The following is a 114,091-nucleotide window of genomic DNA, read 5'->3' on the forward strand; positions in this document are numbered from 1 at the left end:
GCGTCGCGCCATGCCGGCGGCGCCCCGATCGAGGTCACCATCCCCGCGACGCCCTATCTGCTCGATGTGCGCGATGCCGCGCTGGTGGTGCAGTCGCAGCTTAAGGCCATCGGCATCGACATGAAGATCAAGGTCATGGAGTTCGGGCCCATGATCCAGTCGATCATCCGCGGCGACGAACCGGCGAGCCTGTGGCTGCAGATGTCGCCGGGCGAACCCACCTATCTGCTGCAGAACGTGCTGACGCCCGGGCAGATCGTGGCGAAATCCACCAACTACGATAGCCCGGCCTTCCGCGCGCTGCTCGCCCGCGCCTTCGCCGAGACGGACGAGGCGAAGCTGAAGCCGCTCTATGCCGAGATCCAGACGCTGCTCGCTGAGGACAGCCCGATGGTGTGGATCGGCTTTGCGCATGCGGCGAATGTCTGGCGCAGCCGGGTCAAGGACTTCACGCCGAATCAGGGCCTGACCATCGATCCAAGGCCGGTGGTGCTGGGCTGATCCCGCCATGCTGCGCCTCCTGCTCGACCGGCTGGTCTTCTCGGTGCTGACGCTGCTGGCGGTCGGTCTTTGCCTGTTCGTGCTGACGCGATCCATCGCGGGCACGCCGGCGCGCATCGTGCTGGGCAATGAGGCGACGGCCGACCAGATCGCTGCCTTCGACGCGGAGCACGGGCTCGACCAGCCGGTGTTCACACAATACCTGCGCTGGGTCGGCAGCATCGCCGGGCATCTCGATTTCGGGCGCTCGCTGCTGACCGGCAAGCCGGTGACGGAGACGCTGGCCGAAAGCATGCCGATCACACTCCAGATCGTGGGTTTCGCCTTTCTGTTCGCCGTGGCCGTGGCACTTCCGCTCGGCATCGTCTCGGCCTGCTATCCGGGCTCGCTCGCAGACCATGTGACGCGGATCGTCTCGGTGCTCGGCGTATCCATGCCTGGCTTCTGGCTAGGTCTGATGCTGATCCGCTTCCCTGCCGTGGAGTTCGGCTGGTTCCCTCCTGGCGGCTATGTGCCGGTCAGCGAGGGCTGGGGGCCGCATCTGCAATCGCTCGTGCTGCCCTCCTTCACGCTCGGCATCTACTACATCGCCATCCTCAGCCGGATGACGCGCTCGGGCCTGCTCGAGGTGCGTGGGCTCGACTACATCCGCACCGCGCGGGCGATGGGGATCGGGCGCGGCCGCATGCTGGTTTACGCGCTGAAGAACGCGCTGGTGCCGGTGGTCAGCGTCGCCGCCATGGCTTTCGGCTACATGTTCGGCTGGGCGCTGATCGTCGAATACCTGTTCAACCTGCCGGGCATGTCGAACGGGCTGCTGACCGCCATCACGTCGCGCGACTACACGCTGGTGCAGGCCATCGTGCTGGTCTTCACCATGCTGTTCATCCTGTCGAACCTGGTCGCGGATCTGATCAACGCCATGCTCAACCCGCGGCTGGGGGTGGCGCGATGAGCGGCATCGCGCTGCTGCGCCGCGGGCGGCTATGGCGGCTGCTGCGCGACCAGGGCAGCAGCCTGATCGGTGGGCTGATCGTTGCGATCGTGCTGCTGACAGCGCTCCTCGCGCCCTGGATCGCGCCGCGCGACCCGGTTGAGATCGACATCGTGAACGCCCTGCTGCCGCCCGATGCCGAGTTTCCGCTCGGCACCGACCAGGGCGGGCGGGACGTGCTCAGCCGCATCATCTGGGGCACGCGCGTCTCGCTCACCGTCAGCCTGCTCGCGGTAGTGATCGGGGTGACGCTCGGTACGCTGCTCGGCCTGTTCGCCGCCTATCACCGCGGCTCCTGGATCGAGCAGGTGCTGATGCGGCTGATGGACATGATCGCCTCCATCCCGCTGCTGATCTGGGCGATCGCGCTGGTCGGCATCATCGGCGTGCAGCCCGTGACGCTCGGTCCTCTCACCTTCGACAATGAGCACAAGCTGCTGGTGCTGATCGGCCTGCTGTATGTGCCGTCGCTGACGCGCGTGACCCATGCGGTGGCGCAGGCCGAAATGTCGGCCGACTATGTCCGGGCGCGGCAGGTCGAAGGTGCTTCCCCGATCGCCATCGTGCTCGGGGACGTGCTGCCGAACTGTCTGTCGCCCATCATGGTGCAGGCGACGCTCCTGATTGCGGCGGGTATCGTGGTCGAGGCCTCGGTCAGCTTCATTGGCCTCGGCGTGCAGCCGCCGCGGCCGAGCTGGGGGTCGATGCTGGCCGATGCACGCAATTATGTTTTCTCGCCCGAATGGTGGCTGCCGGTATTCCCGGGCATTGCCATCTCGCTGACGGTGATCGGCTTCAACCTTCTGGGGGACGGGCTGCGCGACGTGCTCGACCCGCGCCGCGTCACGCGGGGCCTGGCATGACGGCGCCGCTGCTCGACGTCCGGGGCCTGCGCGTCGCTTTCCCGATGGGCGGCGGCTGGGGCGAGGCAGTGCGTGGCGTCGATTTCGCCGTGGCTCCCGGGGAAGCGGTCGGCCTCGTCGGCGAGTCGGGGTCAGGCAAGAGCCTCAGCGCACTCGCGATCATGCGGCTGATCGCCGCGCCGGGGCGCATCGCCGGCGGCATCATTCGCTTCGACGGTCAGGACCTGCTCGCCCTGCCGGAATCCGGCATGCGCCGACTGCGCGGACGCCATATCGGCATGGTGTTCCAGGACCCGTCCACTTCGCTGAACCCAGCCTTTTCGGTTGGGCAGCAGTTGGTGGACACGATCCGCGCGCATCGCCCCGAGCTCGGCCGCAAGGCGTTGCGCGATCGCGCCGCCGAGGTGCTCTCCCTCGTCGGCATCACGGAGCCGCAGCGGCGCCTTACCGCCTATCCGCACCAGTTCAGCGGCGGCATGCGCCAGCGCGTGCTGATTGCCATGGCCATCGCCTGCGAGCCGCGGCTGCTCATCGCCGACGAACCGACTACCGCGCTCGACGTCACGGTGCAGGCGCGGGTGGTCGAGCTGCTGAACCGGTTGCGGCAGCAGCTTGGCCTAACGGTGCTGTTCATCTCGCACAATCTCGACCTGGTGGCTGAGCTCTGCGACCGCGTCGTGGTGATGTATGCGGGCCAGGTGGTCGAGGAAGCGGCGACGGTCGATCTCTTCACCCACCCGCGCCATCCCTATACACGCCTGTTGCAGCGCTGCATCCCGCGGCTCGGCCTGGCCGGCCACCGCCTGCCGGCGATCGAGGGCGCGCCGCCGCCAGCCGGGCGCGTGCCTCCGGGCTGCGCCTTCGCCGAGCGCTGCCCCGATGCGGTGCAACGCTGCGCCCTTGCGCCGCCGGCCCGCCGCGCCCTCGACGGCCATGACGTCGCCTGCTGGGAGGCCGCATGACCGCCGAGATCCTGCTGGACCTCGTGGAGCTCGACAAGCGCTACGTGCTGGACGGCGGGTTGCTGGCGCGGCTGACCGGACGACAGCGCGTGCTCCAGGCGCTCGACAAGGTGTCCCTGACCATCCGCCGGCGCGAGGTGATCGGCCTGGTCGGCGAAAGCGGCAGCGGCAAATCCACCCTCGCCCAGGCGGCGGTCCGGCTGCTGGATGTCGATGGCGGCAGCGTGGCCTGGAAGGGCAACAGCGTTACGCGGGCGCGCGGCAAGGCGCTGCGCGGCTTCCGGCGCGGCGTGCAGATGGTGTTCCAGGACACCGGCTCCTCGCTCAATCCGCGCAAGACCATCGGGCGGCATCTGTCGCAATCGCTCGCCCTGGGCGGCCTGCCGCGCGCCGCGCGGCCGGCCCGGATACGCGAATTGCTCGATCTCATCGGGATGAACGAGACCGTTCTGACGCGCTATCCGCACCAACTGTCCGGCGGGCAGCGGCAGCGCATCGCCATCGCGCGCAGCCTCGCCGCCGAGCCCGAGTTGCTCGTGGCGGACGAACCCGTCGCCTCGCTCGACGTCTCGCTCCAGGCGCAGATCGTCAACCTGCTGGACGAGTTGCGCGAACGGCTCGGCCTGACGCTGCTGTTCATCAGCCACGACCTCGCGCTGGTGGGGCATATCAGCACGCGTGTGGTGGTGATGTATGCCGGCAGCGTCGTCGAGGAAGGCGATCCGGCGACGGTGCTGACGCGGCCCGCGCATCCCTATACGCGCGCGCTGATCGCCGCGATCCCGCAGGGTGTCGAGGGGCGCGGCCGCAGCCGGGACGCCGCCGATCGGGGTGCCGAGGGCATCCCTTCGCAGGGATGCCGCTTTGCGCCGCGCTGCCCGCAGGCGCGCGACATGTGCCGCAGCCTCGCGCCAGCCACGCTGCTGCTGCCCGGCGGCCACGGCGTCGCCTGCCACTTCGCGGGGCAGAGCGCGACGCAACCCAGCACGACAGAGGTCCTGGCATCATGACATCGCTGCGTCCGGCCTGGGTCGAGATCGACCTCGATGCCCTGGCGAACAACATGCGGACCATGCGGGCGATGGCCGGGCCCGATTGCTTCATCTACGCCGTGGTGAAGGGCGACGGCTATGGCACCGGGACGGTCGAGGCCGCGACGGTGCTGCAGGCGCATGGCGCGGACGGCATCGCCCTGGGCGACCCCGACGCCATCGCGGGGTTGCGCGCCGCCGGCATTACCGTGCCGATCCTGCTCTACGCCGCCACGCTGCCCGAACAGGCGGCTTCGGTCGCCGCGCTCGATGCCATCCCGACTGTGCACGACCTGGCGGGGCTGGAAGCCTATGGCGCTCTGAACCGGCCCATGGAGATCTGGGTGAAGCTCGATTGCGGCCTGGGCCGCATCGGGCTGCCGCCAGATTCCTGGGATGCGGCCTTCCGTCGCCTGGCGGCGCTGCCCATGCTGCGGCTCGGCGGCATCTATGGCCATTTCCGCTCGCCCGATGTCGAGGTGACCATTGACCGGCAGGCCGTGGTCTTCCGCGCCGGCGTGGAGGCGGCACGGACGGCGGGGCTGGATGGGTTCCGTACCATGGTCGCCGGCAGCCGCCTCGTGCTCGGCCATCCGGCGCTGCACCTCACGGCGGTCAATCCGGGCAAGGCGCTCTATGGCTTCGTCGATGCGGGCTGGCCGCAGCATCATCGCATCCGGCCCGTCGTCGCGGCGCTGAAGACGCGCGTCATCCAGGTCAAGACGCATCCCCCGGGGAGCGGCTGGTATGCCGATGAGACGCCCTGCGACGTCATGCGCCGTTCCGTGGTGGTGCCGCTCGGCTACCTGGATGGGCTCAACTTCCATCCGCCGGGACATGTCGCGCTGCTGCGTGGCATGCGCGTGCCGGTGCTCGGCCGCCGCGGCATCGAGCACATGGTGCTGGACGCCAGCGGCGTTCCCGATGCGACGGTGGGCGACGAGGTCGTCTTCGTCGGCCGCCAGGGTGAGGACAGCATCACACTCGACGAACTCGCCGCCGTGATCGGGCAGCAGCCCATGGAACTCGGCACGCGCATCGCGCGTCTCGCGCCGCGCCGCTACCGGCCAGTGAGCGCCGGCGGCTGAACGGATCTCGGGCTCCTCGAAGGGTATCGCACATGTTCCATCTCGGATGGTTTCTGAAGGCCGGCTTCGGCGTGCAGGGCTGGGGCGACCCCTGGTCCGGCGACATCGCCAGCGAGTGGATGAAGCCCGATTTCTACGTCGAGATGGCGCGAGCCCTGGAACGGGGGCGCTTCGACTATCTGATGATCGAGGATTCCTCGATGATCAACGACAGCTACGAAGGCAGCATGCGCGCGACGTTGCGCCGCGCCGCCGGCGCGCCGAAATGCGACCCGGTGCCGCTGGTGCCGCTGATCGCGCAGGGCAGCCAGCATATTGGCGTCGTCGTGACGGTAACGACGACCTTCTATCCGCCCTTCATGGCCGCGCGGCTCGGTGTGACGCTCGACCACCTGACCAATGGGCGTGTCGGGCTGAACCTCGTCACCGCGAGCGGGCATCGCGCGGCGCAGAATTACGGGTTGGAGAAGCACCTCCAGCATGATCTGCGTTACGAGATGGCAGATGAATGGATGGAGGTGGTGAACCGCCTCTGGTCGTCCTGGGAGCCGGATGCGGTCGTCGCTGACCCGTTGGAAGGCTTCTTCGCCGATGCCGGGAAGGTCCAGCCCATCGAGTTCGAGGGACGCTTCTTCCGCTGCCGCGGGCCACTGAACACCATCCCGGGGCCGCAGGGCCGCCCTGTGATCTGCCAGGCCGGTGGGTCGCCGGCGGGGCGCGCCCTGGCCGCGAAGCATGCCGACACGATCGTCGCGGCGGCCAATGGCGTCGCCTCGATGAAGGAGTTCCGCGACGACGTCGTGCAGCGCATCGCCGCCGCGGGGCGCGATCCCGGGGATTGCAAGGTGATGTTCCTGGTCTCGCCGATCCTGGACGAGAGCGACGAGCAGGCGCAGGACCGTCGCGACCGCCAGCGTGCGAAGGAGAGCGCGAACCTGCTCGGGCGGCTGGAGCGGCTATCCTACATGTCAGGCCTCGATATGTCGAAGTTCGACCTCGATGAACCGTTGCCGGCGGACATCCTGTCGCGCGTGAACGGCCATCAAAGCTCGATCCAGGAGACCATGCGCGGCGGCGGCACGCTGCGCGACATGCTGCGCTATACGCCGGTCGAATCCGTGGAGCTCTGTGGCAGCCCGGACACCGTGGCGTCGCAGATGGCGGAGATCATGCAGGAGGTGGGCGGCGACGGCTTCCTCATCGCCAGCAACGTCAACCGCCGCAACATCGCGGAGATCGTCGACGGCCTTTCACCCGCCCTGATGCGTCGCGGACTGATCCGCAGCGGCTACGACCACGCGAATTTCCGCGACAATCTGCTGGCCTTCTGACCACCAAGATACCGCGAAGGGACCGACCATGACGCCCACCTACATCAACCCGCGCGACCTGGCGCACCGCTCCGATGCCGTGGTCTGGAACGGCGTGGCCTATCTGCCTGGCGTGATGCCGCGTGACGGCAGTGCGACGCTTACCGAGCAGACGCGCGACGTGCTGGCGCAGATCGACGCGCTGCTGGCGCTGGCCGGCACGTCGAAGGACATGCTGCTGACCGCGACGATCTGGATGAACAACGTCAAGCACGACGCGGCCGGCTTCAATGCGGTATGGAACGAGTGGTTGGTTTCGGGTCGCAAGCCCGTGCGGGCCTGCATCGAATCCTCGTTCCAGATCCCCGGGCTGATGGAAGTGATGGTGACTGCGGCAGTACCGGCCTGATCGACCGGACGTGACGGGAGGATTGCGACAGAAATGGGTGACTCGCTCGGCTATCGTGCGAAGTCTGACGTCGTCGACCCCTCCGACAACACCTCGGTGCAGCCATAGATGGATGGGATGCGCCCGCCCGGCGTTGACGCTGCCCCATAACGCGATCCGTCTGTGATGAGGAGGTTGACCTGCTGGGAAGGAGGCGTGAATGCCGAGGCAGAGCCATACGGCGGAGCAGATCATTCGGTTGCTACGGCAAGCTGAAGTGGAAATGTCGCAGGGGCGCAGGATTGGGGCGATCTGCCGTGGTCTTGGTGTCTCGCAGGCGAGCCTTCATCAGTGGCGAGCTGAGTATGACGATTTGCAGGTCGACCAGGTGTCTGACCCCAGGGTTTGATGGTGCAGTCTTTTCCTAGCCATCGAAGGACGCGCTAAGGGCCAGGTTCTCCACAGGAGCGCCCGCACGACAGAGGCGGTCCGTCGCGCGATCCAGCCCTTCCTGCTTGTTGCCGTCGATCGCACTTCGAAGTTCGCCCTCGTCCATCTCGTCGAGAGCACAACACGCGTCACAGCATCCGCCGTCCTCGAGGTCCTTGTCGTCGCCGTGCCCGACCGCATTCGCACCGTGCTCACCGACAACGGCATCCAATTCCGCTTCCAGCGTCGCTACACGAACGGGCCAACGGCGCGCTTCGTGGCACACATGTTCGACATGCGCTGCGCCGATCACGGCATCGAGCATCGCTTCACTCGCATCAACCATCCCTGGACCAACGGCCAGGTCGAGCGGACGAACCGCACCATCAAGGATGCCACCGTCAAACGCTTCCACCACTAAAGCCCCGACCAGCTCCGACGGCAACTCGATGCCTTCGTCGCCGCCTACAGTTTCGCCGGGTGCCTCAAGCGCCTGCGCGGCCTCACTCCATACGAGTACGCCTGCAAGGCATGGGCCGATCAGCCCCAACGCTTCACCCAAACCCGCACCATCTAATGCCTGGACTAAACAAGCGGCTGGTGCCGGACTATCACGCGGCGGTCGAGGCCGGGGAAGCGAGATCAGAGTCTCGGGTCTTCAGGTCCGATGCTTGCGCTTTCGCATTGCGGTCTCTGGTTGCCGCAGACCGGCGGCTGGTTCCTGTCCCTCCCAGAGCTTATCCGCCAGTGCGATTGCGTCTGCGTTCGCGTCTGTCAGCGCAGCCATGAAAGCAGCACCAGTCGCAGTCGGGGGACGAGCGGCCAGGTGCACCAGGGCGTGCCGCGTCGTGAGCGAAGGCGCCTCGGCCGCCAGAAGCACGACATCGCCCGCCACCAGGGCGCGGGCTGCCGGCGCCAGCGTGGTCAGCGCGACATTGTCGGTGCCTTCCAGAAGGCCAATCCACGCTGAAGCGGACTCCACCAGCACGGCTGGAAAGGGAAGGTCGGGGCGCCGTGCCCGGACGCCGTCGCCTCGTGCCTTCGTCAGCACCGCATGGAGCCGGGGCGAGAGGTGCGCCGTCGTGACAAGGGGATACGCCAGGATGCGAGACAGGCCCGCTGCCGCACCTGCCAAGGGGTGATCCCGCCTCACGACAAAGGCAAGCCTCTGCGCGGGAAGTGGCGTGACGACCATGTCGGTGCCTTCGAAGCTCGCATCAGCCGTGACGACGGCAAGGTCGCACAGGCGCGCGCGAAGCTGGGCCAGCGCTGCAGGCCAGGGCAGGGTCTCCAGCCGCACGCGGATGCGGGGATGAGAAGCCTGGAATGCCCTGACGGCCGGAAGGCAGATCGTCTCGAGCGGGAACGGCCCGGCCGCCACGCTGATCTCCTCCCCCGAGCCGCCGCGCAGTTGCGCCAGGCGTTCATGCAGTTCCCGCATGCGTCCGATGATCTCGCGGGCATCGGCCAGAACCATCCGGCACAGGGACGTCGGCTCCGCGCCGCGGCGGCCGCGCCGGAACAACTGGCCGCCCAGCATCCGCTCAGCCGCCGCAATGCTCCGCGTCAGCGCCGGCTGCGTCATCCCGAGCGCGGTCGCCGCGCGCGTGAAGCCACCATGCGCGGCCACAGCCTCGATGCGAATCAGGTCCCGGACATCCAGCATCGGTGCCTCCTGCCGAGGGGCGAGCATAGGCCATTCCATGCCGGTCCGGCATGGGTTGCCGTTGGGCGCGGCATTGGCGACGCGATCCGGCGATTGGGCATGCTGATGGAAAGCCAGGAGTTGCCGATGACCTCTCGCATATGGCGCGGATCGCGCTTCGGCCTGTCCCGACGTGCCCTGCTCGCGGCTTCGGCGGTCGCTGCATCGCCGGGCGCGGCGTCGGCACAGCCGACATTTCCCGACCGTCCCATCCGCGTGATCGTGCCCTATCCCGCCGGCGGTGGAACAGACATCGTCGCCCGCCTGCTGTCCGATGTGATGCGCGACGACCTCGGGCAGCCTATCGTCGTGGACAATCGCGCTGGCGCGGGCGGCAGTATCGGCGCGGAGCAGGTCGCCCGCGCAGCGCCGGATGGATACACGCTGCTGCTGACCGCCGGCGGGTTGGCGATCGCACCCTCGGTGCAGCGTAACCTGCCCTTCGATCCGGTGCGGGACCTCACGGGCATCGCCCTTCTCGCGGTCGTGCCGCTTCTGATCGTCGTGCGTCCGGAAAGCCCGTTGCGGAGCGTTGGCGACCTGCTGACCCTTGCGCGGCGGCGAGGGTCTGAGATGACCTATGCAACCTTCGGCATCGCTACGCCCCCGCACCTCGTCGGTGAGCGCATCGGTCAGGCGGCCGGTGTGCGGATGACGCATGTTCCCTATCGGGGCGGGGCTCAGGCAATGCCGGATATCCTGTCCGGCGCTGTGGACGTCGCGATCATGGACGCAGTTTCAATGTCCCCGCACGTCAACGCCGGTCGCCTTCGCGCGATCGCCATCACCGGGCCGCAACGCTCCGCCGCCTTTGCCGATCTGCCGACTCTCTCCGAAGCGGGCGTGCCGTTCGAGGCTGTTGGCTGGCACGCGGCCTTCGCACCTGCCACTACACCCGCACCCATCGTCGCGCGGCTCAATGGGGCGTTCACGGCAGCTCTGGCCCGCCCCCGCATCCGGGACGTCATCGTCGCTGGAGGTTCACTCCCCATCGACCCGGCACTCGACGCCAATGCCTGGACCGCCCGCTTCCGTCGCGACGTCACAGCCTGGGGCGAGGTTGCCCGCGCCGCTCGGATCGAACTGGACTAAGACCCTTGGACACTCTCGCTACGATCCGCGTGGAACGCGACATCCCCTATGCCGAGGCCGCCATTGGCTATGCGGGCGGCGCCGGCCCGATGCGGATGGTCACGCTCACCTTCGACGCCTATCTCCCGGACAGCGGCGGGCACGCATCGGCACCGGCCCTCGTATTGGCGTTCGGCGGCGCCTTCCACCGCGGCAGCAAAGAAGACGACACCTTCCCCAGCGCGGGTGCCTACGGCCCGAACACGGCCATCGCGGAATACTGCCGGTGCTTCGCGGCTGAGGGCATTGCATGCTTCTCGGTCCGGTATCGCCTTGCACCGGACGATCCGGACCCTGGTACCACCCCGCTGCTGACGCACCCGGAAGGCGTCCCCATGGGCCGGATCGATCAGGTTCGTCAGATCATGGGCCTGCCGTCCATCACGCCGGTCGAGATGGCTGGTGTCATGGAGGCCGCGATGGACGACGTGGCCGCTGCCGCGCGAGCGATCCGGGCCCGGGCTGAGGAGTTCGGTATCGATCCGGAGCGCCTCGTCCTGGGTGGCTGGTCAGCAGGCGCACGCTGCGCGCTCTATGCCGCCTACGCGGAACGCGTGCCTTGTGCGGGGGTTGTCGCGCTCTCGGGAGTCATGCAGCCCGAAGACGTTCGGGCCTACCTGACACCCGACCGGCACCATCCGCCGCTGCTTCTGGTCGCGGCGGAGAACGATCTCGGCTACGTCGTGACAGGTGTGGAGCAGACCGCACAGGGCATGCGCGCCGCCGGCGGCGATGTGCGCGTGGTCCGCGTTCCCGTCAGGGACCATTGGTACGCTGCGGATGCCCCGACTGACACGGGAGAGACGGTCTATGCGAGCATCCGTTCAGCCTTGTCGCGCTGGATAGCCGCTTGATGTCGCTGAGCCTTCTGAATGCCTTCGCGGACGCCTTCAATCGCCATGACATCGAGGCGTTGCTTGGCATGGTGACCGAGGACTGCGTCTTCGACATGTCAAGCGGGCCGGAGCCTTGGGGAACCCGTCATATCGGCCGGCAGGCGCTGCGCGAGGCGCTCCCTTGGGCATGGCGTACCTGGCCCGATGCGCGCTGGGAGCAGGTGAAGCACGTGGTGGCAGGCGATCGCGGCTTCAGCGAATGGACTTTCCGCGGAACTGACGCAGAGGGCCGGGTGACAGAGATACGCGGTGTCGATCTTTTCGTCCTGCGTGACGGGTTCATTGCACGGAAGGATACGTTCCGAAAGCAAAGGCCAGCCTGAAGCAAGATCACTGGGCCACGCCGTCTTCGTCGTACAGGGCGGCGCGGCCCCGATGGTGGTGCGGACCGGATCTGCAAGCGCGCTATTGCGCGTACTCGGTCCTGGCCTGGCCGACACGCTGCGCAGCATGGAGCATTGCCGAGCAGCTACCGGGGCCACCGGCCCCCGCCTCGATGATTTGCAGGTCCGAACTTCCGGCTATGGCGTCCCCGGCGCGCTGGTCGACGACCTGGCCAAGCTCTCGGGCAACGTCATCTGGTCGCAGGCCATCATCGAGGGGGTCATCTCCCGCAAGGTCAGGGAGTCGGGCAAGGGCGCGGGGGAGCATGGCGACGGGCCTAACTTGTCCATCGCTGACGGCGTGGAGCTTGGAATTCAGCCCACCTTTGGTACGGCCGATAAAGCGGGGAAAAGCCCCTTCTTGAGCAGGCTGGCCGCGGCGCGGTGGGCCTTGACGTGGGTACTGTCGATCATCAGCCGCTCGGGCGGGCCGGCCTCGGCGACGAGGGCCATCAAGATGCGGTCGAACACGCCGAGACGGCTCCGGCGCACGAAGCGGCTGTAGAGCGTCTTGTGCGGGCCATAGCTGGGCGGCGCGTCGCGCCACTGCAGCCGTGGCGAATGACGTAGATGATGCCGCTGATCACCCGCCGGTCGTCCACCCGCGCGATGCCATGCGAGAGCGGGAAGAAAGGGTGGCGCCATCGCATCTGGACAGCAGGCAGAAGGAATGGGACGGATATCGCTGCGCCTCCGTCCCTTTCAGAATCACACCCCGCCGCGTCGCATCAAGGATCTAATGGGTCCTGAGCCTAGCTTGTCAGCCTGGACGGCAAAGATGATCACCATGCTCGTTCAGCTGCCCTCAGTCACGCCTGGCCGGAGACTCACCGCTGCCCTACCGCGAGAGGCTTGGGGAGCACATAGGGATCCGGATCCCTATGCCCCCTTTGTGTTCAGATGAAGAACGCAAACGATGCTAGCATAGGTGATGCTTACAATCCGAAGTGTCCCGTTCCTGCTTCTCTACGGATGGGGGCGTACAGGCGGCACCTCCATCGGTAGGCTTTCCTTCAAGACGCTCGCAGGTGCCGCGTTGGCATTCGGCATCCTTCGCATGCTGAAACTCGGATAATGATGCCTGTCGCCGTCGGCAGCACAGACCGTTTCCGATTGCATGCGCCGGCATCCCCGGCCCCGACGCGTCGTGAATCATCGCGCAATCTTGGTCCCGTGCCGCTGCTCCTTGTCCTTCTAGTCGGCGTCAGGGATGTCGTGGCGCAGCGTTGCCGCCGTAGCGGTCAGATCGTGAGAACCGGCGGTCTACGCGTGCTACTGTCTGAAATCGGGCTCATGCTACGCGCCACTGGCTCGCCTTGACGCCGGATCGCCCGATCAGCTCCCCGGAACAGGGGCGAGGAGCCATGCAGATGAAGCAAGCACCGTCGCGAATCGTCCCCCTTCTGATCGAACGGATTTGGGGGCGCAGCGACCTCAGCGAAAGCGGATGGATTGACACAGCCCGTACGTTAGCGAGTCAACCGATCGGCGAAGCATGGTTAACCGACGTGCGTTGCCGGCTGGAGAATGGCGAAGCGCTCGGTGCCATGATGAAGCGCTGTGATCATGGCCAGCCAGTACCGCCCTTGCTCGCCAAGCTTCTATTCACCGCGGCGCCACTCTCGGTACAGGTGCATCCGACCGACGCCGCGGCGCGCGCTGCGGGAACATTCGCGTCAGGCAAGGATGAAGCGTGGCATGTCCTCGAGACCGCGCCAGAGGCATCTGTCTGGATCGGACTTCGACAGCGCGTCACCCGTGGCACTCTGCGTGCGGCTGCAGAAGACGGTTCGGTGCTCGCGCTTTTGCGTCAGCACGCGGTCCGCCTCGGAGAAACGATCCTGATTCCGGCTGGAACTGTACATGCGATCGGCGCCGGTGTGGTGCTTCTCGAGGTGCAGGACCCCGTGGATATCACATATCGGCTATACGACTACGGACGCCTGCGTCCGTTGCAGCTCGAAGCGGCATTGGCAGTCGCCGACCTAGGCCCTTCTCGTGCTGTCGTCGATCCTGCGCCTGGCACCGCCGTCTCGCGAAGGACGCTAGCCAGAGCGAAGCGATTTGTGCTGGAGCGTTGCGAGGTTGCCGCAGGCTTCACGCTCAAGCCGGACGGAAGCCGCTATCATATCCTAGTGGCACTTGCCGCTGGCGCCACGCTTGATGGCGAGCCGCTGCCCCCCGCTGCAGCCGTGTTTGTCCCTGCAACGGGTCGGGCGGCACGGGTTGCGGGCGAGCCGGGCTCGGCAGTTGCGCTTCTGCACTCAGGACCTGGTCCTAGCCCGTGCCTCCTTGCAGGTCGAGCTGCTAGACCATCGCGGCAAGCAGATTGGCCACCAGCATGACCGCAAAGCGCGTCGAGGTATCCGATGCGGCGTATGGCAGTATGAGGTTTCCTTCGTGCACCATGGCGCCGCAGGAATAGACGACGTTCGGGACATAGCCATTCCGCTCCGCCCCGGCAGCTGCCAGCAGCGGGCAGCGCAATCGGCCGATCATGCGGCTCGGGTCGTGCAGGTCCAGCAGGACAGCGCCGATGCAGTAGCGCCGCATCGGCCCGACGCCATGCGTGAGCACAAGCCAGCCTTCCGGGAGTTCGATGGGGCTGCCGCAATTGCCGATCTGCACGAACTCCCACGGCTCCGCCGCGGATAGAATCTCGTTCGTGCCGTTCCACACCTGCAAGTCCTCTGATATGGCGAGTTGCAGTGTCTCGCCGTCCGAGCGCGTCAGCATCGCATAGCGCCCACCTATTCGACGCGGGAACAACGCCATGCCCTTGTTGCGGATGGCCTCCCCGCGTAGCGGCACGAAGGAGAAGCGTCGGAAATCGTCGGTCCGGAGCATCTCGGGCGCGATCTCGCGTCCGGAATAGGCTGTGTAGGTCGCGAAGTAGGTGGCGCGACCGTCATCCTCGACGAAGCGCACGAAGCGTGCGTCCTCTATGCCGTTGCGCTGTGGTGGGGTGATCGGGAAGATCACGCGCTCATCCAGCTCCGTCCCCGGCGAGAAAGCGACGTCGTATGAATCGGTGAGCCGCGCGGCGCTGGTCCGCCGCGGCGTCGTGGCAAAATGGCTTGGCGGATCGACGCGTATTTCGCCGGCTCCGCCTACTATGCCGGAGCGGAAGCAGATCGAGCTGATATGCCCCTCGCCGGTCGCGCGGAGACTCATTGCGAATCGCAACTCGTCGCGCGCGAGGCCTGACTGATCCGGATGCTCGACGATCGAAGGATTGAACAGTGCGGCGGATTGAAAGCTGTACTCATGGCTGAAATAGGCGCCAATCAGCAGTCGCCGCTCCTGGATCGGATCCTCATCCAGGCCCAGCAGATCGCGGATGTGTGCGTAGCGCTCCGCGAGAATGGAGGTGAGGTCGGCATGCCGCGCTCCGAACTCGTGCAGCGTCGCCTCCAGTTCCTCTTCCACCGCCATCGCATCCATGGCGAGGACCCGGTCGATCAGGCGCCTTGCGCGCAGCAGATCGGCCTGGTGCAGATCCTGCGGGTCGGGGGCGGACAGGAACGGCCGAAGGATAACCCGGGTGGGGTCCGGCTCCAGCAGGATCGGCAGCCGCGTCAGGTCGGCATGGCCGGTATTCATTGGGCAGCCTGTACGATGCCGATATCGGGACGAGGCGCGGCCTCGGAGAGCGCCGCACGCAGCTCGATCGTGGCCATGAGGAAGGCGAGTGTCGATTCCGCGCCCTGGTTCTCGTTCACCCGGTCGCACAGCAACCCATCGCGGCACCCGCCGGTCTGCGCATCGTACAGCGGCTGCCCGAGGTCATTCTCGCCAAGGAACCAAGCGAAGGCGCGCTGCGCCTCCGTCAGCCAGACGCTCTTGCCGGTGCAGCGCCAAGCAGTAACGCAGGCGCCGACCGTCGCGGATGCCTCCAACGGTTGCTGATCGAAGACGGCGCGGTCAGCATCCTGGCGCCAGAAGCCCTCCGAGCCGACCGGGCGGAAATGCCCGGCCTCGGCACGCTGGATCCGGCAGAGCCAGTCGAGTGCCTCGACCGCGGACGTAAACCAGGCCGCCTTCCCCGCCTGGTGGCCAGCTGCCATGAGGGCCTGCGGCAGACGTGCATTGTCGTAGGACACGACGTCCTCGAACCATGTCCAACCAGGTCGCCGGCTGGCGCGCAGATGCTCGTACAGCCGTTCCGCAAGCTGCGTGCGCAGCCGCTTCAGGCGCAGATCCTCCGGCCGCGCGTCCAGGGCCTCAACCACGCCAAGCAATGCAAAGGCCCAGGCGCGCAGGGAGGTCAGGGCAATTACCGGCGGCGCAGCGCGTTCAAGCAGGCCATAGGCCCACGCGCGGTGTGACGGGTCTTCTGCGCGCGCCGCGGTGGTGCCCAAAGCCCAGATGGCGCGACCATGGCTGTCATCGGATCCGATGGCCTCCAGCCAGCGTCGATCATAGGCCATGAAGTTGCGGAATCGCTCCGCGCCGGCGTCCCAGGCGTGTTGCACGAAGGCGGCCGTGACGTCGAAGAGGTCAGCCGGCGCCGAGGCATTCGACTCCAGGGAGGTGGCAAGGATCAGCCCGCGGGCATTGTCGTCGAGACAGTACCCATGTGCGCGGTCCACGATCGCACGTGTTGCATGCTGCGCGATTCCCGTCGGGTCCAAGAGACGGTCGAGATGGGTCAGCTTCGCCGGCGGCGCCGCGTCGCCGTGCGGCGACAGGACCCAAGCGTGCGGCTGCGGCAGCGCCGTGGCCCCGACAGCGCGCATCAGCGCCTCCGTCGAAAGGGGTGCAGCCATGCGACGGTGGGGCGCATCCCGGCGCGCCTGATCGAAGACGTCGCGATACCGGGCTCCGATACGCGACCAGCGCATGTCCTGGCCAAGTGAATAGGCGGCCTCGCGCATGGTGCGTAGCCGTTCCGGGTCATTCAGCAGGCCGATGACAGCCGACGCGATGGCCGCCGGATCGGCGAATGGAACCAGGACGCCGCGGCCCTCAGCCAACAGTTCCGCAGCGTGCCAGTATGGCGTCGAGATCACTGCCTTGCCCATCCCGAAGCTGTAGGCGAGGGTGCCCGAAACGCTCTGCGCCTCGTTCAGATAGGGGGTGAGGTAGATGTCCGCCGCGGCGATGGCGCGGGTCAGCGTCGGCAGATCCACGAAGCGGTCCAGGAAGTGCACATGGTCCGTAACCCCGAGCTGTGCCGCCAAGCGCTTCAGGGATTTGCGGTGGGCTTCGCCGTCGCGCCGCAGGACGTTGGGATGGGTTGCGCCGAGGACCAGGTACAGGACATCGGGCCGGCTTGCGACGATCGCGGGCATGGCGCGGATTGCCTGTTCGATACCCTTGCCGGGCGACAGTAAGCCGAAGGTGAGCAGAACCGTCCGTCCGGCAGCACCGAATTCGACCTTGTGAGCAGCCGGAGGCATCTCGGCGGGTGTTTCCGGAATGCCGTGCGGGATCACCGTGATGCGCTCGGCCGGAACGCCGTGAACCTCTCCCAGGATTCGCTCAGCCCTTCGGGTCATCACCACGAGCCGGTCGGCGTGGCGGATGAGTCCCTGCATGACACGGAACTGCGAAGGTGTTGGATGATCCAACACTGTGTGCAGCGTCGCGACTATCGGCATCCTCGCATGCCTGAGGAGAGCAAGAACCCGCTCGCCATCGGCATCGCCGAAGATGCCATATTCATGCTGAACGCATAGGACGTCGGCGTTCACGTCGTTGAGGAACTCGGCTGCATGGCCATACGCCTGCAGATCGTCGTCGGCAATCTCGAGCCAGACCTCCGGTGGGTAGTCATAGGTGGCGGCAGCATCTGTCATCGCCAGCACGAAGCATTCAGCATCCGGCACAGCGCCGGCGACCGCGTTGCGCAAGTCACCCGTGAATGTGGCGAGTCCACAGATCCGCGGAGGATGATTGCCGAGAAATGCGATGCGGTGCAGAGGTGGCGCGGGGGACGTCATCGTGGCGGAACTCCTGCTTCGGCTGTTTCGTTAGCTTCCTGGCAAGCGGGAACTGGCCGGGGACAACGTCGAGTGTCACGGACGGAGCACGGCGCTCGGGGTTGCCCAGAGTGCGGCCCATCGGTTGGCACGACCCGCCGTGCGACGCGTGCGCGCACTTCCGTGCGAGAGCTGTCGCACGCGCGCGGATCTCGTGGAGAATGACCCGCGCGGTGCAGCCGCTATGCAGGCGACACCGCTCTCAGCGTGCCTGCGTGGAGACAGGAATCACAAACCAAGGCACGTGGGTCCCCGGCCGCGCACCGGCCATCAGCGGGCCTGGATGGCGAGCCGCATCGACGCGGCGTGGCACTTCCGTTACGCCAGCTTCAGATTGCCGGCCGATACCTTCCCTTGCTGTCCCTGCTGGATCTCGTACTCCAGCCTCTGCCCCTCCTTGGGGCTTTCGATGCCGGCGCGCTCGACATCGGAGGCATGAAGGAAGACGTCCTTCGAGCCATCATGGGGCTGGATGAAGCCGTAGCCCTTCGCTGCATTGAACCACTTCACGGTGCCGATCGGCATGCGGATATCCTTCGCAAGCAGGGGCCGCTTCGCAGCATCGCGGAGCGGATCAAGCTTCTCAGGGGAAGGACACCTTGCTCGGGGCTCGATCGAGAGCAGGGAGGGGCGAGCTCGCCGGATGAATTTGACAACTTCGCATATGGTGAGGCGGCAGATGCTTCGCAACCTCCGTGCGACGACCGCACCTCGGCTACAGCGTCCCGTTCGCGCGAACCACTCAGAGCATGCTGCGCGCAAGGCCCATCGCGCCGAGAGTCTCCCAGGCGACCACAGCAGCGGCTGCGAGCATGATGAATGTCACTGCCAATGCAGCACAAAGCAGGACCCCGTCCTCCTCAAGATACGCGAAGGCGATCAGCCCGATCATCAAGGCAATCGGTACGTTGCTGAGCGGAACAGGGGTCAGAAGGCCAATGGCCAGGACAATGATGACGCCGCCTACAACGCGCTTCGTCGCCTGGAACGGCGTCCCCCAGCGCGGCTGGATGAATCGTTCGAGCCAGCGCAGCACCGGCACGACACGACGGATCAGCCGTTCGAGCTTCCGGGTCTCGAAGGCTCGGTCTGCGACACTGCGTGGGAACACTGGGCGGTGGTTGCCGCGGATCATCTGCACGGCGGGAACCAGGAGCAGGACAGCGACGACCGGCGATACGCCGGGAAGCAGGCCGAGGATCGCCAACAGGAGAAGGACGACACCGAAGGAGCGGTCGCCGAGCCGATCCATCATCCAGGCCAGCGTGGCCCGGCCCTCGAGCGGGTTAGTGAGCAAAGCCTCCAGCACCTCGGAGGTTGGCGTACGCGGGGTCATGGCAGTCGGTAGCCATAGCATGGCCGAGGCGCTCGCCTGCGCGGTCGTGGCCTAGGTCGGTACCTCATCCGTGAAGACGTTGAATCCCGACAGCATGCAGGGGCCGAAGGTTGTCGCGATGGCCACGTCGGTGGCATCGCGGCCGCGGGCCAAAAGAACACGCCCGATGCGCGGCGTGTTGTTGCGCGCGTCGAAGGTGTGCCAGCGATCGTCAAGATATACCTCGAACCAGGCCGCGAAGTCCATCGGGCCATAGGGTGGCGGCATGCCGATATCGCCCAGGTAGCCGGTGCAGTACCGCGCCGGGATGTTCACGCAGCGGCATAGCGTGACCGCGAGATGCGCATAGTCGCGGCAGACACCCCGCCGCTCCGCAAAGGCCTCCGAGGCCGTCCGCGTGGCCCGCGCATGCTCGTAGCCAAAGGCGATGCGCTCATGCACGTAGTCGCAGATCGCCTGAACCCTGTCCCACCCGGTGGGACCCTGGCCGAACAGCGACCAGGCGATGTCCGACAGCCGATCGGTATCGCAGTAGCGGCTGCCGAGCAGGTAGATCAGCATCTCGTCCGGCAGCTCTTCCACCGGGCGTTGCCATGCGGCGTGGGCGATGGTGTCGGGCGTGCCCGGATCGTCGATGAGCAGGCGCGTCGAGATGACCAGCCGGCCGGGAGGCGCGACGATGCGCGTGCACACATTCTCAAAGCTGTCGTAGTAGTTCCTGGCCTCGACCGGCGGGTCGAAGGAAACCTGATGGGGGCCGATGAGATCCGCAGCGCGGGACGGATGCGGCGTAATCATGAGCAGCATGGGCGTGGGCTGTGGGCAATCGTAGATGATCTCGCAGCCGGCGCTGATGTGCATGGGCAACTCCTCCTGAACGCGCTGGCGCGATATGCGCGATGACCTGTGGCGTGCTGGGCTGAACGCCTGTCATGATCCTCGTTCGATGGCCGTGACGCTGACATCGACCGTCATGCCGAGATTGTCGGAGGGAAACCCCGTCCAAGTCCCATGGAGCGGCACGATCTGCCGGTGGTCACGGGCGACGGCGACCCGGATCAGGTCGCGGTTGCCGATGATACCGTTCGTCGGATCGAGCTCGACCCAGCCGGCACCTGGAACATAGACGCGGAGCCAGGCATGCGTCGCTCCGCCGCCAATCCGGCCGCCCTGCTCCGAAGAGTAGATGTAGCCAGAGACGAAGCGTGCCGCGAGACCAAGCGCGCGAAGTGCCTCGATCAGGAAGACCGCGAAGTCGCGACAGGTGCCACTTCCGAGGCGCAGCGTCAGCTGCGGATCCTGCACACCCTTCTCGGAGCGGGCGATGTAGGCGAAGCGCTGCCGTACCCCATGGGTCAGTCCGGCCAGCAGCTCCCGCGTTCCGGTCGGCCCGTCCCGCCTCAGGAACTGGCGGGCCCAGCGTTCGAGCTCATGGTCCGGGTCTGCGTATTGCCGCTCGATGGAGCGGGCCAGGTCTGGCATGTCCTCGACGTCGTAGGAGAAGGGATAGGTCTCGGCCTGGTGCTCGATGGGGTAGTCGAGCGCGTTGACCGGGAAGTGGTCGAGCCGCACGCTGCTGTCGAAGCGCAGCTCGCATGCCCGACCCGAGAAGCTCGCGATGGCGACGCTGTTGCCGAACACGTCGTGGAGCCACCGGATCTCCGACGGTTCCGGTGTGATTTCGAGCTTCGCCTCGATCAGCCTCTGGTCATGTCCCTCGCGCGGACGGAACATCATCCGGTGCTTTCCGAAGGCGACCGGCTGCCGGTATCGATAGGTCGTCACATGATGGACACCGAGAATCGGCATCGCGTCTCCTCGTGCCCGGGCCGCAACCGCACGCGGGTCGCGCGGGTCCGCTTCGGATAATGAGTCGTGGAACTGTTCGCGGGTCGCTCGCGTCTCCTGGCCATGGCCGATGGGCGCTGGCAGCAAGGGGACCGACCCGAACCGAGTCCCGACGATCGTCTTCAGATGGGCCGCACGGACCGCAGGCACAACCCATCAGGTGGCGCGCCGAATGCGAGTCTTCCGTCGACGCACCGGTTGTTCACCGGCGCTGGCACATTTAGATGCGGCGCCGGACGCTGCGGCGACCACATGTCGTCACCATGTTTAGGGGGAGCTCCTCGAAGGCGGCAGGCATGGATCGCGACCAGAAGCCCGACTCTGGCCTCGGCCAGCTGCCTAGGGAGGCCATCGACCGGGTCACGAAGCCGCTCGCCCGGTTCCTGCGCATCGAGACAGCAGGCGGCGCAGCCCTTCTCGTTGCCGCCATCACCGCCTTCGCGCTCTCGAACTCGGCCTGGGCCCACGGCTTTCTCGCATTCTGGGAGATGCCGATCGGCATACGTGCCGGGGCGTTCGAGTTCGAGCGCCCGCTCCGAGGATGGATCAACGACGGCCTGATGACGTTCTTCTTCTTCGTCGTTGCGCTCGAACTCAAGCGGGAACTGGTCCTCGGTGAACTTCGCAAGCCGCGTGTTGCCGCGCTCTCCATCGCTGCCGCGGCAGGCGGGATGCTGATGCCGGCGGCCGTCTACCTCGCATTGCAGCTTGGCCAACCTGGCGAGCACGGCTGGGGCACCGTGATGGCAACTGACACGGCCTTCGTCATCGGCTGCCTGGCCCTCCTGGGTCGGAGGGCACCACCCAGCCTGCGCGTGTTCCTGCTCTCGCTCGCCGTGGTCGACGACATCGGCGCCATCCTTGTCGTCGCGATCGGCTATAGCAGCGAGCTCGGCTGGATGGCACTCGCGATCGGCAGCGCCGGCATCGCGGCGGTGCGTGGCCTGGCACTGCTCGGCGTGCGGAGCGTCCCGGTCTATTTGCTGGCCGGAGGCCTCATCTGGGTCTCCCTTGATGCCTCGGGCATCCACCCTACTGTCGCCGGTGTGGCGCTCGGCCTGCTGACACCAACGCGGGGCTGGGTCAGCGATCGGCGCCTGCGCGCCATCCTGCAGCGGATCCTTGCCCATCCGCCCGGCGACCACCGGAGCGGGGATACCGAGGATCGCAATCTGCTGCGTTCGGCGGGCAGGGCGGCGCGGGAAGCAGTGTCCCCGGTGGAGCGTCTGGAGATGGCGCTGCATCCGTGGGTTGCCTTCGGCGTCATGCCGATTTTCGCACTCGCCAATGCCGGCGTACCTCTCTCTCTTGGCGGCCTCGCAGATCCCGTTGCCTTGGCCGTGGTGTTGGGCTTCGTCCTGGGCAAACCGATCGGCGTCGTGACCTTCGCTTGGCTGGCCGTGCGCTCGGGTCTGGCGGTACGACCGGTAACGCTTGGCTGGGGCGCGCTGGCCGGGGGCGGCATGCTCGCCGGCATCGGCTTCACGATGGCTCTGTTCATCGCCGAACTCGCATTCCAGGGCGATCTGCTTCAGGCCGCAAAGCTCGGCATCCTGGCGGCCTCGGTCGTCGCAGCGGTGGGCGGCTTGACGCTATTGGCCTGGCTGACGCCCGGCGGCACCGAATCCCTTGTCGCCGTAGGCAACACCGACGGCAAGCGCGGGCGAGGAGCCGATTGGGCCGGTCCTGATGGCGATGGACAGCGGCCGGTCACCGTTGTGAGAGGAGAGGAGATGGCATTGCCACGCCAATCGGGTGACCGAACGGCAAGACCAGTGCCGATCCGGTGGCGCCGCCTGTGCTCAGTACCATCCGTCCGACGTGCCGTGAGCTACCCGGACCAGGGTCTTGGTTGCGCCGAGGAGCGGGACTCCGGCATCGACGCGCGCCGCGATAAAGTCGACGGATCAGAGTTCCTCCGAGACCCCATACGTCTTCCCATCGTCCGGGCTGTAGAACCAGCCGCCTCCCCCGCGGCCGGGTCCGGCAGGACGTAAGCCCAGAGGATCGTCGGGCCGCACAGCCGGCGCTGCCGCAGCGCAGGGTCGGGGTCGTTTGAGCCGACCCTGGGGATCGCGCGGCGTCAGCAGCCAGAGGATGCAGCCGCAGAACAGGCCGCTGCGGTCGAAGATCTGCACGGCCGCCTTTCCATCGATGAGCCACGCACCGGCCGGAACGGCCGCTCAGACGCCGGTTTGCGGAACCGCTAGGGCCACGAGGCCAGCGTGCAACAAGGTCATCTCGCAGCACCTACCCGGCAATACTCGCCGAGGGCTGCCTCCGCTGGTGCCGACAGGGACCGGCGGCGACGGAAAGCGGCAGCAAGGACGCTTCCTTGATGTCGTCACCCACTGCCCTCTCTCTCACATTGGTCGTCCGAAGAGACCGCGGAGGGCACGGAATGGTGCATCCCCGCATACTGTCATTCACGGGTCCGGATCACCATCTTCGGTATACGCGCACCGGTGGCGGCTCAGATGGCCATCTATCGCGAGCAGGCGCCGGGCAGCGATCGAGGCGGCCGAACGCGCCGCCTGAAAGACAGCCATCATGAACACCAGGCGCGACAACGAGATCGCCGACCGCTTCGCCGAGGAGCGGAGCGAGGACGAGGGGATGCCCGAGCATCCCGCCAAGGCTCGCGATCCGGTCCGGTGGGCTGCGGAGCGCAGCGAGAGGGTGAGCCACCGCGCCGCCAGACGCCCGCCGGCCCACACCAGCATGTTCGGCATCGCCTTCGTGTCGTGCGTCGCGCTGGTCGCGCTCGCATCCGCCCGTCGCGCGGTCCGTTGGGTGCTGCGCGAAGGACGTGCGGTGAAGCTTCCCCACTGAACGACGGACGCGGCATCGGCGCCGGCCTTGTGCCGCGGACTTTGAAGCGATCGGTGCGACCGTACGCATCGCACACATAGGAGAGAAGAATGGGTAAGGGTCAGAAGCGGACTAGCCGGGAGGCGAAGAAGCCAAAGCTACCCAGGGTGAAGGTGATCGCGGCAGCGTCTCCCTTCGAAGCTGCGCGAGCGCAGAGCCCGCCAGCGCGCGCGAAGAAGCCCTAGCCCCAGGGAACGCTGTTCAGCGCGAGAGGCTGTCATGGACGAGGACCGGATCAGGTTGGAAGACGAGACACCGCACCTATGCAAAGTGAAGGCTGCGCCAGTGGACGCAAGCGACCATGACAGGGCTGCGCGCATGATCGCGGTCCATGTCGAGCCCGACAGCGAGCAAATGAAGGTGGGTGTCGTCCCGCCACGGATCGAGATCCTCCTCGCGTCCGAGGCGGACGGATCGGACGAAGCGATCGCCGAGCGGGCTCTGCGAGCTTTGTTCTCGGCTGCACCACTGCGGCGCGAGCGAATCGCGCTGAGGATCGCACGCGGCCGAGTCACGCTCAGTGGCTCGGTCGCGACCGAGGCGGAGCGCTCAGCCGCCGAGCAGCTCGTTGCCGGCATCGAGGGCGTGTCGGGGGTCACCAATCTGGTGGTCATCCAGTCGCATGGACGCACCACCGAGGCCGCTCAGGGCATCGCCGAAGCTTACGGCGGAGACGCGGAGGGCGGTGATGTTGCCGGCCGGATCGAGGCGCTTTTCGTTCGCCAGACCGGGCTCGGGGCGGCGGAGGTCGTCATCAGTGCGGTTGACGGCAAGGTTGTCCTGACTGGCCGCGTGCATAGTTGGCGCGAGCGCGACCTGGCCGAGCGCATCGCCTGGGCGGCTCCGGGCGTCACCGAGGTGCTGGACCGCATCACGGTCGGGTAGTTGCTGCGCCGGCTCGGTAGGGCACTCCGGGGTGAGGAGCAGTGCCGTGGTGGGTGAATGCCGCAGCATGCCGGATGTGCGCGGCCAAGGAGGCCACGATGCAAACGAATCCGAAGCGCCCGAGCCCCGCAGGCCTCACTGGCTATGTGTCGGAGCACCAGTTTGGTCTGATGATGCTGAGCTGCGCGCTGACGCTCGCCGTCATGCTGGCGGTCGTCTACGGCACCCTCGGCTTTGTACCGATCTGGGCCGTCCACGCCGTTCCCGCTTCGTAGGCGGGCAGTCTGCAGGACGGCTGGTCTGCCGCAAGTGACAGTGCGCCGAGATATCGGCGGACGCCTCCGCCTGCAATCCAAGTCGAGGAAGACGCACCCAATGAGCACCGATCAGTCGAGCAATACCGGTGGTGCCCGTGGCGGTCCGCGGCGGGCTGAAGTTGCCCCGCTTCAGTGGACGGATTGGGAGTAGCGGTCAGTCCTTCATGAGCATCGTCCTCGCTTCGAATTCGATGGGCGAGAGATAGCCGAGGGACGAATGGCGCCTGGTCGGGTTGTAGAGGCCCTCGATGAAGTGGAATACGGCCATGCGTGCCTTGGCCTGGGAACGGAAGCGGCGCCGTTCGAGCAGTTCGCACTCGAGTGTGGCGACGAACGCCTCGCCCAGCGCGTTGTCGCAGGCATCGCCGACCGATCCCGTGCTGGGGCGGACGCCGGCCTCGCAGCCATCGCATTCCGAAGGCCAGCGACGTGTACTGGCTGCCCTGATCGCTGTGATGCACGACATCGGCCGGCTTTCTCGCGGTGACGGCGAGGAACAGGGAGCCTGCCGCGGTCGGCACGTAGGTGATGCCGGCCACCCAGAGCTGGTTGGCGCCGGCGCCGTGAAGACCCGACCGACGAGGTCGTTCGTCGGCCTGTGCGTCGGCTCGCGCCGCGTCGTGGTGGGAAACGGCGCGGCGCCACACCGCGCAGCCCGGCCTGGCGCATCAGCCTCGCCACGCGCTTGCGGGCGATCGCGGTGCCCTCGGCCTGCAACCCGGCATGCACCCGCGGCGCGCCGTAGGTCCCGTGCGAGTCGGCATGGATCGTTCGGATCCGGCGCAGCAGGGCCGCATCCGCCTGGGCGTGCGCCGAGGCCGGCCGGCTGCACCAGGCGTAGTAGCCGGAGGCCGAGACCCGCAGCACGCGGGCCATGGCGCGGATGGGGAATTCGGCCTGGTGCGCGCTCATGAACTCGAAGACCCGGACGGTGTCTTGTCCCGCGCGAACCAGGCCGCCGCCTTTGCCAAAATGTCGCGCTCCTGGCGCTGGTCGTCCCGCCGCCTTCGCTCGCTCCGGCGTCTCGATCCGCCTGGTGAACCCCATGCGCGATCGACTGCGCGTTCGGTTCGAACTCACGCGCAAGGTCCTGCGACGTTCGTCCCGACCGAACCAGTCCACCATCCGCCGCCGGAACTCAGGCGGGTAGGGCACTCTGAAGCTGGGCATCTCAGACACCTCCGTCTCAAGCCTCGGGGTGTCCACGAAAGAGGGTCAACTTCATCATCGTGCCGGGCAAGCCGCGGCAGAACGCGCTTATCGAACGCTACAACCACCAGTTCCGCGAAGAATGCTCAACGAGCACCTGTTCGGCAGCCTACCGGCCGTACGCCGGATCATCGAGGCGCGACTACAACATGGACCACCCGCACCCGAGATTGCTCCTCATTGTGTCTAATGTGTTGATCGTCGAGGATGGAGCATCCGGCGCAAGCGGAGCGTGGGCAGGCATGGTCGGAACAGGACAACGGCTAAGGAAGCGGACACAGCCGCGATCGGATCGATTCGATCTGATCGGCTTTCTGCCTCCGGATGCCCGTCACAGCTTTGAGCAATCAGTATTCCAGAGGCACTACGCTTCGGGCCAGGGCATCTACGACAAGGGTGATGATGACGCCGAGATGTTTCGTGTCGTCAGCGGCGAGGTCCGCCTGACCCATCTGCTCGACGACGGCCGCGAGCTGTTCCATACGCTTTATCGTCCAGGCGACTGCTTCGGGATGTTGAGCCTTCTCGACCGGAAGCCGCGCGCGCAACGCGCGGAAGCTGTCGGGGCCACGGAGGTACAAGTACTGAACCAACGTGGCTTCGATACCCTGCGGCGCGACCATCGCGCTTTCGACGAGGCGCTGATGCTCCTGCTCGCAGGCGACATTCGTGGCCTCATCGAACGAGTCAATAGCGCAAAGCTCGAAGGGTTGGAGAGCCGAGTGGCGCGCTGCATCCTGCGCTACGCGCGTGATACGGAGGAAGGCGAGCGGGTTGCCAACCTGTCGCAAGCGGCCCTGGCGGCGATCGCCGGAGCTTCGCGACAGAGCGTCAACAAGGTTCTGCGGGATTTCCAGTCGGATGATCTAATCGCCATCCGCTACGCGGCAATCGTCATCCGTGACGGCCGAGGTCTCGAGCGTCGCACCAATCCCGTGTGAAGCGACGCTCAGATCCGTCGGATATGGCCGAAGCGCTCATTGGCCTTGTAGGCAACCTCAGAATCCTCGCCTGATTCGATCATACTGCGTGTCCGCGCCTCGATGACGATCAATCGTTCGGCGTCTTCTAGGATTGTGGTCAGGCCACGCTGCGGCACGACGATAACGCCATCCGCATCACCCACGACCATGTCGCCTGGACTGATCTCGACTGTACCATAGGCTTCGCCCGGCAGCGTCACCGTGACATCCAGCTCCGCGATTGCCATCTGGCCGCCACTGCTCATCGGGGTCAGGTAGCAGGCACGCATCGGCATGCCGAGTGCGGCGATGCCATCTCGGTCACGGTAGCCACCATCGGTCACTATGCCGACGCATCCGCTCTGGCGCAGCGACGCCGCCACGTTCTCCCCCAACACGGCAGAAAGGCCATACCCCCCCGTCGCCATGATCAGCACCGCTTCGCGTCTAAACTGACGATAGAGGTCAAATCGCAGATCCTTCACCGGCGGAGCACCGCCCATCGCGCGGCGGGCACGGACGCAGAAGGCTGGGCCGGCGAAGGGCGGCAGTTCGGCAAAGGCCCGCATCTCGCGGCTGAGGACCTGGTACGGCGCACCCGCCTTGGCGAGCACATCGCTCAGCACGCCCACTGGCACTTGCGCGTAGCGGCCTGAGAGATCGGCTGGGGTCACGGCATCCATCATGCGACCTCCGCACGGGCCTGGGCGAGGACATCGGGGTTGATCACGTATTCCGGGCGCCGGCCCGACAGTACGGCCAACACCGCCTCGACGGCGCGTGTCGCAGCACGCCTTCGGGCGGCCCAGGTCGCGCCGGCGACGTGCGGCGAGAGAACGACGTTGGGCAGAGAGAAGAGGGGGTTGTCGGCTGCTGGGGGTTCCTGCTCGAAGACGTCAATACCTGCGGCGCGGATCGTGCCGTCGCAGAGCGCGTGGATAAGGGCTGCCTCATCCACCACGCCGCCCCGCGACGTGTTCACGAGGATCGCGCCCGGCTTCATCGCCGCGAGTGCGATCGGCCCGATCAGGTGGCGCGTGGCCGGCATCAGCGGCAGATGCAGCGTGACGATGTCGGCCCGGCCGAGCAGGGCCGCCAGGTCATCCATCTTCTCCGCACCATGCGCGTGCATCGTCTCGGCCGGGACAGCCGGATCATAGGCCAACACGGTGGCATCGAACCCCTTCCCGCACATCTTCGCCACGGACTGACCGACATTTCCGAAACCAATCACACCGACGGTCGCCTCCCACAAAGCGTCGAAGATGAGCGTTGGGCGTTTGGCAGCGAAGCCGCCGCCGGCGACGATCGCGTGCACTTCCGGCACCCGACGCAGCACAGCAAGCATCAGGGCGACCGCGCCCTCCGCGACCCCGAGCGCATTGGCATTGCCGCTATTGGCGACGAGGATGCCGCGCTCCGTCGCGGCCCGCACATCGATGCTGTCCACGCCCGCCCCGTGCTTGGCCACGATCTTCAGCCGCGGACACTGCGCAAGCAGCTCGGCCGTGACCTCCAGCGATCTGACGATGACGCCATCGGCATCGCGCAGCGCATCCCGCATCGCGGTGGGGCTGACAATACCGTCATGCACCTCCCGCACCTCGCAATGTCGGCGCAACAATTCGATACCGACCGGATGGATCGGCGAGGAGACGACGACGATCGGCATGTCAAATCCTTCCTGTCGGGTCTGCACGCAGCCAGCGACCATAAAAGGCATAGGCATTGTCGCTGAGGATGCGCTGCGCGAGGTCAATGCGCCCGCCGGCCCAGTGCGGCAGCAGCTCGAGCAGCGCGCCGTCCTCAGGCATCGGGCCACGGATGTTCGGGTGCGGCCAATCCGAACCCCAGACGCAGCGCTCAGGAGCGGCCGCGATGATGGCCGCGGCAAAGGGCGCCGCCGCATCGTAGGGTAGGCCGGTGCGGTCGATCCTGTAGGGATGCGAGAGCTTCACCATGGCGGCGCCGTCCCGCAGCAGGTCGAGCAGCGCGCGGAAGCCGGGGCTGTCCGGTGATTCGGCCTCCACCGGGCAGCCCATGGCCTCGATGACCGTGGGCAGCGCCAAGTTCCGCAGCAGAGGCGCCAGGCATGGCAGCAGCGCTGCCTGCGCCACGATGATGTCGAGGTGCCACCCAAGATCGCGGACCTTTTCACCGACCTGGCGCAGATGCTCGGCGTTGCTGCTCTCACCCCACCAGAGGCGCAGGCCGCAAACCCCGTCCAGCGTCATCGAAGCCAGTGTGTCTGCATCCGCCCGGAGCACATCGATGTCCACCACGCCGAGCAGCCTGCCCCTGGCTTGCTTCAACGCGTCGACAAGGCAGGCATTGTCCTCGGCATAGACGCTGGGCTGCACCAGCACGCCGTAGCGCAGGCCGAGCGCGTCGAGCAGGTGAAGGTAGTCCTCCACGGTCTGTTCGGGAGGCGTGTAGCGGCGGTTCGCGGCATAGGCGAAGCGTGCAACGGGGCCGAATACGTGGGCATGGCTGTCGAGACCACCCGGACACAGCGGCCAGCTTGGCGGTTGCGTGGCACGATCGGCGGCTTTGCAGACCGGGATCATGCCGTGGCCACCCGGATCACGACCTTGCCAACGTGTCGCGCAGCTTCGAGATGAGCGAAGGCGGCGGCGGCTTCCTCGAAGGCGAAGACGCGGTCGATGACGGGGCGCAGACCGGTCGTCGCCACGACGCGGATCAACTCCTCCAGCCCGGGGCGGTCGCCGACGGTGATCGGACGCAGCATTGCGCCGCTCTGCTTGATCTGGAAATAGCCAAAACCCGGATCCTGCTCCGTCAGGAATCCGACCAGCGCGATCTCCCCACCGATGGCGCAAGCCCGCAGCGATTGTGCGAGCGTGCCAGGACCGCCGACCTCGACCACGCGATCGACGCCGCGGCTACCGGAGAGGTCTCGAACGACGTCGCCCCATTCGGGTGTTGTCGTGTAGTCAATGACGACATCGGCGCCCAGGGCACGCAGGCGCTCGGCCTTTGCCGCGCTCGACGTGGTGGAGATGACCCGCGCCCCGACGGCTTTCGCGAGTTGGAGAGCGAAGACCGATACGCCGCCGCTGCCCAGCGTCAGTACCTGGCTGCCGGCACGAATGGGTGAGGCTCCGCCTAGTGCGCTCCAGGCGGTGAGGCCGGCGCAGGGCAGGGTCGCCGCCTCCTCATCCGTGAGGCTGTCGGGGATTCGAACCACGGTCTCCTGGCTGACTGCCTTCAGTTCCATCAGCCATCCGTCCTGCTGGCTTCCATAGCTGTCGGTGCCCGCAGTGGAGGGCATGCGGCCGCCGAACCAGCGGGGATGGAAGCAGCCGATCACACGATCGCCGGGCCTGAAGGCCCGAACGGATTCGCCGACCTCCACGATCTCACCCATGGCGTCGCTTGCGGGCACCAGCCCGGCCAGCACGGGATGCGGGTAGCGCGGACCGAGGATCGAAATGTCCCGGTAGTTCAGCGCAACCGTCTTGACGCGCACCAGCACTTCGCCGCGTTGTGGCCGCGGTACGTCCATCGTGCACGGCCGCAGCCCATCCAATCCACCCAATGTCTCGAAGCGATAGGCGCGCATGGGTCAGACGGTCCCCGCGATCATTGGCTGCCCGGCTTTGCGCGCCAGCCGGCGGTAGCGCGCACCGACATGATCGGCGGCGAGACGCGGCGAGGTGGTGCCGCTGACGCTTTCGCGCAGCGTGGTGCCGGCATACTCCTGCCAGACTCGCCCACGGCGCTGCAGTTCGGGCACCACCATGTCCACGAAGTCCGGGAAGGCCCGCAGCGGCATGTGGTCGTTGATATTGAAGCCGTCGATATTGGCTTCCTCGACAAGCGCCTCCATGCGATCGGCGACCATATCCGGCGTGCCGACCAGCGTGACGCCGCCGACCGACTTCGCCATCATTTCGGCGATCTGGCGGGGTGTCCAGCTACGGGTCGGGTCGCCCTTGGTGAAGCGCTCGAGGTAGGAGCGGATGCCGTCCGTCTCGATATATTCGAGCGGCCGGTCGATATCGATACGTGAGAAGTCCATCTGCATCAGCGCCGATTGCCTCGCCAGCGTGCCCTCCAGATTGATGTAGCCAATCTGCTCGTCGTACTTGCGACGGGCTTCCGCCTCCGTCGGCGCGACGATGACGGACAGCCCCGCCATAATTCTCACGCCCGCCGGATCGCGCCCTTCCTGCGCAGCCATAGCCCGCAACTCGCGCACGGTGCGGGCCAGTCCCGCGACATTCGGGTTGACCAGAAAGACCGCTTCGGCATGGCGGGCGCCGAATTCCTTGCCCTTTTCCGAGGCCCCGGCCTGGAACAGCACCGGCGTGCGCTGGATGGATGGTTCGCAGAGAAAGGCATCCGGGACATCGTAGTAGCGGCCATGATGCGCGATGGGACGGATGCGCGCGGGATCGGCGAAGACGCCACCGCGCCGGTCATTGATGACCGCATCGTCCGCCCAACTGCCTTCCCACAGCTTGTACACCACCTCCATGAACTCATGCGCCATGGCGTAGCGCTCGTCATGCGGCACCTGTCGGTGGTGGCCGAGGTTCCGGGCCGCGCTTCCCACCGCCGATGTGACGATGTTCCAGCCGATTCGCCCCTTGGTGAGATGATCGAGCGTCGTCATGCGGCGGGCGAAGCTGTAGGGCTGTTCATAGGTGGTCGGTACGGTGACGCCAAAGCCAAGATGCTGCGTCACCGTTGCCATGGCCGACACGGCCATCAGCGGATCGTTGATGGGTACGTGGATCGCCTCGCGGAACGCGACATCGGCGTTGCCGCCGTAGATATCCGCAAGACCGGAGAAATCGGCCAGGAACAGGCTGTCGAACCGGCCGCGTTCGAGAGTCTTCGCCGTTTCAATCCAGTAGTCGAGATCCTTGTAGCGCCAAGCCTGGTTGTCCGGGTGGCGCCAAAGACCGATGGCGGTGTGCCCGACGCCGGCGATCTTGAAGCCGTTCAGATGGATGCGCTTCATCGTTTCCTCTTCGTCGCCGACGGCCCGTAGTGCCGCCGCTTGCGAGCGAGTTAGCCAGGTCGGGCAGGGAAACACTGTCAATCATGCGACAATTTGTGACGCCCTCGGCAGCGCAGACCGCGCCCAGTGGCGGATCCGGCTCGCCGGGCTGAACTGTCGGGTAAATGACAGTTTGCGGCGTGGCGACGCGCATAGCGTTCGGCGCAAGGGTAATGGGGAAACGACGCGACGATGGTGACCGAACGGCAGTTGCAGGATCTAGTCGACAAGCAGGAGATCTACGAACTGCTATGCCGCTATTGCCGGGGCTGCGACCGCCTCGACAAGGAGCTCATTCTCTCCTGTTTTCATCCGGGGGCGACCGACGTCCATGTTGGCCGCAGCGCGGGCGTTCACCATGGGACGATCGAGGAGTTCCTTGAGAAGGAATTCGAAGGCTGGAAGCGCTTCGAAGGGTCGCAGCATCACATCATGAATCATCTCTGCGAGGTGCAGGGCGACGTCGCCGTCGCGGAAACCTACCAGTTCTCCTTCTACTGGGCGAAGCCAGGGGACGATACTTCGGTGAACTTCATGAATTCGAATCGCTACATCGACCGCTTCGAGCGGCGCGAAGACAGCGTGTGGCGGATCGCTCGGCGCGAGTTCTATCGGAACTTCACGCGCAGGGAGACCAGGCCCTTCGTCTTTCCGACGGAGGAGAATGGATGGCCACGCGGGTCGCAGGATCGCAATGATCCCGCTTATCGGACACTGAAGGGGCCGGGCTGACGAAACACAACTCGCCCGAAATCACGCAACAACAAGAGGAACGTCCAGAATGAAGCGCAGGATATTCTGTGGCGCAGTCCTAACGGCGCCCGCCGTATGGGCCGCTTCAGGCGTCGCCCAGACCTTCCCAACGCGCCCTGTCACCTTGGTCGTGCCCTTTCCGGCCGGCAACGTGACGGATGTCTTTGCGCGCCTCGTGGCGAAGGGATTGTCCGACCGGCTGGGGCAACCGGTCGTCGTCGACAACAAGCCCGGCGCAGCCGGCATCATCGGGACGGAGCTCGTCGCGCATGCGCAACCGGACGGATACACGATGCTCTACGCACCCTCCGGGCCGATGGCGACCCATGTGTCGCTGTACCGGCGCCTTCCCTACGATCCCCTGACCTCCTTTGCACTTGTCCAAGGTCTGTCGGCCAATGCGCTCATTCTGGTGGTGCCCGCCACGCGGCCCTACCGGACGCTTGAGCAGTTCGTCGCCCATCTGCGGCAGAATCCCGAGCGACTTAATCTCGGCTCGCCAGGCATTGGCACCGGAGCGCATTTGGCCGGGGAACTCTTCCAGGTCGCGACCGGGACGAAGATGGCGCATATCCCGTATCGTGACGGCGGCGCCATGTATTCGGACCTGATCGCGGGCAACATCGACGCGGTCTTCGACTTCGTCGCCGTGATGCGGCCTCACGTCGAAGCGGGAAAGGTCTCCGTGCTCGGTGTGACTCGGGAGGATCGGCTGCGTAGCTTCCCCGCTGTCCCGACCTTCAAGGAGAAGGGCTACGACGTTCTGATCACGTCCTGGTCTTCGATCGCCATGCCTGCGGGCACGCCTGCCAGGGTCGTGGATCAGACGGCGGCAGCCGCGCGAGATGTGCTGGGATCGCCTGAGGTCGTACAGTTCCTGGCTTCCAATGACTCCGCGTCACTGGTCGCGCTCGATCCACCTCACCTTCGCGAGTTCCTGCTGTCAGAGATCGAGGTCTATCGACGGATCATTGCCATCTCCGGTGTTCGATTGGAGTAGGCATACCATGTGGAGCGCGCTTGCGTTGGCTGCCGGACAGCCGAGCTGCGCGCTGCGAAAATGAATTCTCACTCCGATCCGCTGTTCCGGTGAGATCTCTTACGATCTCCCACGACGTGTGACTCACGAGGGAGATTCCCCGAAGCGGCGGCGGCGATGTGATTCAGGCTGGTGATGCTGAGGGCGTCATCATGCCGAATGCTATCGCTCAGCGTCCCGACGTCAGCGCCACGGAGCTGCGGCGCTCGGCGCGGCGTAGCAAGGGCGCTGCTCAGACCCGTCACCTGTTTGTCGTTGGCATCAATCTACGACGGCGGCACGCGCTCGGAGGCCACGCGCATCGGGGGTGTCACACTGCAGATCGTGCGGGATTGGGTCGTGCGCTTCAGCGCCGAAGCGCCGATCGACCGCAAGTGGGCTGCCATTCTGCAACACCGCGGCGACGGACTTCCACTTGGCCGGAATGAGCGAGTTGGTCAGCCCCGGCAGGCACGCCGTGCTGCCGCACATCATCGTCTCGAACCAAAGGCGCTCGCGGCAGGCACTGACGATCGAAGACATGGCGCCGTATCACACTTGCGGTATCGTAACACCGCGCGGCGGAGAGTTGAGAGGTGCGGCGCGGCGTCTCTCGGTGACGTCCCGAGCTGCGGCAGGTCCTCCATGATCGGCAGCAGCCCGTTACCGGCCAAGCGGCGGAAACGCTCCATCGGAGCAGGGTAGCACTACGCAGTCTGGCCCGCCCGACAACGGCGTCCGGTAGCACGAAAGCCGCGCGCGGCTTCGTGCGCCAGCGTGGGATCCGAGACTATTCCGGCACGATTCCGGCCGCGCGCGCCATCTCCGACCGGCGGATCGTTTCGACGCGCAGGAATGCCGCATAGGCCTCGGGTGAGGAGGCGACGACCTGGATGCCGAGCGGCTCGAAGGCGGCACGCGTCTCGGGTGCGGTGAGCGCGGCGTGGAACACGTCATGCAGCGCGGCGACGAGGGCGGGAGGCGTCTCCGCCGGCACGTTTAGCCCATACCAGAAGGCACGGGCCTGGGCGCCCGGTACCACGGAGAGGATGGTTGGTACCTCGGGCAGTTCCGGCAGTTCCCGTTCCGCGGCCACGGCCAGGGCGATGAGCGTGCCGGCGCGCAGATGCGGGACCGCGCTGGCCAGGCTGAGCAGACAGATGTCGGTCTCCCCGCTGAGCACGGAGGTCGCCATTTGCCCGCCGCCGCGATAGGGCACGTGGGTGAACTCGACCCCGGCGCGCCTGGCGAAATCCGCGATCATCAGATGGGTGGCATTACCCGCGCCGGCCGAGGCATAGGTCAGCTTGCCCGGTTCCTTTCGTGCCGCGTCCAGAAGCGCGGGGAAGTTCGCGATGGCACCGCTACGCGTCACCAGGACCTGCGGCGAATGTACAGCGAGCATGATCGGCGCCAGCTCCCGCTGCGGATCGAGCGGCGGGCGCAGCATGATGTCGGCGGTGATGGTCATGGAGCCGCTGTCGGCGACGAAGACCGTGCGTCCATCCGGCGCGCTGCGCGCCACTGCCACGGCGGCAAGCGTGCCGGAGGCGCCGGTGCGGTTCTCCACCACGAAGGGCTGGCCGGTGCGCTGGGACGCACCACGCGCGACGATGCGCGAGAAGGCATCGATGCCGCCACCGGCCGCGAAGCCCACCACCAACCTGATGGTGCCCGACGGCAGCGCCTGTGCCTGCGCGCGGCGGCCCGCCAGCAGGAGTGACGGTGCGGCGAGCACCATGCGCCGCCGCAGTGTGAACCTGTTCTGCATTCTTGTTCCTCCCTCTCCAGGTTCAGGTGAGCGCGCTGCCGACCGGCGACGCGAGCAGCGCAACCAGGTCGCGCGCATCGGCCAGCGTCTCGATGCCGAGCACAGCGGCCTCGATCGCATCGCGTCGCTCCGCATCGACGACCAAGCCTGCCAGCGCGCGGTATTTCTCGACGATCTCGGCATTGGACAGCGGCCGGCGCAGGCCGCCGCGCGGGCCGTTGATCTCGATCTCCTCGACCGTGCCGTCGGTGAAGGCGATGCGCATGCGGGAACGGCCGCGGCCATCCGGGCCGCGCTGGTCATAGTCCGGCTCGTGATGCGCTTCGACCTTCGGCACCAGCGCCCAGACATCGTCCTGCGCGATGCGACTGCCGGCGAATTGCGCGACCAGCGCCGCGCCGTCGATGGCGGCAACCGAGACGGCGTAGGCCAGGTTCATCTGCGCGCCGATCTCAGTCAGCGGCCGTTGCGCCTGCCAGCCGCCATGGTGGTAGGAGGCGTGGTTGAGCCAGACCTCGATCCGCTCGACCGCCTCGGCACGGACGGGACGGCGTTCGCGCAGAGCGAGCATCGCGTCGATCGGGCCGATCAGCCCGCCCATCGCTGCATAGGGCTTGATGGCAATGCGCTCGGTCTCCCAGCGCTCGCCGAGCGCATCGGCGACCTGGGAAGCGTCGGGATCGTGACCCTCGCCGAAGGTGGACAGGAAGCCGCCGTAGTCGCGCTCATAGACGCGCTTGATGCCGGTATAGCCGCCGGCGGCCAAGAAGGCCGCGTTGAGGCCGGCACGCGCGGCGAAGCCGTGATGCATGCGCTTCGACATCGCCTCGTATTGCGCGGCCATCAGCCCGCCCGACTGGGTGGCGGCAAGGCCGAGCGCGTCCTCGAAGCCGGCCGCGTCCAGGCGCAGCAACGCGCCAGCTGCGGCGGCGGCCGCGTGGGTGCCGAACACCGCGCCGGAATGCCAGCCGCGCGAGAGCATCTGCGCGCCATGCAACGCGAGGCCGACACGCGGCCCGACCTCATAGCCGGCGACCGCGCCGCGCAGCAGCTCGGCACCGCTGATGCCGCCGCGATGCTCGGCGCAGGCGAAGAGCACCGGCAGCACCACCGAGGCCGAGTGCAGCGGTGCGAGGGGATGGAAGTCGTCCAGCTCGAAGCCCTGGATGAAGGTGCCGTTGAGCAGCGCCGCCGCGGTCGGCGAGGTCTGCATGCCGCAGCCGATCAGCGTCGCGCTGCCGGATTCGAGCGCGGTGACGATGTCGACCGCACGCTGCGACCACGGAAGTTGCGCGCCGACCAGCGCGCAGGTGATGCCGTCCAGCGTGACGTGCTTCGCGCGGTCCACCACGCGATCCGGCACGGCGCCGAGGTCGAGCCCGGCGAGCCAAGTGGCGAGCCGCCCGGTCGGCCCGGCCGGGTCCGTCGCCTGCCCGGCGCCCGCGGATGTGCTTCCGTCCATGTCCTTATCCTTCCTCGCCAAGCCAGATCCAGGGTCGCGCCTTCCTGTCGCGCATCTGCCAGGCGGCGACCTCCGGGTCGCGCTTCAGCGCCTGCGCCAGCTCGTCCACCCCTTCGAGCAGGGCGGCGCGGCGCAGCGGTGGCACCGTGAAGCCGGTGGGTTCGCCCGACGGCGTCCGCACCTGCCGTGCCACGAGGTCGACCGTCAGCGCGGCACCCGCCGAGGCCGCCTGGGCCAACGCCGCCACGACCTCGCGCGGCAATGCGACCGGCAGCAGGCCGTTGCGGAAGCTGTTGGCCTCAAAGATCTCGCCGAAGCTCTCGGCGATGACGCAGCGGATGCCCGCGCCGATCAGCGCCCAGACTGCGCCCTCCCGCGAGGAGCCGCAGCCGAAGTTCGGCCCGGCGAGCAGGATCGGCGCCTGGCGGAAGGCCGGCCGGTTCAGCACGCAGGCCGGATCCTCCGACCCATCGGCGCGGAAGCGCAGCGCCTCGAAGCAGAAGGCGCCGAGGCTCTCGCGCGGCGTGCCGGTCAGACGCTCGATGCGGATGATGAGGTCGGTGTCGACATTCGCCCGCATCAGCGGCACGGCGGGGCCGGTAATGGTGGTGAAGGGCGTCACGCGGCGAGCCTCCGCACATCGGCGATGGCGCCGGTCACCGCGGCGGCGGCGGCCATGGCGGGGCTCATCAGGTGGGTGCGTGCCCCCTTGCCCTGCCGTCCGACGAAATTGCGGTTGGAGGTGGAGGCGCAACGCGCCCCCGGCGGCACCGCCTCCCCATTCGCGGCGACGCAGAGGCTGCAGCCGGGTTCCCGCCAGGCGAAGCCAGCACCGCGGAACACTGCGGCGAGCCCTTCCGCCTCCGCCTGGCGCTTCACCGATTCAGACCCCGGCACCGCCCAGGCCTGCACGCCCGGCGCGACGGCGCGGCCGCGCAGCACGGCGGCGGCGGCCCGCAGGTCCTCGATGCGCGAATTGGTGCAGGATCCGATGAAGACCCAGTCCACCGGCGTGCCGGCGATCGGCGCGCCCGGGGTCAGGCCCATATAGTCGAGCGCCGCCATCCAGGCCGTTCGCCGCGCAGCATCGGGCGCCGCATCGGGCGAGGGCACCACGCCGTCGACGGGCATCGCATGCTCCGGGCTGGTGCCCCAGGTCACGGTCGGGGCGATCGCGGCGACGTCGATCGCGACCTCCCGGGCGAAGACGGCGTCGGGATCGCTGGCGAGGCCGCGCCAGGCCGCGATGGCGCGGTCCAGCAGCGCGCCGCGCGGCGCGAAGGGGCGGCCGGCGAGCCAGGCCAAGGTGGCGTCGTCCGGTGCCACCACGCCGAAGCGCGCGCCGAGCTCCACTGCCATGTTGCACAGGGTCATGCGCGCCTCGACGCCCATGGTCCGCACCGTGCTGCCGGCGAATTCCACCGCGTGGCCTGTGGCGGCGCTCGCGCCCAGCCGGCCGATCAGGTGCAGGACCAGATCCTTTGCCGTCACCCCCTGGGCGGGCGTGCCCTCGAAGCGCACGCGCATCGCGCCGGGCTTCCGCAGGGTCAGCACCTGCGTGGCCAGCGCCTGCACCAGCTCGGAGGAGCCGATGCCGAAGGCGAGCGCGCCGAGCCCGCCATTGGTGCAGGTGTGGCTGTCGCCGCAGACCACGCTCGCGCCGGGCAGGACGAGGCCAAGCTCCGGCCCCATCACATGCACGATGCCCTGCCCGGGCACGCCGAGATCGAAGAAGCGCACGTCGTTGCGTGCCGCGCCGTCGCGCAGCCCGGACCACAGCCGGGCGCCGGGCGCGTAACTCTCCCCGGTGCGACCGGGGGCGGTGGAGACGGCGTGGTCCGGCGTCGCTGTGGCCAGCGCCGGCGAACGCACCGGCAGGCCGCGCTCCCGCATCTCCTCCATCGCCCGCCAGCCCGACAGGTCGTGCAGCAGGACACGGTCGATATGCAGCAGCGCCCAGCCTTCGCCGAGATCGGCCACCACATGCGGGTCCCACAGCCGGTCGATCAGGGTCGCGGGCATGGCGCTATTCCGCGGCCTGGCTGTCGCGGAAGCGGGTGCGCAACGCGTCCCATTCATCCGCGCCCCAGCGGCGGAAGCGTTCGCGCACCGGCGGCGCGCCGGCCGAGGAGGGCGGCGCGCCGGTTTCGCGCAGCGTCGCCAGTGCTGCGTCGCAGGCCTGCACCACGGCGCCCAGCAGCAGGCTCGGCAGGATGGCAAGGCGGTAGCCCATCGCCTCCGCCTCGGCCATGCTGAGGTCGGGCGTCTTGCCTCCGCGCACCACGTTGAGCAGGCAGGGGCCACGGACCAGGCGCGGGATGGCGGCGACTTCCTCCATCGTGCGCGCTGCCTCGACGAAGGCGATGTCGGCGCCGGCCTCCAGCGCAAGGTTGGCGCGGGCGACGGCTTCGTCGAAGCCGATGACGGCGCGCGCGTCGCTGCGCGCGATGACCAGGAAATCCGGGTCGCGCCGCGCCGCGACGACGGCGCGGATCTTGGCGATGAACTCCCCGCGCGGCACCACCTCCTTGTCGTCCAGATGGCCGCAGCGCTTGGGGAAGACCTGATCCTCCACATGCAGCCCGGCGAGGCCGGCGCGCTCGTACTCCTGCACCGTGCGGGTGGCGTTCAGCTCGTTGCCATAGCCGGTATCGGCATCGGCGATGACCGGCACCCGCACCGAGCGGGCGATGACCGCGCCCTTGCCGGCCATCTCGCTCATCGTGACGAGGCCGAAATCCGGATAGCCAAGGGAGGCAGAGGTCCCCGCGCCGGTCATGTAGAGCGCGGAGAAGCCGGCCTGTTCGGCGAGCCGCGCGGTGATGCCGTCATAGACGCCGGGGGCCTGGATCATCGGCCCGGCGCGGAGCAGGGCGCGCAGCGTGGCGGCCGGCGTCATGCAAGGGCTTCCTGTGGCGATGCGCGCATCTCAGCTCTCCGGGCTCAGGGTTTCGGTGCAGTTGGGCGGTGCGATCCCCGACATCGGCGCTACTCCGGCCGCACGCCGGCACGCGCCGCGGCGGCGGACCAGAGCGCTACCTCGTGCCGCCAGAAGGCGCCGAAGGCTTCGGGGGAAAGCTGCCGCGGCTCGCTGCCGCCGGCACGGATGGCACTCGCCACGGCTTCGCTGCGGCCGGCCTCCTGCATGGCGGCGTTGATGAGATCGACGACCGGCGCGGGCGTGCCGGCAGGTGCGGCCAGCGCGCTCCAGGTCATCACCGCGAAACCGGGCAGACCCTGCTCGGCGACGGTCGGCACCTCGGGAAGCCCGGCGAAGCGCTCGGCGCTGGAGACGGCGAGCGCGTGGATGTTGCCCTCCCGGATCTGGGGCAGCACCAAAGCGCCAGCATCGAACATCAGCTGCACCTCGCCGGCGAGCAGCGCGGTCAGCGCGGCGGGCGAGCCGCGATAGGGCACGTGCAGGATGTCCATCCCGGTCGCACCCTTCAGGATCTCCATCGCCAGATGGGCGGTGATACCGTTCCCGCCGGAGCCGTAGGCGAGCTTGCCCGGCTCCGCGCGCGCCAGGGCGACCAGCTCGACCAGGTTCGTGACCGGCAGGGACTTGTTCGCGACCAGGTAGAGCCGGCCGACTGCGCCGATCGCCACCGGCACGAAGTCGGTCAGCGGCGAATAGGGTAGGTTCGCATAGATGGCGGGATTGATCGCCAGCTGCCCGGAGGTGCCGAACAGCAACGTGTGGCCATCCGCGGCCGCCTCCTTCACCGCCTGCGCGCCGAGGATGCCGTTGGCGCCGGACCGGTTGTCGATCACCACCGGCTTGCCCCAGGCCTGCTGCAGCGCCGCGCCATAGGCGCGGGCGGTGATGTCCACCGTCTGCCCTGGCGGGTAGCCGACAACGATGCGCACCGGCCGCGACGGAAAGGATCCGGCAGCGGATGATTGCGCGCGCAGCGGCAGCGGCAGGGAGAGGGCGGCGGCGGCGAGCAGGGTGGCGCGGCGGGACGATGCCTGGGTCATCACATGGCCTCCTGCACGCGTTCGACGTCGACCGCGGCCAGGGTGCTGCGAGGCACATAGGCGATGCCGTCCATCAGGCGCCGCGCGGTGCGGCCGAAGCCCAGACGCTCGAAGCGCGGCCCAGCCGCGTCGGCCTCCGGCGATGCGCGCACCACCACCTCCATCACGCCGAGCGGATGGCCGATGCGCAGCGTATCGGCGCCGCCTCCGGTGGGCCGCATCACCGCATGCACGACCGTGCCGGGAATGCGCGACATCGCCGCCGTGCACATGGAGCCGGTACCCGCCATGCTCTCATGGCAGCGGTTGTAGAAGATGAGGCGCGCCCGCAGGTCCATCGCCCCGGCAGCGATGGGGCGCTGCTGGCTGTCGGCATAGGCGGCAGGCGGCGCGACGAGCACGACGAGCGGCAGCGCGGGCGACTGGATCTCGGCTTGTCGCCAATCGGCCGCGAGGCCCATGCGCTGGGCGGCCTTGCCGCGCAGCTCCCGCAGCGCTGCGATCACTGGCTCGTTGGCGTTGATCTCGTCCGGCAGCTCGCTGCCGCCGAGGCCGAGATCGGCGGCGGGGACGAAAACGCAGGGGTTGGCGACATCGCCCATGGTCGTGCGGATGGCGCGGCCATCCTCGAGGACGACTTGGTCGAGGGGATGTCCCGTGGGCAGCACATGGCCGGTCTTGGCCCCGGTAGTGGCGCGGTAGTCCATGAAGATCTCCGCGCCGGTGCCCGGCACGCCGGGAATGGCGGAGGCGCCCTTCACCCGGACGCGGCCATCCGCCACCGGCACATGGGCGATGAGGATCTTGCGCGTATTGGTGTTGAAGATGCGGACCTCGGTAACCGGCTCGCGCGCCGGCACCAGCCCCTCGTCGATGGCGAATGGGCCGACGCCGGCGGAGATGTTCCCGCAATTGCTGGTGTAGACGACGAGGCCGCGGCCGGGCGGCACGATGCCGTAGGTGTAGTCCACATCGGCATCGGGCCGTTCGGAACGGGCGACGATGGCGAGTTTCGCGGTGACCAGACGGGAGCCGCCGAGGCCGTCGATCTGGAGCAGATCCTCGCTGCCGATCAGCGCCTTCAGCAGGGCATCGCGCGCCGCGCCCGCGGGCGGCAGGTTGTCCGCCTTGAAATAGAGGCCCTTGCTCGTGCCGCCGCGCATCAGCGTGCAGCGCACGGCGTCTTGTTCGGGGTTCGCCATGACGGTCATGCCCATGCCCGCCCGGCGCCCGGTTGCAGCGCGCGGATGCGGGGACGGGCGGATGCGCCGCCGTGCTTCGTCGGGCGGGCGCCGGATGCCGAGGGGCTTTCTGGTGCCATCGTCTCCTCCTGAACAAGGAGCCAGGTCGCGCCCCTCGATTGACGAGCAATATTGCCTGACAATTTGACTTGTCAATAGCTGGCCCCTGCCCCTGCTGGCTGCTATGCCTTGCGCTCTGTCGCCGGAGTGCGCTGCGCCTTGGAGTCGATTGGGGAAGTGAGCCGCCCGCGCGGGACGGTGGAGACGATCGTTGCCAAGACCCGCGACGCGATCCTCTCCGGTCGCATGGCGCTGGGGCAGCGCCTCGTCGAAGCCGACCTGACCGAGGAATTCGGCGTCAGCCGTGCCTCGATCCGTGAGGCGCTGCAGCGGCTGGCGGCGGAGGGCCTCGTCAGCATCGTCCCGCATCGCGGGGCGCTGGTGCGGCGCTTCACGCGCAAGGAAATTGCGGACCGCTACGAGATTCGGCAGAGCCTCGAGAGCCTTGCGGCGAGCCTGGCGGCCGGACGGATCGCGGAGGGCGACAACCGCGCGGTGCTTATGGCCGCGCTGCCCTCACCGGCGGAGACTGCGGCGGGGCTATCGGCCGCGCATCGGGCGCTGAACCTGCGTTTCCACAGGGCGATCGCGGCACTGTCGGGCAATCCGCAGCTCGCGCAGATCATCGAGCAGATGTGGCTGCCGGCCGCAGTCTCGGCGCAGCGCGATGCCCTGGGCATCCCCCTGCAATGGGAGGCGTCACTGCGCGAACACGAAGGGATCGCGGAGGCGATCCTCGCGGGCGACGCCATCGCGGCCGGTGCCGCGATGCGGGATCACCTCAGGCGTGGCTGCGAACGTGTTCTTTCGACGAGCCGCGCACCCTGAAGACTCGGAATCGCCGAGCGCCGGGGGACGGTAACGTCGACACTGGTTGTCGCACCGACGCCCGACTTCTGCAGAACTCTGTTCGCCACTTATATGAAGCGCGAGGTCACGCCATCCGTCGCTTCGTCACCCGCACAGACAGCGTTGCCGAACCCAAGTCGAAGGTGGCCGGCGAGATGTTCCGGGCCATGACGCGTGCGGTGTTGTTGGACTAGGCTGCGGCGTCGCGTTCGACGAAGCGTCGTCGACGATGCCAGCGCCGCATGGGCAAGGTCCCCCCCTGCCGCGCGCCGTTGACGGTCACGTCAATCAGACTGGTCGCGCCCGGTGCCAGCGATGGCAGGTCCCAGCTGGTCTCCAGCGCCAGCGTCCGCCTTCCCACCGGCAGCGCCGGCCTACCGCAGAGCAGCGCGGCCATGGCTTCTGGCAGACCGTATAGCCGCAGCGCCTCAATCTCGATTTACCCATCGAAGCCGACGATGCCGATTCGCGCGGATCCTCGGCATCCAGCTCGACGATCTGTTCGCGGAGCCTCCCCGCGTCGCGGAAGGAATGTCGCGATTCAATCAGGTCGGAGGGCGCTCCAAGCGGACATGCCACTCGGCAGTCGCGGCTTGGCCGCGGCCAAGCACGCGAAACCCTTCGCGCATGCAATACCATCGAGGAGTGAGGGGCCTGCCGAAATCGGCGCGCCAATCCCCACCTCGACCGCTGCGATCCGGGCCGTTAGCGGCAACGGAGACACCTGCCGGCCCTGCAAGTCACCTCGATGCTCGGCCAAGCAAATGATCAGTGCGACTAGGCTGGTCCCTTTCCGTCAGTTGCTATCCGCAGATCCATCCGCATTTCACGAAATTGTTTATCGTCCCAACTCACCGCAAATTCACCCTAGCATGCTGGGCATGCGATCAGATCCGAAGACCCCGAGATCAAGTGGGTCGGGAGGCGGTGTCGTGGAGCGTAGTCAGGCGGGAGCGTCCTTTCCGCGTCTTGCAGACGAGACCATCGCGGCGGAAATGGTTTGGCTTCCGGGCGGCACCTTCCGCATGGGCTCGAACGATCACTATGTGGAGGAAGCGCCGGTCCATCGGGCTTTCGTGGATGGGTTCTGGATCGACGCAGGGCCCGTTACGAACCGCGCCTTCGCCGCTTTCGTCGCCGCGACGGGCCACATCACCACGGCCGAGATAGCGCCGGACCCGCGGGACTACCCTGGGGCGCTGCCGGAGATGATCTACGCAGGAAGTCTCGTGTTCCGGAAGACACGCGGGCCTGTTGACCTCAGCCATTGGGGCCTGTGGTGGGATCTGCGTCGCGGCGCCTGGTGGCGCGAGCCCTACGGTCCCGGTTCTTCCATCGAGGGGCTGGAGGATCATCCGGTCGTCCACGTCTCCTACACCGACGCCCTCGCCTATGCGCGCTGGGCGGGCAAGGACCTGCCAACCGAAGCTGAGTGGGAGTTTGCTGCCCGCGGCGGGCTGGACGGCGCCGCCTTCGCGTGGGGCAACGTCATGCGGCCGGCCGGGCGCATCATGGCGAACACCTGGCAGGGCGCCTTTCCCTACAAGAACACCAAGGAAGACGGTTGGGAGGCGACCAGCCCTGTGGGCGCCTTCCCGGCCAACGGCTACGGCCTCTACGACATGATCGGTAATGTCTGGGAGTGGACGCAGGATTTCTGGGCGCCGCGGCACGACGCCGACGCGCCCAAGACCTGCTGCATCCCGCAGAACCCGCGCCGCGCGACGGATGATCAGAGCTATGATCCCGCACAGCCCGAAATCCGGATCCCGCGCCGTGTCCTGAAGGGCGGCAGCTTCCTGTGCGCGCCGAACCACTGCCGACGCTACCGGCCCGCGGCTCGCCATGCCGAGGCCATCGATACCTCCACCTGTCACATTGGATTCCGCTGCGTTCTCCGCAAAGCGGGAGCACCCGATCAGTACTGACGACAGCAACGGCAAGCCTGGCGCGCCGAAGCGCGCTGCTCATCGGTTCACGTAAATAGCAACAACAACAACAACCAGAGGAAGCTGTCATGAAGCGTCGCCTCCTGATGTTGTCCACCGCGCTGTCGGCGCTTGCCGCTGGTGCTGGTTTCCCCCGCCCGGCACGGGCGCGCGACGTGTTGCCGATCCCTGAACTGGAGCGTGGGCGAGACGTCAGCCCGGATGCTCGCCAGTCCCCCAGAGTGGCCCCGCAAGCGCCCCTGCGGCCACCTTCTGGCGCGCCGAATGTTCTGATCGTTCTGGTGGACGACATGGGCTTTGGCGCATCGAGCAGTTTCGGCGGCCCATGCAACATGCCAACGGCAGAACGACTCGCGGCAGGCGGGTTGCGCTTCAGCCGTTTCCACAACACCGCCCTCTGCAGCCCGTCCCGTCAGAGCCTCCTCACAGGACGCAACCATCATGCGGTGAATATGGCCGCGATCGCTGAAGTCGCGACAGCCCACCCCGGAGGTACCGGTGTCCGTCCCCCCAGCGCGGCGACGATCGCCGAGGTCCTGAAGCTCAACGGCTATTCGACGGGCGCCTTCGGCAAGATGCATCAGACGCCGCCCTGGGAGACAAGCCCCTCCGGTCCCTTCGACCGCTGGCCGACGGGAGATGGATTCGAGAAGTTCTACGGCTTCCTCGGCGGCGATTGCAGCCAGTGGTTCCCACCAATCTACGACGGCACGACCATCGTTGATCCACCGCGAATCGAAGGGCAGGAATACCACCTGAGCCAGGATCTCGCGGACCAGACCCTTGGCTGGATCCGGTCGATTCACGCGCTGACGCCGGACAAGCCGTTCTTCGCCTATCTGTCCTTTGGGGCGACACACGCGCCGCACCATGCGCCGCGGGAATACATCGAGAAATATCGGGGTCGTTTCGACCGCGGCTGGGACGTGCAGCGGCAGGAGACCTTTGAGAGGCAGAAGCGCCTGGGTGTCATCCCGACTGATGCCGAGTTGACACCGCGACCGGATTTGATTGCGGCCTGGGATAGCATGACGGCGGACGACAAGCGTGTCGCAGCCCGGCTCATGGAAGTCTATGCCGGCTTCGCCGAGCACACGGACGCGCAGGTCGGCAGGCTCATCGCCGGTCTCGAGGAACTGGGCGTGCTCGAGGACACGCTGGTCTTCTATCTGCTGGGCGACAATGGCGCCTCGGCGGAGGCCACCCGCTACGGCACCTTCAACGAAATGTCCTTGCAGAACGGCATCCCCCAGACCACGGCCGAGATCCTGCCGCATCTCGACAAGCTGGGCGGGCCGGAAGCCTTCAACCACTATCCGGCCGGTTGGGCTCACGCGATGAACACGCCCTATCAATGGGCCAAGACGGTGGCCTCGCATTACGGCGGCACGCGCTGCGGCGTCATCGTGCATTGGCCGAAGGGCTTCCAGGCGAAGGGCGAGATCCGCAACCAGTGGCATCATTTCATCGATGTCGTGCCGACCATCCTGGAAGTTGCCAAACTGCCGGCCCCGGCCATCGTCAATGGCGTGCAGCAGCAGCGGATGGATGGGGTGAGCCTGGCCTATACCTTCAGCGACGCCGGCGCGGAGGGCCGCCGCAAGACGCAGTATTTCGAAGTGGCCGGCAATCGCGCCATCTATCATGAGGGATGGAGCGCGGTAACGCGCCATGCGCCGCCCTGGTCCGCCACCGCGCCGCTGCCGCGGTTTACGGATGACGTGTGGGAGCTCTACGGACCGGATGACTGGACCCAGTCCCGCAACCTGGCACAGGCGAACCCGCAGAAGCTTGCCGAGCTCCAGCAGCGCTTCGTGATCGAGGCGGCGCGCAACAACGTCTTCCCGCTGGATGACCGGCAGTATGAACGGCTCGTCGCGGAGATCGCCGGGCGGCCGGACCTGTTGGCCGGACGGACCCGCATGCGCTTTTACCCGGGCATGCGCCGGCTCAACGAGAATGTCGTGCCGAACGTCAAGAACAAGTCGTTCCGCGTGATCGCCCAGATCGAGGTGCCCGCGGACGGCGCGAAGGGCGCCATTGTCGCGCAAGGGGGGCGCTTCGCCGGCTGGTCGCTGTACCTGAGGGACGGCGTCCCGACCTATTGCCACAACTGGATGGCTTCGGACCTGTACTACGTCCGTGGCGACGCGCCTCTCCCCGCCGGGCGCCACACCATCCGCTTCGAGTTTGCTTACGACGGTGGCGGCAATGGAAAGGGCGGCATGGGGACGCTCTTCGTTGGCGACCGGCAGGTGGGCCAAGGACGCATCGAGAAGACCGTGCCGAATATCTTTTCCTACGATGATCTTCTGGATATCGGCATGGATTCGCTGGAACAGGTGACGCCAGAATACGGTGTTCCGGAGGGTCGCTTTACCGGCCGGATTGCCTGGGTCGACATCGACAATGCGTAGACGCCGGCTGCTGGCTCTCGATGAGCCGACTTCACGACGTACCGAAACTAGACAGGGGGCCGCCACGCGTCGTGGTTTGCGCCGTCCAGGCAATCGAGTGTCTCGCAAAGCGGGGCGGGGCAGCATGCAGCCTCTCCCGCCGATGCGCCGCGCCTTCAGGGCGCGGCGATCCATTCTCCCAGGCAGGCCATTCTCTGCCGCTGGCTCCCAAGTCGCAGTGAGCGCCATCGCCATGCAGGTCGGCAGTGACGGATGCGGGATACACTCGTCGTCTTCACGCCATCAATGGTTACGTTGAGCCAGAAACCCTGCGTTCCCCAACGCTCCCACCCTGTCTCACGGGTGCTGACGCCGGACAGCCGCACTGCCTTCGGCGGGGCCGCCCCCCGCCAGCAACATTTCGCAGCCCCCAACTCAGATCTGTCGGCCGGGGGTCACTTGGTCTGATCGCGCTGTCGTCGCGCTAAGAGGTCATAAGCACGCCCTAGAAAAACGGCCTGCAGCGGCGGTCAGGGCCGGGAATGCGTCGTGGCTTGCAGCATGGTGCCCAAGGCCACGAGGGCGGGATCATTGACCCAATCGTAGACGGCGTCGAAGAGCGCAAAGAACGCCTTGGCCCTGGCTGCATCACCCGTCGTGATTCCAATGTCTCCTTTGTCGATCAGCGCCGCGGGATCGGCGACGTTGTTGAAGACCAGCGTCCAGGTCTCAGGCTTCATCCTCACGGTGACATCCGCTGCACGTCGTGCCTTCGTCACATCCTGGACGAAGTCCACGACGGAACGGCGCACGTGCAGACCGAAGCTCCGCCCATCCTCGAAGGCGAGCGTCATCAGCATGTCCGTATCCTTGGAGCGCTCGGCGCTGACGCGGACCCGGTAGTAGTTCACATAGTCCGCGAGGTTCGTCTCGACCGCAGCGGGCTGGGCCGGGACCGACTTGACGATGGACACCTTGCCTTCCAGTTCGCGCGCCTGGGACAGCAACCAGGAGCGCGTGTTGGTTGACAAGGTGCGATAGGCCATCTGACGCAGCGCCTCGGCCTTCAATTGCCGGTTGGCAGCGCTGTTATCGGTCTTCACCAGATAGTCGGCCAATTGGCCCGCCCAGAGATAATCCCCGTCCTCATGGGCCTGCCTTGCCTTCGTGCGAACGGCCTCCGCCCCGCCCATCGCGACGATCATGCGCTCCGCTTCCTCGGTCGGGTGAAGCTTGTGCAGATTTGCCGCATTGCGATCGAACTGACCGAAGATCGCGTTGAAGATCCGCGGAGCCATGAGCGACACCTCGCCGTAGTTCTGCACGAGAATCGGCGAGTTCTTCAGTCGCTCGGGCATTTGCACCGAGTAGCGCAGCTCGTCGGGGCCCTGACCCAGGAGAATCCCCTTCAGGGACTGGTCTCGCACGAAGGCGAGGCCGTCCTGGTAATCCTGCAGCCGCTGCATGATCTGATCGGCACCGGCGAGCGAAGTGCTATGCGTGCTGAGCAAGATATCCGGCTTCAGCTGCTTGATGATCTCGACCGAGGCGATCCAGCCGCCGGGATCGCGGTAGCGGCCGCCGCGCGCGCTATAGATATTGGGGTACATGCCCCAGATCACATTGTTCATGACGATCTTGCGATCGGGCATCCAAACCAGCGTCTGGTTCTCGGTGTCCGTGCCGACGCCGCCCGTGTAGAAAACCAGCCTGATCCCGGCGATGGTCAGTTCCTGCTTGTCCTGGATCGGCGTGTTCACCGGCACGAAACCGGCCGCTTGCGGCACGATGGTGTTCTTGAAGCGGCTGTCCGGCCCCTCTTCCGGCAGGTAGAAATTGAACTGCTCAACCGAACGCGCGTAGAGCACGGTTGAAACTTCAGGATGCGCCGCCGAGAGGCCGCCGGTGCGGGCAACCGATTCGTTCGTGTTGGGATGGCCGACGATCTTGATGTCGGTGTTTCCGCGCCTGGCTTCCTCGTCCACGAAATACTTCGCGCCATTCACGTAGTGCTCGTGCGAGTAGATGATGGCGCGGATCGGCGCATTGGTCGCACGGCGCAGCATGCCGTAAAACTTTTCGCCATCCTTCAGATTGTCGCCGGTGTCGTAGACGATCACCCCATCCTGGCCGGCGACGGCGTGGCAATTGACGATGCTTTCGGTGCCGAAGGTCCAGACGCCCGGCGCCACATTCACCACGATGTCGGCGTCATAGGACGCCCGCTGCGGTGAATCCACCGGCAGGTTCCAATAGGCGGCGGTCTCCTCACTGACCATGGCGCCCTTGGCAATGGTCACGACGCGCGTCCGCGCAGCATTCATGTAGGGCGATGGAAATGTGTGGGCGATGGCCGTTTGCTGCTGCGCCGTGGCCGGGTCTGGGGCAGCGACTACGGAGGCCGCCGCGACCGTCGCGCTGCCAGCCAGAACATTCCTGCGAGCGATGACGTTCGTCGCGCGCGGCGGATCACAGCATTCATCGCGCTTGCCGGTCATTTCCTTGCCCTTTCGGCTATTGGTTTCGTCACCTAGCCTTGCACGGAAGCCTACGCGGATCGGTGCCGTAATAGATAGCCGATCTGCTATGCCTTCATGCTTCACAATGAATCGCAGCGGACTTGGCTGCGCTGGATTGAGGCTCAGGTTTGGCGGAGCCGGCCGGCCGGTGGAGGCTGAGGCCCGCGCCAGTCCGATATGAATTGCAGATTTGCATTGCGGGGCGGACCGGCAACTTCCAGCCAGAGTCGGATGCTTTCGAATGGATTGTCCTGCCTACCCGCAGGCGAGGCACGTCATTAGCCCCCCGCTTCTCCCGCGTCGGCTCGATGGCATAGCCGCAACGCATGCAGTTCGCGCCGTCATCGGTGGCGTCGAACGGATCCGCGACGTGCTTCGTGGTCGCGGGAGCGGGCACCTTGCGTGGTCGGCCTCGGGGACGGCGCACTTCGACCGGCTGCGCCAGCGCGAGAGGCGGTGAGGGCGGCTCCTCGGCCGCAGCGGGTTCCCACGCCGGCATGACATGGGCCGTGGGTTTCGTCACCTCCACCGTGACTGGTTCCACGAGCAGCGGCGGGATGACCGGCCGCTTGGCGGGGAAGCCATCGTCCCGGGATGCTGCATGACCGTGCACCGCGACTCACGCGGCCTGTCCTTCAACGCTCCGCCTGATCGAACGTGCTCGACCTCGACGACGCGGCTGCTGCTGGATCCGCCTTCACGCCGGCTGGACCGCGGCGCGCCCTGGTGTTGTGACATTCGGCGCCGTCGGGTTCGTGGAGGCGCACCCCCGGCGCTTCCACGCCCGAAGGGCGGCCACGACTCACGTCAGCGCAGGCGCGCCGCGTGAGCGCGCGCCCCGCCAGGTGGTCCTTCAGCGAAGAGCCGCACTCTGCTGCCGCGGCGCATCGACCGAGAGGCGGTCGCCGTCGCGGCGGAAGGTCATCTCGTAGGAGGCGGAGCCGTACGACGCCGCCGGCACGGAGATGCTGGCCACCTGACCGGGCTGCAGCGTCAGCGTCGCCCGCAGAGGCGCGGCGTCCGCGTTGGTCGCAACAGTGGTCACCACGCGGAACGCGCCGCCCTGCTCGACCGAGTAATAGGTCACCGCCCGCGCCTCACTGAGCGCAGCGGCATGGGCCGCGCCGGGGGTCAATGCGTCGCTTGCGAAGCTCACGGACTGCGGGATGACGAGGGAGGCCACGAGCGCGGCGACGGGGATCAGCGCGATGTCCTGACCAGGAGAGACAGGTTGTGAGAGAGAAGAATGGAGCAGCGATAGGAACCGCGAAGCGAGATTCTCTGGACGTCGGCGCTTGCGGAGAAAGCAGCCAAAGCCCCAGCTCGACCTTGCGTACCCTCCTGCCATCATCCGCAGGCGCAGATCGCGATCGTCCCAGACATACTTTGTCATAATCCTGCGCGGCGCCGTCGCACACATGGCGGCATGCAGAAGGCATTCAGGAGCCTTCCATGCCCTTTCGTCCTGCCTTGAGCCAAGTGCCGGCCGTCTTACGCCCTGTCGCCGTCGTCCTGATCGCTGCGCTTCTCTTCGGCCGGCCTGCCGCTGCGCATGAAGGGCATGACCATGGCGCCGCCGCCGAACCGGTCGCGAGCGCCCTGCCACGGACCGAGTCTCAGAGCGACCTGTTCGAACTCGTCGCCATCCTGCAGCCGGGCGGCGCCCTGACCGTCACGCTCGACCGCTATGCCGACAACAGCCCGGTCGACGGCTCGGTCACCCTAAGCCTCGATGGCCAGGAAGTCGCCGCCGAGCGCCACGGCATCGGCCTGTTCGTCGCGCGGCACCCGCTGCTGGAACGGCCCGGGCGGCTGGATCTTGTCTTCACCGTCACGGCCGGCGAGGAGATGGACCTGCTGACCGCGACGCTCGAGGTGCCCGCCCCGGCCGCGACGCCCGGCACCGCGGTCGATGCACTCGCCATGCTGCGCGGCGGCGCCATGCAGATCGGCATCGGCACCGGCCTGCTCCTGCTCGGCCTACTGCTGGGGCGCGCCTCCGTCCGCCGTCCGCTGCCGCCCATGGTCGAGGGGGCACCCCCGGCCCGTCCCGTCGAGGCCGTGCCATCGGACAAGCGGCGCGCTGCTGCCCTGCTGCTTATCGCGCTCATCGCCGCGGGGCCTGCGGCGGCCCAGCAGGCGCTGGTCACCGGGGAGGCGCCTCGCCGCCTGCAGGACGGGGCCATCTTCGTCCCGAAGCCGTCACAGCGCCTGCTCGGTCTGCGGACCCTGCTCACCGAGAATGGAGAGGCCTCGGCCGCGCTGCGCATGGTCGGCACGCTGGTGCCCGACCCGAACGCGTCCGGCCGCGTGCAGGCGAGCCAAAGCGGCCGCCTGGAGCCGGGCGATACGGGTTTCCCGACGCTCGGTCAGCGCGTCGAACGCGGGCAGGTGTTGGCCTATGTCACGCCGACCTACAGCGCGGCCGAACGCGGCAGCCTGATCCAGAACGCCGCCGAGCTCGACGCCCAGATCACCATCCTCGAAGCCCGCGTGCGTCGCCTGACCTCGCTGCGTGGCACGGTTGCCGAGCGAGAGATCCAGGACGCCCAGGCCGAGCTCGCGGGCGCGCGCCAGCGCCGCACCGCCATCCAGCCCGCCCTGTCGGGGCGGGAGGCACTGGTCGCCCCGGTCTCGGGCATCGTCTCCACCGTGCGCGGCGCCGTCGGGCAGCTGGTGGACAGCGCCACTACCGTCGTCGAGATCGTCGATCCCAGCCGGCTGTGGGTGGAGGCGCTTGCCTTCGACCGCGCGGTATTGGAACGCATCACCGGAGCGAACGCCACCCTGCCGGATGGCCGGGTGCTGGACCTGGTCTTCATGGGGCGCGGGCTGACGGTCCGCCAGCAGGCGGTGCCGGTGAACTTCCGGGTCGACGATCCGCCGCCCGACGCTCCGATCGGCATTTCCGTCCTCGTCACCTTGCGTACCGCCCGCGCCGTGCGGGGCATCGTGTTGCCGGCGGATGCGGTGGTGCGCAGCGCCGAGGGACCGCCGGTGGTCTTCGAACACGCGACCGCCGAGCGCTTCGCCCCACGCCAGGTGCGTGTGCAGCCGCTGGACGGCACGCGGGTGGTGGTGACGGCGGGGCTGGAGGCGGGGCAGCGCGTGGTAGTGCAGGGTGCCGCGCTGATCGCTCAGGTGCGCTGAGCCGTGCTGTTCAACGCGATCATCGGCGTCTCGCTGCGCAACCGCCTGTTCGTGCTGGTCGCAGCCATCCTGGTCAGCCTGTATGGTGTGTTCACGCTGTCGCGCATGCCGGTCGATGTCTTCCCCGACCTGAACAAGCCCACCGTCACGCTGATGACTGAGGTCGAGGGCTTCGCGCCGGAGGAGGTGGAGCAACTCGTCTCCTTCCCGATCGAGACGGCGGTGAATGGCCTGCCCGGCGTGACGCGCGTGCGGTCCGTCTCCTCGGTCGGGCTGTCGATCGTGTTCGTGGAATTCGACTGGGGCGCCGATATCTGGCGGGCCCGCCAGCAGGTCAGCGAGCGGCTGGGGCAGATCCAGGCGCAGCTTCCGCCGCGCGTTCTACCGAGCATGGCGCCGGTCTCCTCCATTATGGGGGAGATCATGCTGGTGGCGATGACGGCGCCGGCAAATGGCTCGGTGGGGCCGATGGAGTTGCGCGACCTAGCCGACTGGGTCATGCGTCCGCGGCTGCTGACCATCCCCGGCATCTCCCAGGTCATCCCGATCGGCGGGGAGGTGCGGCAATTCCGCGTCATGCCGGATCTCGACCGGCTGCACGCGCTGGACCTGACCAATGACCAGCTCATCACGGCACTCGGCCAGTTCGGGGCCAATGCCGGTGGCGGCTATGTCGACCAGGCGGGCCGGGAGTTCCTGATCCGCAACATCGGGCGCACCACCTCATTGGAGGATCTGCGCAACGCTACGGTGGGCTTCCGGGAGGGTCAGCCCATCGCCCTGCGGCAGGTCGCGCGCGTGGAATACGGCGCGCGCTTCAAGCGCGGCGAGGCGGGGGTGGATGGCCAGCCCGCGGTGATCCTCGCCATCGCCAAGCAGCCCGGCGCGGACACGATCCTACTGACCCGCACGGTGGAGGCTGCGCTCGCCGAGCTGCAGGCCGGCATGCCGCGCGGCGTGGTGGCGGACCGGATCAAGTTTCGCCAGGCCGACTTCATCGCGCAATCCATCGCCAATCTGCAGCAGGTCCTGGCCGAGGCCTTCGTCGTCGTCGCGATCGTGCTCTTCGCCTTCCTGCTCAACACCCGCACGACGCTGATCTCGCTGACGGCGATCCCGCTGTCGATCCTGCTGACGGCGATCGTCTTCGCCGCCTTCGGCCTGTCCATCAACACCATGACGCTGGGCGGGCTCGCCATCGCGGTGGGGGAGCTGGTGGACGATGCGGTGGTGGATGTCGAGAACATCCTGCGCCGCCTGAAGGAGAACGCTGCCCGCGCGGTGCCTGAGCCGGTGATGCAGGTGGTGATCGCCGCGAGTGCCGAGGTCCGCTCCGGGATCGTCTATGCCACGCTGATCATCGTGCTGGTCTTCCTGCCGCTCTTTGCCCTGACTGGCATCGAGGGGCGACTGTTTGCGCCGCTCGGCATCGCCTACATCGTCTCGATCCTGTGCTCGCTGCTGGTGGCCGTGACGGTCACGCCGGTTCTGTCCTACTGGCTGCTGCCGCGCATGCGGCGGATGCATGTCGGCGATGGTGCGCTGGTGCGTGCGGTCAAGTCCGGCCAAGACCGGCTGCTGCACTGGGCCTTTGCGCATCGCGCCCTGGTGCTGGGCGTGGCTTTCGGCACCGTTGGCATCGCCGCGGCCAGCGTGCCCCTGCTGCCCCGCGCCTTCCTGCCGCCCTTCAACGAGGGCACGCTGGTCATCAACGTCACCTACCAGCCCGGCATCTCGCTGGCGGAATCGGATGCGCTCGGCCGCGTCGCGGAAGGCCTGCTGCTGCAGGTCCCGGAGGTGAAGGGCGTCGGGCGCCGCACCGGCCGCGCCGAGCTCGACGAGCATGCCGAGGGCGTGCATTCCTCCGAGCTCGACCTCGACCTGCGCGAGGGCGGCCGGCCTCGCGCCGTGGTGTTGGCCGACATCCGCGCCCGGTTGGCGGCCCTGCCGGCGGCGATCAATATCGGGCAGCCGATCAGCCACCGGCTGGACCACATGCTGTCCGGCGTGCGGGCGCAGATCGCGCTCAAGATCTTCGGCGACGACCTCGACACGCTGCGCACCCTGGCCGAGACGCTGCGCGGCCGGCTTGCCGCGGCCGTGCCGGGCCTGACCGACCTCCAGCTCGAACGCCAGGTGCGCATCCCCCAGCTTCGGATCGCAGTGGATCACGAGCGCGCGGGCCTCTACGGCGTCTCGGCCGCGGCGCTGACGGAAACGCTGGAATCGCTCACCGGCGGCACGGTGGTCAGCCAGATCCTGGACGGGGCGCGGCGCTTCGACGTGGTGCTGCGCCTGGCCGATGAGGACCGGACCACCGCCCGGCTGGCCGAGGCCCTGGTGCCCACGCCACATGGTCGCGTGCCGCTTGGCCTGCTGGCGCGGGTGGAGGAAGGCGACGGGCCGAACCAGATCCTGCGGGAGGGTGCACGCCGCCGCATCGTGGTGCTGGCGAACACCGCGCCGGCGGCCGACATGGCGCAGGTCATCGCAGGCATCCGCGCCGAGCTGGCGCGCATGCCGATGCCAACAGGCTACACCACCGCGTTGGAAGGTACCTTCCAGGCGCAGGAAGAGGCGATGCGGACCATCGCGGTCCTCGCCCTCATCTCGCTCGGCCTGATCTTCGTCGTGCTCTATTCGCGCTATCGCTCCGTCATGCTGGCGCTGATCATCATGGGCAACGTGCCGCTCGCGCTGATCGGCGCCGTGGCGGCCATTTGGATTGCCGGGCAGTCGCTCTCGGTCGCGACGCTGGTGGGCTTCGTGACGCTGACGGGCATCACCACCCGCAATGGCATCCTCAAGGTCAGCCATTACCTCAACCTCGCGCTGCATGAGGGCGAACGCTGGGGCCTGGCGCTGGTCCTGCGCGGTTCGGCCGAGCGGCTGACGCCGGTGCTCATGACGGCGCTGTCCGCCGGCTTGGCACTGGTCCCGCTGGCGATCGGCGCGGATGCGCCGGGCAAGGAGATTCTGCACCCGGTGGCCGTCACCATCCTGGGCGGCCTGGTCAGCGCCACGCTGCTCGACACGCTGGTGACGCCCATCCTGTTCCATCGCTTCGGCCGGCGGGCGCTCGAACGCCTGCGTGCCGACGCCGAGGAGCGCCGCGCTGGCGGTGCGCTCGCCCCTGAGACATTCTAGGCCAAGGAGATATCGATGCAGACCAGGCGCAGCCTGCTGACCACGACATTGGTGCTGGCGCTTCCGGCGATGGCGCTGGCGCATGGGCCGTCGCGTGGCCCGAATGGCGGGCAGATGCAGGATATCGGCAGCCATCATGGGGAACTGCTCGCGCAGGATGGGCGACTGACTTTCTTCCTGTTCGACGGCAATGATCGCCCGCTCACCGTGAATGGTGCCACGGCGACCGCGATCGTGCTGGGTGGCGGGCGCCAGCAGACCGTGACCTTCGCGCCGCGACCCGACGGCGCGGCGCTGGTCGCCAGCGGGGAGTTCCGCGCCGAGCCGGGCCTCCGCGTCGTGGTGCAGCTCACCCCCGCTGCCGGACAGCCTCGCGTCCAGGCGCGTTTCACCCCCGTCGACGCGACCAGATGAGTGACACCGCCGAGCGCCGACTGCTGGATCCGGAGGCGCATATCCTCATCGTCGAGGATGACGGCGAGATGCGGAGCCTGGTTGCGCGCCTGTTGCGTGAGGCGGCCTTTCGCGTCTCCGCCGCCCGCGATGGTCGCGAGATGTGGGAGGTCCTGGACAATGCGGCCGGCCAGCCGGATCTCGTGCTGCTCGACGTGATGCTGCCGGGCGCATCCGGCCTTGACCTGCTGCGTCGGCTCCGTGAACGCTCGCGCGTGCCGGTGCTGATGCTGACCGCGCGGGGGGAGGAGATGGACCGTGTGCTGGGGCTGGAACTGGGCGCCGATGATTATGTCGCGAAGCCTTTCGCCCCGCGTGAGCTGGTCGCGCGCGTTCGCGCGCTGTTGCGCCGCGCCGCTCCGGCGGATGCCCAGCCCGACCCACGGTCGCGACGGCTCGCCTTCGCCGGCTGGGTGCTGGATACGGCGCGGAGGGAGCTGACCTCGCCGGAAGGGGTCGCCGTCGATCTCTCCGGCGCGGAGTACGATCTGCTGATGGCCTTCCTCGAGCATCCGCAGCGCGTGCTCTCACGCGAGCAACTGCTGGAGGTCGCGAAGCGGCGCGTCGGTGCTGACCCCTTCGACCGGACCGTGGATGTGCAGGTCAGCCGGTTGCGCCGCAAGATCGAGCCGGAGGATGACAGCCCGCCGCTGATCAAGACCGTGCGCGGCGCCGGCTATGTCCTGGTCGCCGATGTCACCCGCGCGTGAAGGTGCGCGCATGAGGTATCTCTGGCCCGCCAGCCTGGCCGGGCGGATCACCTTGCTGCTGCTGGGCGGCTTGATGCTGCTGCATGCCGGCAGCATGTGGGTGCATGAACGCGCGCTGCGCGACACCGAACAGGGCGCGCGGCTGGAACGGCTGGCCGATCACCTCGCTGCGGCGCGCTGGGCGGTCGCACCATTGGCCGAGGCCGACCGCGATGCGGCGGCGCATGCCCTGTCGCGGCCGGGTCTCGAGATCCACTGGGATCGCGTGGCCCCGGTGCCGGCGGCAGCCCCGCCCCAGGCCCTCGTCGAGGCCTCCACGCGGCTCGGCGCCGGCGCTCGGCTCGACTGGGATCCCAAGGCGGAGCCGGGCCATCGCGTCCTCGGCGCCCTGCCGGCCGAAGGCGGCGGCTGGATCGTCTTCTCGGCACCTTGGCTTGCCGCCGGTGGCAGGGCGCTCGATCACGGCGCGATCTATTCCATGGTCGCCATGGCGCTCGGCATCGCGCTCGTCTCGATCCTGGTGGTGCGTTGGATCACCGGACCGTTGCGGCGCCTGGCCACCGCGGCGGATCGCATTGGCCGTGATCCGGCCCCGCGACCAGTGCCCATGGAAGGGCCGGAGGAGGTGCGCCACGCGGCGGCCGCTTTCAACGCGATGCAGGACCGCATCGCGCGATTGCTGGAAGACCGCACCGGGGCTTTGGCGGCGATGAGCCACGATCTGCGCACGCCGCTGTCCCGCCTGCAGCTGCGCGTAGGCTTCCTGCCGGAGGGCGAGGATCGCGCGCGGCTCGAGGCCGACATTGCCGAGATGGAGTCGATGATCGCCCGCACCCTCGATTTCATCCGCGAGGGTCGCGATGCCGAGCCGGTGCAGCCCGCCGACCTGGCGGCGATCCTGCAGACCCTGGCCTCTGACGCGGCCGATCAGGGCCACGACGTGGCCTATGAGGGACCGGGGCGGGTGGTGCTGCCGCTCCGTCGCAGCGCGGCGAAGCGCGCGCTTTCGAACCTGGTCGACAATGCCCTGCGCCATGGCCGTCCCCCGGTCCGCCTGCGCATCCGGGACGAAGGCGCGATGATCTGCGTCGAGGTTTCCGACGCCGGTGCCGGGATTGTGGAGGCCGATCGTGCCCGGGCGGTGGCACCCTTCGTCCAGCTCGATCCCGCGCGTAGTGGCTCGGGGGTCGGCCTGGGACTGGCCATTGCGCAGCGATTCGCGCAGGCGAGCGATGGCGGGCTTGAGCTTCACGAATCGAGCGAGGGCGGCCTGCTGGTCAGGCTGCTTCTACCGCGGCGCGCCGGCTGAACGCCGCGACGCGGTGACATACTTTGTCATGCCGCAGAGAGGCTCCGCAGCGCCCGCAGCCGCATGGTGATGGGGTCGAGGAACTGGAGCTTAAGTCCCATGCGTCGCACACTTCTGACTGTCACCGCCGCCATCGCCCTGCTGGGGGGCGGCGCGTTCGTCCTGGCCCAGGCGCAGCCGCAGCCCCAGGCGCAGCACGGCATGCCAATGATGCAGGCCCAGCCCATGTCCCCGGCGATGCCGATGATGCAGGGCGGCGGGCAACCCGGCCACGCCGCCGCGCAGCCACCCGCAGACGCCAGTCCGGTCACGCGCGCCTTCATCGCGGCGAACGAGAAGATGCATCGCGACATGGCGATCACCTTCTCCGGAAATGCCGACCGTGACTTCGTCGCAGGCATGATTCCGCACCACCAGGGCGCGATCGACATGGCGCGGATCGTGTTGGACAACGGCAGCGATCCGGAAGTACGCGCCATCGCGGAAGCCGTCATCCGTGAGCAGGAACGCGAGATCGTGCAGATGCGCGCAATCCTGGCCCGGATACCCGCGCCATAATGCGGCGACGCCTCCTTGCCACCACCCTCGTGGGCGCGGCGATGCCCGCCTTCGCCTAGCCTGGTGAGCGCGTCGAAGTTCGGCGCGACCCCCATTGCGGCTGCCGTTCAGCCTGGATCGCGCATCTCCGGGACGCGGCCTTTGACATCGAGGATCGCGTCCTCGTCTCGGTGGCATCGTTCCGGGCGATGCTCGACACGCTGGACGATCTGCTGTCCTACCATGCCGCGCGCGGGTCGCTGGCCCTTGGGCTGGAAGGCCACGTGCCGGCGTTGGCGATACGTCGCCTGCTCTCGGCACGACCGGACGGCGTCGTCGGCCTCGCCGTACCGGGAATGCCCATCGGGTCGCCCGGCATGGACGTCCCGGGACAGCCTCCGGGGGCGTATGACGTGATGGCTTGGCGCGCCGATGGCACGCAGGCGCCCTTCATGCGCTTCGTGGCGGTGCGACCTGCCAGATGCAAGTGCGGGATGTAGCACGCGCCTTCAAATGCCGTAGTGGGCGCCCCATTGTCTGCCTACCGAAAGTCGCTTGGCGTTGGCGCGCCGGCACATCCATCGGAGTCTGGCCATGAACGAACCGCACGGTCATAACCTGCAATCGGACAACGTGCATGGCCATCACAAGCACGCGGATCACGTCCGAGGAGCGGCCACACCGCACGATCCGGGCGCGACGGTGAAGGATCCGGTCTGCGGGATGGAGGTGGATCCGGCGGCGACGCCGCACCACGCCGAGCATGATGGCATCTCCTATCACTTCTGCTCGGCCGGTTGCCGATCGAAGTTCATGGCGGACCCCGCGCATTACGTCCACCCGAAGCCCGTGCTACGCGCCGAGCCGGCGGCCCCGGGGACGATCTACACCTGCCCGATGCATCCGCAGATCCGCCAGGCGGGACCTGGAAGTTGCCCGATCTGCGGCATGGCGCTTGAGCCTGAGGTTGCCGATGCTGAGGCCGCGCCAAACCCCGAACTGATCGACTTCACTCGCCGGTTCTGGATTGGCCTCGCGCTTACGCTGCCCATTCTCGTGCTGGAAATGGGCGGGCATCTCTTCGGCCTCGAACATCTGGTCGGCCGCCCGACCTCGAACTGGATCCAGCTGGTGCTCGGCACGCCCGTGGTGCTCTGGGCCGGGTGGCCTTTTCTGCATCGTGGCTGGCTGTCCCTGGTAACGCGCAACCTCAACATGTTCACCCTGATCGCACTTGGCACAGGCGTCGCCTGGGCCTACAGCGTGACCGCGACGGTGGCACCGTCCGTATTCCCTCCTAGCTTCCGCGCCGCCGACGGTTCGGTCGCGGTCTACTTCGAAGCGGCCGCCGTGATCGTCGTGCTCGTTCTGCTCGGCCAGGTGCTCGAGCTCCGAGCCCGGGAGCGCACAGGCAGCGCGATCCGCGCGCTGCTGAAGCTCGCACCCGACATGGCTCGCCGCCTCCGCGGCGACGGGATCGAAGAGGAGGTGCCACTCTCTGCCGTCGCGGTCGGCGATAGGTTGCGCGTCCGTCCCGGCGATAAGGTCCCTCTCGATGGTGAGGTGCTGGAAGGTGCCAGCAACCTGGACGAAAGCATGGTCACCGGCGAGTCGGTGCCGGTGGCGAAGTCGCCGGGTGCGCGGGTGATCGGCGGCACGCTGAACGGTCAGGGCAGCTTCGTGATGCGTGCTGATCGTGTGGGTCAGGACACCGTGCTGTCGCGGATCGTACAGATGGTGGGTCAGGCACAGCGCAGCCAGGCGCCAATCCAGCGCATGGCAGATCGTGTGGCGGCCTGGTTCGTGCCGTTGGTCGTCGCGGTCGCTGCTGTCGCGTTCGTCGCCTGGCTGATCTGGGGGCCGGACCCACGGGCAGCCTATGCCATCGTCGCAGCGGTAACCGTGCTGATCATCGCCTGCCCCTGTGCGCTCGGCCTTGCGACGCCGATGTCGATCATGGTCGGCGTCGGCCGCGGCGCGCAATCCGGCGTACTGATCAAGAACGCGGAAGCGCTTGAGAGGCTCGAGGGCATCGACACGCTTGTCGTCGATAAGACCGGCACGCTGACGCGCGGCCGGCCGGAGGTGGTCGCCATCGTGACGGCCCCGGACACCAGCGAGGTGGATGTGCTGCGCCTTGCCGCCGCACTGGAGCGCCCGAGCCAGCATCCGCTGGCGGAAGCTGTGGTGCGGGCAGCCGAGGCGCGCGGCCTTGCAGTGCCGTCGGTGGAAGGCTTCGACGCACCCACGGGGCGCGGCGTGACAGGCATGGTCGAAGGCCGGGCAGCGGCCGTCGGCAACGCCCGGCTGATGCAGGAACTCGGCGTGGACATCGGCCCGCTCGCGACAGAGGCCGAGCGACTGCGCGGCGAGGGCGGCACCGCCTTCTTCGTAGCCAAGGACAGCCGGCTGGCGGGTATCGTCGCCGTAGCGGATCCTGTGAAGGAGACAACGGGGGAGACCCTCGCGGGGCTCGCCGCCGAGGGCATCCGCGTGGTGATGCTGACGGGCGACAACCGCACAACGGCGGAAGCCGTGGCCAGGCGGCTCGGCATCGCCGAGGTCGAGGCGGAGGTCCTGCCCGAGGACAAGCAGCGCGTCGTCGAGCGCCTGCGTGCAGAGGGCCACCGGGTGGCGATGGCAGGGGACGGCGTAAACGACGCGCCCGCCCTGGCCGCGGCGGATGTCGGCATCGCGATGGGGAGCGGCACGGACGTCGCGATCGAGAGCGCGGGCGTCACGCTGCTCGGCGGCGATCTTTCGGGCATCCTGCGTGCCCGCCGGCTATCCCGTGCCGTCATGCGCAATATCCGGCAGAACCTGTTCTTCGCCTTCGCATACAATGCGGCGGGCGTCCCTATCGCGGCGGGAGTGCTATACCCCTTCTTTGGCATATTGCTCTCCCCTGTAATCGCGGCGGGCGCGATGGCGCTGTCCTCCGTGAGTGTGGTCGGCAATGCGCTTCGGTTGCGTGCAATTGACCTGCGTTCGGCGTAGGCGCTCGTGAGACAAAGCGGCGACGAGGCGGTTACGCGCTGCGCAGCTGCAACGAGTGCTTCATGAACCGCCTGAAGAACAGCCGCCCGTGTCGCTACCCGCGACGACCGACCGCCGACAGCTTCCTTGGCTTCACGGCCAATCCGCACCACCAAATGCCGGGACCAAACATCTAGAGCATTTCCGGCGAACGTCCGTTCACCTGCAATGCTCTAGGCATGTGCTTTTGCGAGCATCTTCACCTGTCCAGATGAGTTCATCCGGACAGGATCTGCTCTAGCCAATCCGTCGTCCAAAGATGGCGTTGGCAACGTCACCCACCGCCGTGACGCTCTCACCTGCATCTTCGATGCACAGGATCCGGCAGGGGCTGGCCTCCAGGCCTTCATAGCGCCACGGAAACGCGCCGATAATGCAGCGCTTGTTCAACATCATCTCGATGTCGCCGCCGACATTCTCCGCGTGGATGATGCCATGCTGGAACGCGAGAGAATGGAAGGGGAAGATGTTGTCGCGCACCAGGCGGCCGGATTTGTGGGTGTATTCGAAGGTCCCGAAATAATCGCCGCAGCTCTTGCCGACGCGCGACTCAAACTCCTTCGCCAGGTCCGGCCGCATCTCCCGGATCGAGGTGTTCATGGCGTGATCGCCGGACCCGCAGTCGATGCCGAACCACTTGATCTTCTTCGCGATCATCCACTCCAGCAGCTCCAGCCCGCCGCCCGGATGCATACAGAAGTAGCGCACCAGATCCTGCTTCGGCTTGCCTTCCCAATACCGATGCCAGCCGGTGTGCAAGATCAGGATGTCGCCTTCCTTCACCTCGACGCCCGAGGATTCGATCATGGCCGGCGTGATGACTGCCCAATCATCCATGTGCGAGGAGACATCGACGACGGCACCGGGCGCGACAAGAAAATCCATCGCATAGGAAGCCATGTCGCCCATGCCGTCGGTGCCGTGCATGGCGCCATCGATATGCGTGCCGACATGCAGCGCGCTGTCGATGCGCTGAGCGACGATGCGCTTGGTCTGCAGGTTCTGCGCATAATACATCTGGTTGCCGGCATAGCCGACCCAGCCCGGCGTGTGCACGTTCATCAGATGCGTCAGGTCGGTGATCTTCATGATCGATCCTTGATGGACTTGAAGAATGACGGCGCCAGTTTCAGGACTGGAGCAGGTGGACGGCTTCAGGTCGCCAGCGCGCGGTGACCGCGTCGCCGGCGGAGAAGCGCAAAGGCGCATATCCGGAAGCGCCGTCATTGGGTTCGCGCGACATGAGCGTCTGGCCATCCGGCAGGCGTAGCGTGTAACTCGTGCTCGTGCCGTGATAGACGGCTTGCAGGACGGCAGCAGTCAGCGCGCCCGTCGTGGCCTCCGCACCTGGTTGCAGCAGGACTTCCTCGGGACGGATCGCCAGTTCGACGGTGCTGCCATCGGCGCCGACCTGCTGCAGCGGGCCGGGCAAGGCGCCCCCCCCTGCCAGGAGGACGCCGCCAGACCAGCGCCCCTTGAGGAAGTTCGTCACGCCCATGAAGTCGGCGACGAAGCGCGTCCGTGGCGCCCGGAACACCTCCTGCGGCGTGCCGAGCTGTTCGACGCGCCCCTGGTTCATCACGGCGACGAGGTCGCTGAGCATCAGCGCTTCCTCCTGGTCATGCGTGACGAAGAGGGCAGTGATGTGCAGATCCCGCGTGATCTGGCGCAGCTCCACCTGCATTGCCTCGCGGAGCTTGCGATCGAGCGCGCCGAAGGGCTCGTCCAGGATCAGGATGCTCGGTTCTATCACGAGGGCCCGGGCCAGCGCGACGCGCTGCTGTTGCCCCCCGGAGAGTTGGTTGGGATAGCGATCGGCCAGATGGGCGAGGCGGACGATCTCGAGCAGGCTGCGCACCCGCCGGGCGATCTCGGCAGGCGCCACGCGGCGCATCTTGAGGCCGAAGGCCACGTTCTCGGTGACCGTCATGTGCGGGAAGAGCGCCAGGCTCTGGAACACCATGCCGATGCCGCGCTGCGCTGCGCTCAGCGCGGTGACGTCACGGCCATCGATGCGGACGGTGCCGGTGGTCGGCGGCACCAGCCCGGCGACCATGCGCAGCGTGGTCGTCTTGCCGCAGCCGCTGGGGCCGAGCAGAGTCAGGAACTCGCCTGACTGTACCTCCATCGAGACAGTCTCGACCGCCTGGAAGACGCCATAGCGCTTGCTGAGGTCACTGAGCTGAACGTGAGCCATGACGTCTAGCCGGCCAGCAGACGCTTGAGACCGAAGCTACGTTCGAGCAGAACGGCCAGGCCTAGCGTCACCGCGATGAGCATGGAGGAGATGGCAGCAATCGAAGGGTCGAAGCTGTATTCGAGGTAGGACATGATCGCCAGTGGAAGGGTTGTGGTCCGCGCATCTACCAGGAAGAGCGAGACCGAGACGTCGTCGAAGGACAGGATCAGCCCGAAGACGAGCCCGGCCAGGATGCCGGGCCGGATCAGCGGCAGCAGGATGTAGCGGAAGGACCGCAGGCCGGAGGCGCCGAGGGTTTCGGCCGCTTCCTCCAGCGCCGGATCAAGCCGCGCCAGCGAGGCCAGGACGGTTCGGATGCTGTAGGGCAGGATCGCGACTGTGTGACCCAGCAGCAGGCGCAGCGGCGCCTCTCGCACGTCGAGCGCGGCGAGCGCGATGAGCAGCGAAATGCCGGTGACGATGCCCGGCACGATCAGGGGCGCGAGGAAGATCGCCTCCAGCGCCGACTTGCCCCGCCAATGGCTACGGTGCAGGCCAATGGCCGCCAGCACGCCGATCGGTGTCGCCAGCAGGCCGGCCGCCACGGCGAGAGCGAAGCTGATCACGGCGCCGTTGCGAAAGCTCTCGAGCTGGAGCGCATGGGCATACCAGCGCAGCGACCAGCTGCGCGGCGGGAATTGTTGCACCGGCTCGGCGTTGAAGGAGACCACGACGACGCAGATCAATGGCGCCAGCAGAAAGATATAGCTGCCGATGATGAGGCTGCGGAAGGAAACCCGCTGCATCAGCCCGATCATCGGCGACCCATCCAGCGCGCCGTGCGAACGGCATTGGCATAGAGCACGCTGCCCAGGATCACCAGGGTCGTGGCCAGCAGGACGGCGACCAGCGCCGCGCCGAAATGCCAGTCATAGGTGACAACGAGCTGCTGGTAGACCAGCGTGGTCAGCACGCCCGCGCTGCTGCCGCCCATCAGGGCCGGCGTGACATAGGACGACATGGCGAGGCTGAAGACGATAGTGACGCCGGCGGCGACGCCAGGATTCAGCAGCGGAAGAATGACCTGCCAGAAGATGGTGAAGGGCCCCGCACCCAGCGTGTCCGCGGCCTCCGGGATAGCCGGGTCGATACGATCGAAGGCCGCCAGCACCGACAGCACCATGAAGGGCAGGAAGACGTGCACCAATCCGACGATCACGGCGCCCTGGGTGAACATCATGTGCAGTGGCTCCCGGATCACACCAAGGCCGATCAGCGCGTTGTTGATGATGCCGGCATCGCCGAGCAGGAGCATCCAACCGAAGGTCCGCGCGACGATACTGACCAGCAGCGGCGCCAGCACGACTACGACGAGCAAGCCGCGCCATTGCGCAGGCGTTCGCCACAGCGACAGCGCCAACGCAATGCCGAGCACCGCGCTGATCGCCGTGGTGACGATCGAAACCCAAAGCGTCTTCAACAGGACCGAGGCATAGAACCAGTCGAGCAGCCTGGCGTAGTTGCGCAGCGTGAGAGTGGTGGTCAGTTCCACCTCGCCCACCACGGGCGGATTGAAGCTCAGGCCGATCAGATAGGCGATGGGCAGCAGCAGGCAGCCCGTGACAAGCAGGCAGGCCGGCAGCATCAGCAAGGCCGGGGAGCGACGCAGCGCGCTCATGCCGCCGGCAATCCCCATGCCTCGCGCAATGCCGCCAGCGGGCGCCGCAGCGCGAAATAGAGGCCCATATGCTCGAGCGAAGCCTCGTGCAGGTCGAGCAGCCGGTCCTTCACCGCCACGCAATCCTCGGCGACGATCGTGTAGAAATCCCGCATCGCTGCCTCGCGCACTGCGGATTCGACGCAGCAATTGGTGGTCACGCCACCGAAAACGAGAGTGCTGATGCCGTTGGCACGCAGCAGCACCTGCAGTCCGGTGTCACGGAATGCGCTGTAGCGATGCTTCACGAGAAGCGCCTCGCCCGGCGCCGGCTCCATGCCATCGACGAAGGCGCCGCCCCAGCTTCCGGCCAGGCAGACCTCCACCTCCTCCGGCGCGAAACCGTTCGTTTCGTCGGGCTCGGCGGCCGAGGCGGTCCACACCGCCGGCTCCCGGCGATCATGGGCCGGGAAGCGATATGGCGAGCCGATGCTCCGGAAAACCTGGCCATACTCGGCCTTCACATGCACGACCAACGTGCCCGCCTGGCGCGCGGCGGCCAGCAGGCTGCGCAAGCGCGGGACGGTCTGCTCGATGCGAGTGATCGGCTCCCCATTGCGGCCGACAGCACCCTGGCGATGGCAGAAGTCATTCTGCACGTCGATGAAGATGACCGCGGTTCGTGCTGGATCCAGGCGGCTGCGCAAATCGGGCAACAGGGAAGCCGCCTTCACCGCGGGCTGCCATCCGCGTAGACACGACGCCGCTGCGCGCCACGTGGCCAGAGCCGTCTCCAGCGGGAGCTCCACGACCTCATAGCCCAATGCGCGCAGGCAGGATGTCGCATTCGCGCGAAAGCCCGCGGGGAGATCCTCGGCCAAGACCACGGTGGCGATACCATTGCTGCGCAACAGCAGGTCGATCCGCGCGCAGAAATAGGCGCCGTCGGGATCGCAGCGCAGCCAGACGGCATCAGGTGCAAGCGTCCTGCTGGCCCAGTCGAGACCGACGCGCCGCCCCTGGCTCTCGACGAAGTCCAGCAGAACGCGGAACACGCCAGCCGTCGCGGCGCCGGCGGACGTGTCGCCCGCAATCAGCGCCGTGTGCGAAGGATCCTGCCAGGCGGGTGTCATCTGCGACATCCGCCTAGAAGGCCACTTCCCGGTTCCAGCGCTCGGTCAGCGCGGGCATCTGCGGAATCACCTTATACCAGTCGAACAACTGCAACCGGTCGATGGTCGGCACGCGTTCCCTCGTCGCCGCCGAGATCTCCGCGCGCGAATTGGTGGGCCCCGCGACTAGGCCGTTGCAAACCGCTTCCTGGATCGGCTTGGAGAGGGCGAAGTTCACGAAGCGCTTGCAGAGCTCAGCGTTCCGCGTATTGCGGGCGATGTGGTAGGATACCGCGCCGACCATCCCACCCTCGCTCGGGATGACATATTTCACGGGCTTGCCGGCATCGATCAGTGCGTAGGGCGCGATATGCGTCGTCATGCCGACCGCCCAAGCCTCGCCCGAGGAGAGCAGGTTGGTGATGTCGACGCCGCTGCGGAAGAACTGGCGGACATTGCCGCGCAGCTCCTTCACTGCCGCGAAGGCCGGGGCAAGATTGTCCTCATTCCCGCCATGCAGCCGGGCAGTGAGGACGATCAGTTCCCATGATCCGAAGATGCCGATCGCCGGCAGCGTCACCTTCCCGCGCAGCGCCGGATCCCACAGATCTCGCCAGGAGGTGATCGGCTTCGGCACCAAATCCTCGCGATAGGCGATGCCGTAGGAGACGTAGTCTAACCCGACGGCTTGACCACGCCATTGATCGATCCAGATCGGAGCGACGTCGGCCAGGTTCGGGATGTCAGCCTTGGTCAGTTCCAAGCCGATATTCTCCTGCACGGCCCGGATGTTGTCCGGATACGGCAGCAGCAGGACATCGATCTCCGGGTTACGGCGATTGACCATGGAGCTCGTCAGCCATTCGGCCGGGGAGCCAAGCTTCAACTGCGCGCGGATTCCGGTCTCTCGCTCGAAGGGCTCGATGATTGCGCGACGATACTCGCGCTCATAGACGCCCCCGAAGACAGTGGAGACAAAGCTACCGCCCTGCGTTCGGGCCGGCGGTGTGACACCGATGGTCAGCGTCGTGGCTGCGGCCGCGCCGGCAATGAAGTGCCGGCGGGGAACGCGGAGAGTTTTGTTGGACGGCATGAGATGCTCCTCCGGTCGATCGGATGTCATCACCGACTGGCTCGCGCGCCGGAAACGCGGACGACCTCGCCCCATTTGACATATTCGCTGCGCGCGTATTGCCGCAGTTCCTCCGGCGAGGAGGTGGCGATCACGCAGCCCAATTCCGACAGCGCCTGCTGCGTAGCTTGATCGGCGAGCCCCTCGGTAACAGCCTTACGCACCGCCTCGATTCGGTCTGCGGGTGTGCCGGGCGGGGCATAGATCGCGTACCAACCCTCAGCGATGACGTCTTCCACGCCAGCTTCCGACATGGTCGGTACATTCGGCAGCACGGGCACGCGGCTGGCGGAGGCCAATGCCAGTGGGCGGAAATCCCCGGTGCGGATATGCGGCATGACTACAGGGATATCGACCAGCAGCATGTCGATTTCACCGGCCAGCATGGCCGTCACCGCCGGGGCCCCGCCGCGATACGGGACGTGTAGCAGGTCGATCCCCGCGCGCATCTTAAAGAGCTCCCCGGCCAGATGCAGCGTGGATCCGACGCCCGTCGATCCAAAGGTGTGCTTGCCTGGTTGCTGCTTCGCGAGCGCGACGAGTTCTGCCACGCTGTTCGCCGGCACATGCTTGCCGACGACGAGGAGTTGCGGCGTGCGAACAAGCTGCGTCACCGGCGCGAGGTCGCGCTCCACGTCGTAGGGCATGCTGTCCAGCATATGCGGCATGACCGCGAGCGCGCCGGCTGAGGCCATGACAAGCGATTGTCCATCCGGCCGGCCGCGCGCCGCAGCTTCGACCGCGAGAACGCCCGCAGCGCCAGCGCGGGTATCGATGACCAGCGGCGCACCGAGCCGCGCACCGATCGGGCCAATGATGAGCCGGCCGATGGTGTCGACCGTGCCGCCGGGCGGGAAGCCGATGATGAGGCGAACCGGACCGCTGGGGTAGGGCTGGGCAAGCGCTTCGGTCGCGGCGCCCGCCGTGGCGGTTAGCATCAAGACCATCGATCCACGTCGCGTCAGCATCGTCCCGCTCCTTGCTCACTCAGCCATGGAAGCGCGTATCGCATCGACACCCCCGGCATCCGTCCGCAAGCGGATGCGCTGCCGGTTAGGCGCCGTTCCCGGGTCCCGCCGCGCCGCTTATCGCTGTCGCTCGGGACATCGGCAGCGTAAAATCGTATTTAGTCAGATTCAATATGCATTCCGCTGCCGCGGCCATTTTCGGCATCATGATCGCGGCCGACAGCATGAATGATCTGCCGTCTCTCGCTCAGCTCGCCACGGAAGGCGCGGCGCACGGCCGCTATTCTCGTCGACAGATTTTAATGCTACTAAATTTCACCGCGCTCAGCAGGGCGCGCGTCACCGTCCAGGAGCACCCGCAGGCCATGTCCATGCCCCGCCAGATGCATCTCGGCGCCTTCATCCTTGGGGCCGGCCACCATATCGCGGGCTGGCGCATGCCAGGCGCGGAGGCCGGATCGGAAAACCTGGACCTGATCAAGCGGATCGCCCGAACCGCCGAACGCGGCAAGTTCGATCTGCTGTTCCTGGCCGACGCGGTGAATACGCGGCCGGACATGCACCCTTCGATGGTGCTGCGGCTGGAACCCCTGACGCTACTGGCGGCCTTGGCCATGGTGACGGAAAGGATCGGCCTCGCCGCCACGGCGTCGACTACCTACACCGAGCCCTACAACCTCGCGCGTTATCTCGGCTCCATCGACCACATGAGCAACGGCCGTTGCGGCTGGAACATCGTCACCGGCGCCTTTGCCGATGCGGCAGCCAATTTCAGCCGCGACCGCCACCCCCCGCATGACGAGCGCTACGCCATCGCTGCCGAGTTTGTGGAGGTCGCCAAGGGCCTCTGGGACAGTTGCGAGGACGGCATCCTGACCATGGACAAGGCGAGCGGCCAGTTCCTCGACGCCGGCAAGATGCACGCGCTGAATCACGCCGGGACCTATTTCAAGGTGAAGGGCCCGCTCAACATGTCGCGCCCGCCGCAGGGCTATCCGGTCTTGATCCAGGCGGGGGCCTCGGATGCCGGCCGTGATCTGGCCGGCCGGATCGCGGAGATCGTCTATGCCGTGCACCAGGACATTGAGGTCGCCCGTGCCTTTTCCAGCGATCTGAAACGGCGGGCGGTCGGCTTCGGTCGTTCCCCGGACCACATCAAGATCATGCCTGGCATCTGCGCGATCATCGGGGGCACCGAGGCGGAAGCGAAGGCGAAGCTTGCCGAGCTTGGCGAATGCGCCGACCCCAAGGTGGCCCTCCAGGTACTTGCGGAACGCCTGGGCCATGACCTCACGGCCTTCGACCTGGATGCGCCGGTGCCCGACCTGCCACCCTCGGGCGTCATGCGTGGTCATGCAGAGACCCTGACGGCTCTGGCTCGCAAGGAGAATCTCACGCTGCGCCAACTGCGCAATGTCGTGGCCGCGAGCATGGGGCACCGCCTGATGGTCGGCACGCCGGAGCAGATTGCAGATGGACTGCAAGAATGGTTCGAGGCCGGCGCGGCCGACGGCTTCAACGTCATGCCGCCCTGGTTCCCCGGTGCCTTCGACGATTTCGTCGACCACGTCGTGCCAATCCTGCAGAAGCGCGGCCTGTTCCGCCAGGACTACACCGGGACGACCTTGCGCGATCACCTCGGCCTACCGCGCCCGGAGCATCCGCTTGCGCACCGCGTGCTTGTCGGGAGCATGGCCGCTTCAGGCTGAAGCGACTGTCCCCAGGGATCGCCGTCGAGCCGCGTGGTTCACAATCGCCGGCGATCCTACCTCAGCCGCGTGCGCTCACGAATGTCGGTCCTTCGGAGAGCCAACTCTCCGCCACGCCCGCGCGGAATACGTCACCGTCCGGCGATCGCGGCACGTAGCCGCGCCGGCGTGATCGGTAGCTGCGTGATCGGCACGCGCCGCCCCAACGCGGCATCCACCGCTGCCGCGATGGCCGCTCCCGCGGCCGTGGTGCCGCCCTCGCCCGCACCTTTCACGCCGAGTGTTCCGATGCGGCTCGGCGCGTCCTCGGTCAGCAGGATGTCGACCGGCGGCATCTCGGCGCAACTCGGCATCAGGTAGTCGGCGAAGCTGGTCGAGAGCGGCTGGCCATCATCGGTGTAGTTGAACTCCTCCAGCAATGCCCCGCCGATGCCCTGGGCGGCACCGCCCTGGATCTGACCCTCCACCAGCAGGGGGTTCACCGCGCGGCCGATGTCGTAAGCCACGGCGAAACGCTCCAGCGAGACACCGCCCGTCTCCGCATCGACCCGCGCAACGGCCAGGTGAATGCCATAGGGATAGGTCATGTGGCCGGATTCGAAAGTCGCCTCCGCGGTCAGGCGATCGGTGCCGTCCTCCGCGAGGCAAGCAGTGATCAAAGCCGGCAACGCGATCGCCGGCCCGGGGGTGGTCGGCCCGGCCACGCCGTCGCGCAGTTGCAGCGAGTCCATCGGCTGCTGCAGCAGTTCCGCGGCTTTCGCTAGCAGGCGCTGCCGGAGCTTCGCGGCCGCCAGGACGATGGCGCCGCCGGTCATCACCGTGACGCGGGTGGCGAAGGCGCCCATGCCGCGGGCGATGCGGTCCGTCTGTCCATGCGTGACGGTGACCTGCTCATACGACAGGCCGAGCTGATCCGCGGTGATCTGCGCCAACGACGTGTCGACGCCCTGCCCGACCGACGCGACGCCAGTAATGAGCTCGACGCGACCATCCTCATACAGTTCCAGGCGGACATCATCGAATGGCCCCAGGCCGCTCTTCTCGACGAAGAAGGCGAGGCCGGCGCCGACATGCTCGCCGGCGGCGCGGCGCGCGGCGAGCCGGGCCTGCAGGGCATCGTAGCCGAGATGCCGCAGAAACTTGTCGAGCAGCAGCGCATAGTCGGCGGAATCATAGACCAGCGGCGTGCCGAGCGCATCGATGCCGCGGTCGAAGGGCATCGCCGAGGACGGGATCAGGTTGATCCGTCGCACCGCGACGGGATCCATCCCCAGCCGATCGGCGATCGCATCCATCAGTCTTTCGCGGACGAAGGAGCCTTCGAAGCGGCCGGGGGCGCGGTAGGTGCCGGCCGGCGTCTTATTGGTCAGGCGGACATGCGCCGCGGCGGCATAGGCCGGGAAGACGTAGGGGCCGGGCAACATACCGGCGGCGAGGTCCGGTACCGTGCTGGCATGGGTGCGGACATAGGCACCCTGGTCGACGAAGAACGTGTCCTCCACCCCCAGCACGAAGCCCTTCGCATCCACGGCGGCGCGAATATGGTGACGTTGGTCGCGCGAATGATTCGCCGCCATGAGGTGCTCGCGCCGATCCTCGATCCATTTGATTGGCCGGCCGAGCCGCATCGCCGCCAGACAGACCAGCACGTCCTCCGGATAGAGCTCCCCGCGGATGCCGAAGCCGCCGCCGACATGGCCCTCATGAAGGTGCAATCGCTCCGACGGCAGGTCGAGCATGCGCGCAATGGCGAGGCGATTGGCATGCGGCACCTTCGACGCGCCGTGCATTCGAAGCATGCCGGTAGCGTCATCGAATTCGGCCAGCGCGCCGCGGGTCTCCAGCGGCACGCCAGTGTGACGGCCGACGATAAGATCGAGTTCCACCACATGCGTCGCGGCGGCGAAGGCCGCTCCCACGTCACCGTATTCCTTACGGATGATCGTCGGTTCGGTGCCATGCGCCGCGTCGAAATCGCCGATCGGATCGGTAGCGCGGATGATGACCGGCAATTCCTCGATATCGACGAGAACCAGCTCCTCCGCATCCTCCGCGACATAGGGATCCTCCGCGAAGACCAACGCCACGGGCTCGCCGACATAGCGCACGACACCCTGCGCCAGGATCGGCTGGCGATAGGGCTCCAACGCGGTCAGCCCCATCTGCCGAAAGCCGATCGGCGGTAGGGACGCGACATCCGCGCCAGTCCAGATCGCCACCACGCCGGGTATCGCCGCGGCGGCCAAGGTGTCGATGGACAGAATCCGCCCATGGGCAAGCCCGGCGCGCACCACCCGCATGTGGAGCTGGCCCGGCAGGTTTACATCGGCGGCGAAGCAGCCCGTACCGCGCAGCAGGGGCGGATCTTCGAGCCGTCTTACGCTGGCGCCGATTCCACCCATTTGCCCAGGCCTTTCGCCGCCTCGCGCACCGCTTTCAGGATGTTCTGGTAGCCGGTGCAGCGACACAGATTGGAGGAGAGGACGTGGCGCAGCTCCGCCTCGTCTATCGGGGTCTCGCGTTCCAGCAGCCAGGTCGCAAGCATCAGAAAACCCGGCGTGCAGAAGCCGCATTGCAGCCCGTGATGATCCCAGAAGGATTGCTGCAGCGGACTCAGCGTCGCACCGTCCGCCAGGCCCTCCACCGTGCGGATGGACCGGCCTTCCGCCTGGATCCCGAACATGAGGCAGGACCGCACCGGCTGGTTGTCGACGATGACGGTGCAGGCGCCGCAGACGCCATGTTCACAGCCGAGATGCGTCCCGGTCAGGCCGCATTGGTCGCGCAGCGTGTCCGCCAATGTGCGGCGCGGCTCGACCTCGATGGCATGGGTCATGCCGTTGACGGTCAGGGTGATGCGTTGCGTGGTCATGGGGTCGGCTCCCGCCCGCGCAGCAGCGCGCGGATGCGCGCCGGCGTCGCCGGCAGTTCGGTGATGTCGACGCCGAAGGGCGCCAGCGCGTCGCTGATGGCATTGCCGATCGCGGCCGGCGCCCCGATCGCACCGCCCTCGCCCAGCCCCTTGGCCCCGGTGATGCTGGCATCGCTGATCGTCTCGAGATGGATGATCTCGATGTCCGGAATCTCCGCGGCGGTCGGCGGCAGGTAGTCGGCCAGACTGCCGGTCAGGATATTGCCGTCCTCCGCGTAGATGATCTCTTCGAACAGCGCGTTCGCGATGCCCTGGGCGACGCCGCCATGTACCTGGCCATCAGCTATCATCGGGTTGATCAGCCGCCCCGCATCCTCGACCACCAGGTACCGCGCGATGCGCACGAGGCCGGTTTCAACATCCACCTCCACCTCGGCGAGGTGGCAGGCGTTGGAGAATGTGCCGCCGGGGTCGTAGCTCGCCGTGTCGGCCAGGTTGAAGCGGCGGTCGGCGACATCGCTGCCAAACAGGTCGCTGCGCTGATGTGCGAGGCGCGCCAGCTCCGCCAAGGGCATCGATGCCTCGCCGGCAAAGGCCTGGCCGTCGCGCAGCACGATCCCGGCGGGGTCGGCCTGCAGCATGCGCGCTGCGAGGACGCGAAGGCGGTCGGCCAGCTTGTCGGCAGCGATCTGGCAGGCACCACCGGCGATGACCATGCCACGGCTGGCGAAGGTACCCCAGCCATAGGGCGTTCGGTCGGTGTCGCCATGAATGATGCGCACGGCGTCGGGCGTCACACCCAGGCGATCGGCGATCAGCTGCGCCAGTGCAGTACGAAGCCCCTGGCCATGCGGCGACGCCCCAATCCGCGCCTCAATCTCGCCAAGCGGGGTCATGGCGATGTCGACGACCTCGTAGCCCGGCACGATGCCCATGCTGCGGGCCGCAAAGGCGGGCGTGCCATATCCCGTGCGTTCGTTAAACACCGCGAAGCCCAGCCCAAGGTAGCGGCCTTCGACGCGCGCCGCGGCCTGGCGCGCGCGGAAAGCGGGCAGGTCGGCTGCATCGATGGCGCGATCCATCGCCTCGATATAGGACGCGTCGTCCAGCGTCATGCCCATGGCGGTTCGACAAGGAAAGCTGTCGACCAGGTTGCGCCGGCGCAGCGCGACCCGGTCGATGCCGAGCTGTGCCGCGGCGCGATCCATTAGCCGCTCCATGCCGAAGGTGATGGCCGGGCGCGACACGCCCCGATAGGGCGCCATGACGCAGGTATTGGTGGTGATGCCCCGTGCCCGCGCCGCATAGGCAGGCACCTTGTAGGGGCCGGGATACTCGGCGAAGGCCATCAGCGGCTCGACACCACAGGTCACGGGGTAGCAGGAGAAGGCGCCGACATTGGACAGAATGTCGACCTCCAGCCCCCGCAACGTACCATCGGCATCGAAGGCTCCACGGATCACGTGGCGCTGATCCCGGCTGTGTGCCGATGCAATCAGGTTCTCGTTGCGGTCCTCGATCCAGGCGAAGCTGCCGCGATACTTGCGCGCCAGCCAGACCAGCAGCGGATACTCCGGAAACAGCGCCATCTTCTGACCGAACCCGCCGCCGACATCGGGTGCGACGACCTGCAGATCTGCCTCAGGCATGCCAAGCAGTTCGGCAATACCCGTGCGCAGCATGTGCGGCATCTGACACGATGCAGTCAGCCGTACACGGCCAGTGGCGCGGTCGAATGTCGCGCAGCCGCCACGGCCTTCCATCGGCGTTGCATTCTGCCGGCGCGAGCGGATACCGAGTTCGACCACATGGGCAGCACCGGCGAATGCAGCATCGCAGCCCGACTGGCGGAGTTGCCCTTCCACCAGGACATTGCCGGGCGCTTCCGGATGCAGGACGGGCGCACCCGGCGCCATGGCGGCATCGAGATCGGCGACAGCATCCTCAGGATCAATATCGAGCATCACCTGCTCGGCCAGATCCTCGGCGCGCTCGGGCGTGTCCGCGATGACGGCGGCGACCGCTTGCCCAACGAAATGCACGCGCTCGACCGGCAGAATCGGTTGGCCGATGGCAACGTAGTTGAACCTCGCCAAGGTGGGCCGGATGGTGCCCAGCCCCGCCAGATCTCGGCCGGTGACCAGCAGAGCACCGGCCGACATCTCCGCCGGTGGCGTGATGGAGATAATGCGGCCGCTGGCGAAGGGGCTGCGCACCAGGCGCACTGCGCGAGCGCCGATAGCGATATCCGCGGTATAGCTGCCCTCACCGCGCAGCAGCGCTGGGTCTTCAAGCCGCGGCAGGCGTTTGCCGGTCCAGTTCATGTCGCCACGGCTTTCCGCAGCGCCCGCTTCACGACCGCTCGCACGAGATCGCGGCGGTATTCCGGTGTGGCGTTGATGTCCTCAGTCGGCTCGAAACAGGTGGCCGCGCGCTCCGCAGCCTCGCTCCAGACGACCTCGCCCGGTGACTGGCCAACCAGCAAGGCCGCAGCCTCTGCCGCGAGGATTGGCGTGGCTCCCACACCGCCCAGGCCGATGCGCGCCTCGCGTATCACGCCGCCTTCAACCTGGAGCGCGACGACCGCCATCGCCAGTGCGAAATCGCCGGCACGACGGTTGAATTCACTGAAGCCACAACGCCAGCCCGAGCCAAGCATCGGCAGCCGCACCTCGGTCAACAACTCGTTGGGCTGCAGGGCTGTGGTGAAAATCGACTGGAACCAGTCTCCGGCGGTGATCAGCCTTTCCCCTGCGGTACTGGCGGCGACCAAGGTGGCGCCCAGCGTCAGCGCAGTGCAGCACCATTCTGAAGCGGGGTCGGCGTGCGCCAGGCTACCGCACATCGTGCCGCGGCTCCGGATCGGCGTATGGGCGATGTTGCGCACCACATCGGCCAGCAGCAATCCCAGTGGACCCGTGACTACCGGCGTCTCGAAGCGAGCATGACGGGTCAGCGCGCCGACGCGCAACACCTCGCCCTCGGGCCGGCAGAAATTAAGCGCTTCGATGCGGTTGATGTCGATCAGCACGGCGGGCCGAGCCAGGCGGAAAGCCATGGTCGGCACCAGGCTCTGGCCGCCCGCGAGCACCTTGCCGTCTTCGCCATGCGTCGCCAGCAGCGCCAGTGCCGCCTCGGGCGTGAGCGGCGCGTGGTAGTCGAAGGCGGCAGGCTTCACGCGACCATCTCCCGGCGGCGGTATTTGAGTATGATTAAATATCTGCTCTCCTCGCGCAAGGGCATGGCCGCAGTTTCAACGCTGCTTCAGATTGACCCATAAGGCCCGCGCCCGACGCCTTCCCGGATTGGCGATGCGATGCGGATCGGTCGAGCGGTAAGAGACGAGGTCGCCCTCGGCCAGAGCGTAGGTGCGATCGTTGAGCGTGATCTCGAGCCCGCCCTCCAGGACAATGCCGAATTCGAAGCCTTGGTGGGCCACCGGCCGCGGCGCGCTGGCCGTGCCCGGATTGTATTCGTTGATGGCGATCTCAACGCCATTCATGGCGTCGTTCTTCAGGATCCGGCGCTGCACGCCTTCGGCGGTCGCATAGATCGGCTGCTGCGCCAGGCGGGAGACGGGCTGATCGTCACCACGATCGACGCCACCCAGCAGCTCCACCATCTGCGTGTCCAGTGCCGAGGCAATGACCACCAGCGTGCCGATCGATGGCCCGGCCTTGCCCCGCTCAAGCAGGCTGAGCATCGAGGAACTCAACCCGGTCGCCGTGGCCAGGGCCTGCAGCGTCATGCCCCGCTGAGACCGGAGCCGGCGGATGCTGGCGCCGATGGTCGACAGAACTTCGCTGGTCTCGGCGACCGCGCCATCCTGCGGTTGGCCGTGAAGGTTGGCCGCCGGCGCCTTTGGCCGACCGCGGCCTGACTTTGGCGAAGCCGGCAGTGCGGCTGATGAACGTCGAGAGCGGGCGATTTCCCGGACCATGCGGCCTGGCACCTTATAGAGATGATTGCCGGCGCAGTGTCCCCTATGCCGGCTGCCCGGACAACCATCCGTCCACTCTCATTAAAATAGCCTGATCCTTGACGAAACGCATTTGAGTGTGACTAAAGATTGCGGGCCCCCGCCGCAATGGAACCCCATGGATGAAGGACATGACGCCGACCATGCAGCCAACCACGAAAACGGCGCGCGTTCTGACGCTCGATGACAGCTGTCCCGAGTTGCCGCTGGTCGAGGGCAAGGGTCGCGCGGTCACCCTGATCTGGCCGGGCAGCGGCGCGACATCCCGAACCATGCACCACGTCACGCTCGAAGACGGCGGTGCCACCATCCTGCAGCGCCATGACGGCGAGGCCGTCTACTACGTCAAATCGGGTTCCGGCGTCGTCATCGATCCCGACGCAGCCTCCCGCGATCTGCTGGTCGAGGGAAACATGGTCTTCATCGAACCCGGCACCGCCTACCGGTTTGAAGCGGATGCCTCCGGCATGGTGCTCCTGGGCGGCCCCTGCCCTGCGGACCCTGCCCTCTACAGCCATCTCTAACAGCCTCTCGGGACGGAACCCTCATGGCCATCAAGATCTTCCATCGCGACCATCCGGACCTGATGCTGCCCCTGATCTCGAAGGACGCCCGCTTTGTGGTGTGGCCCGGTACGGGCTCGCATGTGGCAAACATGAACTATGTCCGGCTTGAGCCGGGCGAATCCAACGTCCCGCATGTGCATGTGGAATCCGAGGATACGATCTTCATCCTTGAAGGCAGCGGCACGATCCGTGACTTTGACAACGACTTGGCGATTCCGTTCACCGCCGGACAGGCAGTGCATGTGCCGATCGGCATCAAGCACGCGGTTTGCGCCGATCGCGGGGTTGGCATTGTCAGCGTCGGCGGGCCCTCGCCGGCAGACAAGCCACTGTTACGCAAGGTCGGCGCGTTGCGGGATTGATGGAATGATGAGCGCCCATCGAATGATCCGAGAACGATAATAGTCGGTCGCCGCCCGCTCCTGCCCCCAACTCAGATACGGGTAGCTAGGCAGCTTCTCGAGTTTGGTTGCCCGTGTAACTGAATCAGGCCCGCCCGACCGGAGAGCTTCCGGGCTTCACGAGCAGGCCTGCTGAGCCGCTCGGGCACCAAACTCCTGGGGCGTCGGATGGCCCAGGGCGCTGTGAGGCTGGGACGCATTGTAGTCGCCCCGCTGGACCTTTCCCCGCACCGCACGGGCACGCAGGATCAGCCGCGTCATCGTTGGATCGGCAGCTGGCACCGCCGCCGGGTAACCCTCCCCCCTGAACGGGATCCGCCTGTGGGGAGAGAGTTGGCCTCCTTGGAAGTAGGTAGGAAGCCGGACCACAGAAGGGGGCAGATCCAACCCCGCAGCCGGATCACATCACACGCCGATCCCGTTCCGGGGGGAAGCTCGTATGCACTGTGCCACCGGGAGCAACGATGCGGCGGCCGCGGCGAACGTCGTCGTCATGCTGATCGGCCGGAGACATCGGGCGGAAAGCCACGATCCGCATGACCGACCCGGATGGGCAGGCTGCTGCGATGCCGCACGAAAGTGGTGCAGCGAGCTCGCCAGCCTTGCCCCGGCACAGCGCGGGTTGTCACCGCATCAGGCTGACATGCGCCGCTACCACCTTCCATCCTTCGGGGGTGCGCATCCAGGTCTGGCTCTGCCGCCCGCGTTGTCCCGTCGCGAGCACCACATACTCGGTATTCGCCACCGCGAAGTCGCGTCCGAAGGTGACGATGCGCGTATTCTCCAGTTGCCTCGCCCGCGCCTTGTGCTGCTCCGGCGTGCGGCTCGCGCGGAAGGCCGCGATCTGCGCGTGGCCATAGAGGTTCTCGCCCACGCCGTAGCGCAGCGTGTGCTCGCTGTCCCAGAAGCTGTCGTCCAACACGGCGACGTCGTTGTCCACCAGGCCCTGATCGTAGCGTTCGAAGGCAGCGCGGACTTCGGTGACCACCTCGGGGATGTTGATTTCGGTCATGCGGTCTCTTCCAGATAACGGGCGATGGCGGCGAGGCGCGCATCCGCGCCACGCCAGCCGATCAGCGACAGCCCGCAGGGCTTGCCGCCGGCGGTGGCGAGCGGAAGGTTGATCTGCGGGAGGCTGACCAGCCCCGCGAAGGAGGTCAGCAGCCCGATCCGCGCGGAGTAGCGATCGAGTTCGGAGAGCGACAGCCCGACCGGGGGTGCCGTAAACGGCGTGGTTGGGATGCACAGCAGTGCACCACCTTCCAGCAGGACACGCGCGCGCTCCACGGCGCGGCGCCGCGCGACCTGGGCGAGGGCGACCTGCTCCGCCGTGATGGCCGAGGCGTTGGCGAGATTGCGCGCGACGCTGTAGCCGAAGCGCGGGTTCACCGCGTCGATCCAGCCGCGGAAGGTCTGCCAGCTCTCCGCGCGCTGGAGGATATTGCGCTGGCTGGCCCAGACCTCGAGCTCGCCGGGCTCGGCGATGCTGACGGTCTCGGCACCGCCCAGCGCGGCACCGATGCGCGCCGCGACGGGGCGCAGCGCGGTGGCGACCTCCGCATCGGCGAAGGAGAAGGCGTCCTCGGCGATCAGGATGCGTGGCCTGTCCGGGGCGGGCAGGGTGGTGGCGAGCATCACCTCTGTCACGCGGGCGAAGGTCGCCGCATCGCGTGCAAACCAGCCCACCGTGTCGAAGGTCGGTGCCTGGCGGCAGCAGCCTTCCAGGGGCACCGCGCCCAGTGTGGTCCGCATGCCATACAGCCCGCAGAGGCTGGAGGGCACGCGCACCGATCCGCCGGAATCCGTCCCGAGCGCGGTGTCGCACAGTCCGGCCGCGACGGCCGAGGCCGAGCCGCTCGACGACCCGCCCGGCAGGCAGCCCGGCGCGGCAGGATTGGGCGGCGTGCCGTTGAAGGGATTGTAGCCGAGGATGCCGAGCGAGATCTCGCAGGTGATGGTCTTGCCGACCAGCGTCGCGCCACCGTCGAGCAACGCCTGCACCGCCCAGGCATGTGCCGTCGGCACGGGATGCGTCGCGCCCCAGTCGGGGTTGCCGCCGCCCGTGACATGGCCCGCTACGTCGAAAAGATCCTTTGCCGCGAAGGTCAGGCCGGCGAGCGGCCCGCCGGGCGCGCCGTCGATCTCCGCCCTGGGACCGGGCAGGAAGGCTTCGGCTGGAAATTCCATGATCGCTACTCCGCGGGAACCGGCATGTGAGCGCTCCAGGCGGCGCCGGGGACGGCGTCAAACAGTGCCTTGGTGTAGGGGTGGCTGGGTGCGCTGAAGATCTGCGCAGCCGGCCCGATCTCGACGATCGACCCATGGCGCATCACGGCGATGCGGTCGCAGATCAGCAGGGCGACACGCAGGTCGTGGGTGACAAACAGCATCGAGATGCCGAGCTTCGCCTTGATGTCCGCAAGCAGGTCCAGCACCTGCGCCTGCACGGAGACGTCGAGGGCCGAGACCGGCTCGTCCGCCACCAGCACATCCGGTTCCAGCGCGAGCGCGCGGGCAATGCCGATGCGCTGCCGCTGCCCGCCTGAGAATTCATGCGGATAGCGATCGGCGGCGGAGGGATCGAGCCCGACCAGGCCGAGCAACCGGCGCGCGCGCGCCTGGGCCTCCTTCGCCGCGACGCCGTGGATGATCGGCCCTTCGGCGATGATGTCCGCCACACGCTGGCGCGGATCGAGCGAGGCATAGGGATCCTGGAACACCATCTGGATGCGGCGGCGGTGGGGCCGCATGGCGCGCGGCGCCAGATGCGTGATCGCCTCGCCTTCCAGAATGATGTCCCCGGAATCGATGCCGAGCAGCCGCGTCATCGCGCGCGCCAGCGTCGACTTTCCCGATCCGGATTCCCCGACGAGGCCGAGCGTCTCGCCCCGATGCAGCTGCACGCTGACATGGTCGAGCGCGCGCGTGGCCCGCCCGCGCACGAAGAGACCCCGCGCCGCATAGGATTTTGCCACATCGATGGCTTCGAGCACCACCAGGCCCGGCTCCGTCGCCGGCCGGTCCGGCACCACCAGCCGCGGCACCGCTGCGAGCAGAGCCTTGGTATAGGGATGCTGCGGTTCGTTCAGCACTGCATCGCGCGGGCCGGATTCCACCAGCACGCCTTTCTGGAGCACCGCGACCTGGTCGGCGATGTCGGCCACCACGCCGAAATCATGGGTGATGAACAGCACCGCCGTGCCGTGTTCGCGCTGCAATTCGTGGATCAGGTGCAGGATCTGCGCCTGGGTGGTGACATCGAGCGCGGTGGTCGGTTCGTCCGCGATCAGCAGCTTCGGTTCCAGCGCCAGCGCCATGGCGATCATCGCGCGCTGCCGCTGCCCACCGGAAAGCTGATGCGGATAGGACCGCGCGATCTTCTCCGGATCTGGCAGATGCACATCGGCCAGCAGCTTAACCACGCGCGCCCGGCGTTCGGCGCGGCCCAGCGTGGTGTGGATGCGGAAGACCTCCTCGATCTGCCGGCCGATGCGGTGCAGCGGGTTCAGCGCCGTCATCGGTTCCTGGAAGATCATGCCGATGCGCGCGCCGCGGATCTTCGCCATATCCCGGGGCGCGATCGTGGCGAGGTTCTGGCCTTCGAAGAGAATGCGCCCACTCGTGACGCGCACGCGCGGCGCCGGCAGCAACCCCAGTACGGCCCGGGCGGCAAGCGACTTGCCGGAGCCGGATTCGCCGATCAGGCAGGTGACCTCCCCCGCGCGCAGGGTGAGGTTCATGCCGGTGACCGCGCTTGGCCGATCCGCGCCCTTCGGCAGGCTGATGGTCAGGTCCTGGATGTCGAGGACGATGTCGCTCATCGTTCGCGCAGCCTCGGGTTCAGCGCCTCGTTCAGCCCGTCGCCGACGAGGTTGATCGACAGGACGGTGAGCAGGATGGCGATGCCGGGGAAGGTGCAGACCCACCAGGCGGTGCGCAGCGACACGCGCCCCGCGCTGATCTGCAGCCCCCAACTCATGATGTTCGGATCGCCGAGGCCGAGGAAGGCGAGCCCGGTCTCCAGCAGGATCGCGGTGGCCACCAGCAGCGAGCCCACGGTGATGATGGCCGACAGGCAGTTCGGCAGCAGGTGGCGGAAGATGATGCGCGGCCCGCTGGCGCCGAGGCCGAGGCTCGCCAGGATGAACTCGCGCCCGCCCAGGGCGACGAACTCGCCGCGCACCAGCCGCGCGATGCCGGGCCAGGACACCGCCGCGATGGCGATGATGACGCTGAGCAGCGAGGGCGAGAGGATGACCACCAGCAGCATGGCCAGCAGGAAGGCGGGTATGGTCTGGAAGAACTCGGTGACGCGCATCAGCACGATGTCCACCGTGCCACGGTAATAGCCGGCGATGCCGCCGATCATGGCACCGAAGATCACGGCGGAGAGCGCGGCCGCGATGCCGATCAGCAATGACGTGCGGGCACCTTCCGCCACGCCTGCCGCGACATCGCGTCCCAGCGCATCCGTGCCGAGTGGGAATTGCAGGCTCGGCGGCTGCAAGGGCTGTCCCGCCAGGCTGAAGGCGCCCTTCGGATACAGGAACGGTGCGAGGACCGACACCAGCACGATGATCGCGATGACGATCGCCCCGAGCACCGCCATGCGGTTGCGCGCGAAGCGCCTCAGCCCGTCAGGCATCACGCCTGGATCCTGGGATCGAGCAGCACATAGAGCAGTTCCACGATCAGGTTGATCGCCACGACGATGCAGGCGGAGATGAAGAAGATGCCGAGCAGCAGATTGAGGTCGCGCGATTGCAGCGCCGTGAAGGCGAGGGTGCCGACGCCGGGCCAGCCGAAGACCGTCTCGACCACGATCGAGCCGCCGATCAGGTTGCCGGCCTGCACGCCCGCCATGGTCAGCACCGGCAGGAAGGCATTGCGCAGCATGTGGCCGAACATGATGCGTGTCTCGGTCTGCCCCTTGGCGCGCGCGGTCACGACATAGTCCATGCCGGTCTGTTCCAGCATGGAGGCCCGCATCACCCGCGTGTAGAGCGCGAGGTAGAAGAGCCCGAGCGCCATGGCCGGCATCACGAGGTGCAGGGCGATGTCCTGCACGCGCTCCCAGCCCTCATAGCCCTCGGCGATGTTCTCGAAGCCGCTGGTCGGCAGCCAGCCGAGGGTGAGGGAGAACACCACGATCAGCATGAGCCCGAGCCAGAAGCCCGGCGTCGCGTAGCAGATCAGCGTGGCGACCGAAATCGCCGCATCGCGCCAGGTGTTGCGCGCCACCGCGGCCAGCAGCCCGAGCAGCGTGCCGAGCGCCAGCGCCATGGTGAAGGCCGTGCTCATCAGCAGCAGCGTCGGCCCGAGCCGTTCGAGAATCAGGTCCAGAACCGGCGAGTCATTGCGGAAGGAGAAACCGAGGTCGAAACGCAGTGCAGCGGTGATGTAGGCGATGAACTGCTCCGGCATGGGCCGGTCGAGGCCGAATTTCTGTCGCAGCAGCTCGGTGTATTCCGGCGTCGCCGCGCCGCTTTCCCCCGCCAGCACCGAAGCCGCATCGCCGGGCGCGAGGCGGATGAGGAAGAAGTTCAGGACGAGGATGCCGAAAATGACGGGCACCGCCAGCAGCAGGCGGTACCCGAAATATCGCCAGCGGCGCATGGGTCAGCGTTCCAGCCAGGCCCTGTCCAAGGCCTGATAGGCACCGAGCGGACCGGTGTGGTCGTGCAGTTTCCTGTTGAAGATGGTGACGTACTGGACCTCGCACAGCCAGGCGCCGGGGCTGTCCTCCACCAGGATCTGCTGCGCCTGGTGATACAGTTCCGCGCGCTTCGCGTGGTCGTTCTCCCGCGTCGCCGCATCCATGATCCGGTCGAGTTCCGGATTGCGATAGTCCTTGTTGTTCACAAAGGTCGTGCCGCGCCGGATCGCCGAGGAGACATAGTGGCGATGCACGCCCACCACCGGATCGGCGCCGGCGGAATAGAACGGCTCGTTGATGTCGAAATCATAGTCAGTGTAGCAGCGCCGCAGCCAGGTGGCGGTGTCCTCGCTGCGCAGCGTGAGGTCGATGCCGATCTGCGCCAGCGCCTGCTTGATGTATTCGCCCTGACGCAGCCATTGCTCGCCGAAGGAGTTGATCTCCAGATACAGCGACATGCGCTTTCCGTCGGCCCCGCGCGGGAAGCCGGCCTCGTCCATCAGGCGGTTGGCGATCTCGATGCGGTCGGGCACGTCGAAGCGGCGCACTTGGTCGGTATAGAAGCCCTGGGTCGCGAAGACCGAGCTCAGCGGCCCGGTCGCCGGCTTGGCGAAGCCATAGAGCACGTTGTCGACGAGGAACTGCCGGTCGATCGCATAGGCGATGGCCTGGCGCACTTCCTTCTTCGCAAGGTTCGGGCGGCGCGTGTTGAATTCCAGCGTCGTCAGCGCCGCCGTCATGCCGTAGCCCCGCGTCGTGCTGTCGAGGATCGGGTTTGCCTGCAGGCGCCGGATGTCGGCGGCATTGACCGCGCTGTAGGCGGCGTAGTGCGCCTCGCCGGCCTCCAGCGCCGCGGAGCGCGTCGACGCGTCGGGAATGAAGCGTGCGATGATGCGGTTGAGCATCGGCAGCCCCGGCTTCCAGTAGCGGTCGTTGCGATCGAGGCGGATGAACTGTCCGCGGCTCCATTCCGCGAACTTGAAGGGGCCGGTGCCGATCGGGCGGTTCGCGCTCGGGTTCTGCATGGGCTGCGTGCCCTCGAACACCGATTTGCAGACGATCGGGATGTAGTTCGCGGAGAGCGAAACCATCAGATACGGCGCCGGATTGGCAAGGTTGAACACCGCGGTCAGCGGATCCGGCGTGTCGATGGAGGTGAGCTCGGCGAGGATCACCGGCCCGTTCGGGTTCACCTTCTTCGCGATCTCCATGAAGGAGTACTGCACATCGGCGCTGGTGAAGGGCTGGCCGTTGTGGAAGGTCACGCCTTCCTGCAGGCGGAAGGTGATGGTTTTGCCGTCCGGGCTGATCTCCCACGATTTCGCGAGCAGAGGTGCCGGCTTCAGGTCCCAGTCATAGGTGAGCAGGCCTTCATAGATCTGCGTCGTCACGGGCGGGATATTGCCTGCGGAGACGGCGTAGGCTGCCAGCGTTGAAGGCTCAGGATGGACGAGCATTACCATCGTGCCGCCCCGACGCGGTGAGGCTGTCTGTGCCTTTGCGCCATTGGCGATCGCCCCAAACACGCTGGCGAGCAGGAGCGCGCGGCGGCCAGGACGGATGGATTGCAGATCGAACATCGAGGTTACCCCGGAACTGCTAGGCCGAATGTGGCCGCCGGGCATGGAGCAATATGCGCGCCACTCGATCTGCGTCATGCGCATATGAGCGCTGCGTACAAATCAGGCATCCTCCGAATGGACGGAGCACGGACGCAAACACCGGTAAGGATTAGAGCCTCTTCTGATCAGTCTAGGTGTCTGATCCCAGGGTTTGATGGTGCTGTGTCTTCCTGGCCATCGAAGGACGCGCTAAGGGCCAGGTTCTCCACGGGAGCGCCCGCACGACAGAGGCGGTCCGTCGAGCGATCCAGCATAATCAAGCGAGCCCGAGGGACCTGGCGCGACACTACGGGGTAAACCCGAAGATCATCGCCAAGTGGCGCAAGCGATCCTCAGGGACCGACCAGCCCACCGGCCCGAAGGCGCCACGCTCAACCACTCCGTCTGCAGAGCAGGATGTCACCGTCAAGCGCTTCCACCACGAAAGCCACGACCAGCTCCGACGGCAACTCGATGCCTTCGTCGCCGCCTGCAATTTCGCCCAGCGCCTCAAACGCCTGCGCGGCCTCACTCCATACGAATACATCTGCAAGGCATGGGCCGATCAGCCCCAACGCTTCACCCAAACCCGCACCATCAAATGCCGGGACTAAACACCTGGCTCACAGCTGCGCGCCTGAGATCCGAACAAGATTCTGCCAGAAGGACGTCTCGCTTTCAGCTCGCTGGCGCATGACCGCAGGGCTCGATGATACGGGCCGCGCGCCAGCGGCGGTGATGCGCTGCGCAATCTCGGGTCGCGCAATGATATCGCGCAGGGCGGTGGATACCGTCTCCACGATCGGCGCTGGCGTCGCGGCTGGTGCGACGAAGCCGGCCCATACCGCGGCCTCGAAACCGAGCATCCCGAGTTCCGTAAAGGTCGGCACATCAGGCAGCAGGGGCGTACGCGACGCATCGGCCATGGCGAGAGCACGGACCTGGCTGCTCTCGATCAGCGGTAGCCAGCTCGCGAGGTTGTCGATGGCGAACAGTACGTCACCGCGCAGCATGTTCGGCGCGGCATCCGCCGCCCCGCGGAAGGGGACGTGCGTGACGCGAATCCCGTTCCGCTGTCCGAAGAGCTCGCCCAGCAGATGAGAGGTGAAGCCCACACCGCTGCTGGCGAAATTCACGCCATCCGGTCGTGGCCTGGCCCAGGTCACAAACTCCGCCACGCTACGTGACGGAACAAAGGCCGTCGGCACGATCATGACATTCGCGTTCTCCCAGCAGATAGCGACGAAGGCGAGGTCACGCATCGGGATGATCGGCAGGCTGCGGTAGAGGAACTGGTTGGTCACCCACTGCGTCACCGTCCCGACGCCGAAGGTGTAACCATCGGGTGCTGCGCGGGCAGTCGCTTCCGTACCGATATTGCCGCCGGCGCCGCCACGGTTCTCGACGACGAAGGGTTGCCCGAAGCGCCCCGACAACTCGGCGGCCAGGATACGTGCCAGAACATCGGAGGATCCGCCTGCAGGGTTCGGCACGATGATGCGGACGGGCCGTGTCGGCCAGGTCTGCGCGGCCGCGGGCGGCGACAGGGCCGCGGTGGCCCCCGTGACGAGGACGGTGCGGCGCCTCACCGGATCACCCCCATGGCCCGCAGCAGCGGTGGCTGCTCCAGCAGCATGGTCGCGACATACTCCTCATAGGCTGCGCGGCCGCGCCACCATGGCGTCAGATGGACGCGCGCGAGCAGCGTCGCATGCTCCGGGTCGTCGAAGCTGCGCTTCAGCCGGTCGGTGATGAGGTCCGCGAGCTCGGGCGCCATGCCACGCGGGGCGACGAAGCCCGACGCATAGTCGAACTCCACATCGAAGCCCTGTTCCCGCGCCGTTGGTACATCGGGATATCGCGCGAGGCGTTCCTTGGCGGTGGTGGCAAGCAGGCGCACGTCGCCGCTTTCCAGCAGACCGGCGATGCCGCCGATCGTGTCGTACATCACGTCCACGTCGCGGCCCATCAGCGCATTCGCGGCAGGGCCGGCGCCGGGGAAGGGCACGAAGAGGAACTGGATGCCGGCGCGATGTTCCAGCAGCTTCATGCCGAAGGGCGGGTTCGCCGGCGTGCCGCTGCCGGCATAGGTCACGCCCTCGGGCTTCGCCCGCGCGCGCTCGACCAGGTCCTTCAGGTCGCGGATCGGGCTGTCACGCAGCACCGCCCAGCCTAGGGCGAGGTTGTTCATTGCAGCGAGGTAGGTGAAGTCGCGCGTCGGATCGTAGTCCACCTGCTGGACCATGGTGATGCGCCAGCTCGCATCCGTCGCGCCGCAGATCAGCGTGCCGTCGGGCGGTTGGTTCTTGGCATAGGCCATGCCGATCGAACCCGATGCGCCGGGCCGGTTCTCGACCACCATGGTGCGTTCGAAATGCCGGCGCGCGATGGTGACGAACCCGCGCAGATAGGCATCGAAGGCGCCGCCCGGCGCCCAGGGGCAAATCACGCGGATCGGTCGGTCCGGCAGGCTTGCCTGGGCATGGCCCCGGCTGATGCGAAAGGCAGGCAGCGTGGCCGCGGCGGCAAGCAGTCCTCGGCGCGATGACGCAGGCATCGGGTCTCTCCTTCTACGGTTGGCGTCGCTCCAGCTGTCGCTGTTCGGTCTCTCTCCGTCAGTTGGCGGCCGTTTGCAGGCTCTCGCTGCGCGACCGCCGCAGGATGCTGGTCGCAGCGTGGTCGATGGTTGCCTCCGCTCCCTCAAGGAGGACGCCGTAGTCGGCCTGCGCCCCTGCCCGCGTCACGAGGCCGGCCAGGACATCCGCGCGCACCGCGTCGGCATCACGCGTCAGTGGATCGCCATGCCCGCCGCCGCCGGGCAGCAGAAGGCAGACCTCGTCACCGGGACGCAGCTGCTGGCGGCCGCCCTGCGGGACCGGATTGCCGTTCAGGGTCAGCGTGGCGCCGCGCCCCGCCCCGCCGCCATCCCGCCCGAAGGCCGGATAGGTCGAGTTGGGATTGCGCGGCGACCCGCGCAGTGTGGAGGCCACTGGCGAGGGCGGGGCATGCGACCCGTCCGCTACGCGGAACACGACTTCCTGCCCAACGCCACCACGATGGCGGCCCGGGCCCGCCGTATCGGCGGCGAATTCCTTGCGCTGATAGACCAGGCAGGTATCCGCCTCGGTGACTTCGACGGGGATCGCGGCCGTGTTGTAGGGGAAGCAGAGCGTGCCGTAACCATCCCGGTCGGCGGAGGCCCCGAAACCGCCGCAATGCGAGATGATGGAGAGGAACTCTTCCCCATCATGCTTGCGGCCGTTGAAGTACATCGCGACCAAGGGCGTGGACCCGCAGGCGGCGATGACCTGACCGGGCATGGCCGGCGCCAGGGCACCGAACAGCGCCTCGGGCAAGTTGTGCGCGATGACCGTGCGGCCCCAGGTTGGGGCCGGCGGGTTGCAGCTGATGATGCTGCCGCGCGGCGCCCGCACCGTGATGGGTTCGAGGCAGCCCGCATTGTTCGGCACCGTCGGGTCCACCATCACCTTGATGCCATAGGCGGTGTAGGAGGTGGCGAAGGGCAGGGTGCAGTTCACCGCCGCTTCGACTTCGGGGCTCGATCCCTCATAATCCACGATGACGCTCTCATCGGCGATCTCCACGGCAACGCGGATCACCATCGGTTCCGTCAGCGCGCCCACCGGGGGCAGGCGCACCTCGTTGCGATAGATGCCATTGGGCAGGGCGCGCAGGCGGGCACGCATGCTCTGCCCCGCCAGCCTCGTGATGGTGTCGGCCAGCGCCTCCAGATCGGCGAAGTCGTATTCGCGGATCATCTTGCGGACGCCGGCGATGACGATGCTGTTCGCCGCCATCTGGGCATTGATGTCGCCCAGGACCTTCGGCGACATGCGAACATTGGCCCGGATCACGGATAGCAGTGTCTCGTTGGGCTGGCCGGCCTCATAGAGCTTGAGGATGGGGATCTTCAGCCCTTCCTCGTACATGTCGCGGGATTCGATCGAGGCCATGCGGCCGCCGATATCCAGGTGATGCACGACGCAGACAGTGAAGCCCACCAGCGTGCCGTCGAGGAAGATCGGCGCCGCCACGGTGAGGTCGAGCAGATGCCCCGTCGCGATCCACGGGTCATTGGTGGCGATGACGTCGCCTTCGCGCAGTGTCTCCACCGGATAGACCTGCATGAAGTGCCGCATCGCATTCGGCATCATCGCGATGAAGCCCGGGGCGGTCTTGGTCGAATGCGCCAGCATGTTGCCGCGCGCGTCGAAGATGCCGACGCAATAGTCGTGGTAGTCGCGCACCACGATGGAGTAGGAGGTGCGGACCAGCCCCGTCGCCGCCTCGTCCACGATGGAGATCAGGCGGTTCCACAGGATCTTGGTCAGGATGGGGTCGAGCGAGCGAGCCATCGCGTTGTTCTCCTTCAGCCCAGTTCGACGAAGACGGCGCCGCTGGCGTGCACGCGCAGCCGGTCGTTGGCGCGGATTGCGAAGCCGGATTCGCGTTCCTGGACCACCACGGGGCCGGCGATCTCCTCGCCCGGCTGAAGTGCGGCGCGGTCGATCACCGGCACGTCGTGGAACGCCTTGGTGGCGGGGTCGTAGAGCCGCCGCGTCCCGAGCGAGCGAGCGGTGCCGGGGGCAAAGGGCGCGACCTCGGTCAGGCGCTGTTCCGGCAGGTCGCCGACGACGCGCAGACCCGCGAGTTCCACCGGCGTGTCGTCGCCAGGCCGGCCATACAATTCGCGGTACCGCTCGGCGAAGCGGGCGGCGAGTAGCCTTGGCAGCGCTTCATCGAATTCGGCCGGGGTGAAGCCGATCTCGATCGGGTACTCCTGGCCCTGGTGCCACATCTCCGCGACGTAGCGGAAGGTGACGGCGGCTTCCGGCTGCGCCAACGTGGCGGCAATCGCGGTGCGCAGCGGAGCGACGGCCTGGCGCAGCGCCGCGACCGACAGCGTAGCGGCGCGTAGCTTCAGCGGCAGGACGCGCTCGAAGGACGGCGGGGCGGTGAGCAGCCCGACCGAGGACATCACGCCGGCATTGGGTGGGAAGACAACGCGCGGGCAACCGAGCTTGCGCGCAAGTTCCGTCGCATGCACCGGCCCCGCCCCGCCGAAGGCGATGACCGAAAGCCGCGTCGGGTCGCAACCCTTCTCCGCGACATGAAGCCGTGCCGCGGCGGCCATGGTCTCGTTCACCAGGTCGAAGATGCCGTAGGCCGCCTCGGTGACGCTGATGCCGAGCGGTTCGGCGACCGCTTCCCGCACCGCCTGTTCGGCGGCGGCGACGTCCAGCGCCATCTGACCGCCCAGGAAATGCGCGGGGTCGAGCAGGCCAAGCAGCAGGTCGGCATCGGTCACGCTGGGCAATGCGCCGCCCTGGCCGTAGCAGGCGGGGCCGGGATCGGCGCCGGCGCTCTCCGGCCCTACGGCGATCAGGCCGAGCTGATCGAGCCGCGCGATGCTGCCGCCGCCCGCGCCGATCTCGACCAAGTCATAGACCGGGACCGCGACCGGGTGCCCGCTGCCGGCGACGAAGCGATGCACGCGCCCAGCTTCGAACTTGCGGGCCCGGCCCGCTGTGCCGTCGCGGATCACGCAGAGCTTCGCGGTGGTGCCACCCATGTCGAAGGACAGTGCATCGGCGATGCCGATCTGCCCGCACGTCCAGATTGCTGCCTCGACGCCGGCTGCGGGGCCGGACTCGATGATCTGGATCGGGTAGTCGCGCGCGGTGCTGGCGGTGGTGCTGCCGCCGTTCGAGAGCATGATCTCAAGCTCGCGCCTGATGCCGCGCTGCGCCAACTCGCCGGACAGGCGCTCAAGATAGGCGCTGACCACCGGCTTCACATAGGCGTCCAGCACCGTGGTCGAGCTGCGCTCGTACTCGCGCGGCTCGGGGTTGACGGCATGGGAGAGCGAGACCGGCACGCCGGGCAGGTGCTCGACGAGGAGCTCCGCGGTGCGCCGCTCATGCACGGGGTTGCGGTAGGCATGCAGGTAGCAGACCGCGACGGCCTCGATGTCGAGGCGCTTCAGCTCGGCGACGACCTCGAGGAGCTGTGCCTCGTTCAGCGGCGTGAGGACATCGCCATCGGCATAGACGCGCTCCTCGATGCCGAAGCGAAGCTGGCGCGGCACGACGGGGTCAGGGAAGCGGATGAAGAGGTCGTACACGTCGTAGCGGAACTCCAGCCGCTGCTCGATGACGTCACGGAATCCCTCGGTCGTGAGCAGTGCGACGCGCGCGCCCTTCCGCTCCAGGATCGCGTTGGTGACGAGGGTGGTGGCGTGGTTGACGCGCTCGCTTTGCGCCTCGAGCCCCGGGATGCGGCGGGCGAGGGCCTCCAGGCCGTTGAGCACGGCACGCTCCGGCTCGCGCGGGGTGGTGAGGCACTTTTCCACGAAGAGGCGGCCGGTGCGCCGGTCATGGACGGTGAAGTCGGTAAACGTTCCGCCGATATCGACGCCGATGCTGAACATGCCAGCTCCGCTCAGATGTTCCACAATATGGGACACGCTGACGGCCCAGCCCCCAACCGTCAACCCGGAATCCGCTGGATGATGGCAAATGTGCCATAATGTGGGACAAATTGGGCCGGGACCGGCGTTTGCGCGCCTGCCTCCGGACGCTTAAACGGCACCCATGAACGATCCCGCCCCCTCATCAGCCGACGATCCCGGCCGGCTGGACATGGTCGCGCCAGGGGATGAGGCGTCGGCCTTCGGCGACACGGATGCCATCGGCAAGGCATTCGCCGTGCTGCGCTGCTTCATCGATGGGCAGGAGGAATGGGGCGCGCGGGAACTCGCCACCGCGCTCGGGCAACCGGCCAGCTCGGTGCACCGGCTCCTCAAGACGCTGCGCCGCGAAGGCTTCCTGCAGTTCGATCCCGTGCTGCGCCGCTATCGCCTTGGTCTTGAATTGCTGCGCGTCTCGGCCGTCGCCTTGCGGCGGCCGGGGGTGCATGCCGTCGCCGCGCCGGTCATCCGGCAACTCGCGGAACGGACCGGAGAGACCGTCTCGCTCGCCCTCCTCGAAGCCGAGCGAGGGCGGATCGTCTATGTGCAGGAATACGGGTCGCCGCGATCGGCGGATGTCGATCCGGCGCTGGGACGCAGCGCCGCGGTGGCGGCCGACATCGCCGGCGTCGCGATCCTGGCTGCCTCGGCCGCGGCCGGGGCGGCACCGCATCTAGAAACCATCCGACAGCGCCGCTATGCCAGTGAGATCGTCGAGGAAGGGCGGCGCGAGCGCACGGCGCGGCTCGCCGCCGTGATCCGCGACCATGCCGGGGCGGCCATCGGTGCGCTGGTGCTGGCCATGACGGAAAGCCGGCTGCGCGCGGCGACGGAACTGCGGCTCGCCACCGACCTGGTCGCCGCGGCGAATGAGGTGTCGTCGCGCCTCGGTGCGCGCATCCTGGGTGGTGCGAGCTCCGGCAGTTGGCGGGACGGGCTGGAGGCGCTGACCACGCTCATTGGTGATCGCATTCCGGGCCTTGCCACCGTGCCCTCGTTGGGCGGAGGGGTGAGCAATCTGGTCGAGTTGGAGGAAGGGCGAGCCGCCTACTGCATCACCACGGCGACGACGATCCATGCGGCCTATGAGGGGCGGCCGCCTTTCGCCACGGCGATGCGTCGGCTGCGGATTGCGACCCGACTGTCGACCGTCACGCTTCATGCTGTTGCGTCCCGGCGGGTGCGGTTCGGGAGTCTGCGTGAGGCGGCCGGCCTGCGCATCTCCAGCGGACTGCCCGGCTTCGCGAGTCAGCGCCTGTTGCGGGACCTGCTGCGGATGGCGGGCGTCTCGGCGCGGCGGATGCAGGAAGCCGGTGGGCAGATCGCGGAATTCGAATTCGCCGAAGCCGCGCGGCAACTACTTCTGGGTAATGTTGATCTGATCATGGGGTTGCTCGACAGCGAAGCACCGAGCTTCCGAGCGGTGCTGCAGGATTATCCGGAAGCCGCATATCCAATCCAGCTCGATCCGGCGCTGATTGATCAGCTCATCGACAGCAATCCAGGCTACCGCCCCGCGATTATCCCGGCCGGCACCTATCCGGAGCAGCAGGCTGATATTCGGACGCTGTCGGTCGACACCGTGCTCGCGACCTCCGAGGCGCGCGATGAGGAGGAGGTCTTGGCGTTGGTTCGGCTCCTGGCGGAGCGGCGGGACGAGCTGCGGCGGTCGTCCTCAGCCTATTCAGGGCTGCTGGCGATCGCCGAAGGGCGCGATCTGCCCGTGCCACTGCACCCAGGCGCTGCGAGGTTTTGGAAAGAGGGACGCTGGCCCATTGGACGGAGTGCAGGCTGACCGCAGGACTCTGGTCACGATCAGCGTCAGTTCATGCCTGAGGTGCACGCGGGATTTCGAGGCAACAGCCTAGAGCAGATCCTGTCCGGATGAACTCATCTGGACAGGCGAAGATGCTCGCAAAAACAAATGCCTAGAGCATTGCAGGTGAAGGGAAGTTTGCCGGAAATGCTCTAGTGACGGTTCACGCCCTAGCAAACTCCCGCCGCTTGGCAGAGCACCAAGACGTCGCTGCTCCATTGCGGCCGGTCTCTTGGCCGGGCGCTCGGGCGGCCTGGGAGAAGCGATCCGGGTCGGCCAGCGAGTGTCCGTCGTCGAATGCGGTGAGACAGCGGAGCCGGCTGCTTAGCGGAGGATGTGGCCCATCTGGTGTTGAGGTAAGGCGGCAGGCTGCTGGTGGATCATGCGGCCGCCATGCAGCGGCATGTCGGCGGTGCCGGCACGCTGCGCCATCAGCCAGCCTCGGAGAACAGGGGAAGGTCGCCGGCGGCGTCGGCTATGAAGTTTGACGCGGTCACGCCGACCAGTCTGATGCCCGTCCGGGGGGGGTAGACCGACCGGGCCAGGTCGAGGCTCCCTGCAGCAACTGCGCGTGCTCGGTGATGGCGGCGGCCAGGGTCCGGCTCCGGGTGATCTGCCGGAATTCCCCGAACTTGACCTTCACCGTTACGGTCCGCCCGAAGGCCTGGGCCTTCTCGCACCACGCCCAGACGTCGTCGGCCATCTGCAGCACGCCGGCCTCAATCCCGGCGGGATCCACGAGATCGCAATCGAAGGTCGTTGCCGAGCCGGAGGAACTGCGCGTCCGGTCGGGATCGACGGGACGGTCATCCTCGCCGCGAGCGATGGCATGGCACCAGGCGACAGTACTGCCGAAATGCGCCTGCAGGAAGGCCGGCGACTTCGCGCGGAGATCGGCGCCGGTCTGGATACCGAGCGCCTGCATGCGCTTCGTCGTGACCGGGCCGACGCCGTGGAAGCGCCCGACCGGCAGCGTCTTCACCCAGGCTGGCCCCATCTCCGGCGTCACGGCGAACTGGCCGTTGGGCTTGCGCTGATCCGAGGCGAGCTTCGCCAGGAACTTGTTGTAGGAGATGCCGGCGGAAGCGGTCAGTCCGGCCCCTCGTAGATGCGGGCGCGGATCTCCTTCGCAGTGGCCCGGGCAGTGGGCAATGCCCCGAGCTCAACGTCATGGAGAACGTCTGGCAGTTCATGCGAGACAACTGGCTCTCGAACCGAGTCTTCCTTGATCACGACGACATCGTAGACCACCGCTGCCACGCCTCGAACAAGCTCACCGACCAGCCCTGGCGCATCATGTCCATCGGGCTGCGCGATTGGGCTCATCTGTTCCACTCAACGGGAGCTTGTATGAGTTGTGCGTTTCAGGGACCCGGGACGCAGACACAGCCCTTCGACGCTTTCCTTGGTCGGCGGTAACGCGGAGCGTGCCCCTACAACTCGATGCGAGGACTCTCATGCGTGCGGATTCCAAGCCCCAGCCAGCACAGCAATCGTCGTCACCCAGCGGGCGACGCCGTCCCGCCGATCGGCCGCGCTTCTTTGAGCCGCAAGCGCTGATGGAGGTTTGGCTCGCGGTAGAGGAGTATGGGGCGCGCCATCGGTCCTCCGTCAACACGGCGTGCAATAAGCTCTCACTGACTTTCCTGATCGCCGGCACCAAGGCCGCGGACCGTGAGCAGCAAGCCTTATGCGCGCAGGTCTCATAGCAACGACGCCGGCGAAAGCCGGAACTGCTACGCCGCGCTCGCGTCCAAAAGCTGCCGGATCGACCGCATGGCAGTCGCATATCCTCCTGCCCCGAGCCCCGCAATGACGGCTGTCGCAACGGTGGAAACAAGGGACTGATGGTAGATCGGCTCGCGCCGGTGAATGTTCGAGATATGCAGCTCGATGATGACGCCGCTGAACATCTTCAAGGCGTCAAGGACGGGGATGGAGCGAAAAGTCAGTCCAGCAGGATTGATCACGATGCCGGCTGCCTCACCATCGATCGCCTCATGGATCCATTCAACGAGCTGGCCTTCCCAGTTCGTCTGTCGGAAGACGACGGCGTCGTCGCCGGCCTCAGCCCGGCACATCGCCTCGACCTCGGCGAGCGTGGTGCTGCCGTAGATTTTTGGCTCCCGCTTTCCGAGACGGTTGAGGTTCGGTCCGTTGAGCACGTGGATGACGCGGGGCATGGCGGATTCTTCCTTGTTTGCGATCCTCGGTGCGATCTCAGCCCTGGTAGCCGAGCTGCCGCGGCAGCCAGAGCACGAGTTCCGGCACGTAGGTGATCAGGGCCAGGGCACCGATGGCAGCGGCGATGAAGGGCAGCACATGCCGCACCACGGCGAGCAGCGGCGTTTCCGACAGCTTCGCCACAATAAAGAGCAGCAGCCCGTATGGCGGCGTGATCAGGCCGATCATGATGTTGACCACCACCACGACGCCAAAATGTACGAGGTCGACGCCAAGCGCCTGGGCTGTCGGGATCAGCACCGGAACCACCACCAGCAGGATGGTGCTGCCTTCCAGCAGGCAGCCGAGCACCAGCAGCACCAGGTTCACGACGAGCAGGAACTGCCCCCGCGATAGCTCCCATCCCGCGAGCAGGTCGCGCACCGCGGCCGGGATGTTCTCGCTGGTGACCACGTAGTTGAAGGCGAGCGCGCCGGCGATGAGCATGCCGATCGCGGTGGTCGACCGCGCGCTGTCCAGAACCGCGCGATACAGGTCGCGCAACGACAGGCTGCGGTACAGCAGCACGGCGACGAGGAAGGCATAGGCGGCGGCGACTGCCGCAGCCTCGGTTGGTGTCATCACCCCGCCATAAATGCCGCCGAGCAGAATCGCTGGCATCAGCAGCGTCGGCATTGCCTCCCAGGTCAGGCGAGGAATGTCGCGCAGCGGCACACGCTCGGCCACGGGGTAGTCGTGCCGGTGCGCCATCCAGGTGTTGATGCCCATGTAGCCGATGGCCATCAGCAGCCCAGGTACGACGCCGCCGAGGAAGAGGTAGCCAATCGACGAATCCGAGATCAATGCATAGAGCACCATCGGAATGGAAGGCGGGATGATTGGCCCCACCACCGCCGTGGCCGCGGTGATGGCGGCGGCGTAGCTGGCCGGATATGCGCCACCGCGGCGCATCATGTCGATCATGACCTTGCCGCTGCCTGCCGCATCCGCGATGGCGGAACCCGACATGCCGGCGAAGATGACGCTTTGGACCACGTTCACATGGCCGAGTCCGCCGCGGAAACGTCCGACGAGCAGGTTGCAGAAGCGAAGCAACCGGTCGGTCATCGTTCCGGCGTTCATGAGGCCGGCAGAGAAGATGAACAGCGGTACAGCGAGGAGGATGAAGCTGCCATTCAGCCCGTTGAGCACCTGCTCCGCGGCGATCGACATGTCCTGCCCCGACAGCGCGAGGTACAGGATGGTACCCGTGATCATCGCAAGCCCGATCGGCAGGCCCATGACCGACAGCCCGATGAGGGCGGCAAGCGCGAGTGAGAAGGGGCTCTCGAAATTCATGCTGGCCGCGACGATCCGCTGAGTGCGCGCCAGACGATCGCGCCATGCCGCACGATCATCGCCACCGCGAAGATTACATAGACCGAGTAGAGGTAGTCGAAGCGGATACCGAGATAGGCCGCCCTCTCCACCTTCATGAACGTCACGTAGTCGACGACGGCAGGAAGCGACCAGCCGAAGACGGCGACCACTGCACCGCCTGTCACAACATCGCAGGCCCGCCGCAACCCTTGGGGCAGGATTCCGTAGAGGACATCAAATCGGATCTCCTCCTCCTCGCGTAGAACCAGTGCCGCACCCCACAGCACGCCCCACAGCCATGCCAACGTGGACACCTCGATCGTCCACCCGACCGGAGAATTGACGATGTACCGCATGAGGATCTGGATGATGAAGGCGACGAACATCGTCACGAGGAGCAGGGCCAGCACGTTCTCGGCGCGCCGCCGCGTCCAAGCCAAAGCGCGGCCCACCGCCGAGGACATGCGGATCAGCGCACCGCGTTGATGCGTTCAAGAATTCCCGCCGGCCAGCTCTGGGCCTGCGACGATGCCAGGTAGCGACGCTGCGCCTCTGCCCGGAACGCCGCGACGTCGGGCTCGTAGACTTCGAGACCCTGGGAGCGGAAGAACGTGGCGGTCTCCTGCTCCTGCGCGAGGTGCTGACGGGTGCTCTGGTCGATCGCCTTGTTTGCGGCGGCCTCGACGCGGTTGCGCTGCGCCTGGTCGAGACCGTCCCAGAAGCGCGACGATATCGAGAGCAGGTCGTAAGCCACGAGGTGGCTGGTCAGCACGAACTGCGTCGTGACCTCATAGAAGCGCATGGTGCGGCTGGTCGGCAGCGGATTGTCCTGCCCGTCCACGGCGCCGGTCTGCAGCGCCGTGTAGAGCTCCGCGAAGGCGACCGGCGTCGGGTTGGCGCCGAGCGCCTCGCCGAGGAACTGCCACGTCTCGCCGGGCGGCATGCGCAGCTTCATCCCCGCCATGTCGATTGGAGTATTGATGCGCTTGCGAGGCTTCAGGTTGACGTGCCGCGTACCAAAATACAGCGGCCCGAGGATGTGTACGTTGAGCTGCTCGCGCGCCATGCGCTTGAACTCGGCGCCTATCTCTCCGTCGAACACCTTCCTCATGTGATCGGCGTCGCGGAACAGATAGGCGGAGGCCATGACCGACCAGGCAGGGATCTGGCGCGAAATGTCCTGTGGCGAGAGGTTCCCCATCTCGACATTGCCGCGCTGCATGGCGACGAGCTCGGTCCCTTGGCGGTACAGCGTCGCGTTCAGGTGCAATTCGACGTCGAAGTCGGCGGCAAGGTCATCCTTGAAGGCGCGCATTGCCCCGGCGCGAATGTCCTGGTCGGAGAACACTGCGGTGAAGCGAATGCGACGGCGCGTTTGCGCACCAGCAGGCAGCGCCGGCACAGCCAGCGTTGCCGCGGCAGCCGTCAGGACGGACCGGCGTCCAGTAAGCGGTCGCATGGGCGTTCTCCCTTCCCAAGTTTTCCTTGGCCGTCTCGCAGCGGCTGAGCACGACGCTAGGAGCGGATGGGAGGGCGATCAATAGTGATTTCACGAATCGTCCAAGATTTCGGAGAATACCGGCTATTGTTCCTGGACGCTGTCCTCGCCGATACTGAGCGGGGGACGGCTCCCCGCGGGAGGCGCGATATTGGCCCGGTTGGCAGGCGCAGGACACGAAACCGAGGAGACACCAGGCGAGGCGGCCTATCGTCGCATTCGCGCAGATGTCCTGGCCGGCAGTCTGGCGCCGGGACGCAAGCTCGGCCTCGACGGCCTGCGCGCGATCTACGGCGTCGCCATCGGTACGCTGCGCGAGGCACTGTTTCGCCTGGCGTCGGAGGGCCTCGTTGTCGCGGAAGGCCAGCGCGGCTTCGCTGTCGCTCCGGTGTCGTCCGAGGATTTCCGCGAGGTGGCGGAGCTGCGCCTGCTCCTCGAATGCTACGCCGTGACTGAGTCTTTCGCCGCCGGGGACCTCGATTGGGAAGGGCAGGTCGTCGCGGCCCACCACAAGCTCGCAATCCTGGAACGGCGCCTTTTGGCCGGCGAGGCGGCGGACGCCACGCAGTGGAAGCGCTACGATCGTGAATTCCATCAGGCGCTGATCTCGGCCTGCGGCTCGGTGACGCTGTTGGAGACCTACGCGGCCGCTTACGACCGGTTCCTGCGCTATCAGATGGTCGCCGTGGTGTTCCGCGGCGCAGTCGCGGCGGAACAGCATGCCGCCCTCCTGGCCTGCGCCCTGGCGCGGGATGCCCCGCGCGCGCAGGCGATCCTGCGCGACCATGTCGATGGCTGCGTGGACCACGTTGTCCGCGGTGGTGCCCTCGCACCCTTCGCCCGGCGATCGCCCGGGATGGCGTCGGTAACGCCCGAGCCAAACGTCGCGCTGGTCCGTGGGCGATGAGCGGGCCGGACACGGGCTCGGTGGATACGAGCGAACGCGCCTATGGCCGAATCCGCGCCGATATCCTGCAAGGCGCCCTGGCACCCGGCCGAAAGCTCACGCTCGACCGGCTGCGCGAAAGCTATGGCGTCGGGGTCAGCACCTTGCGCGAGAGCCTCAGTCGCCTCGTCACCGAGCGCCTGGTTCTCGCCGAAGGCCAGCGCGGTTTCGAGGTCGCCCGCTTTTCCAGGACCGAGTTGCGTGAACTGGCGCAACTGCGCCTGCTGTTGGAAGGCCATGCGCTGGAACACGCCTTCCGTGCGGGCGACGTGGAGTGGGAAGCACGGGTCGTCGCCGTCCACCACAAGCTTGAGCAGATGCAATGCCGCCTCGGCAACGGTGACGGCGCGGCACTCGTGCCCTGGCGCCGGTTCGATGCCGAGTTCCACCAGACGCTGATCTCCGCATGCGGATCGCGCACGCTGATGGCGACGCATGCGAGCGTCTTCGACCGGTATACGCGCTACCAGAACCTCGCTCTGGGTTTCCGAGGAGAGATTGCGGTTCGCGAGCATCGCGGCCTTTGCGACGCTGCGATCCGCCGGGACGCAGCGGCGGCTCGCGAGATATTGGCGGCTCACATCCTCGGCGGCGTCGAGCACGCATTGGCCAGCGGCGCGCTCTGACAGGGCGCCGCAGCTGTGGCAGACTGCCATGGTCACAGCGGAGCAGCCATGCCCAGCCCCCCCGAACCCGAGCAGGCCCACGCGCCGGTGCGCCGACGCATGCCCGAACAGACACGTCTGGAGGTGTTGGAAGCGGCGATCGCGGAGTTCAGCGAGAAGGGGTTCTCGGGTGGGCGCGTCGACGACATCGCCGCGCGCATGCGTACCACCAAGCGCATGATTTACTACTATTTCGGCGGCAAGGCGCAGCTCTATGCTGCGGTACTCGAACACATGTACGGCCGCATGCGCGATGCGGAACAGGCCCTGCATCTGGACGCGCTGTCGCCGACCGAGGCTTTGAGTCGCCTGGTCGAAGTGACCTTCGACCACCACGCGGAGCACCCCGAATTCGTCCGCCTGGTCAGTGTCGAGAACATCCACGAGGCGCGCATGGTCGCAGCCTCCCCGATCATTCAGGAACGCAATGCGGCGATCATCGGGACCCTGAAGACCCTGATCGCGCGGGGCGAAACGTCGAACGACTTTCGGCGAGGGCTGGATCCCCTGGACCTGCACATGCTGATCAGCAGTTTCTGCTTCTACCGCGTCTCCAATCGCCACACGCTGCGGACCATTTTCGGTGCCGATCTGGCAGCACCGGAAACCGTCGCGGCGCACCGGCGCATGATTGTGGAAGCCGTGCTGCGCTATGTGCAGCCGTAAGGCTCATACCAAAGGTCGAAGTCGTCGACCTTTGGTATGCGCATTTGCGGACCTCAGACGCCGGGCGCAAACCTCCGGTTTGCTTGGCTTTCGCCGGACTGCCGGCGGGCCGCATTCGCGGCCTCGGCACGAGGCAAAGCCTCGTGCCGTTGGTATCAGACACCCGTCATTTCCCTGAAGTGGCGCAGCATGCGCTCGGCATCAGGCGCCTTCCCGGTAAAGAGACGAAAGGCACCCACGGCCTGGAATACCGCCATGCCGCCGCCATCGAGGCTGCGGCAGCCCAGGGCGCGTGCGCTGCGCAGCAATTCGGTCTCGAAGGGGAAGTAGACGACGTCGGCGACCCAGATGTCGGGCCGCAGCAGAGCGGCAGGCAGTGGCATCCCGGGGTGCTTGGCCATGCCGACCGGCGTGCAGTTCACGAGCCCATCCACCGCCGCCATGACGGATGCGGCATGAGGGACGGCCCGGGCCCTCCCCACGCCGAAACGCGCCACCAGGCTCTCAGTCAGGGCCTCGGCGCGCGACGCTTCAGCATCCGTGATCGAGAGCCGCTCTACCTCCTCGGTCAGCAGGGCGTGGGCCACCGCGGCACCTGCGCCCCCGGCGCCAAGCACCAGCACATGCTCGCGTGGCGCGCCCGGCAGGCCGCGCCGAAACGCCTCGGCGAAGCCGGCGCAATCGGTGTTGTGCCCAACCCGCCGCCCGTCGCGCAGCACCACCGAGTTCACCGCGCCAAGCGCCAGGGCTTCTTCCGACAGTTCGTGCAGCAGCGGGATCACCGCCTGCTTGCACGGGAAGGTGATGTTCAACCCGGCGAAACCCATCCATTCCGCAGCGGACAGCAAATCGGGCAGGGCCGACGCCGCCAGGCCGAGCACCTCCAGGTCAATGCGGCGATAGACAAGGCGCAGGCCCTGTTCCGCACCCTCGCGCTCATGCATGGCAGGTGTCCGAGAGGCCTGGATGCCGCTGCCGATCAGCCCGACCAAGACTGAGGGACGCTGATCCCACCGCATCATCGCGAGTTACATCCGCCTCCTTTGGACTTGCTCCATGAATGAACCAATTGGTACATAACGGTCAATGCGGTCCCGGGCTCCATCCTCGGGAATGCCGACGCCGCGAGGTCCGACGTGACAGTTTCGCCTCGTCTTCCAACGTCAATCGCCACGGTCTGCCTCTCCGGGACCCTGCCCGACAAGCTTGAGGCCGCATCATCCGCCGGCTTCGAAGGCATCGAGATCTTCGAGAACGATCTCCTGACCTTCGACGGTACGCCAGGCGACGTCAGGCGGATGTGTGAGGACCTGGACCTTGCCGTCACCATCTTCCAGCCGTTCCGTGACTTCGAGGCGATGCCCGAGCCGCAGCGCGCCCGCAATCTTGATCGCGCGGAGCGGAAGTTCGACACCATGCAGGCACTCGGGACCGACCTGATCCTGGTCTGCTCCAGCGTGCATCCCGCTGCCCTGCCGGAACCCGAGCGGGCGGCCGCGGATTTTCACGAGATGGCGGACCGTGCCAGCCGCCGCGGCCTGCGTGTATGCTACGAGGCGCTGGCCTGGGGCCGCCACGTCAGCCGCTGGCGCCAGGCATGGGATGTCGTCCGCCGGGCGGATCATCCGGCGCTTGGCCTTTGCCTGGACAGTTTCCACACCCTGGCGCTTGGCGATGACCTGGGCGGGATCGCCGCTGACGTGCCGCCGGAGAAGCTGTTCTTCCTACAACTCGCGGATGCGCCGATGCTCTCGATGGACGCCCTGTCCTGGAGCCGACACCATCGTCTCTTTCCAGGGCAGGGCGAATTGCCGGTCGCGCCCTTCCTCGCTGAGTTGCTTGCTGCCGGCTATGCGGGGCCACTGTCGCTAGAAATATTCAACGACGAGTTCCGTGCCGCGCCATCACGACGGATTGCGCGCGACGGATTGCGCAGCCTGGTCTGGCTCGAGGAGCAGGTCGGTCGCGCCCCGTTGCCGGCGATACCGGCGCTGAGCGGGATCGAGTTCGTGGAATTCGCCGTCGACGCTGAAGCAGCCGGGGCGCTCGGGCATTTCGTCTCGACGCTCGGCTTCCGTCGCGTCGGACGCCATCGCTCCAAGGAGGTCGAGCTGTGGCGAAACGGCGACGCCAACCTCGTGCTCAACAGCGAAGCTGACAGCGCGGCAGCCGAGCACTTCATTCAACACGGCCCTTCCGTCTGCGCCTTGGCGTTCCGGGTCGACGACCCCGCGCGCCTGGTCGCGCGGGCCGAAGCGCTGCACTATTCCATTTGGAGCGAACGCATCGGCGCCGGTGAAAGCAGCATTCCCGGCATCCGGGCACCCGACGGCACCCTGATCTACCTGATACAGGAAACCGCCGCGCGCCCGAATTGGGAGAATGACTTCCACCTCGAGGCGGAGGGCCAGGATGGCGGCATGCTCGGCATCGATCATGTGGCGCAGGCCGTGCCCCCCGGCATGGTGGACAGCTATGTGCTGTTCTTCCGCGCGCTGTTTGGCCTGACGCCGGATTCGCCGTGGGACCTGCCTGATCCCTACGGGCTGGTACGGTCCCGTGCCTTCATCGGCGGCGAGGGCTGCTTGAGGCTGCCGCTCAATGTCTCGGAGAGCGGTCGCACCGGGACGGGACGCTTCGTCTCGGCGACGGCTGGCGCCGGCGTGCATCACATCGCCTTTCTGGTCCGCGACGCGGCGAAGGCGGTTGATGCCGCGGCGGCCCGGGCTGCGCCCTTGCTCGACATCCCTGCGAACTACTACGAGGACCTCGGGGCGCGGTTTGGCTTAGCCGAGGACGAGCTGGCGATGCTGTCGCGACGCCATCTCCTCTACGATCGCGACGCTTCCGGTGGCGTCTATCGTCACGTCTACACCGCCTCCTATCGCGACCGCTTCTTTCTGGAGATGGTGGAGCGCAGCGGAGGCTATGCCGGCTTCGGCGCGGCGAACGCATCCATCCGGATGGCCGCGCAACGTCGACGGGATTCCGGCGCGGACTTTGGCGGTGCCGAGAGCTCGTGAACGAGCGTGTACGTCCTACTGCCCGCCAAGATCACGTATTGAGAGTAGCGAGACGCATGAGTCCCGACAGCGAATTCGTCCAGCGCGACCGCGCGGCCCATCCCGCCGCGGTCACACCGATCTACAAGACCAGCGTTTACCGTGGACGGCACCGGCCGCCTCTGAGGTGGTCTCCAACCGTCGGACAGTTTGACGGTCTGGATAAGCTCGGTCCTGGTCGTCGTCAGGCCGCCAATGTCGTCATCCCAGTTGCCCCATACGCATCGTCGGAGGGCGCCCGGCAAGCACGCTGTGTGGGCGTTCGGCATTGTAGTAGCCGATCCACTTCGGTCAGCCCGGCCCGCTGCAGCACGCCGGTGAAGCGCGGCGAGGTGAACTGGCCGTCCCGGTTAGTGTTGAAGATCTCAGGCCGCCCGAACCGCGCCAACGCCTCCTCCAGCGCCTCCAGGCAACACTCCACGTCCAGCGCGTTCGACACCCGCCAGGACAGCACCTTCCGCGTCGCCCAGTCCATCACCGCCACCGGGCAGAGGAAGCAGCGCCGCATCGGCAGGTAGGTGATGTCGGCGCACCAGACCTGGTTCGGCCGCTCGATCGCCAGGTCCCGCAGCGGGTAGGGGAAGATCCGGTGCTCCGGATGCGGCATGCTGGTCCGCGGCCGCACGTGGATCGGCGCCAGGCCCATCTTCGCCATCAACCGCCGGATCCGCTTGCGGCCGACGGCATAGCTCCCGCGCCGCAGGTGCCGCGCCATCGGCCGCGAGCCGTACCACGGCGTCTCCAGGAACTGTCCGTCAATCAGCCGCATCAGTTCCAGATTCAGCGGCGTCTCCCCACCAGGCCGGTGGTAGAACCCCCGACCGGCTGATCGAGACCAGCTTGCACTGGCACACGATCGACAGCCGTGGGTGCCCCTGCTCGATCACCTGGCGTCGCCGATCAAGGCTCATCGACCGGACGGCTTGGCCAAAAAGTCCGGTGCACCAGCAGCAGGCCGCATAGCCTTCAACCAAGGTGAGCCAGACATTCCAATCCTAAGCACCCTCCTCCGTCTCAAATCATCCGACGACGGATAATCGGGTCGATAGCACGTCGCAGTTTCTGATCTGGGCGGATGAGCGCCCGCCACCGATCCCGACGATCGGGGCAACCAGCATTCCCAAGGAGCCCTGGCCGGATCGGTGGGAAACACGCTGGTAGAAGACGCAGGTGCCCGAACGAGTGGCCCTCACGTCGGAGCAGATGTCAGGTTCAGGACCTATCTGACGACGGACAGGGCGGCGCGCCATGTCCTATGATACCCCATCGGTGTCGAGTACGGCCTGGACTGCGGCGGGATCGCACCTGACGGTCACGTTCGCACGTTCGAGCTGAAGCTTCATCGGCACACGGCTGTCGAGGTTCTCCCAGCCGCGGTTCAGCGCCTCATTGATCTCCTCCAGCGTCAGGTTGCACAGGCGCATCGGCACGCCGAGGTCGCGGCCCATGCTGACCGCGAGGGAGACATCCTTGTGCGCAAGCTTGAGCGAGAAGGCCGGCGGATCGTAGTGATCGACCATGAACTGGTCGGCCAGGCGGTCGAAGGTACGCCGGCGCCCAAGCGCGCCCTGGCGCACCGCGCTCCACAACTCCAGCGGATCCATGCCCGCCTTCACGCCCATCGAGAAGACCTCGGCCATCACCGTCTGGATCGCATAGCCGGCCATGTTGTGCACGAGCTTTGCGACGGTGGCGCTGCCAATCGGGCCGATGTAGCGCGCCTGGTCGCCGAAGGCGTCGAGCACCGGCTTATACTTCTCGTAAATGGCTCGATCGCCGCCAACCCAGATGGCGAGCCGGCCTGTCTCAGCACCCTTCGGGCCGCCGCTGACCGGCGCGTCGAAGCCGTGCGCGCCCTTCTCGGCCAGGGCGGCCGCGAAGCGGCGCACCAGCGCCTGCGAGTTGGTGGTGAGGTCGAACCAGGCCGCGCCCTTCCGCACGCCGGCCAGGATGCCATCGGGGCCGAAGGCCACCGGCTCGACCTCCTTCGGGCCGGGTAGCGAGGTGAAGATGACCTCGCATTGCTCGGCGACCGCCTTCGGGCTGTCCGCCCAGATGGCATCGGCGGCCAGGCGATTGGCCCCCGCCTCGCGCCGGACGTCGTGGATCACAAGCTGATGGCCGGCCTTCTGCAGGTTGGCCGCCATGAAGGCGCCCATGGTGCCGAGGCCGATGAATCCGACCTTCATCGCGGGATCAGACATCGCGCTTCTCGAACACGTTGGTGGCCACGCTCGCGCCCGTCATGCCCGCCGGCCAGCCGGCATAGAAGGCGAGATGCGTGACGAGTTCCGCGATCTCGTCCCGCGTCACGCCGTTGTCGAGTGCCCGGCCGATATGGGTCTCGAGCTGCTCGGGCCGGTAGGTGGCGACGAGCGCGGCGACGGTGATCAGGCTGCGATCGCGCTTCGACAGGCCCGGGCGTTCCCAAAGGTCCCCGTAGAGGACGCCTTCGGTATAAGCGACCAGCGCCGGCGCGGTCTTGCGGACCCGATCTCGCTGCGCCGAGGTTGGGATCTTGGCCATATCGTGCTCCATCCAGGGGTGATGAAAGCGCGTGGCCGGGCGTCGCACCGGCCACGCGTCAGGCTGTCTGTCAGGTCCGTCGCGGCCAGACGGCTTCGGCGACGGCGGATTGCGACGGGTAGACGGTCACCGGCCGCCCGCCTTGCCACTGCACGACCATCAGCCCGGCATTCTCGCGCAGCCCGTTGGCGTCGAACTTGATGCGCCGGCCGGGGAAATACGCCGCCGGCCCGTCGGTCACGTCCATGGTGCGGATCGCCTGGGCCACCGCGTTGCGGTCGGCACGCCGTGCGGCCTCCAGCGCATACTTCACGATCCACATGTCGCCATAGGTCGAGATCGCGTTCTGCGTCATCCAGGGCTCGTTGGTCTCGCGCCGCCACTCCTCGATGATCTGTTCCTGGCCCTTGGCGTCCCAGTTCGCGACAACGGTCATCAGGCCTTCGAGCTGCTCCGCGCCCACATTCTGCAGCATATCGGTCTGCGCCACCGCGATGCCGTTCGCGATGGTCGGCAGCCGCCCGCGACCGAGCCCGAATTCGTTCATCTTCTCGATCACCAGCTTGGCGTCGGAGATGACGGTGACTGGGAAGATCAGCATGTCCGGCCGGCGCGAGCGTATGCGCTGCACCAGCTGCGTCGCGTCCGACAGCGGGGGGGTGAAGGTCTCGTCCACCACCACGCGCACGCCGAACCGGGCCTGCGCCTCCTGCCGGATCGGCTCGACGAAGGAGATCGAGGCGGCGGTGTTGTCGGTCAGGATGCCGACCGTCTCCGGCCGCCGGCCCGATGCGCTCTGCGCGAGCTGCATCAGGGTCGGGATCGCCTCCCGCGCCTGGTCACCCGCGCGCGAGGAGGTCTGGAAGACGTAGCGGAAGCCGCGCCCGGTGATGAGGTCGGAGTAGGACAGCGTGAGCATCAGCAGCTCCGCCCGCTCCGTCACCTCGGTCGCGGCGAGGGTGAAGGAGCTGAGATAGGCGCCGGTCGCGGCGACCATGTCGGGTTCCTGCGCGACCATGCGCTGCGCAGCGTTCTTCGCCTTCTCCGTGCTGTCGCCGGCATCGAGTACGACGAGGCGCATGCGAGCCCCGTTCAGCGCCGCGACGCCGCCGCGCTCATTGATGTGGCGCACGGCGAGCTCGGCGCCGCGACGCATGATCTCGCCGAAGCGCGCCCAGGGTCCGGACAGGGGCACGAGCAGCCCCACCTTCACCTCGGCTGGCGCCTGCGCCTGCCCGATCCGTACCGTGAGGCCGGTCGCCGCCGTCAGGCCGAGCGTCGCCGCCATCACATCGCGCCGTGTCTGCGTCATGTCGTGGCCTCCCTTGCCATGTCGCGCCGTCACAGGCCGAGATAGGCCTGCCGCACGCGGTCGTCGCCGCTGAGAACCTCGTAGTCGCCTTCGAGGGCGATGCGCCCGCCCTCGAGCACGTAGCCGCGATCGGCGGAGGCCAGCGCCTCCGCCACGCGCTGTTCGACCAGCAGGATCGCGATACCGTCGCGGTGGATCTCGGCCAGGCGCTCGAAAATCTGCTCCGAGATTGCCGGCGCGAGGCCCATCGAGGGTTCGTCGAGCATCAGCAGGCGCGGCGAGGAGGCGAGGCCGCGCGCAATCGCCACCATCTGCTGCTGCCCGCCCGAGAGCGTGCCGGCCGGCTGGCCGCTGCGCTCGCCCAGGATCGGAAAGAGGTCGAGGATCCGGCGCCGGTTGCGGACCCAGTCGCGCCGCCCGGCCGCGGTGCTGGCGCCCATCTCAAGATTGTCCATCACGCTCAGCGAGGGGAAGACCTGCCGCCCCTCCGGCACATGCGCGATGCCGAGATGCGGACGCTCGGACGGGCGTACCGCCAGCAGGTCCCGCCCGTCGAAGCGGATCCGCCCGGCGGTCGGGGACAGGATGCCGGAGATGGTCTTGAACAGCGTTGTCTTGCCTGCACCGTTCGGGCCGACGATGGATACGAACTCGCCGGCCTCGACGCGGATCGACAGGCCCTTCAGCACGGTCGGGCCACCATAGCCGGCGTGCAGATCCTCGATCTCAAGCATCGGCGCGCTGCCACTTCTTGCCGAGATAGGCCTCGATCACGGCGGGGTTTCGCATCACGTCCGCCGGCGCGCCTTCCGACAGCAGCGCGCCGTGGTCGAGCACGATGAAGCGGTCCACCAGGCGCACCATGGCATGCATGGTGTGCTCGATGATGACGATGGTGATGCCCCGTGCGGCGAGGCGACGGATGACAACGAGCAGCACCTCGACCTCCGGCGCGCCGAGGCCGGCCAGCGTCTCGTCCAGCAGCAGGATGCGCGGCTGGCCGGCGAGCGCGCGGGCGATCTCCATCAGCCGCAGTTGGAGATTGGTCAGCCCGCCGGCGAGTTGCCTGACATCGCGGTCCAGCCCGACCAGGCGCAGCGCATCGGCAGTGACGGCGCGCGCTTCGTCCAGCGTGCGGGTGCGGGCGAAGGCGCCGACCATCACGTTGTCGGCGATTGTCAGGCGCGGGAAGGGCCGCATGATCTGGAAGGTGCGGCCGGCGCCGGCGCGGCAGACCTTGTGCGGCCGCCAGCCGACGATGCTGCGGCCCTCGAGCAGGATCTCGCCCTCGTCTGGTCGCAGGAAGCCGTTCAGGAGGTTGAAGACCGTCGTCTTCCCTGCGCCGTTCGGGCCGATGATGCCGAGGATCTCGCCCTGGCGGACCGCGAAGCTCATCTGCTGCACCGCGCGCAGGCCGGAGAAGGATTTCGAGAGGTTGCGCACCTCGAGGATGACGGGAGCATCGGCCGCGGGTTGGGTGCGCGGCGGGGCTGCGTCGGTCGGCGCTTCGACGGCGCTCGCCTCCGGTGCGGGTGGCGCGCGGCGGCGCGCCAGCGCATCCGCGACGCGCCAGAACACGCCCTCGGGCGCGACCAATACCACGGCGATGATGGCGGCGCCGAAAACGAAGCCCTGGATTCCCGGGATGGTCGCGCCAAGCTCCGCCTGCAGCACCTCGCTGAGCGGGATCAGCACGACCGAGCCGATGACCGGACCCCAGGGTGTCGCGATGCCGCCGAACATCGTGACCGTCAGCGCCTGGGCCGAGACCAGCATGCCGAACACGGCCTCGGGCGTCACGACGAGCAGGATCACGGCGTAGAAGCCCCCGATCGCCGAAGCGAGGCCGCCACTCATGACGATCGCGACCAGCTTGGTGCGCCATGTGTCGATCCCCGCCGCCTCCGCCGCCGCCTCGTTCTGCTTGATGGCAATGAGGGAGAGGCCGAAGCGCGCGCGCTCCACCGCGATGGTCAGAGCCATCGCGCCGCCAAGCAGCGCGACGGCGATCCAGCCATAGATGCGCGCATCGGCGAACTGCATGAAGGCGGGCCCATCCTCCCGCCGCATCGGCAGCGAGACCTCCTGGTAGCCGAGCCACAGGAAGACATGCAGCAGCGCCAACGGATAGGCGAGCATGGCCAGCGCGAAGTAATGCCCGCGCAGCCGGAAGGTCGGTACGCCGATCACCACCCCCGCCAGGCAGCCGAGCAGCCCGGCGACCGGAATGCCGATCCAGGGCGAGACGTGCCATTCGGCAAAGGCGAGCGCGACCGCATAGGCGCCGAGCCCGAAGAAGGACGCGTGCCCGAAGGAGATCAGCCCGCTGTAGCCGCTGAGCAGGTTCCAGGCGAGGCCGAACACCGCCCAGATCGGCACGATGGTCAACACCAGGCGGTAGTAGGAGTTTGTCACGAGCAGGAAGGCGAGCGCCCAAAGCGCGAGGAAGGCGGCCACCGGCAGCACGGTCCGCAGCAGGGGGCGGGGGACGAACATCGCTTCAGGTCCGTTCTACAGAGCGGCCGAAGAAGCCTTGGGGGCGCAGCAGCACGATCAGCAGGAAGACGACGAAGATCGCGGTGTTCTGCAATTGCGTCGGCAGCACGAGCGTCGAGAGCTGCTGGATCAGCCCGATCACCATGCCGCCCCAAAACGCCCCGCCGATGCTACCCATGCCGCCGAGCACGACGCCGGCATACATCACGATGACGTATTCGAGGCCGACATAGGGCGTGAAGGGATAGGAGGAGGCCAGAAGGCCGCCCGCGATCGCGGTGATGCCGACACCGAGCGCGAAGGCGACGCGGTGCGCGCGTTCCACGTCGATGCCCATGTAGATCGCGGCCTGCGGATTGTCGGCCGCGGCGCGCAGCGTCTTGCCGAGACGCGTCCGGTTGATGAAGAGCAGGAGGCCGATCGCCACCGCCACCGAGACCAGCGCCGCGATCGCACGCGCCTTGTTGACGAAGATGGTGAGGTAGCCGTCCTCGAGCAATGGCCCGATCTCGAAGGCCGAGGAGGAGAGCGGCGTGCGAATCGACACGGGCACCGAGCCCAGCACGAACAGCCCGCCATTCTGCAGGATCAGCGCGATGCCAAGGGTCAGCAGGAGCTGTGCGTAGTGCCCCTCGCCTTCCAGCGCCGTGACGCGCATGCCGGTGACGCGCGAGAGCAGCAGCCGGTGCACCGCCCAAGCAAAGAGGAAGAGCGGCGGTCCCGCGAGGATCGCGGCGATATAGGGCCCTCCATAGGGCCCGAAGGCCGCCTGCACGCCGAGCGCGGTAAACAGGTAGAAAGCGGCGTACATGCCGCACATCATGAAGTCGCCCTGAGCGAAGTTGATCACGCGCATGACGCCGAAGATCAGGCCGAGGCCTACGCACATCAGCCCATAGAGCGCACCGACCAGCAGGCCCGCATTCAGGGCCTGGAGCACGTCCTCGAGGAGCTGCGCCATCGGCATCGCGTTAGTGCCCCGCCTGGGGCCGCAGCGATGCGTCGGGGGCAGGTGAGGGGCTGCGGGCCGCCGTCGCCCGGCGCGGCGCAATCTGCGTCATGCGGCCGGAATCGACGCCGCCGAGCCTGTAGCCCGTCGTCATGCGTTTCCCCTCGATGTTCTACCGATATCGCGGGCGCTCCGCTGATCCCGGCTGGCTTGACGGGATGCTAGCGACGCCCGACGGGCCAGCGCAATCCGAAATATGGTATCGATATCATTCGGCGCGGCGCGCTACGTGCTCGCCCGCTGGATGATCTCGAAGCCAAGATCGACGCGGACACGCTCCGACGAACGTCCGTGGATGCGGTCCAGAAGGATCTCAGCGCTGCGCCGCCCGACCTCGAGGCGCGGCAGTCGCACGGTGGTGATCGCGGGGTTGAGCTGGCGCAGCAGGTCGATATCGTCGAAGCTCGCGATGGCGACGCGCCCGGGGACTGCCCAGACGCGCCGCTGGCATTCCAGCAGCGCACCGACGGCCAGCACGTCTCCCGCGAAGAAGACGGCATCGACGCTCGGCGTCATCTCGACCAGGCGGACGATCGCCTCGCAGCCGGACGGCAGGCCGGGCGGCATCTCGAGCATGATGCGCGGATCCGCCGGCAGGCCGGCCTCCGCGAGCGCCGCGCTGTAGCCCCTGCGGCGTTCCTGCGAACGCTCGTTGTGCGCGAGCGGCAGCGTGACGAGCCCGATGCGCCGGTAGCCCAGCCGCAGGAGGTGCAGCGTCATCGCCCGCGCCGCATCCACGTTGGAATAGCTGACCACCATGTCGAGCGGGTCGTCGGTCAGGGTCCCATTCTCGACGACCGGCACGCCGGACCGCCGGATCAGCGCGCGCAGCGCCGGCGTGTGCGTCGTGTTGTGCAGCACGAGCCCAGCCACCCGCTGCGCCACGAAGGCAGTGACGAGCGCCTCCTCCTCGGCGGGGCTGTAGCCGCTGTCGGCCACCATGAGGTGATGACCGTGCCGCCGCAGCACGTCCGAGATGCCCTGGATGGTGTCGGAGAAAAGGGTGTTGCGAATGCTCGGCACGACGAGGCCAGCAACGTTCGAGCGATTGGAGGACAGGTTCCCCGCCAATCGGTTCGGCACGTAGCCGATGGCGCTGACCGCCTCCTCCACGCGGCGCCGCACCTCGGGCGAGACCCGGTCCGGGCTGTTCAGCGCGCGGGAGACGGTCATGGTGGAGACGCCGGCGCGCTCGGCGACGTCGCGCATCCGCATCGCCCCTTCTCCGGGGCGCTTCCCACGCATCCGCCCGTCGCCTGCCGCCGCCCGTCCGGGCGGCTCGCCGTCATCCATGCGCCGAATCGATCCCCTTCCGCCTCGCTCCCTTCATATCGCCCGGACCCACCCGCCATCCACGTCCAGGATCGCGCCCTGTAGATAGGCCGCCTGACGGGACGCGAGGAAGGCGACAACCGCGGCGATCTCCTCAGGCTCTCCAAACCGCGCGACGCCGGTCTCCGCCGCGAGGGCCTGGGCGGCGGCTGCGGGATCGAGGCCGCGTTCCCGTTCCAGCGTGGCGATGCGCCCGGTCAGCCGGTCGGTCCGAATGCTGCCGGGGTTGATGCAGTTGACGCGCACGCCATCCGCCACGCCGCGGTCGGCCAATGCCTTGGTCAGGTTCATCAGCGCGGCATTCACCGAACCGCCGATGGCGAAGTCGGCGCTCGCGATCCGACCGCCGACGCCGGCAATGTTGACGATGGCGCCGCCTCGCTCGCGCAGATGTGGCCAGGCGGCGCGCGCCATGCGCACGGCGCCGAACAGCTT

The 114,091-nt window shown here is 67.3% G+C and carries 98 protein-coding genes and 6 pseudogenes (2 of these 104 running past the window's edge); 42 read left to right on the forward strand and 62 right to left on the reverse strand.

The genetic code is table 11. The features are described from left to right. The 10 genes and pseudogenes from KPL78_RS15405 to KPL78_RS15450 form a co-directional block, all read left to right on the forward strand. On the forward strand, positions 1–501 hold the final stretch of the coding sequence (locus tag KPL78_RS15405) for an ABC transporter substrate-binding protein (protein ID WP_219763869.1). It extends 1,059 nt beyond the left edge of the window; only the last 501 of its 1,560 coding nucleotides appear in the window; its start codon lies beyond the left edge, outside the window; it ends in the stop codon at positions 499–501. Positions 502–508: 7 nt separating this feature from the next. Next, complete coding sequence (locus KPL78_RS15410) at positions 509–1,456, forward strand: ABC transporter permease (RefSeq protein ID WP_219763870.1); 948 nt, start codon at positions 509–511, stop codon at positions 1,454–1,456. Further along, positions 1,453–2,358 carry an ABC transporter permease gene (locus KPL78_RS15415; RefSeq protein ID WP_219763871.1) on the forward strand — a complete coding sequence of 302 codons (906 nt, stop codon included), beginning with the start codon at positions 1,453–1,455 and terminating at the stop codon, positions 2,356–2,358. The genes KPL78_RS15410 and KPL78_RS15415 overlap by 4 nt, the downstream gene beginning before the upstream one ends. Then, positions 2,355–3,320, forward strand: coding sequence for an ABC transporter ATP-binding protein (locus KPL78_RS15420; protein WP_219763872.1), 966 nt, complete (start codon positions 2,355–2,357; stop codon positions 3,318–3,320). The genes KPL78_RS15415 and KPL78_RS15420 overlap by 4 nt, the downstream gene beginning before the upstream one ends. Next, complete coding sequence (locus KPL78_RS15425) at positions 3,317–4,330, forward strand: oligopeptide/dipeptide ABC transporter ATP-binding protein (protein WP_219763873.1); 1,014 nt, start codon at positions 3,317–3,319, stop codon at positions 4,328–4,330. Before KPL78_RS15420 ends, KPL78_RS15425 begins: the two co-directional genes overlap by 4 nt. Next, positions 4,327–5,439 (forward strand): alanine racemase, encoded by a 1,113-nt coding sequence (alr, locus tag KPL78_RS15430; protein WP_219763874.1) that lies wholly within the window; start codon positions 4,327–4,329, stop codon positions 5,437–5,439. Before KPL78_RS15425 ends, alr begins: the two co-directional genes overlap by 4 nt. A 32-nt stretch (positions 5,440–5,471) precedes the next feature. After that, the gene (locus tag KPL78_RS15435; protein WP_219763875.1) at positions 5,472–6,770 is read left to right on the forward strand and encodes an NtaA/DmoA family FMN-dependent monooxygenase; all 1,299 of its coding nucleotides are present in this window, start codon (positions 5,472–5,474) and stop codon (positions 6,768–6,770) included. Positions 6,771–6,798: 28 nt separating this feature from the next. Further along, a complete protein-coding gene (locus tag KPL78_RS15440; RefSeq protein ID WP_219763876.1) occupies positions 6,799–7,158 on the forward strand; it encodes a RidA family protein in 360 nt (119 codons plus the stop codon). A 199-nt stretch (positions 7,159–7,357) separates the two neighbouring features. Next, the gene (locus KPL78_RS30800; protein ID WP_219763877.1) at positions 7,358–7,546 is read left to right on the forward strand and encodes a transposase; all 189 of its coding nucleotides are present in this window, start codon (positions 7,358–7,360) and stop codon (positions 7,544–7,546) included. Between the two features lie 99 nt (positions 7,547–7,645). Beyond that, positions 7,646–8,157: pseudogene (locus KPL78_RS15450) on the forward strand (integrase core domain-containing protein); the annotation flags it as partial. A 67-nt stretch (positions 8,158–8,224) separates the two neighbouring features. Here the strand turns inward: KPL78_RS15450 and KPL78_RS15455 are convergent. After that, positions 8,225–9,232 carry a LysR family transcriptional regulator gene (locus tag KPL78_RS15455; protein WP_219763878.1) on the reverse strand — a complete coding sequence of 336 codons (1,008 nt, stop codon included), beginning with the start codon at positions 9,230–9,232 and terminating at the stop codon, positions 8,225–8,227. Positions 9,233–9,358: 126 nt separating this feature from the next. Here KPL78_RS15455 and KPL78_RS15460 point away from each other — a divergent pair, with 126 nt between their 5' ends. Genes KPL78_RS15460 through KPL78_RS15470 form a run of 3 tightly spaced genes read left to right on the forward strand, consistent with a single transcriptional unit; the run spans position 9,359 to position 11,621 of the window. Continuing rightward, positions 9,359–10,363, forward strand: coding sequence for a tripartite tricarboxylate transporter substrate binding protein (locus KPL78_RS15460; protein ID WP_219763879.1), 1,005 nt, complete (start codon positions 9,359–9,361; stop codon positions 10,361–10,363). 29 nt (positions 10,364–10,392) lie between these two features. Then, positions 10,393–11,256: an alpha/beta hydrolase gene (locus KPL78_RS30805; protein WP_219763880.1), complete on the forward strand. Its 864-nt coding sequence runs from the start codon at positions 10,393–10,395 to the stop codon at positions 11,254–11,256. After that, a complete protein-coding gene (locus KPL78_RS15470) occupies positions 11,256–11,621 on the forward strand; it encodes a nuclear transport factor 2 family protein (protein WP_255569102.1) in 366 nt (121 codons plus the stop codon). The genes KPL78_RS30805 and KPL78_RS15470 overlap by 1 nt, the downstream gene beginning before the upstream one ends. Positions 11,622–11,952: 331 nt before the next feature. Here KPL78_RS15470 and KPL78_RS30235 read toward each other — a convergent pair. Continuing rightward, positions 11,953–12,364, reverse strand: a pseudogene (locus KPL78_RS30235) (IS5 family transposase); the annotation flags it as partial. A 687-nt stretch (positions 12,365–13,051) separates the two neighbouring features. On the opposite strand from KPL78_RS30235, the gene KPL78_RS15480 reads away from it, so the two are divergent. Continuing rightward, positions 13,052–14,026 carry a class I mannose-6-phosphate isomerase gene (locus tag KPL78_RS15480; protein WP_219763882.1) on the forward strand — a complete coding sequence of 325 codons (975 nt, stop codon included), beginning with the start codon at positions 13,052–13,054 and terminating at the stop codon, positions 14,024–14,026. On the opposite strand, the gene KPL78_RS15485 is transcribed toward KPL78_RS15480, so the two are convergent. The 6 genes from KPL78_RS15485 to KPL78_RS15510 all read right to left on the reverse strand — a co-directional run bounded on the left by KPL78_RS15485 (position 13,989) and on the right by KPL78_RS15510 (position 20,810). Further along, entirely contained in the window at positions 13,989–15,125 is a 1,137-nt protein-coding gene (locus tag KPL78_RS15485) for a glycoside hydrolase family 130 protein (RefSeq protein WP_255569045.1), read from the reverse strand. The two genes, KPL78_RS15480 and KPL78_RS15485, sit on opposite strands and share 38 nt — an antisense overlap. A gap of 155 nt (positions 15,126–15,280) precedes the next feature. Beyond that, a complete protein-coding gene (locus KPL78_RS15490) occupies positions 15,281–17,626 on the reverse strand; it encodes a glycosyltransferase family 4 protein (RefSeq protein ID WP_219763884.1) in 2,346 nt (781 codons plus the stop codon). Between the two features lie 357 nt (positions 17,627–17,983). Continuing rightward, positions 17,984–18,190 carry a cold-shock protein gene (locus KPL78_RS15495; RefSeq protein ID WP_219763885.1) on the reverse strand — a complete coding sequence of 69 codons (207 nt, stop codon included), beginning with the start codon at positions 18,188–18,190 and terminating at the stop codon, positions 17,984–17,986. Positions 18,191–18,407: 217 nt separating this feature from the next. Then, entirely contained in the window at positions 18,408–19,001 is a 594-nt protein-coding gene (locus tag KPL78_RS15500; RefSeq protein ID WP_255569046.1) for an exopolysaccharide biosynthesis protein, read from the reverse strand. 51 nt (positions 19,002–19,052) lie between these two features. Then, a complete protein-coding gene (locus tag KPL78_RS15505; RefSeq protein ID WP_219763887.1) occupies positions 19,053–19,862 on the reverse strand; it encodes a transglutaminase-like domain-containing protein in 810 nt (269 codons plus the stop codon). Positions 19,863–19,931: 69 nt separating this feature from the next. Continuing rightward, positions 19,932–20,810 carry a transglutaminase family protein gene (locus KPL78_RS15510; RefSeq protein ID WP_219763888.1) on the reverse strand — a complete coding sequence of 293 codons (879 nt, stop codon included), beginning with the start codon at positions 20,808–20,810 and terminating at the stop codon, positions 19,932–19,934. A 335-nt stretch (positions 20,811–21,145) separates the two neighbouring features. Between KPL78_RS15510 and nhaA the strand changes: the two genes are divergently transcribed. The 4 genes from nhaA (at position 21,146) to KPL78_RS15535 (ending at position 24,880) form a co-directional block, all read left to right on the forward strand. Further along, entirely contained in the window at positions 21,146–22,846 is a 1,701-nt protein-coding gene (gene nhaA, locus KPL78_RS15515; RefSeq protein ID WP_219763889.1) for a Na+/H+ antiporter NhaA, read from the forward strand. Between the two features lie 553 nt (positions 22,847–23,399). Continuing rightward, a complete protein-coding gene (locus KPL78_RS15525; protein WP_219763891.1) occupies positions 23,400–23,681 on the forward strand; it encodes a hypothetical protein in 282 nt (93 codons plus the stop codon). 258 nt (positions 23,682–23,939) lie between these two features. Next, positions 23,940–24,605, forward strand: a complete 666-nt coding sequence (locus KPL78_RS15530) for a BON domain-containing protein (RefSeq protein ID WP_219763892.1) — start codon at positions 23,940–23,942, stop codon at positions 24,603–24,605. A 98-nt stretch (positions 24,606–24,703) separates the two neighbouring features. Continuing rightward, positions 24,704–24,880: a hypothetical protein gene (locus tag KPL78_RS15535; RefSeq protein WP_219763893.1), complete on the forward strand. Its 177-nt coding sequence runs from the start codon at positions 24,704–24,706 to the stop codon at positions 24,878–24,880. A 196-nt stretch (positions 24,881–25,076) separates the two neighbouring features. On the opposite strand, the pseudogene KPL78_RS15540 reads toward KPL78_RS15535, so the two are convergent. Then, positions 25,077–26,092: pseudogene (locus KPL78_RS15540) on the reverse strand (IS3 family transposase). A 59-nt stretch (positions 26,093–26,151) separates the two neighbouring features. Between KPL78_RS15540 and KPL78_RS30810 the strand changes: the two are divergent. After that, positions 26,152–27,072: a cyclic nucleotide-binding domain-containing protein gene (locus tag KPL78_RS30810; protein ID WP_219763894.1), complete on the forward strand. Its 921-nt coding sequence runs from the start codon at positions 26,152–26,154 to the stop codon at positions 27,070–27,072. 8 nt (positions 27,073–27,080) lie between these two features. Here the strand turns inward: KPL78_RS30810 and KPL78_RS15550 are convergent, their stop codons facing one another. From KPL78_RS15550 to KPL78_RS15570, 5 genes are read right to left on the reverse strand one after another with little or no spacing between them, the layout of a single operon-like run. After that, entirely contained in the window at positions 27,081–27,779 is a 699-nt protein-coding gene (locus KPL78_RS15550; protein WP_219763895.1) for an RraA family protein, read from the reverse strand. Further along, the gene (locus KPL78_RS15555) at positions 27,776–28,765 is read right to left on the reverse strand and encodes a hydroxyacid dehydrogenase (protein WP_219763896.1); all 990 of its coding nucleotides are present in this window, start codon (positions 28,763–28,765) and stop codon (positions 27,776–27,778) included. The genes KPL78_RS15550 and KPL78_RS15555 overlap by 4 nt, the downstream gene beginning before the upstream one ends. Before the next feature lies 1 nt (position 28,766). Next, complete coding sequence (locus tag KPL78_RS15560; RefSeq protein ID WP_219763897.1) at positions 28,767–29,660, reverse strand: amidohydrolase family protein; 894 nt, start codon at positions 29,658–29,660, stop codon at positions 28,767–28,769. Next, the gene (locus tag KPL78_RS15565) at positions 29,657–30,676 is read right to left on the reverse strand and encodes a zinc-dependent alcohol dehydrogenase family protein (RefSeq protein WP_219763898.1); all 1,020 of its coding nucleotides are present in this window, start codon (positions 30,674–30,676) and stop codon (positions 29,657–29,659) included. Before KPL78_RS15565 ends, KPL78_RS15560 begins: the two co-directional genes overlap by 4 nt. A 3-nt stretch (positions 30,677–30,679) precedes the next feature. Continuing rightward, the gene (locus tag KPL78_RS15570; RefSeq protein ID WP_219763899.1) at positions 30,680–32,083 is read right to left on the reverse strand and encodes an LLM class flavin-dependent oxidoreductase; all 1,404 of its coding nucleotides are present in this window, start codon (positions 32,081–32,083) and stop codon (positions 30,680–30,682) included. A 231-nt stretch (positions 32,084–32,314) separates the two neighbouring features. Between KPL78_RS15570 and KPL78_RS15575 the strand changes: the two genes are divergently transcribed. Both KPL78_RS15575 and KPL78_RS15580 read left to right on the forward strand, forming a co-directional pair. After that, positions 32,315–32,854 (forward strand): nuclear transport factor 2 family protein, encoded by a 540-nt coding sequence (locus KPL78_RS15575; protein WP_219763900.1) that lies wholly within the window; start codon positions 32,315–32,317, stop codon positions 32,852–32,854. A gap of 49 nt (positions 32,855–32,903) precedes the next feature. Further along, a complete protein-coding gene (locus KPL78_RS15580) occupies positions 32,904–33,875 on the forward strand; it encodes a Bug family tripartite tricarboxylate transporter substrate binding protein (RefSeq protein ID WP_219763901.1) in 972 nt (323 codons plus the stop codon). 300 nt (positions 33,876–34,175) lie between these two features. Here the strand turns inward: KPL78_RS15580 and KPL78_RS15585 are convergent, their stop codons facing one another. The 8 genes from KPL78_RS15585 to KPL78_RS15620 all read right to left on the reverse strand — a co-directional run bounded on the left by KPL78_RS15585 (position 34,176) and on the right by KPL78_RS15620 (position 42,324). Continuing rightward, complete coding sequence (locus KPL78_RS15585; protein ID WP_219763902.1) at positions 34,176–34,436, reverse strand: hypothetical protein; 261 nt, start codon at positions 34,434–34,436, stop codon at positions 34,176–34,178. Positions 34,437–34,683: 247 nt separating this feature from the next. Then, positions 34,684–35,664 carry a Bug family tripartite tricarboxylate transporter substrate binding protein gene (locus KPL78_RS15590; RefSeq protein WP_219763903.1) on the reverse strand — a complete coding sequence of 327 codons (981 nt, stop codon included), beginning with the start codon at positions 35,662–35,664 and terminating at the stop codon, positions 34,684–34,686. Between the two features lie 22 nt (positions 35,665–35,686). After that, positions 35,687–37,126, reverse strand: a complete 1,440-nt coding sequence (locus KPL78_RS15595; protein ID WP_219763904.1) for an MmgE/PrpD family protein — start codon at positions 37,124–37,126, stop codon at positions 35,687–35,689. Positions 37,127–37,130: 4 nt separating this feature from the next. Then, positions 37,131–37,748 carry a 3-isopropylmalate dehydratase small subunit gene (leuD, locus tag KPL78_RS15600; RefSeq protein WP_219763905.1) on the reverse strand — a complete coding sequence of 206 codons (618 nt, stop codon included), beginning with the start codon at positions 37,746–37,748 and terminating at the stop codon, positions 37,131–37,133. After that, complete coding sequence (gene leuC / locus KPL78_RS15605) at positions 37,745–39,148, reverse strand: 3-isopropylmalate dehydratase large subunit (RefSeq protein ID WP_219763906.1); 1,404 nt, start codon at positions 39,146–39,148, stop codon at positions 37,745–37,747. The genes leuD and leuC overlap by 4 nt, the downstream gene beginning before the upstream one ends. 4 nt (positions 39,149–39,152) lie before the next feature. After that, on the reverse strand, positions 39,153–40,025 hold the full coding sequence (locus tag KPL78_RS15610) for an isocitrate lyase/PEP mutase family protein (RefSeq protein ID WP_219763907.1): 873 nt from the start codon (positions 40,023–40,025) through the stop codon (positions 39,153–39,155). Between the two features lie 89 nt (positions 40,026–40,114). Next, positions 40,115–41,107: a Bug family tripartite tricarboxylate transporter substrate binding protein gene (locus KPL78_RS15615; protein WP_219763908.1), complete on the reverse strand. Its 993-nt coding sequence runs from the start codon at positions 41,105–41,107 to the stop codon at positions 40,115–40,117. Continuing rightward, positions 41,107–42,324 carry a 2-methylaconitate cis-trans isomerase PrpF family protein gene (locus KPL78_RS15620; RefSeq protein ID WP_255569049.1) on the reverse strand — a complete coding sequence of 406 codons (1,218 nt, stop codon included), beginning with the start codon at positions 42,322–42,324 and terminating at the stop codon, positions 41,107–41,109. The genes KPL78_RS15615 and KPL78_RS15620 overlap by 1 nt, the downstream gene beginning before the upstream one ends. A gap of 261 nt (positions 42,325–42,585) precedes the next feature. Here KPL78_RS15620 and KPL78_RS15625 point away from each other — a divergent pair, with 261 nt between their 5' ends. Then, positions 42,586–43,236 carry a GntR family transcriptional regulator gene (locus tag KPL78_RS15625; RefSeq protein ID WP_219763909.1) on the forward strand — a complete coding sequence of 217 codons (651 nt, stop codon included), beginning with the start codon at positions 42,586–42,588 and terminating at the stop codon, positions 43,234–43,236. Between the two features lie 211 nt (positions 43,237–43,447). On the opposite strand, the gene KPL78_RS15630 is transcribed toward KPL78_RS15625, so the two are convergent. Continuing rightward, entirely contained in the window at positions 43,448–43,654 is a 207-nt protein-coding gene (locus KPL78_RS15630) for a hypothetical protein (RefSeq protein ID WP_219763910.1), read from the reverse strand. 535 nt (positions 43,655–44,189) lie between these two features. Between KPL78_RS15630 and KPL78_RS15635 the strand changes: the two genes are divergently transcribed. Both KPL78_RS15635 and KPL78_RS15640 read left to right on the forward strand, forming a co-directional pair. Then, positions 44,190–45,185, forward strand: coding sequence for a formylglycine-generating enzyme family protein (locus KPL78_RS15635; protein WP_219763911.1), 996 nt, complete (start codon positions 44,190–44,192; stop codon positions 45,183–45,185). A gap of 89 nt (positions 45,186–45,274) precedes the next feature. Beyond that, positions 45,275–47,623: an arylsulfatase gene (locus KPL78_RS15640; RefSeq protein ID WP_219763912.1), complete on the forward strand. Its 2,349-nt coding sequence runs from the start codon at positions 45,275–45,277 to the stop codon at positions 47,621–47,623. A 509-nt stretch (positions 47,624–48,132) separates the two neighbouring features. Here KPL78_RS15640 and KPL78_RS15645 read toward each other — a convergent pair. Next, positions 48,133–50,100, reverse strand: a complete 1,968-nt coding sequence (locus KPL78_RS15645) for an alkyl sulfatase dimerization domain-containing protein (protein WP_219763913.1) — start codon at positions 50,098–50,100, stop codon at positions 48,133–48,135. 874 nt (positions 50,101–50,974) lie between these two features. Continuing rightward, positions 50,975–51,514, reverse strand: coding sequence for a hypothetical protein (locus tag KPL78_RS15650; RefSeq protein ID WP_219763914.1), 540 nt, complete (start codon positions 51,512–51,514; stop codon positions 50,975–50,977). A 59-nt stretch (positions 51,515–51,573) separates the two neighbouring features. Between KPL78_RS15650 and KPL78_RS15655 the strand changes: the two genes are divergently transcribed. The 8 genes from KPL78_RS15655 to KPL78_RS15690 all read left to right on the forward strand — a co-directional run bounded on the left by KPL78_RS15655 (position 51,574) and on the right by KPL78_RS15690 (position 62,424). Then, positions 51,574–53,271 (forward strand): efflux RND transporter periplasmic adaptor subunit, encoded by a 1,698-nt coding sequence (locus KPL78_RS15655; RefSeq protein ID WP_219763915.1) that lies wholly within the window; start codon positions 51,574–51,576, stop codon positions 53,269–53,271. Between the two features lie 3 nt (positions 53,272–53,274). Beyond that, on the forward strand, positions 53,275–56,418 hold the full coding sequence (locus KPL78_RS15660; protein WP_369412766.1) for an efflux RND transporter permease subunit: 3,144 nt from the start codon (positions 53,275–53,277) through the stop codon (positions 56,416–56,418). A gap of 15 nt (positions 56,419–56,433) precedes the next feature. Beyond that, positions 56,434–56,832, forward strand: a complete 399-nt coding sequence (locus KPL78_RS15665; protein ID WP_219763916.1) for a hypothetical protein — start codon at positions 56,434–56,436, stop codon at positions 56,830–56,832. Next, complete coding sequence (locus tag KPL78_RS15670; RefSeq protein ID WP_304621875.1) at positions 56,829–57,581, forward strand: response regulator transcription factor; 753 nt, start codon at positions 56,829–56,831, stop codon at positions 57,579–57,581. The genes KPL78_RS15665 and KPL78_RS15670 overlap by 4 nt, the downstream gene beginning before the upstream one ends. Before the next feature lie 10 nt (positions 57,582–57,591). Then, a complete protein-coding gene (locus KPL78_RS15675) occupies positions 57,592–58,890 on the forward strand; it encodes an ATP-binding protein (protein ID WP_219763917.1) in 1,299 nt (432 codons plus the stop codon). A gap of 99 nt (positions 58,891–58,989) precedes the next feature. Then, complete coding sequence (copM, locus tag KPL78_RS15680) at positions 58,990–59,448, forward strand: CopM family metallochaperone (protein ID WP_219763918.1); 459 nt, start codon at positions 58,990–58,992, stop codon at positions 59,446–59,448. Between the two features lie 188 nt (positions 59,449–59,636). Beyond that, positions 59,637–59,927: a DUF411 domain-containing protein gene (locus KPL78_RS15685; RefSeq protein WP_219763919.1), complete on the forward strand. Its 291-nt coding sequence runs from the start codon at positions 59,637–59,639 to the stop codon at positions 59,925–59,927. A 94-nt stretch (positions 59,928–60,021) separates the two neighbouring features. Next, the gene (locus KPL78_RS15690) at positions 60,022–62,424 is read left to right on the forward strand and encodes a heavy metal translocating P-type ATPase (RefSeq protein ID WP_219763920.1); all 2,403 of its coding nucleotides are present in this window, start codon (positions 60,022–60,024) and stop codon (positions 62,422–62,424) included. A 276-nt stretch (positions 62,425–62,700) separates the two neighbouring features. Here the strand turns inward: KPL78_RS15690 and KPL78_RS15695 are convergent, their stop codons facing one another. Genes KPL78_RS15695 through KPL78_RS15725 form a run of 7 tightly spaced genes read right to left on the reverse strand, consistent with a single transcriptional unit; the run spans position 62,701 to position 69,511 of the window. Continuing rightward, entirely contained in the window at positions 62,701–63,690 is a 990-nt protein-coding gene (locus KPL78_RS15695; RefSeq protein WP_255569051.1) for a cyclase family protein, read from the reverse strand. Then, a complete protein-coding gene (locus KPL78_RS15700) occupies positions 63,593–64,660 on the reverse strand; it encodes an ABC transporter ATP-binding protein (protein ID WP_219763922.1) in 1,068 nt (355 codons plus the stop codon). The genes KPL78_RS15695 and KPL78_RS15700 overlap by 98 nt, the downstream gene beginning before the upstream one ends. A 5-nt stretch (positions 64,661–64,665) precedes the next feature. Beyond that, entirely contained in the window at positions 64,666–65,460 is a 795-nt protein-coding gene (locus KPL78_RS15705) for an ABC transporter permease (protein ID WP_219763923.1), read from the reverse strand. Beyond that, positions 65,457–66,320 (reverse strand): ABC transporter permease, encoded by an 864-nt coding sequence (locus KPL78_RS15710; protein WP_219763924.1) that lies wholly within the window; start codon positions 66,318–66,320, stop codon positions 65,457–65,459. The genes KPL78_RS15705 and KPL78_RS15710 overlap by 4 nt, the downstream gene beginning before the upstream one ends. Continuing rightward, on the reverse strand, positions 66,317–67,432 hold the full coding sequence (locus KPL78_RS15715; RefSeq protein WP_219763925.1) for a cysteine hydrolase family protein: 1,116 nt from the start codon (positions 67,430–67,432) through the stop codon (positions 66,317–66,319). The genes KPL78_RS15710 and KPL78_RS15715 overlap by 4 nt, the downstream gene beginning before the upstream one ends. Before the next feature lie 13 nt (positions 67,433–67,445). Then, positions 67,446–68,504: an ABC transporter substrate-binding protein gene (locus KPL78_RS15720; RefSeq protein WP_219763926.1), complete on the reverse strand. Its 1,059-nt coding sequence runs from the start codon at positions 68,502–68,504 to the stop codon at positions 67,446–67,448. A gap of 29 nt (positions 68,505–68,533) precedes the next feature. After that, on the reverse strand, positions 68,534–69,511 hold the full coding sequence (locus KPL78_RS15725) for a Bug family tripartite tricarboxylate transporter substrate binding protein (RefSeq protein WP_219763927.1): 978 nt from the start codon (positions 69,509–69,511) through the stop codon (positions 68,534–68,536). Positions 69,512–69,684: 173 nt separating this feature from the next. Between KPL78_RS15725 and KPL78_RS15730 the strand changes: the two genes are divergently transcribed. Further along, entirely contained in the window at positions 69,685–71,220 is a 1,536-nt protein-coding gene (locus KPL78_RS15730) for an LLM class flavin-dependent oxidoreductase (RefSeq protein ID WP_255569052.1), read from the forward strand. Positions 71,221–71,351: 131 nt separating this feature from the next. Here the strand turns inward: KPL78_RS15730 and KPL78_RS15735 are convergent, their stop codons facing one another. The 5 genes from KPL78_RS15735 to KPL78_RS15755 form a co-directional block, all read right to left on the reverse strand. Next, positions 71,352–73,622, reverse strand: coding sequence for a xanthine dehydrogenase family protein molybdopterin-binding subunit (locus KPL78_RS15735; RefSeq protein ID WP_219763928.1), 2,271 nt, complete (start codon positions 73,620–73,622; stop codon positions 71,352–71,354). Further along, positions 73,598–74,092, reverse strand: a complete 495-nt coding sequence (locus KPL78_RS15740; RefSeq protein ID WP_219763929.1) for a (2Fe-2S)-binding protein — start codon at positions 74,090–74,092, stop codon at positions 73,598–73,600. Before KPL78_RS15740 ends, KPL78_RS15735 begins: the two co-directional genes overlap by 25 nt. Then, entirely contained in the window at positions 74,089–76,416 is a 2,328-nt protein-coding gene (locus KPL78_RS15745; RefSeq protein WP_219763930.1) for a xanthine dehydrogenase family protein molybdopterin-binding subunit, read from the reverse strand. The genes KPL78_RS15740 and KPL78_RS15745 overlap by 4 nt, the downstream gene beginning before the upstream one ends. After that, positions 76,413–77,270, reverse strand: coding sequence for an FAD binding domain-containing protein (locus KPL78_RS30815; RefSeq protein ID WP_219763931.1), 858 nt, complete (start codon positions 77,268–77,270; stop codon positions 76,413–76,415). The genes KPL78_RS15745 and KPL78_RS30815 overlap by 4 nt, the downstream gene beginning before the upstream one ends. A 75-nt stretch (positions 77,271–77,345) precedes the next feature. Then, positions 77,346–78,032 (reverse strand): cupin domain-containing protein, encoded by a 687-nt coding sequence (locus KPL78_RS15755; protein WP_219763932.1) that lies wholly within the window; start codon positions 78,030–78,032, stop codon positions 77,346–77,348. Between the two features lie 170 nt (positions 78,033–78,202). Between KPL78_RS15755 and KPL78_RS15760 the strand changes: the two genes are divergently transcribed. Both KPL78_RS15760 and KPL78_RS15765 read left to right on the forward strand, forming a co-directional pair. After that, a complete protein-coding gene (locus KPL78_RS15760) occupies positions 78,203–78,595 on the forward strand; it encodes a cupin domain-containing protein (RefSeq protein WP_219763933.1) in 393 nt (130 codons plus the stop codon). A gap of 23 nt (positions 78,596–78,618) precedes the next feature. Further along, positions 78,619–78,999: a cupin domain-containing protein gene (locus KPL78_RS15765; protein ID WP_219763934.1), complete on the forward strand. Its 381-nt coding sequence runs from the start codon at positions 78,619–78,621 to the stop codon at positions 78,997–78,999. Positions 79,000–79,663: 664 nt separating this feature from the next. On the opposite strand, the gene hpxZ is transcribed toward KPL78_RS15765, so the two are convergent. From hpxZ to KPL78_RS15795, 6 genes are read right to left on the reverse strand one after another with little or no spacing between them, the layout of a single operon-like run. Next, positions 79,664–80,050 (reverse strand): oxalurate catabolism protein HpxZ, encoded by a 387-nt coding sequence (gene hpxZ / locus KPL78_RS15770; RefSeq protein WP_219763935.1) that lies wholly within the window; start codon positions 80,048–80,050, stop codon positions 79,664–79,666. After that, positions 80,047–81,225, reverse strand: a complete 1,179-nt coding sequence (locus tag KPL78_RS15775) for an amidase (RefSeq protein WP_219763936.1) — start codon at positions 81,223–81,225, stop codon at positions 80,047–80,049. Before KPL78_RS15775 ends, hpxZ begins: the two co-directional genes overlap by 4 nt. Before the next feature lie 5 nt (positions 81,226–81,230). Continuing rightward, on the reverse strand, positions 81,231–82,859 hold the full coding sequence (locus KPL78_RS15780; protein WP_219763937.1) for an ABC transporter ATP-binding protein: 1,629 nt from the start codon (positions 82,857–82,859) through the stop codon (positions 81,231–81,233). Beyond that, positions 82,856–83,683 (reverse strand): ABC transporter permease, encoded by an 828-nt coding sequence (locus KPL78_RS15785; RefSeq protein WP_219763938.1) that lies wholly within the window; start codon positions 83,681–83,683, stop codon positions 82,856–82,858. The genes KPL78_RS15780 and KPL78_RS15785 overlap by 4 nt, the downstream gene beginning before the upstream one ends. After that, positions 83,683–84,654 carry an ABC transporter permease gene (locus tag KPL78_RS15790; protein ID WP_219763939.1) on the reverse strand — a complete coding sequence of 324 codons (972 nt, stop codon included), beginning with the start codon at positions 84,652–84,654 and terminating at the stop codon, positions 83,683–83,685. Before KPL78_RS15790 ends, KPL78_RS15785 begins: the two co-directional genes overlap by 1 nt. Before the next feature lie 3 nt (positions 84,655–84,657). Further along, positions 84,658–86,085 carry an ABC transporter substrate-binding protein gene (locus KPL78_RS15795; protein ID WP_219763940.1) on the reverse strand — a complete coding sequence of 476 codons (1,428 nt, stop codon included), beginning with the start codon at positions 86,083–86,085 and terminating at the stop codon, positions 84,658–84,660. Positions 86,086–86,492: 407 nt separating this feature from the next. Here KPL78_RS15795 and KPL78_RS15800 point away from each other — a divergent pair. Beyond that, positions 86,493–86,992: pseudogene (locus KPL78_RS15800) on the forward strand (hypothetical protein). Here KPL78_RS15800 and KPL78_RS15805 read toward each other — a convergent pair. From KPL78_RS15805 to KPL78_RS15820, 4 genes are read right to left on the reverse strand one after another with little or no spacing between them, the layout of a single operon-like run. Next, positions 86,919–87,884 (reverse strand): Bug family tripartite tricarboxylate transporter substrate binding protein, encoded by a 966-nt coding sequence (locus tag KPL78_RS15805; RefSeq protein ID WP_219763941.1) that lies wholly within the window; start codon positions 87,882–87,884, stop codon positions 86,919–86,921. The pseudogene KPL78_RS15800 and the gene KPL78_RS15805 sit on opposite strands and share 74 nt — an antisense overlap. Beyond that, positions 87,881–88,852, reverse strand: a complete 972-nt coding sequence (locus KPL78_RS15810) for a Bug family tripartite tricarboxylate transporter substrate binding protein (protein WP_219763942.1) — start codon at positions 88,850–88,852, stop codon at positions 87,881–87,883. The genes KPL78_RS15805 and KPL78_RS15810 overlap by 4 nt, the downstream gene beginning before the upstream one ends. Before the next feature lie 58 nt (positions 88,853–88,910). Then, positions 88,911–90,671 carry a hydantoinase B/oxoprolinase family protein gene (locus KPL78_RS15815; RefSeq protein ID WP_219763943.1) on the reverse strand — a complete coding sequence of 587 codons (1,761 nt, stop codon included), beginning with the start codon at positions 90,669–90,671 and terminating at the stop codon, positions 88,911–88,913. A 14-nt stretch (positions 90,672–90,685) separates the two neighbouring features. Further along, the gene (locus KPL78_RS15820) at positions 90,686–92,746 is read right to left on the reverse strand and encodes a hydantoinase/oxoprolinase family protein (protein WP_219763944.1); all 2,061 of its coding nucleotides are present in this window, start codon (positions 92,744–92,746) and stop codon (positions 90,686–90,688) included. 163 nt (positions 92,747–92,909) lie between these two features. Here KPL78_RS15820 and KPL78_RS15825 point away from each other — a divergent pair, with 163 nt between their 5' ends. Then, positions 92,910–94,580 (forward strand): TAXI family TRAP transporter solute-binding subunit, encoded by a 1,671-nt coding sequence (locus KPL78_RS15825; protein ID WP_219763945.1) that lies wholly within the window; start codon positions 92,910–92,912, stop codon positions 94,578–94,580. 514 nt (positions 94,581–95,094) lie between these two features. Here the strand turns inward: KPL78_RS15825 and KPL78_RS15830 are convergent. Further along, positions 95,095–95,610: a DinB/UmuC family translesion DNA polymerase gene (locus KPL78_RS15830; RefSeq protein WP_219763946.1), complete on the reverse strand. Its 516-nt coding sequence runs from the start codon at positions 95,608–95,610 to the stop codon at positions 95,095–95,097. Between the two features lie 143 nt (positions 95,611–95,753). On the opposite strand from KPL78_RS15830, the pseudogene KPL78_RS15835 reads away from it, so the two are divergent. After that, a pseudogene (locus tag KPL78_RS15835) lies at positions 95,754–95,933 on the forward strand (IS630 family transposase); the annotation flags it as partial. A 404-nt stretch (positions 95,934–96,337) separates the two neighbouring features. Here KPL78_RS15835 and KPL78_RS15840 read toward each other — a convergent pair. From KPL78_RS15840 to dctP, 4 genes are read right to left on the reverse strand one after another with little or no spacing between them, the layout of a single operon-like run. Further along, positions 96,338–96,784: a type II 3-dehydroquinate dehydratase gene (locus KPL78_RS15840; RefSeq protein ID WP_219763947.1), complete on the reverse strand. Its 447-nt coding sequence runs from the start codon at positions 96,782–96,784 to the stop codon at positions 96,338–96,340. Between the two features lie 37 nt (positions 96,785–96,821). After that, positions 96,822–98,123: a TRAP transporter large permease gene (locus tag KPL78_RS15845; RefSeq protein WP_219763948.1), complete on the reverse strand. Its 1,302-nt coding sequence runs from the start codon at positions 98,121–98,123 to the stop codon at positions 96,822–96,824. Beyond that, positions 98,120–98,608 carry a TRAP transporter small permease gene (locus KPL78_RS15850; protein WP_219763949.1) on the reverse strand — a complete coding sequence of 163 codons (489 nt, stop codon included), beginning with the start codon at positions 98,606–98,608 and terminating at the stop codon, positions 98,120–98,122. Before KPL78_RS15850 ends, KPL78_RS15845 begins: the two co-directional genes overlap by 4 nt. A 5-nt stretch (positions 98,609–98,613) precedes the next feature. Continuing rightward, positions 98,614–99,546, reverse strand: coding sequence for a TRAP transporter substrate-binding protein DctP (dctP, locus tag KPL78_RS15855; RefSeq protein ID WP_219763950.1), 933 nt, complete (start codon positions 99,544–99,546; stop codon positions 98,614–98,616). 247 nt (positions 99,547–99,793) lie between these two features. On the opposite strand from dctP, the gene KPL78_RS15860 reads away from it, so the two are divergent. The 3 genes from KPL78_RS15860 to KPL78_RS15870 are packed head-to-tail and all read left to right on the forward strand — an operon-like array spanning position 99,794 to position 101,919. Beyond that, complete coding sequence (locus KPL78_RS15860; protein WP_255569054.1) at positions 99,794–100,549, forward strand: GntR family transcriptional regulator; 756 nt, start codon at positions 99,794–99,796, stop codon at positions 100,547–100,549. After that, on the forward strand, positions 100,546–101,214 hold the full coding sequence (locus KPL78_RS15865; RefSeq protein WP_219763951.1) for a GntR family transcriptional regulator: 669 nt from the start codon (positions 100,546–100,548) through the stop codon (positions 101,212–101,214). The genes KPL78_RS15860 and KPL78_RS15865 overlap by 4 nt, the downstream gene beginning before the upstream one ends. A 48-nt stretch (positions 101,215–101,262) precedes the next feature. After that, a complete protein-coding gene (locus tag KPL78_RS15870) occupies positions 101,263–101,919 on the forward strand; it encodes a TetR/AcrR family transcriptional regulator (RefSeq protein ID WP_219763952.1) in 657 nt (218 codons plus the stop codon). A gap of 155 nt (positions 101,920–102,074) precedes the next feature. Here the strand turns inward: KPL78_RS15870 and KPL78_RS15875 are convergent, their stop codons facing one another. Then, complete coding sequence (locus KPL78_RS15875) at positions 102,075–102,941, reverse strand: shikimate dehydrogenase (protein ID WP_219763953.1); 867 nt, start codon at positions 102,939–102,941, stop codon at positions 102,075–102,077. 114 nt (positions 102,942–103,055) lie between these two features. Between KPL78_RS15875 and KPL78_RS15880 the strand changes: the two genes are divergently transcribed. Next, positions 103,056–104,942 (forward strand): bifunctional sugar phosphate isomerase/epimerase/4-hydroxyphenylpyruvate dioxygenase family protein, encoded by a 1,887-nt coding sequence (locus tag KPL78_RS15880; RefSeq protein WP_219763954.1) that lies wholly within the window; start codon positions 103,056–103,058, stop codon positions 104,940–104,942. A gap of 240 nt (positions 104,943–105,182) precedes the next feature. Here KPL78_RS15880 and KPL78_RS15890 read toward each other — a convergent pair. The 9 genes and pseudogenes from KPL78_RS15890 to KPL78_RS15930 all read right to left on the reverse strand — a co-directional run. Next, positions 105,183–105,913 (reverse strand): annotated as a pseudogene (locus KPL78_RS15890) (IS3 family transposase); the annotation flags it as partial. A gap of 321 nt (positions 105,914–106,234) precedes the next feature. Then, complete coding sequence (locus tag KPL78_RS15895; RefSeq protein ID WP_219763956.1) at positions 106,235–107,185, reverse strand: NAD(P)-dependent oxidoreductase; 951 nt, start codon at positions 107,183–107,185, stop codon at positions 106,235–106,237. Continuing rightward, on the reverse strand, positions 107,178–107,507 hold the full coding sequence (locus KPL78_RS15900) for a carboxymuconolactone decarboxylase family protein (RefSeq protein WP_219763957.1): 330 nt from the start codon (positions 107,505–107,507) through the stop codon (positions 107,178–107,180). The genes KPL78_RS15895 and KPL78_RS15900 overlap by 8 nt, the downstream gene beginning before the upstream one ends. A gap of 70 nt (positions 107,508–107,577) precedes the next feature. Further along, complete coding sequence (locus KPL78_RS15905; RefSeq protein ID WP_219763958.1) at positions 107,578–108,819, reverse strand: ABC transporter substrate-binding protein; 1,242 nt, start codon at positions 108,817–108,819, stop codon at positions 107,578–107,580. A 29-nt stretch (positions 108,820–108,848) separates the two neighbouring features. Beyond that, the gene (locus KPL78_RS15910) at positions 108,849–109,553 is read right to left on the reverse strand and encodes an ABC transporter ATP-binding protein (protein WP_219763959.1); all 705 of its coding nucleotides are present in this window, start codon (positions 109,551–109,553) and stop codon (positions 108,849–108,851) included. Further along, positions 109,546–111,315 carry a branched-chain amino acid ABC transporter ATP-binding protein/permease gene (locus KPL78_RS15915; protein ID WP_219763960.1) on the reverse strand — a complete coding sequence of 590 codons (1,770 nt, stop codon included), beginning with the start codon at positions 111,313–111,315 and terminating at the stop codon, positions 109,546–109,548. Before KPL78_RS15915 ends, KPL78_RS15910 begins: the two co-directional genes overlap by 8 nt. Positions 111,316–111,319: 4 nt before the next feature. Beyond that, entirely contained in the window at positions 111,320–112,276 is a 957-nt protein-coding gene (locus tag KPL78_RS15920; protein ID WP_255569056.1) for a branched-chain amino acid ABC transporter permease, read from the reverse strand. A gap of 273 nt (positions 112,277–112,549) precedes the next feature. Further along, positions 112,550–113,539, reverse strand: a complete 990-nt coding sequence (locus tag KPL78_RS15925; protein WP_219763962.1) for a LacI family DNA-binding transcriptional regulator — start codon at positions 113,537–113,539, stop codon at positions 112,550–112,552. Positions 113,540–113,650: 111 nt separating this feature from the next. Beyond that, on the reverse strand, positions 113,651–114,091 hold the 3' portion of the coding sequence (locus KPL78_RS15930) for an SDR family oxidoreductase (protein WP_219763963.1). Its footprint extends 333 nt past the window's final position; 441 of the gene's 774 nt are visible here — the last part of the coding sequence; its start codon lies beyond the right edge, outside the window — the gene reads right to left on this strand; the stop codon is at positions 113,651–113,653.

Origin of the sequence: Roseomonas alba (assembly GCF_019430885.1) — a bacterium.
Lineage (GTDB): Bacteria > Pseudomonadota > Alphaproteobacteria > Acetobacterales > Acetobacteraceae > Neoroseomonas > Neoroseomonas alba.

Coding starts and splice junctions, on each gene's coding strand:
- KPL78_RS15575 (WP_219763900.1), top strand. CDS start 32,315: ATGGTGACCGAACGGCAGTTGCAGGATCTAGTCGACAAGCAGGAGATC.
- KPL78_RS15845 (WP_219763948.1), bottom strand. CDS start 98,123: ATGAATTTCGAGAGCCCCTTCTCACTCGCGCTTGCCGCCCTCATCGGG.
- KPL78_RS15485 (WP_255569045.1), bottom strand. CDS start 15,125: ATGGATGCGATGGCGGTGGAAGAGGAACTGGAGGCGACGCTGCACGAG.
- KPL78_RS15740 (WP_219763929.1), bottom strand. CDS start 74,092: ATGACCACGCAACGCATCACCCTGACCGTCAACGGCATGACCCATGCC.
- KPL78_RS15700 (WP_219763922.1), bottom strand. CDS start 64,660: ATGGCTCACGTTCAGCTCAGTGACCTCAGCAAGCGCTATGGCGTCTTC.
- KPL78_RS15595 (WP_219763904.1), bottom strand. CDS start 37,126: ATGGACGGAAGCACATCCGCGGGCGCCGGGCAGGCGACGGACCCGGCC.
- KPL78_RS15585 (WP_219763902.1), bottom strand. CDS start 34,436: ATGTCTTCGATCGTCAGTGCCTGCCGCGAGCGCCTTTGGTTCGAGACG.
- KPL78_RS15810 (WP_219763942.1), bottom strand. CDS start 88,852: ATGCCTGCGTCATCGCGCCGAGGACTGCTTGCCGCCGCGGCCACGCTG.
- KPL78_RS15735 (WP_219763928.1), bottom strand. CDS start 73,622: ATGGGTGGAATCGGCGCCAGCGTAAGACGGCTCGAAGATCCGCCCCTG.
- KPL78_RS15560 (WP_219763897.1), bottom strand. CDS start 29,660: ATGATCCCGGTCTGCAAAGCCGCCGATCGTGCCACGCAACCGCCAAGC.
- KPL78_RS15850 (WP_219763949.1), bottom strand. CDS start 98,608: ATGTCCTCGGCGGTGGGCCGCGCTTTGGCTTGGACGCGGCGGCGCGCC.
- KPL78_RS15630 (WP_219763910.1), bottom strand. CDS start 43,654: ATGGCCGCGCTGCTCTGCGGTAGGCCGGCGCTGCCGGTGGGAAGGCGG.
- KPL78_RS15640 (WP_219763912.1), top strand. CDS start 45,275: ATGAAGCGTCGCCTCCTGATGTTGTCCACCGCGCTGTCGGCGCTTGCC.
- KPL78_RS15730 (WP_255569052.1), top strand. CDS start 69,685: ATGCATTCCGCTGCCGCGGCCATTTTCGGCATCATGATCGCGGCCGAC.
- KPL78_RS15675 (WP_219763917.1), top strand. CDS start 57,592: ATGAGGTATCTCTGGCCCGCCAGCCTGGCCGGGCGGATCACCTTGCTG.
- KPL78_RS15775 (WP_219763936.1), bottom strand. CDS start 81,225: ATGGAATTTCCAGCCGAAGCCTTCCTGCCCGGTCCCAGGGCGGAGATC.
- KPL78_RS15410 (WP_219763870.1), top strand. CDS start 509: ATGCTGCGCCTCCTGCTCGACCGGCTGGTCTTCTCGGTGCTGACGCTG.
- KPL78_RS15490 (WP_219763884.1), bottom strand. CDS start 17,626: ATGACGTCCCCCGCGCCACCTCTGCACCGCATCGCATTTCTCGGCAAT.
- KPL78_RS15610 (WP_219763907.1), bottom strand. CDS start 40,025: ATGACGCCGGCCGCCACGCTGCGCGCCCTGCTCCGCGCCGGGCCGATG.
- KPL78_RS15760 (WP_219763933.1), top strand. CDS start 78,203: ATGACGCCGACCATGCAGCCAACCACGAAAACGGCGCGCGTTCTGACG.
- KPL78_RS15590 (WP_219763903.1), bottom strand. CDS start 35,664: ATGCAGAACAGGTTCACACTGCGGCGGCGCATGGTGCTCGCCGCACCG.
- KPL78_RS15620 (WP_255569049.1), bottom strand. CDS start 42,324: ATGGGCATGACCGTCATGGCGAACCCCGAACAAGACGCCGTGCGCTGC.
- KPL78_RS15565 (WP_219763898.1), bottom strand. CDS start 30,676: ATGCGCGCCTATCGCTTCGAGACATTGGGTGGATTGGATGGGCTGCGG.
- KPL78_RS15895 (WP_219763956.1), bottom strand. CDS start 107,185: ATGTCTGATCCCGCGATGAAGGTCGGATTCATCGGCCTCGGCACCATG.
- KPL78_RS15900 (WP_219763957.1), bottom strand. CDS start 107,507: ATGGCCAAGATCCCAACCTCGGCGCAGCGAGATCGGGTCCGCAAGACC.
- KPL78_RS15915 (WP_219763960.1), bottom strand. CDS start 111,315: ATGTTCGTCCCCCGCCCCCTGCTGCGGACCGTGCTGCCGGTGGCCGCC.
- KPL78_RS15415 (WP_219763871.1), top strand. CDS start 1,453: ATGAGCGGCATCGCGCTGCTGCGCCGCGGGCGGCTATGGCGGCTGCTG.
- KPL78_RS15495 (WP_219763885.1), bottom strand. CDS start 18,190: ATGCCGATCGGCACCGTGAAGTGGTTCAATGCAGCGAAGGGCTACGGC.
- KPL78_RS15655 (WP_219763915.1), top strand. CDS start 51,574: ATGCCCTTTCGTCCTGCCTTGAGCCAAGTGCCGGCCGTCTTACGCCCT.
- KPL78_RS15650 (WP_219763914.1), bottom strand. CDS start 51,514: ATGACAAAGTATGTCTGGGACGATCGCGATCTGCGCCTGCGGATGATG.
- KPL78_RS15690 (WP_219763920.1), top strand. CDS start 60,022: ATGAACGAACCGCACGGTCATAACCTGCAATCGGACAACGTGCATGGC.
- KPL78_RS15535 (WP_219763893.1), top strand. CDS start 24,704: ATGCAAACGAATCCGAAGCGCCCGAGCCCCGCAGGCCTCACTGGCTAT.
- KPL78_RS15570 (WP_219763899.1), bottom strand. CDS start 32,083: ATGAAGCGCATCCATCTGAACGGCTTCAAGATCGCCGGCGTCGGGCAC.
- KPL78_RS15720 (WP_219763926.1), bottom strand. CDS start 68,504: ATGCCGTCCAACAAAACTCTCCGCGTTCCCCGCCGGCACTTCATTGCC.
- KPL78_RS15790 (WP_219763939.1), bottom strand. CDS start 84,654: ATGCGCCGCTGGCGATATTTCGGGTACCGCCTGCTGCTGGCGGTGCCC.
- KPL78_RS15765 (WP_219763934.1), top strand. CDS start 78,619: ATGGCCATCAAGATCTTCCATCGCGACCATCCGGACCTGATGCTGCCC.
- KPL78_RS15665 (WP_219763916.1), top strand. CDS start 56,434: ATGCAGACCAGGCGCAGCCTGCTGACCACGACATTGGTGCTGGCGCTT.
- copM (WP_219763918.1), top strand. CDS start 58,990: ATGCGTCGCACACTTCTGACTGTCACCGCCGCCATCGCCCTGCTGGGG.
- KPL78_RS15435 (WP_219763875.1), top strand. CDS start 5,472: ATGTTCCATCTCGGATGGTTTCTGAAGGCCGGCTTCGGCGTGCAGGGC.
- KPL78_RS15755 (WP_219763932.1), bottom strand. CDS start 78,032: ATGGTCCGGGAAATCGCCCGCTCTCGACGTTCATCAGCCGCACTGCCG.
- KPL78_RS15550 (WP_219763895.1), bottom strand. CDS start 27,779: ATGATGGATGCCGTGACCCCAGCCGATCTCTCAGGCCGCTACGCGCAA.
- KPL78_RS15905 (WP_219763958.1), bottom strand. CDS start 108,819: ATGACGCAGACACGGCGCGATGTGATGGCGGCGACGCTCGGCCTGACG.
- KPL78_RS15710 (WP_219763924.1), bottom strand. CDS start 66,320: ATGAGCGCGCTGCGTCGCTCCCCGGCCTTGCTGATGCTGCCGGCCTGC.
- KPL78_RS15510 (WP_219763888.1), bottom strand. CDS start 20,810: ATGCCGATTCTCGGTGTCCATCATGTGACGACCTATCGATACCGGCAG.
- KPL78_RS15460 (WP_219763879.1), top strand. CDS start 9,359: ATGACCTCTCGCATATGGCGCGGATCGCGCTTCGGCCTGTCCCGACGT.
- leuC (WP_219763906.1), bottom strand. CDS start 39,148: ATGCCCGCGACCCTGATCGACCGGCTGTGGGACCCGCATGTGGTGGCC.
- KPL78_RS15505 (WP_219763887.1), bottom strand. CDS start 19,862: ATGCACATCAGCGCCGGCTGCGAGATCATCTACGATTGCCCACAGCCC.
- KPL78_RS15685 (WP_219763919.1), top strand. CDS start 59,637: ATGCTCGACACGCTGGACGATCTGCTGTCCTACCATGCCGCGCGCGGG.
- KPL78_RS15820 (WP_219763944.1), bottom strand. CDS start 92,746: ATGTTCAGCATCGGCGTCGATATCGGCGGAACGTTTACCGACTTCACC.
- KPL78_RS15500 (WP_255569046.1), bottom strand. CDS start 19,001: ATGACCCCGCGTACGCCAACCTCCGAGGTGCTGGAGGCTTTGCTCACT.
- KPL78_RS15440 (WP_219763876.1), top strand. CDS start 6,799: ATGACGCCCACCTACATCAACCCGCGCGACCTGGCGCACCGCTCCGAT.
- KPL78_RS15840 (WP_219763947.1), bottom strand. CDS start 96,784: ATGCCCCGCGTCATCCACGTGCTCAACGGACCGAACCTCAACCGTCTC.
- KPL78_RS15645 (WP_219763913.1), bottom strand. CDS start 50,100: ATGACCGGCAAGCGCGATGAATGCTGTGATCCGCCGCGCGCGACGAAC.
- KPL78_RS15530 (WP_219763892.1), top strand. CDS start 23,940: ATGGACGAGGACCGGATCAGGTTGGAAGACGAGACACCGCACCTATGC.
- KPL78_RS15920 (WP_255569056.1), bottom strand. CDS start 112,276: ATGGCGCAGCTCCTCGAGGACGTGCTCCAGGCCCTGAATGCGGGCCTG.
- KPL78_RS15455 (WP_219763878.1), bottom strand. CDS start 9,232: ATGCTGGATGTCCGGGACCTGATTCGCATCGAGGCTGTGGCCGCGCAT.
- KPL78_RS15705 (WP_219763923.1), bottom strand. CDS start 65,460: ATGATCGGGCTGATGCAGCGGGTTTCCTTCCGCAGCCTCATCATCGGC.
- KPL78_RS15875 (WP_219763953.1), bottom strand. CDS start 102,941: ATGATGCGGTGGGATCAGCGTCCCTCAGTCTTGGTCGGGCTGATCGGC.
- KPL78_RS15825 (WP_219763945.1), top strand. CDS start 92,910: ATGAACGATCCCGCCCCCTCATCAGCCGACGATCCCGGCCGGCTGGAC.
- KPL78_RS15785 (WP_219763938.1), bottom strand. CDS start 83,683: ATGCCTGACGGGCTGAGGCGCTTCGCGCGCAACCGCATGGCGGTGCTC.
- KPL78_RS15925 (WP_219763962.1), bottom strand. CDS start 113,539: ATGCGGATGCGCGACGTCGCCGAGCGCGCCGGCGTCTCCACCATGACC.
- KPL78_RS15670 (WP_304621875.1), top strand. CDS start 56,829: ATGAGTGACACCGCCGAGCGCCGACTGCTGGATCCGGAGGCGCATATC.
- KPL78_RS15910 (WP_219763959.1), bottom strand. CDS start 109,553: ATGCTTGAGATCGAGGATCTGCACGCCGGCTATGGTGGCCCGACCGTG.
- KPL78_RS15745 (WP_219763930.1), bottom strand. CDS start 76,416: ATGAACTGGACCGGCAAACGCCTGCCGCGGCTTGAAGACCCAGCGCTG.
- KPL78_RS15555 (WP_219763896.1), bottom strand. CDS start 28,765: ATGCCGATCGTCGTCGTCTCCTCGCCGATCCATCCGGTCGGTATCGAA.
- hpxZ (WP_219763935.1), bottom strand. CDS start 80,050: ATGACCGAAATCAACATCCCCGAGGTGGTCACCGAAGTCCGCGCTGCC.
- KPL78_RS15525 (WP_219763891.1), top strand. CDS start 23,400: ATGAACACCAGGCGCGACAACGAGATCGCCGACCGCTTCGCCGAGGAG.
- KPL78_RS15870 (WP_219763952.1), top strand. CDS start 101,263: ATGCCCAGCCCCCCCGAACCCGAGCAGGCCCACGCGCCGGTGCGCCGA.
- KPL78_RS15865 (WP_219763951.1), top strand. CDS start 100,546: ATGAGCGGGCCGGACACGGGCTCGGTGGATACGAGCGAACGCGCCTAT.
- KPL78_RS15715 (WP_219763925.1), bottom strand. CDS start 67,432: ATGACACCCGCCTGGCAGGATCCTTCGCACACGGCGCTGATTGCGGGC.
- KPL78_RS15780 (WP_219763937.1), bottom strand. CDS start 82,859: ATGAGCGACATCGTCCTCGACATCCAGGACCTGACCATCAGCCTGCCG.
- alr (WP_219763874.1), top strand. CDS start 4,327: ATGACATCGCTGCGTCCGGCCTGGGTCGAGATCGACCTCGATGCCCTG.
- KPL78_RS15420 (WP_219763872.1), top strand. CDS start 2,355: ATGACGGCGCCGCTGCTCGACGTCCGGGGCCTGCGCGTCGCTTTCCCG.
- KPL78_RS15815 (WP_219763943.1), bottom strand. CDS start 90,671: ATGGCTCGCTCGCTCGACCCCATCCTGACCAAGATCCTGTGGAACCGC.
- KPL78_RS30800 (WP_219763877.1), top strand. CDS start 7,358: ATGCCGAGGCAGAGCCATACGGCGGAGCAGATCATTCGGTTGCTACGG.
- KPL78_RS15470 (WP_255569102.1), top strand. CDS start 11,256: ATGTCGCTGAGCCTTCTGAATGCCTTCGCGGACGCCTTCAATCGCCAT.
- KPL78_RS15615 (WP_219763908.1), bottom strand. CDS start 41,107: ATGACCCAGGCATCGTCCCGCCGCGCCACCCTGCTCGCCGCCGCCGCC.
- KPL78_RS15480 (WP_219763882.1), top strand. CDS start 13,052: ATGAAGCAAGCACCGTCGCGAATCGTCCCCCTTCTGATCGAACGGATT.
- KPL78_RS15580 (WP_219763901.1), top strand. CDS start 32,904: ATGAAGCGCAGGATATTCTGTGGCGCAGTCCTAACGGCGCCCGCCGTA.
- nhaA (WP_219763889.1), top strand. CDS start 21,146: ATGGATCGCGACCAGAAGCCCGACTCTGGCCTCGGCCAGCTGCCTAGG.
- KPL78_RS15725 (WP_219763927.1), bottom strand. CDS start 69,511: ATGCTGACGCGACGTGGATCGATGGTCTTGATGCTAACCGCCACGGCG.
- KPL78_RS15425 (WP_219763873.1), top strand. CDS start 3,317: ATGACCGCCGAGATCCTGCTGGACCTCGTGGAGCTCGACAAGCGCTAC.
- KPL78_RS15695 (WP_255569051.1), bottom strand. CDS start 63,690: ATGACGGCGCTTCCGGATATGCGCCTTTGCGCTTCTCCGCCGGCGACG.